The organism is Proteus sp. fly-1008 (genome assembly GCF_040140305.1).
Classification (GTDB): domain Bacteria; phylum Pseudomonadota; class Gammaproteobacteria; order Enterobacterales; family Enterobacteriaceae; genus Proteus; species Proteus vulgaris_B.
The window spans coordinates 1-115,343 of sequence record NZ_JBEEWH010000003.1 but is presented as its reverse complement, the minus strand read 5'-3'; the positions used below and the strand labels follow the sequence as shown (position 1 = coordinate 115,343).

Sequence of the window (115,343 nt, the reverse complement as noted above, 5' to 3'; positions counted from 1 at the left end):
CGGCATTCTTACGCCTTCTTGTGCCATTTTATGTAAACGCTCAGCAATTTGAGCCACACGAGGCAAAATATCGCTTTTACGTAGGATCACAATTGAGGTTTCAGGTAATAAACTAACAGAACGTCCTTTTTCTGGTGAAGAAAATAAGACAATCCCTCCAGATTCAGTTAGGCCCGCTTCAGCAAATACAATTCCAATTTGAGAACGTTCAGCATGAATAATATTTTCATGACCAATTTCTGGGTTCCAAATATAGGTTTCGTATTTTTCACTGATAGCTTTTGTCACACCTAGTGCATCTAGGCGATCATCACCACTTATTACCACCGAGCCTTTACAATCATAACTTTCACAGAGCTCAATTAAGCTATTGATGAGCTCTTCTGGTTTACTAACAACACATTTCACCATTTGAGTTTGTGCAAAATCAGTAAATTCTTTGCACAATTCATCTTGAGTCAGATTAGCTAAACGTGTTTTAGGTAAATTATTAACCGGTGTTGGCTGTGGTTGTGGTTTATGCGCAATAGGGCGCCCTAATTTTTCAGCAATAGTTTGCAGAAATTCATTACGGTTTTGTTCGTTTAACATATTATTTTTTTCCTTCTGCTTTATGGCGTTTAAACCAGCTACGGAAGCTATAACCATCTGGTTTTGGTAGATCACGCGATTCCATCCAATCATTTAGAACACTGATTTTGATTGGTGTAGAACCATTTTTGATCATTAACCCCGCCATTTTTGCACCTACATTCATTCCCACTTTCCAAAGCGTAGGATGTGAATTTAGGTAGTTAAACATACCTGTGACTCGACGTTCTGCTTTCGGTGTTAAACCGGTTTCAGCCATCACTCGACGATGTTTTAATATCAACTGAGCTAAAGGAATTTTGACAGGGCAAACCACATTACATGCATTACATAATGAACAAGCGTAAGGGAGATCATGGAAATCTTTATAGCCCCCTAACAGTGGTGAAATTACCGCACCAATTGGACCTGGATAAATTGAACCATAAGCATGTCCACCAATATTACGGTAAGCAGGACACGTATTAAGACAAGCACCACAACGGATACAGCGTAAAATATCTTTAAATTGTGAGCCTAAAATTTCAGAACGGCCATTATCCACAATCACTAAATGGAACTCTTCAGGGCCATCAACATTACCGGCTTCACGAGGGCCAGTTACCCAAGTGTTATAACTGGTTAAACGAGAGCCAACCGCGCTACGACATAACATAGTGATTAATGGATCAACTTCTTCAAATGTCGGTGCCACACGCTCCATCCCCATGACTGCAATATGGGTTTTAGGTAACGTGGTCGTCATTCTGGCATTACCTTCGTTGGTGACTAAACAGACGGTGCCTGTTTCAGCTACTGCAAAGTTACAACCAGTAACACCAATATCAGCAGACAAGAAATCTTGTCTTATACGTTGTCTAATGAAAAGCGTCATGTCTTCAGGCGTTTCGCTGCCTTCATAATTGAGTTTTTCATTTAGGACTTTACGAATTTGATAACGATCTTTGTGGATTGCTGGAACGACGATATGAGAAGGTGGATCGTTATCTAATTGAAGAATATATTCGCCAAGGTCAGTTTCGATGATCTCAATGCCTTCATTTTGTAAGGCTTTATTCATCCCAATTTCTTCGGTGACCATTGATTTAGATTTTACGATCTTCTTCGCGTTTTTCTTTTTTGCAACGTCGCAAATATAACGGGAGGCGTCTTCTGCTGTTTTAGCAAAATAAACATGACCTCCATTTTCTGTTACTTTTTCAGATAATTGATAGAGATAAGCATCTAAATTTTCAAGAACATGGTTACGAATTTGTTCAGCGCGATCTCGCCATTCCTCCCAATTTCCCAGCTCTTTGACCATGATTTGACGGTTAGCTCCAATGCGTTCTTGTGCCATAACGACCGCATTACGCATGATAGTGTCTTTCATTTCATGTTCTAGGCGAGGTCTGAAATCGATATCACTGGTTTTGATAGACATAAGTAGGCTCCCTTATTGGCTCATTAAAACTTGTGCAATGTGCAACACTTTTACAGGGCGCTTTTCTCGACTCAGACGGCCTTGTATGTTAATTAAGCAACTTGTATCTGCACCAATGACATAATCAGGACTTACATCCATAATATGTTTTACTTTTTCGGTTACCATTTCTCCTGAAATTTCAGACATTTTCACAGAGAATGTTCCACCAAAACCACAACAGGTTTCTGAGTTCGCAAAAGGTAACATTTCAAGACCTTCAACGTGGTTTAATAGTGTCAAAGGCTCACTAACAACACCCAGTTTTCGGGTTAAACTGCATGATGGGTGATAAACTGCTTTACCAGGAAGGCGGGCACCAACATTGACAACACCCAAGGTATTAACAATAAAACTGGTTAAATCTATAAGGCGATCTGCGACACCTTGTGCACGTAATGCCCATTGTGGCTCATCAGCAAGATAAGTTGGGTAGCCTTTTATGGCATAAGTACAGGAGCCTGCAGGGGAAATAATCGGGTAGTCATTTACTTCTAATGTTTCAATTAACGATTTCATGGCAGGTTTTGCATTATTAACATAACCGCTATTAAGTGCGGGTTGACCACAGCAACCTTGGCGCTCTTGAAATAGTACTTCGCAACCCAATTTCTCAAGTAACAAGACGGTGTCTCTGGCTGAATCTGCTTTCAGCACATCACCAAGACAGGTCGCATAAAAATTAACTTTCATTAATCGAACTCCAAAACATCGCTCAGATGTTGTCATTTTTACTAAAGATAAAATTCTTTTTATTGATTCTTTATAAGTTAAAAGGAAGTGAAATAAGCTCATTCCCTTTTTCTTAATTACTTAATTCATTAAGTGATAAATAATGCCAATTTTTGCGCCAAGAATAATTATATAAGCAATACAATATTTTAAGGTTTCACGCATAATGGCACTACTTTGCCCATCCATTTTGGTGGCTGAAACAGCGATAGCGATACTTTGAGGTGAGATCATCTTACCGCCTGTCGCACCAGAGGTATTCGCTGCTGCCAAAATAAAAGGGTCAATATTAAGTTTAGCGGCGGCACTGGTTTGTAACTTACCAAATAGTACGTTTGAGTTAGTGTCACTGCCGGTTACAAATGTTCCTAAAGCACCGATCACTGGGGCAATAAAGATAAATCCTGCACCTGTAAAATCGACCAAGGTTTCAGCAATACTGCCAATCATGCCACTGAAATCCATGACGGTTGCCATTGCCACAATTGCTGTGATGGCAATAATCGAGTTTTTCAGTTGGATAGTTGTTTTAACAAGTACAGAGATAAGGGTTGAAACGTTTGCACCTTGAATGGTGCCTCCCACAAAGCTAGCTAAAATAATCAACACACCCGGTGTGCTTAACCAAGCAATTGTTTGATATTCAGTTTGCGTTTCACTTAATACAAATGGGATTTTTGTTGAAATCGATCCCGCCATGCTTTGGATAGCAGGAAATAAAGGTGAACAGGCCAAAATAAAGATAAAGGTAAACAGATAGATAGAGCTTGCAACTAAGAGTTCTTTACCCGAGTGTTTTTTAGCGGCTTTTTTCGTATCACTCGTATTTTTCATACGTTTAGCAAGGAAAATAACCACAACCAAACTGACTAAACTTCCCGCAAATGCAGGTAATTCAGCACCTAAATTAGCTGCAACAATGTATTGAGGGATAAGGGTACTTATACCACACATTAAAGTAATAAATCCGACACCTTTAATTGCTTTAATGCCACCACCTGCAATGGCAACAATGACGAAAGGTAACAGAATATTGAATAGCCCCAACTGGATAATGATGGTTTTACTCAACACTAATACATCAAGTCCAGTGTTTTGCGCCAAAATAGAGACTGGGATACCAACAGCACCAAAAGCAGTAGGAACGGTATTGGCAACTAAAGAGGCAACAGCTGCTTTAAAAGGATCAAATCCAAGTGCAATTAAAATACCGATAGGAATAGCAACCGCAGTGCCATACCCTGCAACCGCTTCAAGAAATCCCCCAAAGCACCATGAGATAAGCAAAACTTGCACTCGTTTGTCATCACTTATTCCTGCAAGAACATCTTTAAGTACTTCCATTCCCCCAGTTTTTAACATCAGGTTATAACTATAGATAGCGGCAAGGATCACGATAATGATTGGCCACAATCCTTTTATTGCGCCATAAAGCACAGAAACAGAGGCAAATTGAATGGTGTTGTTCCAATGGAAAATAGCAAGTGCAACAGTTATCACTAAAGACACTAGCACTGCATGGTGAACGGCTGATTTCATTTTTAAGATCATAAAAATCAAAACCGCTAAAGGTACTATACCTAATAAGAATGAGAGATAGTCTGACATGATTATTTTTATCCTTAAGTTTGCAATTTTTATCGTTTATAACTGCGTTGGCAAACCTATAAGTTGGTCATTATATAATTGTGTAGGGTACTAGGTTTTATTAATGCTCTACTTTGCTGAAACGATAAATCATAAATAAAAAAAGATAGTTACTAACCTAAACAATGAAAGATATCATTACTTAGGAAATTGTCAGGTTAGATTAGTTGGCTATTGTAGGGAATATTTATTGAGATGTAATAGATTAAAATCAATTGTGTGACAAATATAAAAAAATTCCTTTTTTCTCATTATTTGCTTGTTAATTGTCGAGTTTTTTGATGTTCATCAATGTAATTGAGTTGCTAATGTTGTTATCAAATTGGTTCTTGATGAAAAAAAGAACGATATCGATGGTTCCAGTCATGTAACAGAACAGTAAAAGTAGACAGCAAATGTCATTTTTCATGATAAAAACAACTATAATAATTACATTAAATGTTTAAATAAATTAATGTATTTTGGTTGTATTTAATTTATTAGAAAATAGAATAAAAATTATTTTTTATTTATGTTTTATTTTTTAATTTTCTTTTTTTAATTACTTTTAAATATATAAAGATTATTAATTATAAATTAATAATTACTTTTTTATTTTTATTTTTGTTTTTTTTGTTAGTGCTGTTAAATTGAAATTAAATAATTATGTTTTTTTGTTTTAATTCTATTTTTATTTCTGTTTTTATTGTTTGTTTTATTTTTAATTTTTAGTGTTATTTTATTTGTGTTTTTTTGTTTTATATTTATTTATTTTTCACTCGAAAATTATTTATATTATTTTTTTTGATTTTAATTGTCTTTTATTTTATTTTTTATTTTTAATTATACTTATTTTATATTTTTATATTAACTGTTCAAATAAAATTTAATGTAAATCCATCATCAATGATTAACTTCTTTTTGATGCTTAAGTAGCATGGTTGTTCAGTTTTATGTTTTTTCTATTTGTAATACAAATCATGAGGATAACGAATTTTTGACGAGAAGAAGTAATTAATAAATGAGAATAGTTCTTTTTAAATTCACTTACATAACGCTATGCATAGAGTGATCTTGATCATATAGGAAAAAAGGTATAATTATATTTTTTCTTTTTCTCATTACAAAAAATAGACAATATATTTATTTTTAATAATAGAAAATGTCTTATTAAACCAGTTTGTTTGCCATTTTAGAGTGTTTTAATGAATTTTTAAAGAAAAGGGAAAAAGTGAAATATTTTTGAAGTCGTTAGGCTCATTTTTAGAAGAGATATAAATTTCGCCTTAGTAATTGTCATACAAATAATTAAGATGAAAAAAGATGGCCGAAAATGAGTGTATAGATAATCATTGTAACGTTAGCTACGTAATAACCTCTAATGAGGTATTTTCTTTTGATGGAAAGCAACTGTTGCTTCTTTTTTTCTTTTTCGTTATCAGGATTTGTTTCGCAACTAATGGCATTATTATGGATAAATAATTGTGGGAATATTAATGATGAAAAGATTATTTTAATCATTAAATAACCTAGTTTTGATAACGGAATTCATCGTTTATGTTAGCAATGTTTTAGGATTTAACATTTGATGTTGTATTTATTTTCTAAAATAAGGTGAGGTTTGTGAACGGTTTATCTAACTTTAAATAAAATGTATGTATTTCATTGTTAATGTTACGGTGAGAAAAAAAAGAGATCAAATTGTGAACTTGATCCCTTTTTTCTAGCCTTGATTGAGGTGTTAACAACCTATGCAATACTCTTTTCCGGTTCTCTTTTGATCTTAAATTGTGAGAAAACCAGTAATAAACCAATAATCCCCACTAAAGCCGCACTTAAAGGTACGATGTTATAGCCATATTTTAGTGCAATCCCCCCAATGACTGCGCCAATAGCATTACCTAAATTAAATGCTCCGATATTAACAGAAGACACCAGACTTGGTGCATCATGAGCTATCTGCATTGTTTTTATCTGTAATGGTGGTACAAGTGCAAAACTTGCTAAACTCCAAATAAAGAGGGTGATCACAGTGAGATACAAATTATTTGAAACTAATGGTAGTACAAGCATAGATAAAATTAGCAAAGTAAAAAATATCACCAATGTTCTTTCGATACCATTTGCTGATAATTTACCACCCAAGTAATTACCTACAGTAAATCCTAATCCAATAACCACCAGTATTATGGCAACATCTCCTTCACTGATATGGACGATGTTAATGAGGAATGGTGCGATATAAGTATAAAGCGCAAACAGTGCCGAGGCGCCAAATACGGTTGTGAGTAATGCCAGCATAACAGGTAAACGAGTTAGTACTTTTAATTCGTATTTGATATTGGGCTTGTTTCCTTTTGGAATAACGGGAAGAAATAGCATTAAGCCAATTAAAGTAACAAAGCCTAATCCAGAGATCAGTATAAAGGCTAAACGCCAACCATATTGTTGACCCATCCAAGTGATGAGTGGCACTCCCACTAAATTTGCAATAGTTAATCCCATAAACATGGCTGCAACTGCAGAAGCTTGTTTATGTTTTTCAACAAGACTTGCGGCAACGACGGAACCAATACCAAAAAAAGCGCCATGATTAAGGCTTGTTATTAAACGAGCCATCATAAGGCTCCAATAACCATTTGCTTGAGAAGCGAATAAATTGCCAGCAATAAATAGTAATAAAAGAAAAACTAAAGCATGACGTTTTGTTAATCGACCTAAACCTAATGTCATGATGGGGGCGCCAACCATAACACCAACCGCATAGCCTGTGATTAATCCACCTGCTGTTGTTATTGAGATATCTAATCCTGAGGCTATGTTAGGTAACAGGCCCATAGGTGTAAATTCTGTTGCACCGATAGCAAAAGCACCGGTGGCGAGTGCTAATAAAGGGAGAAAGGCTTTCATCATTATTCCTAGCAAAATGGGTAAGGGCTTAAAAATTAATATGGCGGTAGTTTAGTTAGATAACTCAAAGCAATAAATAAGGTAAAAAACAATAGACTATTGCTTTAATCGCAATAATTAATATTGGGTTTTGTTCGAGTGAGTTGATTTTTAATAATTGAATGTACTATCGTGATAATAGCAATATCGACAATTTACTTTTGCTCAAATGTAAATAATGAAATGAAGAATAGTGCTGAAATTATGTTAGAGTAATTTCAGTTTATTATTTTACTTATTACTTGTACTTTTGTTGGATTATAGGATTTTTTGTATGAACAATATCAGATTAATTGCCACGATTGTGGCGAAAGAACACCATGAAAATGAAGTATTATCTGCTTGCAAGGCAATGATAAAACCAAGTCATCAGGATGAAGGTTGTCTTCAGTATGAATTGCATAAAGATACCACACAACCAAGAGCGTTTATTTTCTTTGAAATTTGGGAAAACCAAAGTGCCATTGATAAACACAATGAAACGGCACATATGAAAGCATTTGTTGAAAATCTAAAAGATAAAATTGATCTGTTAGATATCAAATTTATAGAGAAAATTGCTTAATTCTATTTATCCTTCGTTAATGTGTCGCAGTATTTTTTAAATAGAGCGTTGTATATTTAAGCTTTAATTTGGGTAGATATGCTATTACGTATATCTGCTTGTTTTTTTTAGGTATTATAATTATCGTCTGAGATTAAATTATTCACAATAACTCACCATTATCTTTCTATTGTTAACTTAATTGCAATAATGAAAAAATATCCGTATTCTTAAATCTCAATGTGTTATCTAATTCTACCGAGATTTATAATATGAAAGCAACATCAGAAGAAGCCCGTGTATTCGTTGAAGTTGTTGAACATAAAAGTTTTACAAAAGCGGCAGACAAACTGAACCTTGCTAATTCAGCTGTAAGCCGTACTGTAAAAAAATTAGAAGATAAATTGGGCGTAAACCTTCTTAATAGAACGACTCGTCAAATTGACCTCACCGCAGAAGGTGAACTTTACTTCCAGCGAATGAAAGTCATTTTGCAAGAAATGCAAGCCGCTGAAAATGAATTACATGGTACGCAAAGCTCGCCTAAAGGTTTATTACGTATAGATGCAGCAACACCCGTCGTATTACATCTTTTGATCCCTTTTATTTCTATTTTTCGCCAGCAATACCCTGATATTATTTTATCATTAGTTTCATCGGAAACATTTGTGAATTTAATTGAGCGCAAAGTGGATGTTGCGATACGTGTTGGGCAGTTAACTGATTCAAGTTTACGAGCTCGCCCTTTATTTAATAGTTACCGTAAAATTATTGCATCACCAAAGTATATTGAGCGTAAAGGTAGCCCTAAAACAACAACTGATTTGGATGATCATACCTGTTTAACATTTACTGAACCGACTTCATTAAATACATGGCCATTAGAAATTGAAGAGAATGAGTTAGTCACAGTTACCGATGGGATTTCTTCAAATAGTGGAGAAACATTAAGACAATTATGTGTAAATGGTGAAGGGATTGCGTGTTTATCTGATTTTATGGTGAATAAGGATATTCAAGAAGGTAATTTAGTTGCGTTATTTAGTGATGAATTAAAACCTGTACCATTACCTTTTCATGCTGTCTATTATAGTGACAGGGTAGTGAGCCAACGTATTCGGGTTTTTATTGATAGTTTAACGCAATATTTGGCTGATACTTTAAAACTGTAGTTTTGTGCAACTTATCTTAGTGTTGCTATGATCATAAAAACCATGGGTATAAATAATACTCTTATTAAGCCTACAACAACCCAGTGTTTTAAAAAATAGCCTAAGTAACAATAGACTTTTACCTAAAAAGCAATAATCACGATTATTAATACACTTAATCGTAAAAACCAAATTATTGGTTTTTTATATTTAAATAATTATTATTTTCTTAATAATATAGTTGATAATTCTGTTTAGATGTATTTTTCAAGATTTACGGTTGAGCGCCATTCTTTCTATTTTCTGCTAAATTAGCGTCATTAAATATCGTAATAGAAAATTTAGGAGTAGATATGAATATTTTATTGATTAATGGCGGTCAAAATTTTGGTCATTCTGCGGGTCGATTAAATCGCACATTACATGACATGGCTGCAGAACATTTAGTGACATTAGGTCATAGCGTTAAAGAAACACAAATCGAAGAAGGCTATGATATTGATGAAGAAATTGAAAAGTTTCTATGGGCTGACACAATTGTTTATCAAATGCCTGGCTGGTGGATGATGATGCCATGGAAAACGAAAAAATATATGGATGATGTTTACACTTTCGGTCATGGTAAACTCTATGAAAACGATGGTCGTACCCGTCGTGATCCTAAAAAACAATACGGCACGGGCGGTTTACTGCAAGGCAAAAAATACATGATCTCCGTAACATGGAATGCACCTATTGAAGCCTTTAATGAGTTTGGTAATTTCTTTGATGGAAGAGGGGTTGACGGTGTTTATTTCGCTTTCCATAAATCACAACAATTTTTAGGTTTGTCTCAATTACCAACCTTTATGATAAATGATGTGATTAAAGAGCCTAACGTTGATAAAGATATTATTGAATATAAAGCACATTTAACACATGTTTTTGGCTAGTATTTATATTTTTCATCATGCTTTATTTTCTATTTACCAGCTTTAACAAAAAGCGTTTAAGCAGGTAAATAAAATCAAGTATTAATATTGATGGCAGTTCTACAGCTTAAAATAGCTTTTTATTTTTATCATTAAGGTCACCCGATTATTTTATTGGTGACCTTAATGTTTACAATCAACAACGATAAATTAATGGTTCTTTAATTGGAAGTAATTAACTAATTGATTGAGGTTTAATGCTTGCTCGTTCAGTGAGCTGGCTGCTGCGACAGATTCTTCGACTAGCCCCGCATTCTGTTGCGTAGTGGAATCTAACTGGCTTATTGCATTATTGATTTGTGAAATACCATCGCTTTGCTCATTACTTGCTTGCCCAATCTCACGTAATAGCGCACTAATTTCTTCCACATCGGTGATCATTTTTTGAATTTGTGCTCCGGCTTGTTCGACTAATTCCATACCTTCTTGTGTTTGTAGTGATGAGTTTTCGATTAAGGTACGTATATCGTTTGCTGAATCTGCACTTTTTTGCGCTAATAACCTGACTTCACTTGCTACAACAGCAAAGCCTTTGCCATGTTCTCCTGCTCTTGCGGCTTCAACCGCAGCATTGAGTGCCAGAATATTAGTTTGGAATGCAATAGAGTCAATTAAATTAATTATATCGGTCATTTGAGATGAAGAGCTATTCATTGCTCTCATTTTTTCTGTTAACTGAAGCATCATTTCACCATTATGGTGTACTGCAATTTCTGTTTTTTCAGCAACATTGATAGCATCATGTGTGTGCTCTGTGGTATTTTTCACCGTCGAGGTCATTTGCTCCATTGAGCTTGCTGTTTCTTCTACGGATGTTGCCTGTTCTTCCGTCCTTGCTGCTAAATTCTGGCTTCCTGCCGTAATTTGTTCGGCAGCAGATGAAATACTTTCAGCACCATTTTGTACATTTTGTACGACATCCAATAGATGGGTTTTCATCTCAGCAAGTGCTTGTAATAACATTCCTGCTTCATCATGGTAATTTGTATTCACCTCTTGTGTTAAATCACCTTTAGCTATCGCTTTGGCGAAATTAACGGCTTGATCTAACGGGAGAGTAATACTCTTAGTAATAAACCACCCTAAAATACTACCTACAACAATACTGATCAGCGTTAATAAAACTAAAAAGAATCTTTTCTCAGTAAAATCCTGCTCAACATGATCACCTGCATCATTCATTTTTTGATTTTGTAATGCAATAAATTCCAAGAGTTTATCGCGATACATAAGTTGAATATCTGCTGTTTTGGTGATTAATTCATTAACAGCAGCATGCCGATTATTTTCGTTAAATGCTTTTACTACAAAATTTTGAGAAGTGATATATTTCTGACGAATCTCATAAACTTCAGCGAGTATTTTTTTTGACTCATCATCGTGAGTTGTTTCTTCTAACTCTTTTAGTAATTGAGCAATCTTGGCGGTGATCTCAGCTTTTTTACTCTCTTGTTCGGCGGCTAAATTTCCTTGTTCATCTAGCATGGTGAGTTGCTGGAAGATAATAAATTCATTGAAATTATTAATTAGCAAATTGGCTTTTACTGTGGCTGGATAGATATCATCAACGACATCATGAATATCTTGATTCGCACTATTCAGCCCCATTAATGAAAAACTAGAACCCAACACAATTAACATTACCAATGTTGTAAATGCGATAGTTAACTTTGTACGAATTTTAACGTTTTTAAAGAACATGCTTAACCCTGGATAAATAATAATTAATAAGCATTAGTAACTTATTGAAGAAAAGACAGTATCGGTAAGCAGTGATAGAACTTTAGTCATTAAACGAAATAAAGGCAGATAAAAAGGCTTGTATTGATTTTTAACACACTATTTTTAGTGTAAAAAAGAGATTTCTTCCCTTTTTTTATCTAAATGTGCTTAGTATTTAATATTCATTCAATTTTATAAAATTGATAGTTAAGTAATGAAAGTTCAAGATATTCTTTATTTTTTGTTAACAATTGTTTGTCTTGTTTTTATATATGTTAATTTGATTTTGAAGATTAAGAAGATACGGCCTCTGAAAAAATTTTGGCTATGATAAATTGAGTAGTCTACAACCTGTGGGTTTATGGCTAGTGTTAAATATACTTAACTCTCCATATTTATTATACTAAATTGACTTAAAGGTCACGCTGTATGCGCAGTGTATTTATATTTTTGAGCGTATTTATTTTAGGGTTTAGTCATATGGCGTATTCAGAACAAACACTCGTTTTTATAAGACATGGTGAAAAACCTGATAATGAAAGTGGGCAACTGACCTGTAAAGGATTAAATAGATCTCTCGCTTTACCGGATGTACTTATCAATCAATTTGGTAAGCCTGACGCATTATTTGCTGCTGCGCCTAAACAAAGTAAGTTAGGTCATTCATTACGTTCACTTCAAACGCTTTCACCTCTCGCTATTAAAATGTCGCTGCCTATTCACCTTAATTATCATGCCAAAGAGATAAAAAAATTATGTGAAGACCTGTTAAGTCAGCAATATAAAAACTCAGTTATTTTTATTGCATGGGAGCATGATAATTTAGTTAAAGTAGCACGAGATATCATGAAGAAAGAAGGAGGAGATCCTAAATTAATCCCAAAATGGAAGAGCAGTGATTTTGATAGTATTTATATATTAAAAATAATCCGAGAGGGTGATAAAAAAAACGTCATATTTGAGCAAAGGCAGCAGGGATTAAATGGCGTATCGCCAATATGTTTGGATAAGTAGGTTTATTATAGAGAATAACTTATTTTTAAAATTTATTATGAACAGATATACCCTATTAAATTGAATATAAATCAGAATTTATTCTGATAATAAAAATAGCCGTGATGTAATGTTATTTTTAACGGCACATCCACAACTATGACGAATCAAAAGGCACTTTCGGGATGAGTATCTCATTGAAGGAGTTCTTGGGTTTAACGCTGACGCAGGCTGGGGTGGTGTTGATGGTAGTATTGAAATTCCACTCGATGTTAATAAACAACCACTGATTTGGGTTAACTCTAAAATTAACAAAGATGGTTCTATTTTTGTTAAAACCTATCACCGCACTCATCCAAATGCGCCTAAATTTGCACGTAATGCAATTGAGGGGTTCAATGACGGTGACCCGATTGATATCCCTGATGGTCGCTTTATCTCCGTTCGTGTACAGATGCCAGAGCAATCAATCTATAACGTGAGAATGCGTGAGATGGAAGAGGCACAGAAAGAGGAACGCAGGCAAAAAGAAGAGGAAGAAAATCAGGACACCAGAAATTGATAAATAATCAAATATATTTAGCTCAAGGATGAGTTAAGTACTGATGGTAACTATTCCGAATATAGCCGAAATAAGACGATTGTTTTACAATTACTATTGAATATACTGTGGTTGCATACAGTTGTTGTGTGCTATTAAATATAAAAAGGAATTTATATGAGTGATATTGATTCATCTGACCATTCTGGTTGGAGTAAAGAAAACGATCCTTGGGGTAATGATTCCTACTGGGATCAGTATGATAAATCACATGATGACAGTCATCCTGGTGATAATGATGATGGTGACGACAGGGATGAAAGAGAAAGAGAAAGAGATATTCATGATGTCTCTGGTGTAGATTTAAGTCGATACCCTGAAAAGTTAGTAATGGCATCGGCAGCTATGCCTGCTTTGGGTTTTCTTACCTATCAAGGCGTTCTTAGTTTTACATCAAGCCCATTTGTTTCCGCTAACATTAAGAGTGTTTTTTCTAAATCATTGACAACACTAAGAACTAGCGCATTAGAAGCAATGTCAGTTGCTCCAAGTCTGGCCAAACTTACAACTATTGGAATTGCAATTGAAGGATTATGGCCGAGTAACAATATCATGTCTACTCAAGCTGAAATGGCGTTATTGAATAATTATGGCATTTTAGATAGAGATATTTTTGATAGAAATAAAGCACGCAAAGTTACAACAATGCCAGCGGATATTGTTACTAATCAAATTAGTGATATCGGTAAGAAAACATCACTAAGTATACATACTCAGGTTATGTCTGCTTTGGATAAGAATGCTGGAAAGCAACGAACTATTGTATCAACGGGTCAGGCTATCAGTATTCCAATCGTAAAGGCAACAGCAACAAGCACCCCTAATGTTTATACCGCTCCTGTTATTGCTGGATCAAAGCCAGTACGCATTAGCGTTTCTGAAAATAAAGCGGATAAAAGTAAACAGGTGGTCATCAACTCTAAGCCTAATGCTGGATATTACATCCCTTCATCTAAATTAAAGACCCATCATGCCATTGTTGATTTTGGTGGTAAGCACGAGGCTCTTTATGTCTCTATTATTGATGTCATTGATGTTAATAATGAAAAGCAAGTAGTAGAAACAGAATGGGCTGAATGGTCGACATTGCATCCGTTAGAAACTGCATTATTAGAACTTGAAGAAGCAAAGAAAAGGCTAGCTAATATTAATAAACAGTTTCAGGCTCAAGTCGCTGTTATTAATAAACTCAAAGCCACACCAGAAGGTTTGGCATTAGCCGATCCTGTTAAAAATCCTCTTGTTTATAAACAGGATAATAAACAAATTAGTGTGACCAAAGTTGAAGTTAAGATTGTTGATAAGATTCTACTTAATACTCTTCTAACTAAAGGAATGGGTGCATATTTAGGTGAAGTAGAAAAAAGAATAGCTATAAATAAGCCAGATAGAATACAAACTTACCTAATTAAACTATTTTATGAGCGCCTTGGTGATCAGGTACTATCATATAACAACCAATTAGCCAAATCTAAAGAAAGTCTAGCTCCTATCCTCGAATCGCGAAAAAAAGCAGAAGGAAAGAAAAAAGCTGCTGAGGATAAAGTTAAGATTGAGCAGGATAAAAAACGCCAAGGTGTTAGAGAAAAAGGCCATGATTATCACCCAGCACCGAAGACCGAAGAAATTAAAGGATTGGGAGAATTAAAACGAGGGAAAGATAAAACACCGAAACAAGGTGGGGGTGGTACTCGTAAGCGCTGGATTGGGGATAAAGGGCGTAAAATTTATGAATGGGATTATCAACATGGTGAAATTGAAGGTTATCGTGCAAGCGATGGTCAGCATCTTGGCGCGTTTGATCCAAAGACGGGCAATCAGTTGAAACCTGCTGATCCAAAACGTAATATCAAAAAATACTTGTAAGGATAATATTATGGGATTGAAAATTGATTTAACTTGGTTCGATAAAAAGACTGAAAGTTTTATTGGTGAAGAATATTCGGTCGATCTGGGAGATGACGACACGGTTATTGAACAGACTGTTAATCCGACAGAAAACATCATAAATGCAGGTAGCTTCGATGTTATTTCCGCATGGGTTCCTTACCTACAGAAATATATCAAACATAAAATTGAACTAAATAAATACGATTACCAGGTAGCATTTGATTATCGTGATAAGTGGTAATGAACAAACGTATATAATATTTATTCGTATCGTTTTGAAAGCCTCTTAGCGGAGGCTTTTTTATTCCAAATAAGACTTAGAAAAAATCAGAGAGTTAACCAATCTTAACACACTATCCTCAATAAGACTCTCTCCGCCAAATGGCCACTAAAATCTGAGTAATCACTCTACTTTCAAATACTGCACGGAATTCCCATCAGGCAACTTCTTACTTCTCTCACGATAAAACGCTAATCGTTCATTAAAGTACTCGCGCAAATGTGCTGGTTGTTGTCGCTCAACTTCGGACGCAACAACTGGCATATTGAGTCGTTCTTTATATGCGACACCGCTTGCAGATAGGTCAACATTAATCTTATCTTTTTCTTCTTGTGTTAGTTCAGCAAGATTTTTCATTTGATAAGCTCTATTAATGAACTGGAGAGTAATTATAGCATAAGAATAAGGCGAGAATCGGACCTTAAACAAGGTAAATCTGATGTGGGTTTTACACCAGTTTTACACCAGTTTTACACCAAGCAAATTTCAGGCATAAAAAAACCAACCATAAGCGGTTGGTTTTTCTAAGGAATTTTGGTCGGCATGATAGGATTTGAACCTACGACCCCTGACACCCCATGACAGTGTGTAATATAATATTAATTTAAGGCTTTTTTAAACTTGATGGATAAGGGGGACGCTGGCTAATATATTGAAAAATAAATACACATATCACGGAAAAGCCCATAATACGCATCACCCATGGAGAACTACTATCTCTAACGGGGCGGGGGGTAGAAATAAAAGCCTCTGGAGAGGCGAATGAGTAAATAATCATTAATAGGATCATTATTGGAAACAATAGTGACAACAATAAAAGAATTACATCTAATGCTTTTTTACTAAAAGTTTTTTGGGATTTTTTCTTTTTTCTTGATAGTTTTTTCTGTTTACTAAAGATAGATTTTACACCTATTAGTTTTCCTTTCTCCCTAACATCGTTTTTATCTCCAGTATGGAGAATTTCTATTCTGGCACCTTCATTTTTTTCAATAAAATCAAAATCAATAAGAATACAATTAGGATATTCGCTGTCAGTCTTTAGCTCTATATTATTAATAGGATTGTTTGATGCTACGACTTGATAACGCAATAATTGAATTTCCCTGCTAAATTCAATTCTTAGAGGTTCTTTAGTAGCTAATGCACTTTTTGTTATAACAGAGTTACCCGAATTCCAAATAACAAATTCAGAAGAAGATACACATTTCTACTAATGAGCCATCATACATTACACTTATTTGCTGTGGTAGGCTCGAGTGGTTTTTATTTATGAGGTTTAAAAACTCATGGCAGCTAGAGATTTTATAAACTTTACGAGTTAAAACATAAATAAAAATGGCTATAAGAATACCAATGATCCCAATCACTGTACCCAGCGCGGAATTTGATAAAATATTATTAACTGTATCCACTCTTGGTCTCCTATATAAAAAAGGCTCACCGAAGTGAGCCTTTTTGAACTCTAAATAATCCGCGTACGATTTGCGTATGATTTAGAGTCCTATCTGTGTCAGTGTGTAGTCTTAATGATTTCGCTAACTTCTTGTTTTTGAAACCGTTGTCCTATCACTGACCCACCAAATTTGGTGGAGCTGGCGGGAGTTGAACCCGCGTCCGAAATTTCTACATCCTCGGTACTACATGCTTAGTCTAGTCTTTAAATTCACTTACCTACTGCGGACAGACACGCCATAAATAAGCTAGCTTGATTAAGTTTAACGCTTTGACCCCAAGCTAGGTCTCCACGCGATCTCTTTTGGGTTTGACTTCTCTTGATCCCCGTCTTAAGAGCGGAAGCTAGGGAGAGAAGGCTCTAAGTAGGTTATTAAGCTACTAGTGCGCGTTTTTGATCGTCGTTTGCGACTATCTTTTTGCGGCTTTTTACGAGGCCAACCGCCCCTCGGCATGCACCTTGGGTTTCGCAAATCCCGTCGAATCCAGAATCAGCCCCAAGTTGTTGAAAGTGAGTATATCAGAAAAATACTTGTAATTGCTAGTACTTAACGCAATTTAGCGGTTAGCATTTTTCATGATACGTGCTTTGTCTAATTTCCACTCACGATCTTTAATGGTTTCACGTTTGTCGTGATCTTTCTTACCTTTAGCAACGCCGATTTTAATTTTACACCACGCGTTTTTCCAATAAAGAGAAAGCGCAACGACGGTGTATCCATCACGGTTGATTTGACCATAAAGGTTATCAAGTTCACGTTGTTTTAATAACAGTTTACGGGTACGTGTCGGATCACAAACCACATGAGATGATGCAACATTTAAAGGCGTAATGGTTGCACCAAAAAGATAAGCTTCACCGTCACGCATGACAACGTAGCTATCACTGATGTTGGCTTTTCCTGCACGCAGTGATTTAACTTCCCAGCCTTGTAACGACAGACCCGCTTCAATCTCATCTTCGATGAAATATTCATGGCGAGCACGTTTGTTTAACGCAATGGTCGCGGAACCAGGTTTGTGTGATTTTTTCTTTGTCATAATGTCCACATTATACTGTATGAGCAACAGAAAGAAATCATTTAACCGACTGTTTTCTTTTCAATTGCATAAAACTTAAGCTATATTCCATTAGATTTTTAATTAGTCACTGTTCAATGATATGATCCACACAGTGTTGTCGTACAGGAATAACTATGCCTCAGATTAGTCGATCTGCTCTCGTCCCTTTTAGTACAGAGCAAATGTTTAAACTGGTTAATGATGTTCTTACTTATCCTGATTTTCTACCAGGATGCGTTGGAAGTAAACTGATCAAAAGCACACCAGAAGAAATGATTGCATCAATAAATGTCTCAAAAGCGGGAATTAGTAAAACATTTACTACCCATAACTTTTTAAAGACTAATGAACGTGTTGATATGCGTCTTGTTGATGGCCCCTTTCGTAAATTGACTGGGGGATGGGTGTTTACCGCACTCGATGATAATGCGTGTAAGATAGAATTTCAGCTAGACTTTGAGTTCACTAATAAACTAATTGAGTTGGCTTTTGGCCGTATTTTTAAAGATTTAACGAACAATATGGTTCAAGCATTTACTCACAGAGCGAAAGAGATCTATCGTGACTAAAATATGGGTAGAGGTAACCTACGCGTTACCCGATAAACAGTACCTTATCCCTGTAGAACTAACGCTAGGGGACACTGTTGAACAAGCCATTGTTGCTTCAAATATCTTAACGATTTGTAATGATATTGATTTAACTAAGAATAAAGTTGGTATTTATAGTCGTCCAGCAAAGCTAAGTGATAATGTGAGAGACGGTGATAGAGTTGAAATTTATCGACCTTTAATTGCCGATCCTAAAGAAATGCGTCGTAAACGTGCAGAAAAAGCACGACAAAAAGCGGATTAATATCATGTTTTGCCCAATATAGGGTGTCACATACTGCATTAATAGGCCACTTGATTACAGACAGATACAATAAAAGATAACACTACCATAAAGTAATTTTTCTTTATAAAAACACACCCCAACGTAAAGTTTAACGTATGGGGTGCAATTCGTTTTTGCCAATCTTATACAAAACTAAGTTTTCTTAGCGCGATGATAGCATTATGCTTTTGTTGCAGGCGCTGAGAAATTAGGCATATTGCCTTGTTTATCAATCTTAGTCAGTATGCCATTGCTATCAAAAGTTAGTATCAGCGTTTCTTGACGTACTTTCTGGTGACCTGGCTCTTCACGGAAAACATAATACCAAGTTTGGCTTCCGAAAGGATCTTTAAGCATTGGCGTACCAAGGGCAAATTGAACTTGCTGCTGTGTCATTCCTTGCTGAACTTTTGCGACTTCGGCTGGTGTTAAATAATTTCCCTGATTGATATCTGGGTGATAAACCAGTCTCTCGAACATAGAGCAACCTGAAGTCATTACGACTAAAGATAAGGCGGCAACTTTTAACAGTTTAAAACGCATGGTTATTACATTCCTTTTAGGGTCATAGTGACGATGATAATCGACAACGCAGCAATTGAAAACCTTTCACGCTCTGCCTATGACCCTAAATATCAATAAAAGTTTGTTAATCGTTATGCAGCCAACAAATCTTTCGCATTTGCTAAGGTGTTTTTGGTGACTTCACTTCCTGCTAATAAACGGGCGAGCTCTTGTAAACGTTCTTTTTTCGATAATAGTTTCATTGTGGTTTCAGTTTCTTCACCATTTGTCTCTTTATTAACAAAATAGTGTTGATGTCCACAACCAGCTACTTGAGGTAAGTGGGTAACACACATTACTTGAGTTGATTCACCCAATTCTCGCAATAATTTACCTACGATAGCGGCTGTAGGGCCACTGATCCCTACATCGACTTCATCGAAAATCAGGGCTGGTGTATCCATTTTTTTCGCTGTGATCACTTGGATTGCGAGCGCAATACGAGATAACTCACCACCAGAAGCCACTTTAGAAAGCGCTTGATGAGGTTGTCCTGGGTTTGTGGTGACATTAAATTCAACTTTTGTGGCACCATCGATTTGCAGTGAGCTGTCATCAAAATAGGTATCAACAGTAAAGTAACCATGAGGCATTGATAACTGATGCATACTGTTAGTGATAAGTTGACTTAATTCATTTGCATATTGTTGGCGAACTTGATGCAGTTGCTTTGCAACATCTAATGCAATTAAATGGTCAGCTTTGACTTGTTCTATTAAAGCGTCACAATCATCATTTTGACGAAGTAGGGCATTCTTTTCTTCAATTAATTGCTGATGAAGGTCATATAATTCTTCAGGCGCTACACGATGCTTACGTGACAAACTTATGTATTTAGACATACGTTTTTCAACTTCAAATAAGCGGTTAGGGTCCATTTCTAAACGATCACTATAGTGGCGAAGTTCGTCACTAACTTCACTAATTTGGATCGTGGCTTCATCCAGCATCTCTAATAACGAATTAAATTGGCTTTCCATTGATGCCAATTCTGTAATTTCATGCTTGGCAACATTGAGCATGCTTAAAATATTTTGTTCTTCATTATCACTTAAAATTTGTAAACTATTTTGGCTTAAAGTCAAAAATTGTCCACAGTTGGAAAGACGTTTATATTCTTGATCTAATTCAGGATATTCGCCTTGAATGGGTTGAAATTCATTAAGCTCTTTTAAATGATAATCAACCAGTTGTTGCCTAGCTTCTCTTTCTAGAGAGAGTTGTTGAAACGAGGCCAATGTCTGACAGCTTTGATGCCATGTTTGATAGGCAGATTTCATGCTTTTTAATAGAGCAGGTTCATGAGCATAAATATCAAGCAGGTGCTTTTGATAACGAGGCTCTAAAAGTTGTTGGTGAGCATGTTGCCCATGAATTTGGATAAGTAAAGAACCTAGCTCTCTTAATTGTGAAAGGGGTACGGAAGTACCGTTGATAAAACCACGAGAACGCCCATCAGAAGAAATGGTTCTTCTTAATAGGCATTCATTATGGTCATCAAGATGATGTTCTTCAAGCCAACGTTGTGCCGATGGCGTGTCAGAGAGTGAGAATCGTGCGCATAAATCAGCTCTAGCTGCACCTGGGCGCACCATATTAGCATCACCACGGTTACCTAAGCATAAACCCAGCGCATCAATTGCAATAGATTTACCTGCACCAGTTTCACCCGTAATGGTCGTCATGCCACCAGAAAAATCGATTTCAAGTTCACGGACTATGGCAAAATGACTAATAGTTAATTGAGTCAGCATAGTGCCTCTCCTGTGTATAAAAACATATCTGTGATTACATACAGTATAAACTGGTTTTTTATACAGTAAAGTAGCGAGGCACAAAAATTAGAACATTTTTTTTGACCAACCTAATTTTGAGCTGAGTGTATTAAAATAATTGTAATCAGTAGGATGAACCAAATTGAGTTTTTGACGGCTACGTTTAATGATGACTTCATCGCCTTCTTTTATAGGTAATACTAATTGGCTATCACAACTGACTTCATAATCGATATTCGTTTGTGAGAATTTTAGGCGAATTTGACTATCACTGCTGATAACTAAAGGGCGAGCTGATAAGGTATGGGGAAACATAGGTACAAGCGCAATAGCATCAAGATTAGGAGTTAAAATAGGGCCTCCAGCAGACAATGAATAGGCGGTTGAACCTGTGGGGGTAGCAATAATTAAACCGTCAGAACGTTGTGAAAAGGCAAAACGATCATCAATATAAACTTCAAACTCAATCATATGAGCCACTTTACCAGGATGAAGCACTACTTCATTTATCGCTGTACCAATACGTGTTCTTTGACCTTCAGCGCAGACTCGAGCTTCAAGCAAGAACCGTTTTTCTTCACGATAATGCCCAGCAAGAACATTGGTTAATTGCTGTAAGGCATTATCAGGATCGAGATCAGTAAGAAAACCTAAGTTCCCACGGTTAACGCCAATTACTTTGATATTATAGCGAGATAACACACGCGCAGCACCGAGCATGTTGCCATCACCTCCGACGACAATCACAAGATCAGCGATTTTACCCACTTGTGTTAAATCACCCGTTTGTGCATTTTTAAGTTTTAGCTCTTGAGCGACTTGTGTATCAATAATAACATCATAGCCTTGAGCTTGTAGCCAATGATAAAGCATTTCATGTGTTGAAAGTGCCTCTGGATGGCGGGGATGGCCGACAATGCCAATACATTTAAAGTGTTTTTTTTCCGTTACGGTATTATCTGGCATTTTTTTACCCTCGTTTTGCGCCAATTCCTTGAAACCCGTTTATTGATCCCCATAATAAACTAAATATGAAGATGAATACCAAAACTACGCGGAGATGTTCATGAGTAGTAAAGAACAAAATATACATGAAGAGCAAGTCTCAAAAGAAAAAGAAGGAATGGGATCTGTAATGGATGAATCTCAAGAGCAGGTAATGACCGAAGAAGCACAAGCGGATTTTAATGCTCAAGCTGAGTTAGCTGAGGCGTTAGCGCGTATTGATTCTCTCGAAAAACAACTGGAGCAATCACAAAAAACAGAGCGTGAAGCTATGGCTCGTGCTTTGGCTGAAGTTGAAAATGTACGTCGCCGTACTCAACAAGATATTGAGAAAGCACATAAATTTGCACTTGAAAAATTTTCTAATGAATTATTGCCAGTACTTGATAATTTAGAGCGCGCTTTATCTGCTGCTGATCATGAAAATGAATCGCAAAAACCAATGATTGAAGGGTTAGAGTTAACACTGAAGTCATTCTTAGATGCCGTACGTAAATTTGGCATTGAAGTAGTTGAAGAAAAAAATGTAGCATTCAACCCTGATGTTCATCAAGCGATGACATTGATTGATAGCCCTGAACATGAGTCTAATCATGTTGTTGATGTTATGCAAAAAGGATATACCTTGAATGGTCGTTTATTACGTCCAGCTATGGTTATCGTTTCTAAATAGCATTAATAAAAGTATTCGTTATCACACGTTTTATTCAGTGTAGATAAAGTAAACCGCACAATACGAAGTTTATAAATCTTCTAGTTATTGTGCGGTTTTACATTTTTAAAGGCAGGACTTACTCAATCGCATCAAGATACCAATTGATAGGTGTTCGGCCTTGTTGCTGTAAAATATCATTAGCCTGTTTAAAATGACCACAGCCTAAAAATCCTCTATGTGCAGAAAGTGGTGATGGGTGGGGGGCTTTTAAGATAACGTGTTTTTTTGTATCAATAAAACGACCTTTTTTCTGAGCATGAGCTCCCCAAAGTAGGAAAATAACTCCTTCTCTACGCTGATTAATTTGCTCAATAACAGCATCTGTAAATATTTCCCAACCATAATTAGCGTGAGAATGTGCTTGGCCTTTCTCTACGGTCAATACGGTATTAAGCAATAAAACCCCTTGTTTTGCCCAACTTTCTAAATAGCCATGGTTAGGGCGCTTAAAATCAGGGTATTCTTTTTCAAGCTCTTTATACATGTTAACGAGTGAAGGGGGAGCAGGTACACCTGGGCGTACTGAAAAAGAGAGTCCATGAGCTTGGTTTGGGCCATGATAAGGATCTTGTCCTAAAATAACGACATTCACATTTTCAAAAGGTGTAAAACGAAAAGCATTAAAAACGTCTTCCTGAGGGGGATAAATAATTTTGCCTGCTTCTCTTTGTTGCGCGACTTGAGACATAATTTGATGAAAGTAAGGCTTTTCTTTTTCAGCACCTATTACATCATGCCAAGTTAATGCAGTAGTCATAACATAAAATCCTTATTGATATCTTATAGTGCCTAAGCTTACAGATATCATTGAATGAATGAAAATATAACAGTTTAAAAATTAGAATTAATTGAGTTCTCAAATTTTCTTTTAAAATTTACAAAAAAAATTGCAAATCAAGAGAGGGCGATTGTTGATTTAAAACAACACTTTGCACCTTGGTTGGTAAAGTGCTTATGAATTTTATTGATATTAATCAAAGAATGGCGCCATTTATACTGGTATATAAGTAGATAGAAACATTGGTTAGACCAAATACCCAAGTTCTGATCCAAGATTAGAATTTGATTTTGTGCCCATATTGGAGGTCGAAATGATTACTGGTATCCAAATTACTAAAGCTGATAACGACGATTTATTACACTCTTTCTGGTTATTAGATGATGAAAACGGCGAAGCGCGTTGTATCTGTGCTAAAAAAGGCTTTGAAGAAGGCCAAGTGATTAACCGTAAAGAATTAGGCAATATCGAATACCGTGAAGTGCCTGTAGAATCTAAACCGGTTGTTCGTGTAGAAGGTGGTCAACACTTAAACGTTAACGTATTAAGCCGTGAAACACTGGAAGATGCAGTTAACAACCCTGAGAAATACCCTCAATTAACTATTCGTGTTTCTGGTTATGCAGTGCGTTTTAACTCATTGACTCCAGAACAGCAACGTGATGTTATTACCCGTACTTTCACTGAAAGTCTGTAATTTTTCACTAAAGTAATAAGTTATTGATAAAGCTCGATATGAAAATATCGGGCTTTTTTATGTGTAAAATTTCACATTGATAAATAAAAAAGCCGTAGCGATATTAATTCACTACGGCTCTAAATAAATGAAGAAATAATGCAGATTATTAGCTATCTGTCAGTGTTTCTTTTGCTGAGTTTATTGGCACTGTACTTTTTGTCGTGCTATTGGTTGCCGTTTTACGACGCTTACCAATATTTTTACGATCGCGAGCACGTACTTTTTCTTTAACTGCTTTTTTCTCTTCGTCTTTTTTCGCTTTACGTTTAGCCAGCACTTTTTTAGATGGTTTAAACGTTGCTTTTTGACTTGGTGCTTTAGTGGTTGGGCGTAACTCAGCGACGACACGGTATTTAATTGGCTCTTGAACATAACGGCCAATCTTACCTAATAATGGGTGATCGTGTGCTTCAACTAATGAAATGGCGATACCTTTGCGGCCAGCTCGTCCTGTGCGACCAATACGATGCAAATAGACGTCAGCAGTGCGAGGTAAATCAAAGTTAAACACATGGGTGATGTCGTCCAAATCAAGACCACGAGAAGCAACATCTGTTGCGACTAATACATTCATTTGGCCTGATTCTAATCGTTTTATTGCATCATTACGTTGTGTTTGCGCCATCTCACCTTCAAGATAGCTACATTTAATACCTTGTTTTTCTAATGCAGAGACGAGCTCTCTTACTCGTTCTCTTTTACGTACAAAGACAATCGATTTTTTAACATCGTCTTGCTTTAGTAATGCGGCCAGTAATGCTGTTTTATGTTCAAGATTATCAGCATGATAATAGAATTGCTGAATTTTTTTACGTTCACGACGTGAAGGATCAGCATTCAGTTCAACGGGCTCATTAAGGATACGTTGTGCAAAATCAATGACGGCATTACCTTCAAGTGTTGCAGAGAATAGTAATGTCTGTTTGCGCCAGCGAGTTTCGCCCGCGATGGTTTCAATATCATTAGCAAAACCCATATCTAACATGCGGTCTGCTTCATCTAAAATCAGCATTTCTACCGCACGGCAGTCAAAGTTTTCTTCTTTGATGTACTGTAATAAACGACCTGTTGTTGCAACAACGATATCTTGGTTCTCGCTAAAGACTTCAGCGTGATTCATATAAGCAACACCGCCCGTGATAGTGGCGATATCTAAATGAGTGTGCGCACATAATTCTTTTGCCTGCTCGGCAACTTGCATGGCAAGTTCGCGTGTTGGTGTCAGGATAAGAATACGTGGCGGACCTGATTTTTTACGTGGGTAATCAAGCAAGTGTTGAATTGCCGGAAGCAAAAAGGCCGCAGTTTTCCCTGTGCCTGTTGGCGCAGAGCCTAAAATATCACGTCCATCCATTGCTGCTGGAATAGCATCTGCTTGAATTGCAGTAGGACGTTGATATCCTTTTTCTTCTAATGCGGTCAATAAACTTTCATCAAGTTCAAGACTAGAAAATGTCGTGGCTGTCATTGTATACCTCTGTTTAGGGCGCGGATTTTGACATTATCCCCTGCTAAAAGCCAGCGGATTTACCGCTATCACATTATATATTACCGATAGACGAAGGTATTCGTTGTTTTTAGGCTTAATCTAAATAAGCGCGCATCGTATACAAATAGTTTAATGTTAAGATAGGGGTTGCAGAAGCGTTATCATACCATATATCTCTTTTTCAATGACATGAATGATAAGTAATAAAAAAGAGATAGTAATACGAATCAATAGAGCCTATAGATGAATCAAAAGAAAGTGAAAAAAGCGGGATTACGCAAAGGCGGTTTTACATTTAAGCAATTTTTTGTTGCTCATGATAAGTGTGAAATGAAAGTAGGGACAGATGGCGTTTTATTAGGAGCCTGGGCACCCGTCGAGAATGTAAAAAGGGCTCTTGATATCGGTACGGGGAGTGGGTTAGTTGCTTTAATGTTAGCTCAACGGGCTAACCAAATCGAGTGTGTTGATGGTATTGAACTTGATGAAAACGCAGCATTACAAGCGACCGAAAATGCACAAGGATCGCCATGGCATTCGTTAATTCACATTTATCATAATGATATTTATCATTATGCAGAGAAAATAAAAAATAAATATGATTTGATCGTAAGTAATCCACCTTATTTTGAACCTGCTATCGCTTGTCGCAATGATGTTCGTGAACAAGCGCGTTATACCAAAACGTTAACGCATGAGGGATTATTGGACAGTGCACAATCACTTATTACAGACGACGGTTTATTTTGTGTTGTGTTGCCCTATGCTATTGGCGAACAATTTATTGAAATAGCAGAAAAAAAAGAGTGGAATATTGTCAAGCGAGTGAATATCAAAGATAGCGCGGACAAACCCTACCATCGAATATTGTTAGCATTTCAAAGACAAAGTGAAAGTTGCATTGAATGTAATATAGAAGAGCTTATTATTCGTCATAATGAAGGTCATTACACGGATAAGTTTCAATCTTGGGTAACTGACTTTTATTTATATTATTAAATCTATATTTAATAATACACTGTTTAAGATAATATATATTGTTGTAAGTAATCGTATATATCTAAATAATATCATTGTGTTATCGTTTCTTTATTGGCAAATTGCATATTGGTTGGTGATCACCATGATAATTTTTTTGTGATTCATCTCTTAAAATAATGATTGAATTGAACTTCATACTATTTTTACGCTCTAAGTCATGTAGCTCATAAAAAACGAGAAGGAATAACGAGAGTAAATATGACGGAGTCATTTAAAAATAGTGCGAAGCTTGACTTCGGGAGAGTCCATCTCTAATGAGCGAGCAGTTAACGGACCAAATGTTGGTTGAAAAGGTACAAAATGGTGACCAGAATGCGTTTAATTTGCTGGTTATCCGCTATCAACACAAGGTAGCAAGCCTGATTTCCCGTTATGTACCACAGGGTGATGTGCCAGATGTTTCGCAGGAAGCCTTTATTAAAGCTTACCGAGCCATAGGTTCTTTTCGTGGTGATAGTGCTTTTTATACATGGCTTTACCGAATTGCGGTGAATACCGCAAAAAATTATCTGGTGGCACAAGGGCGACGTCCGCCTTCAAATGATTTAGATGCGAGTGATGTTGAAAATTTTGAATCACCAAACGCATTAAAAGAAATTTCGAACCCTGAGAATTTAATGTTGTCTGAAGAGTTACGGAGAGTGGTTTTTCACACCATAGAGTCATTACCTGAAGATCTAAGGGTTGCTATAACACTTCGGGAACTTGACGGACTGAGCTATGAAGAGATAGCCGTCATTATGGATTGCCCTGTCGGAACAGTACGTTCACGTATTTTTAGGGCGCGAGAAGCTATTGATAATAAGGTTCAACCATTAATACAAGAGTTTTGATTGTGGGTGAACCATCATTGACTGAAGGGTACTTTTACATGCAAAAAGAAAAACTTTCTGCATTTATGGATGGCGAAGTTCTTGATAAAGAATTAATGGGAACAATTGCACGTGATGACTCCATGAAGGAAACATGGCAACGTTACCATTTAATTCGTGACACAATGCGTGGTGATGTAGGTGAAGTAGTCCACTTTGATATCGCAAGTCGCGTTGCGCTCGCTTTAGAGAATGAGCCTGTCCGCATAAGTCCTGAACAACAACGAGAGCAGCAACCTGCGCCATCACAATGGCGTCAGCACTCTTTTTTACAAACGTTACGTCCTTGGGCAAGTCAGTTAACTCAAATCGGTGTCGCGGCTTGTGTTTCATTAGCTGTTATTGTTGGTGTTCAGCAATATAATGGAAAGAATGGTTCTGAAGATTTTCAAGTAGACACACCTGTATTTAATACCCAACCTATTATGGGGTCAGGTGCACCAGTAAGTTTAAATCTTCAAAACGATACTTTAGGCAAAGATCAGCAAACACGTTTACAAGAGCGCAATCAGCGTCTTGGCTTAATGTTGCAACAGTACGAGTTAGATCGTCGTATTTATAATGCACCACAAAATGAAGCATCTGGGAATGAGCAAGGTGTAACTCAACCGGTAGCTGCACAGCAATAATAACGGCGTGAATGTATAAATAACGTGTGGGAATAAAACAGTCGTAATGAAAAAATCATGGTTATCCGCCTTATTGTTGGTGGGCAGCCTGTCAATGTCGATACAAGCCTTGGCACAACCTCAAACAGGTAGTGTCGAGGCTTTGTTGCAAAAGATGGGTCATACAAGTAAAACTTCTACCTATGAATTATCTTTTATCAATATCAATTCTCAAGGTATTGTTCCTATTCGCTATCGTCATACTCTTATTGATGGCAAACCCCTTGCACAGCTAATGCAAATGGACAGTACACGTCGTGAAATTGTTCAACGTGGTAATGAAATTAGCTATTTTGAGCCTGGGTTAGATGCCTTTAGCTTGAGAAATGATCATATTGTTGACTATGTCCCAGCTATTATCTACCAAGATTTCAATGAGTTATCAGGGTATTATAACTTTATCGATGCAGGTAGAACCCATATTGGTGATATTCCAAGTCGCGTTGTGCGTGTGCTATCAAAAAATAATGACCGTTACGATTATGTCCTGTTTATTGATGAAGAAAGATATCTTCCTCTAAGAGTGGATCTTTTAGATAAAAATAATGACATTATTGAACAATTTAGGGTGATTACGGTGAATGAAGGCAATGAGGTTGAAACCAAATTGAATTCATTGCGTACTGTGAATATGCCACCAGTATTACTTATCCCTAAATCTAAATCTTTAGTTTATAACTGGTCAGTTAATGAGTTACCTGATGGTTTCAAAGAAGTAAAACGTAGTAATCATCAGATTTCTGAAACTGAGTTTAGTCAGTCTATTTTATTTAGTGATGGCTTATTTGACTTCTCTATTTATGTTAATAAAAGTGGTCAGCAAACAAATTCGCCCGAACGCGATAAAATGTTAAGGTATGGTCGTAATACAATTTATACCTATGACAAAGAAGGCAATGAAATTACCTTTATTGGTCAATTACCATTTTCTACGGCACAGAAGATAGTTAACAGTGTTGTATTTACGAAAAAGTAAAAGGTATAAGTTATGGTTAAAGAGTGGGCAACAGTTATACATTGGCATGAAGGAAGAGCGTTATTGCGCTACGGTTCCTCTTCTGGCTGTGGTAGTTGCCAAGCTCGTGCTGCGTGTGGCTCTTATTTATTAAATAAAATAGGGCCCGAAACTGTTCATCAACTCGAACTTCCTGTTGCACAACCTTTAGTTGAAGGGCAAAAAGTGGAAGTAGGGATACCCGAAAATAATTTACTCCTTTCTGCTATGTTGGTGTACTTAACGCCACTTATTGGCCTATTTATTGTTGCGGGCATTGCGAGCCTTTGGTTTTCCAGTGAATTTGCTATTTTTTGTAGTGGCCTTGCTGGTGGCCTTCTTGGTTTTTTATTAGCAAAAAAAGTGGCAACATGGTGGAGTAAAGACGAAGGGTTTGAGCCAGTTATATTACAAATAGGCCTTCCTCCTCATGAACTTAAGGTTCAATTTCAAGAGTAGCTGGCAGATAAAAAAGATGGGGCATTGGCCCCATTATTTTTTGCTTGGCTAATTTCGTTATCGTTTTCATCTTAAATTAACACGCTTCGATATCTGGAAATTACCTCAAAAAAATCACAAATAAATGTAGGTCTTAGCATAAATGTTTGTGTTTGATGAACGTTTCTTTGAGTATAATGTCTCTAGTGTGTAGAATGCGTCATCAATAATAACTCCTGCAATATAGAGTTTTCGCTTTGTGTCCATGAATGACTCCAAAGCCAGATTTATAGAGCAAAGCAATAGAGAAAAATAATTTCAGAATGAAAAACATACGTAACTTTTCCATTATCGCACATATTGACCACGGTAAATCGACGTTATCAGATCGAATTATTCAAATTTGTGGTGGCTTATCAGATCGTGAAATGGCTGCGCAGGTTCTTGATTCTATGGATCTTGAGCGTGAACGTGGTATTACAATCAAAGCGCAAAGCGTAACCTTGAATTACACCGCAGATGACGGTGAAGTTTATCAGCTTAACTTTATCGATACCCCTGGACACGTTGACTTCTCTTATGAAGTATCTCGTTCACTTGCTGCTTGTGAAGGCGCCTTATTGGTCGTTGATGCAGGACAAGGGGTTGAAGCACAAACATTAGCAAACTGCTATACGGCGATGGATATGGATCTCACCGTCGTTCCAGTTTTAAATAAAATAGATTTACCTGCAGCTGAACCTGAGCGCGTTGCTGAAGAAATTGAAGACATCGTGGGAATTGATGCCACAGATGCAGTACGTTGTTCCGCAAAAACAGGTATAGGCGTTAAAGAAGTTATTGAACGTCTTGTTAAAGAAATTCCAGCACCTGAAGGTGATCCTGAAGCTCCATTACAAGCGCTGATCATCGATTCATGGTTTGATAACTATCTTGGTGTTGTTTCACTGATCCGTGTTAAAAACGGTAAAGTAAGTAAAGGCGATAAAATCAAGGTGATGAGTACTGGTCAAGTTTATAACATTGATCGTATTGGTATTTTCACACCAAAACAAATTGATACAACATCATTAAATTGTGGTGAAGTGGGTTGGGTTGTTTGTGGTATTAAAGATATTTTAGGTGCCCCTGTTGGGGATACTTTAACAGCTGCACAAAAACCAGCAGATAAACCATTGCCGGGCTTTAAAAAAGTGAAGCCACAGGTTTATGCGGGTTTATTCCCAATTAGCTCTGACGACTATGAATCATTTCGTGATGCATTGGGCAAATTAAGTCTGAATGACGCATCATTATTCTATGAACCAGAAAGTTCAACAGCATTAGGTTTTGGTTTCCGTTGTGGTTTCTTGGGTCTTCTTCATATGGAGATCATTCAAGAGCGTTTAGAGCGTGAATATGACCTTGACCTGATCACAACAGCACCAACCGTTGTTTATGAAGTTGAAATGACGAATGGTGATATTGTATTAGTGGATAGCCCGTCTAAATTACCGCCACTGAATAATATCGAAGAAATCAGAGAGCCTATTGCTGAATGTCATATGTTATTACCGCAAGAATACTTAGGTAATGTAATTACTTTATGTATCGAAAAACGCGGTGTTCAGACCAATATGGTCTATCATGGTAATCAGGTCTCATTGACTTACGAAATTCCGATGGCTGAAGTGGTCTTAGATTTCTTTGACCGATTAAAATCCACATCACGCGGTTATGCCTCTTTAGACTATAACTTTATCCGCTTCCAAGGTTCTAACATGGTGCGTGTTGATGTCTTAATAAACGGTGATCGTGTTGATGCATTAGCATTGATTACACATAACGATAATGCACCTTATCGTGGACGTGAATTGGTGGAAAAAATGAAAGAATTTATTCCACGCCAACAGTTTGATATCGCTATTCAAGCGGCAATTGGTAACCATATTATTGCTCGTTCAACTGTTAAACAGTTACGTAAAAACGTATTAGCCAAATGTTATGGTGGTGACGTTAGCCGTAAGAAAAAACTGTTACAGAAACAGAAAGATGGTAAAAAACGTATGAAGCAAATTGGTAACGTAGAGTTACCGCAAGAAGCGTTTTTAGCCATCCTTCATGTTGGTAAAGATAAATAATTTAAGGAGAAAACATGGCTAACACGTTTGCCTTGATCCTAACACTGGCAACGCTAATAACGGGAGTTTTTTGGGGAATTGAGCGCTTTAAGCTCAAGCCAGCCCGAAAAGCAAAACTAAAGCGTCTTCAAGAGATGACGCAAGGGACCGAGGATCAGCAAGAGTTAGCAAAATCAATCAATAAGCCAAGCTGGGCTGAAACCTTGGGTTCTCTTTTCCCAGTATTGATTATTGTTTTGGTTTTGCGTTCATTTGTGTATGAGCCGTTTCAAATACCTTCTCGCTCCATGATGCCAACCTTATTGGTTGGTGATTTTATCTTGGTTGAAAAGTTTGCTTATGGATTAAAAGATCCAATAACACAAACAACGTTAATAAATACAGGAAAGCCAAAACGAGGTGATATTGCTGTCTTTAAATATCCTCGTGATCCTTCTACTGACTTTATTAAACGTGTTATTGGGTTACCGGGCGATAAAATTGTTTATGATATGATGTCGAAAAAAATACATATCTACCCAAATTGTAATAAAGCGATTTGCAACGATGAGATTTCGGTGACTTATGGTACCGCTTATCCAAGTGAATGGACGTTGTTGTTACAAAATGTACCGGGTGGCCAGCGTATAAATGGCATGAAATCAATCCCAATTGAAGATCCTATTTCAACAGCAACTCAATTACGTGAAGAAGAACGCGTAGAAACAATAGGAAAAGTCTCTCACCGTATTATGACGATACCTGGTGATATGACGATGCCTGAGTTTATCCAACCAGGATTACCTGTTGGTACTTGGATTGTTCCTGAAGATCATTATTTTATGATGGGGGATAATCGTGATGGGAGTTCTGATAGTCGTTTCTGGGGCTTTGTGCCAGAGAAAAATTTAGTCGGTAAAGCGACAACGATTTGGATGAGTTTTGAAAAACAAGAGAATGAATGGCCTACAGGTGTTCGTCTCAGTCGTATCGGTGGCATCAAGTAACTATTGACAAAATAGCTACAGCATTCCTTTCTATCTCAGTGTAGAATATGCCACTTCTTTAAATATGATTGGCTCCTGTTATTCACAGGAGCCAGTGCAAACGCAACAGTTCTGTTATCCAACCCGATAATTTCTCGTTGTCTTAAACAGATTTGTTGCGTGTGCTTCAAATTAAGTTATGGAACTTGATCGCACATGAATACTTTATTAGTAAACCAGTTACAAAAGAAACTGGGCTATACTTTTACGCAAAATGAATTATTACTACAGGCTTTGACGCATCGTAGTGCAAGTAGCAAACACAATGAACGTTTAGAATTTTTAGGTGATTCAATTCTGAGCTATGTTATTGCTAATGCGCTCTATCATCGATTTCCTCGTGTTGATGAAGGGGATATGAGCCGAATGAGAGCAACGCTTGTTCGTGGTAATACACTCGCTGAATTAGCGCGTGAATTTGAACTAGGTGAATGTCTGCGTTTAGGCCCTGGAGAATTAAAAAGTGGCGGTTTCCGCCGAGAATCAATTTTAGCGGATACGGTGGAAGCTTTAATTGGTGCTATTTTCCTTGATAGTGATATTCAAAATATCGAAAAGATTATTTTAAAATGGTATGAGAATCGTTTGGCTGAAATCAGCCCGGGCGATAAGCAAAAAGATCCTAAAACTCGTCTGCAAGAATATCTGCAAGGGCGCCATCTACCACTACCATCTTATATTGTGGTGCAGGTTCGCGGTGAAGCCCATGACCAAGAGTTTACGATCCATTGTCAGATAAGCGGTATCGATCAACCTGTCAAAGGGATGGGTACAAGCCGTCGAAAAGCTGAACAAGCCGCTGCTGAACAGGCATTAATACAACTGGAGCTTGAATGAGCGAAGAACAAACCTATTGCGGATTTATTGCGATAGTCGGTCGCCCAAATGTGGGAAAATCAACACTACTGAACCAATTATTGGGGCAGAAAGTTTCTATTACATCACGTAAACCGCAAACAACGCGTCATCGTATCATGGGTATTGATACTGATGGTGCTTACCAAGCGATTTATGTTGATACACCGGGCTTGCATATTGAAGAAAAGCGAGCTATCAACAGACTAATGAACCGCGCAGCAAGTAGCTCGATTGGTGACGTTGAACTGGTGATTTTTGTTGTTGAAGGCACCAACTGGACGCCTGACGACGAAATGGTATTAAACAAATTAAAATCATTGCGTTGCCCTGTTTTATTAGCAATTAATAAAGTGGATAACGTCATTGATAAAACCAAGTTACTTCCACATATTGGCTTTTTAAGCCAACAAATGGATTTTCTTGATGTTGTACCAATTAGTGCAGAAAAAGACATGAATATCGATACGATTGCAAAAATTGTTCGTAAATGTCTGCCAGAAGCTATTCATCATTTCCCTGAAGATTATATTACTGATCGCTCTCAACGTTTTATGGCATCAGAAATTATTCGTGAGAAATTGATGCGTTTCTTAGGTGAAGAATTACCTTATTCTGTCACTGTTGAAATTGAGCAATTTGTTACTAATGAACGCGGTGGTTACGATATCCACGGATTAATTCTGGTTGAACGAGAAGGCCAGAAAAAAATGGTTATTGGTAATAAAGGCGTAAAAATCAAGAAAATTGGTACCGAAGCCCGTATGGATATGGAAGACCTATTTGAAAACAAAGTTCACTTAGAACTTTGGGTGAAGGTTAAAGCTGGCTGGGCTGATGATGAACGTGCTTTACGTAGCCTTGGCTATGTGGACGATTTAAAGTAGGTAACTGAAGTGGATGGCTGGCAACGTGCATTCGTTATCCATGCTCGCCCTTACAGTGAAACGAGTTTATTACTCGATTTTTTCACTGAAAATGAAGGGCGAGTACGCATATTGTCAAAAGGCGCGCGAGGCCGTCGTTCACCCTTAAAAGGGGCACTTCAACCTTTTACTCCTTTGCTCATTCGTTGGAGTGGGCGAGGAGAAGTTAAAACCCTTCGTGATGCTGAACCTATCTCTTTAGCTTTACCATTAACAGGCTCTGTTCTTTATAGTGGTCTGTATCTTAATGAACTCTTGTCTCGTGTTTTGGAAAATGGCACTTCTTACAGTGTGCTTTTTTTTGAATATCTTTCTTGCTTACAAATTCTTGCAGCTAGCGACACTACATCAGAAGCAGCCTTAAGACGCTTTGAACTGGCGTTATTAACCCAACTTGGTTATGGCTTAGATTTTTTGCATTGTGCAGGAAGTGGAGAGCCTGTTTCAGATTCGATGACTTATCGTTATCGAGAAGAAAAAGGTTTTATTGCAAGTTTAGTGGTTGATCATAATAGTTTTACTGGATTTGAATTAAAATCCTTAGCCAGTCGCGAATTTCCTACTGTTGAAACATTAAAAGCGGCAAAAAGGTTTACTAGAATGGCATTAAAGCCCTATTTAGGTGGAAAACCATTAAAAAGTAGAGAACTTTTTAGGCAATTTGCTATTAAAAAAGCCCCAAAGAAAAGAGCATTGATAGTAGAACAGTAATATTGTCTTTTTCTTCTCTATGGAATGTGTAAACTAAGGTAATGCAACGTTATTTTTCAGGAGAAGAGCATGTCTGATATTCTACTTGGCGTTAATATTGACCATATCGCCACCCTTCGTAATGCCCGTGGCACAACGTATCCCGATCCTGTTCAAGCGGCTTTTATTGCAGAACAAGCGGGCGCTGATGGTATCACTATTCATTTACGTGAAGATAGACGTCATATCACTGACCGTGACTTAATGCTGATAAGCCAAACAGTTCAGACAAGATTAAATCTGGAAATGGCAGTCACTGAAGAAATGATCGAGATCGCGTGCCAGACACAACCTGATTTTTGTTGCTTAGTGCCTGAGAAACGCCAAGAAGTAACAACAGAAGGTGGATTAGATGTTGTTGCTAATGAAGAAAAGATATCCGATGCCATTAAACGCTTATCTTTGGCGGGTATTAAAGTTTCTCTGTTTATTGACCCTGACCATGAACAAATTAACGCAGCGGATCGTGTTGGCGCACCTTTTATTGAGATCCACACTGGCGCTTATGCTGACGCTGAAGATGAAATGGCTCAAGAAAAAGAATTTGTACGTATTCGTGATGCTGTGACTTATGCTGCATCTAAAGGCTTAAAAGTGAATGCAGGGCATGGCTTGCATTATCACAACGTACAGCGCATTGCTGCTTTACCTGAATTGTATGAACTGAATATTGGTCATGCCATTATTGGGAGAGCTGTATTTAGTGGTTTAGCGCCCGCAGTTGAAGAAATGAAACGTTTAATGCGAGAAGCGCGTCGCTAATGGCTATTGTTGGTTTAGGTATGGATATTGTTGAAATATCACGTATCGAAGAAATTATAGGGCGTTCTGGTGAACGCCTTGCTCGTCGCATTCTTACTAATGCAGAATGGGAAATTTATCAATCCCATAAACAGCCAATACGCTTTTTAGCTAAGCGGTTTGCAGTAAAAGAGGCTGCGGCAAAAGCATTAGGAACAGGTATTCGTTTAGGATTAGCTTTTAATCATTTTGAAGTGCGTAATGATGAATTAGGCAAACCCACATTGCATTTTTTAGCGGTTGCAAAAGAGATGGCAGAGAAAGCGGGGATAAACTCTATTCACGTGACACTTGCTGATGAACAGCGCTATGCCTGTGCGACAGTTATTTTAGAGAAATAGTTTAGAAAAATAGCTCTCTTAGATTTATCACCCACAAAATCATGGAGTAAGGTTTAGATCTTATCTGCGTGGTGGATCAACACAAATTTTTCCCATAATTCATCTTGAGATTCAGTATGAGTAGGATCAATGATGATCGTGTTAGTAATCGGACAAACCGATTGACAAGTTGGTTTATCGTAATGCCCTACACATTCAGTGCAAAGATCAGGATTAATTTCATAAATATCATCCCCCATTGAAATAGCATCATTTGGGCACTCTGGTTCACACATATCGCAGTTGATGCATTTCTTCGTAATTAGTAAAGCCATATCAGTCACTTAATATATAAATTATTAAATTTCAGTAACTTATATCTTGCACTTATATGTTACCATCTATCAGTTTTGTGTCGCTATATCCGATAAAGTCGTGCTTTATCATTTTAATGGAGATATCGCCCAATCTTCTTGCTTTAGGTATGAAGCAAAGAAAGTAAGATTACCATTTATAAGGGATTTCCTAAAGTAACATCACTCAAATGATCTATCAGATTATGTGAATAATAGTCTAAACATTGGTATTAACACTAAAGAGTATGTTTTGTGGTATTCAGCACATCTAATACCCTGTTATTGATGTTAAATAACGCAATAACATAAGGGGTACGTCATGCCAACACTGTTTAATATGTGGACATTTGCGATTTTGTCCTTGGGTTTGGTACTAACACCGGGCCCTAATATGATTTACCTGATATCACGCTCAATCTCTCAAGGGAAAAAAGCTGGGTTTATTTCATTAATCGGCGTGGCTGTTGGCTATATTTTTTATATGTTATTAGCTGCATTTGGTATTACTGCAATTTTTATGGCAGTGCCTTATGCTTATGATATCTTAAAAATTTGTGGTGCAATTTATCTGTTTTATATTGCTTGGCAGTCTATTAAACCCGGTGGTCGCTCTATCTTTCATCCAAAAAAACTCCTTTCAGGTAATACGACAAAGCTTTTTGTGATGGGATTTGTCACTAATCTTCTCAATCCTAAAATTGCATTGATGTACCTTTCACTTCTACCTCAATTTATAACCATTGGAAATGGCAGCGTATTAAATCAGTCATTAGTCCTTGGTAGTATCCAAATTGTTATTAGTATTGCAGTGAATGCCTTGATTGTTATTGCTGCGGGCTCAATAGCTGGATTTTTTATGCAAAGACCACGTTGGGCATTAATTCAACGTTGGTTTATGGCAACAATTTTAGGGGCTTTAGCGATTAAATTAGCAACAGAGGCTCGTGTAAATTAAAGTTATATTTGGCTATTTTTGTCATAAACAATTCAAGGCAATCTCTTTAGTTATCAATAGAAAACAGGGTACAATAGCCCGCTATATGATAATGAAGAGATATCCTTGTGAATAAAGTTAAAGATGATATTTATTGGATGAATAAAGCGATTGAGCAAGCGCACAAAGCACAAGAGATCGGTGAAATACCGGTAGGCGCTGTATTAGTCGTCGATAATAAAATCATTGCTAAGGGATGGAATCATTCAATTATCGATAATGATCCTACAGCACATGCAGAGATTATGGCATTACGCAAGGGGGGGAAGCATTTGCAGAATTATCGACTCCTTGATGCTACTCTATATATTACTCTCGAGCCTTGTGTAATGTGTGCTGGGGCGATTGTGCATAGCCGGGTAAAACGCGTTGTTTATGGTGCATCTGATCTAAAAACAGGTGCAGCTGGTTCATTTATTGATATCTTACAGCATCCCGGAATGAACCATAAAGTTGAGATAACGTCAGGTGTATTAGGTGAAGAGTGTTCACAGCTTTTAAGCCAATTTTTTAAGATGAGAAGGGCTGAAAAAAAACAACTTAAAAAGCAAAAAAATAGCTCTGTTTTAGTAAATACAGAACAAGCAACAAAAGAATAAATATCTGTTTACTGATAATTAAGGGTATAGGTTGCTTGTGCTTGGAAAGGGCCTGTTAGCAATGTTTGATTTTTCAGCGCAGAAGGTGATGCCTCAACATATGTCATAAAATTAAACTGAATACGTTTATTATTAAGAAGTCGAGTTGTGCTCGGCTTTTTTAATTGAATAACATTGCGTTGCACATCGGTAAATACAATCCCGATACTTTTAGGATCTTCAGATCCTGTTCCAACAACGGCAAGATGATTTGGCATAGTTGGATGCTCTTTTCCATCAAGTGTAATTGTGACACTTTTATAAATATCTTGGCTGCAATTTTCTAAACTAATACTAAAAGCAACGGGTTCACTTTTTTGAAAGGTATAGAGATCTTTTGCGGATATCTGCTTAAAATCGATTACCTTATTTTCATCACCAGCAATTATGGTACAACCATGTGCAACCACAACACCTTTAAATTCCATATCACCACCAATAAGCTCTGTCGCAGCAAAGACAGAAGGTGATAGTAACAATAAAAGAGAAATAGCAGATTTTATTATTGGATTTACCATTACATAAACTCCGCAACTAATGTGGCATGTGCTGAAAACTCACCTTCAGTAATTTTGCTTCCTGCTTTTGCAATAGGAGCCGCAGTGACTTCCCAATTACCTTTAAAATTATTCAGTTTCCCGACAGAAAAATATTTATTAGGCGGTACTATCGCTCCTGATTTGTCTCTTAAAACAATACCCAGATTTGTTCTATCTACAGGTCCTGTTGTGCCAAGATAATTCGGGTTAAAGCTAGCGACACCTGAGCTTCCTGTTTGAATTTTAAACATAATTCGGCTGTTAGGATTAGTAAAACTACCACCTTCACATTTTATTGGAATATTGCGCGTGATCTTATAGTTTTGACCATTCAAATAGTCAGAAGTATTGCCAACATTGCCAAAATCAAAGGTAATTGGAGAGCCATTATTAAATATGCATCTATCTTCTGTGGTTAATATTCCTGAGTTAATCACTAATTTTGAGATTGGTTCAGGACCATAGTCTTTATATAAGCCATTACCGACACGGGCATACATTTGAGCTACAGCTTGCCCCGTTAATGAAACCCCATTAATAATTGGTTTTTTCAGGCGAAATACTAATACACCGCTACTTCCTGACGACATGTTAGGTTTTGGTGATTCAGGAACGCGACAACCTTGTTGCCCATTTCGATTGTTAGGTTTTTCAATAAAAGGAACCGTAGGAAGTGTTTCTGGGCCCCAAATAGAAAACTTGATCTGAACATCGACGTATTCATTAAGTTCATAGTAATTATTACCTAAATAGCGTAGGTCAGAATTCGCCATATAATAGGTGCGAGAATTCGGAACTAAGGGATCTCTAGGGCAATAAACTGTTGCTAAATATCTATCAGGCAAAGAAAAATTTACTGTGGCTGTTTCGCCGGGTCTGTTATTAGGAAATGTTGTGTTATTTAACTCAACTCTAAAAATATTAGGTCCTCCAACAGTGCGAACTTCACCATGAATATAAGCGGATACCACCATTGGAGTACATAATATTGCGCCAGTAAAAAATAATTTTAGCGTATTGAAATAAAAACTTGCTGTAGTTGGTTTCATTTTATTCCTACCGGCGTCAAGTTAATTAATATTTTGGTTGTTGTTCTTTCGGTGCCACTTTGCAGCTGTTTTGTTGGCAAACAAATTTCAATTCAGGGTGTCCACCATAATCATTTACATACATCATATAAAATTGATTGACGTTACTGGTTTTAACGGGAATTTCCAGTGATGATTTAGGTGCAATCATTAAACCAGGGAATGTAGTTAATTTATCACTATCTTCACCATTTAATTTATTCGAAAGACCAATAATAGTGATGTAGTAAGGTGTTGGATTTTCTGCGATGAATTGATTTTTTTGTTTTTTAAATACCAACTGATCTTGCCAAACCATGCCCGGTTTTTCAGGAATAATAGCCGTAGGTCGATAGAATAATTTAATTCGTGACTGCATTGCCATTTGTAATACATTCGCTTGTTTTGGTGCTGGTGGAATTTCACGAACGTTTAAATAAAACAATGATTCTCTATCTTGTGGCAAAAGCCCAATTTCTGCAGTTTTGGTTATTCTCACAACCCCTTTTTGGTCACCATCAAGACGCTGTAAAGGAGGAAGCGCTACTAAAGGAGAGGCAATTTTTTGCCCGTGCTCATTTTCAACCCATGATTGAGCCAAAAATGGAATATCAGGGCTCGTATTTTTTAAATTTACGCTGGCTGAATTTTCATTACCAGTTAACACGATCCGTGTTCTATCTAATGACACACCTGCTTGTGTTATATTCACCATGCTTAATGCAAGTAGTGAACCGCAAAAAAGTGTTTTAAGTGTGTTGAATGAGTTCATACATTTATCTCTAGTAATTCATTTTGTTCATTAAAATCCCTGACATAATAACAATTCGCGTTTTAGTGGATCGTTAATTGCTGCCGGGATCGTAATCGTACATTGGGTTTTACCACCCCAGATCACGTTTAATGATTCATTGAGGTTAACGCCCGCAATATAAACTAGGCCTTCTTCCATCACCATTCCCATATTCTCACCATCTTTATTAGTGACTTCAGCACCAAACGGAGGGTATTTTTGATTAGCTGTTTGCAAGATAGCCATTAGACGTTCACCTTGACGCACTGGGAATGTGTAGTAACCAATAGCTCCTTCAGTTAATGTTGTGGAGGTGATGGCTTTATGTGTTTCAATATTTGAGTCCATTTTATCAACATCAATACGTGCATCAACGTTGTTATAGCTGGTTAAGTCAGTGAGTACCCCAATGCCAAATAGATTTGTTGTCGTACTTTGGTTGTTAAACGGCACACCTGAAACACCATCTGTATCAACCATCATTCGAGCTGTACTGGACGTCATGCTGCTACTATGCAATGCAGCCCCATGGCGAGTTGCTGTAAATCCGCCTTTCACGGTCGCACCTACCGCAACATAATTATCTTGTTGATAGCTTGCATTGGCATTAATTTCTGCATATTGCGAACGGTGTTGATAATAACCATCAGTATTGGCTTTATGATCTGAACTTAATCCCGCACGGATACGCCACAAATTGTTATAATTGCTATTATCAGAATAAGAGGCCATTTGGTTCACTTTTCCGTTATTATCTTGCAGGCTATAACCTATATTTTTGCCACTGCCTAATGGAACTGAAATATTGAAAGAAACACTGTCATCAGTATTTCCTTTATGCTGAGTACGAAATGCAGACAAGTTAGTATTAACCTGCTCTATGCCCATAATAGAAAAGTTACGACTTACCGTTACACCATATTGCTCTTGTGTATTTTTATCCCAATAATTTTGATGACGATAAGAAAGATAAAGCGTTGTCGATTTCTCAATATCATCAGCCCAGAAAGTTTTGTTACCAGTAATGGTATACATCTCTTTTTCATAACCATTGCTATTAATATCGTTGTAACGTTCATCAATATATTGAGAAAAAGACCGGAATGTTTTCTCTGAAAAACGGTAGCCCGCAAAAGTAATTGTACTATGGTATTCATCGAATGTTTTAGCATAGTTAAGTTTGAATGACATTCCGTTGATATTTTTATCATCATAGGTTTGGCTATAAGATTGAGTAACATCACCAGAAAGCGTACCTAGACGCCCCATATCGTGACCTAAACCTAATGACCACGCATTGTAATCTTTAGCGGTTAATAAAACACCACCATACAGCGACCATGTGTTGTTCATACCCCATGAAAAATCACCTTGATAAAAAACAGGGCCCTGCATTTTATGGTTATTGAGCGATGGCTGGCCGATGGATGTGTTATAACGCACTGAACCAGGGCGTGTCATATAAGGTAAGTTAGCTGTTTGTACTTGAAATTCGTTTACTTTGCCGTTTTGTTCTTCCACTCTGACATCTAATTGACCTTGTACCGTATCTTGTAAATGTTTAATAATAAAAGGGCCAGCAGGAACTGTGGTTTCATAAATTAAGCGACCATTTTGAGTCACGGTAACTTTAGCATTGGTATTTGCAATACCATGAATTTCTGGTGCATAACCTTGCAAAGATGGCGGTAACATTCTTTCATCACTTTGGATATTGGCACCCGTAAAACGAAAACTATCAAAAACTTGGGAATTTAAATACGTTTCACCTAACGTTAATTTAGCAGCTTGATCGGGCAGTGGTTTATAGGCGTAGATCTGATTCCAATCAAAACTATTGTTTGATGAGTATTCAGAGGAATAATTTCCTTGGTATTCAGCGCGTAAACGCCATTCACCAAAATTAATACCCGCTTGCCCATAGCCTGTCAGCGAGTTGTTATTGTTACCTTTATTAGGACGTGTCGATATTCCTGTTAAGGTATAATCAAGTAATATCCCTGATATACCCGGATCCCATAATTCGGGAGGAGTCCAGTCTGCATCTTCATATTTCATTAATGAACGAGGAATAATAATATCAAGAATACCGCCATCATTTTTGATGGATATACCAGGTAATTGATTGATATTGAAACAATCAGGGGAAATCTCTTCGATAAATTTTTGATTTTCTTTGTTAATGGTTAATTTTTTTAGAAGAGAAGGGTCAATACAAGCAACAGAATAATTAGGTTTTACTTCAACATAATTAATATTTTGGCGAGGGAAATCCCGTCCATTTATGCGAATATCCAGGTAGTACATACCAGGAATAATGTAATTAGAAGTCGCAAAGCGAGACAGATCGACATTATCTCTATCTTCAGCATCTAACATGTGAATGTTAAATTCCACAGAATCATCTTGCTCGGCTTGAGCGAAAAACGCTAAGCACAATAGCAAAATGGCACAAATGTTTTTCCATATTGTGCTGTGAAAATAAGAAATTAACATGAATAAACGCCTAATTATTAATTAAATAGAAACTAATTAATTAAATAATGAATATTTATTTAATTACTTTTTATTTTTATTTTTTATTAAATTGAAGTGTTTTATCAAATTTAACGCAGAGGAAATCCCCTGCGTTAATGCAGTAATTTATTATTTAATTAATTTAAATAAATAAAATGATTACTGATAATCAACTTGGAAGTTGATAACGGCTTGGAATTCGCCCGGAGTTACGGCTGCGTCTGCTGATTCAGCTTGAACGTAAGCAACGAATGGAATTTTTGAAACACCATTAACTAATTGTACTGGTGTTGTTGCTGTATTCCATTTAACTGATTTGCTACCAGCATCCATTAAACCGATACCTGCACCAGAAGCTGAGCCAGAAACGAAAGAAGCTAAATCTTTGTTTGTTGCATTAACAACGCTTGGTGTATAGCTAACAGTTGCTGTTTTTGCTACGGTAGTATCACAGTCTTGTAGTTCGATATCTTTTTTAACGTTACCCGCTTTTTGCATATTCGCTAATGCAGATGTTGGGATTTCGCTGAAATCAACAATAACTGGACTTGAAGAAGCTGCTAATCCACAAGCTGAATTAACAATTTCACCTTTTAATTGAATTTCGCCTTTAGTTGCGCCAATTTTTGGTGTGGAAGTTTCAGCAGTTGCAACAGAATTAATACCAAATACTAAAGCAGCAGCTAAAGCAATTTTACTCAGTTTCATTATAGATAATCCCTTGAAGATCGTGCGTATTATTATTTATGAAAAAATAATATTAATGTCGGAATATAAAAATTGATTTGCATTATATTTCGAGTTGTTTCGAATAATGACTGATTTATATGATATCAACAAAGGCGTTCTATTTGATATAACGTTTTGTTAGTTTCCGCAAATTTCAGATTTAATCTGGCCTATTCCACATTAATAGAGTTTTATATAGATTTATTCATTTTATTACTCAATTTATGGGTAAAAAAGTTTATCAGGCAGATAAATTTAATAGACAATACAATTAACATTGTTTTAACTTTATAGGAATTGATATTATTAACATTACTTTAAGAAAATTAATAAAATCAATTATAGATTATCATAATACATACAATTCAAAGGGTTATATGTTAATAATATAAATATCAGGTTAATTCTTATCACGAAAAAAGTTTTCTAAAAAGAATAATCATAAAATGAATAATAACTGATGAGATAATTCCTACGTATTTAAGTTAATTTTTTCTTATATTTCACCTATTCTGATAGTCAAAAAAAGACTTATTGGGCTATTTTTGATGCGTTTTACTCATTTGGTGAGTGCTTTAACTAATGAATGTTACCATTTCTTAACACGATTTTTTTCCAATTTTAGTTAAATAAAGGTAAGAGAAAATGTAACAACTTTTAATATTAAGAAAATATTAAGGGATGTAGAGAGGAGAAAATTAGCTATGGAATATCAGAAATAGCAGTATAAATGTGTTAAGTCTAGATTAAGCCTCTATAAAAGAGGCTGAACAGTATGTAGTACATCATTAATGATGAGATGATTCTTGAGATAATGTTAATGATGATGTCTCATGATCCGTACCTTCATTGCTTTCTTTGTCTTTAGATAGGATCTTGTTTTTACTCTCTTTAGCTTGGAGATAGCCTACGAGGCTCAGTTGATATCGACGAATATTCTCAACATAGCGATAAGCTTCATGTCCTCTCGCGTAGCCATAAGGGAGGTCAACATAGTATTTCTTCTGGCTAAGTAGCGGTAATCTTGATTTTACATCTAACCAACTGTCAGGATCTGCGCCTTGTTGTTCGGTCAGCCTTCTGGCGTCAAGCATATGACCAAATCCCATGTTGTAGGCGGCTAATGCAAACCAAATTTTCTCATCTTCAGGAATAGACTCCGGTAAACGAGAAAGAAGATGTTTAAGATATTGAGCACCGCCGCGAATACTTTCTTCTGGATCAAGCCTATCAGTGACTCCCATACTTGATGCAGTAGGGCGTGTTAGCATCATCAGACCTCTAACACCTGTTGGTGACGTTGCATGAGGATCCCAGTGTGATTCTTGCCATGCCATTGCTGCTAATAATCGCCAATCAAAGGTATCTGCGTATTTCTCAAAAAGAGGCTGATAGTTTGGCAAAATGGAATCAATTGCAGTAATAAAAGAGATAGTGTCAAAGTAATCAAATGAACCTACATGACCAAAATACTTTTCTTCCAATCGTGCTAATACATCTTCTTGAGATAATTGGTTAAAGTAATCTAGCATAGCGGCATACAAACTATTATCTTCGCTATCAGGTAAATACCATGTCAGAGGGCGGCTTTCAGTCACCTCAAATCCTACGGCAACATTAGGGTGAATGCGTTGTTGTACTGCAACACTGATTGAGTCGGCTAAAACATAGGTAATTTTGCCTTCTGATAACGCTTCAAGTAGCTGAGAGGTTGTTTGATTGTCTGATTCTTCCCACTCAAGCTCAGGGTATTGCGTTTCTTTTAGTGTACGCAATAAGCTTGCATGGGCCGAACCTGCCGTGACGACAAGGCGCCCATCTAAAGCATCAAAGCTACGTGGCCTTAATGTTCCTTTACGGTAAATTAATTGCTGAGATACTGAAAAGTAAGCAGGCCCACTACGTGTCGTATCTAATCTCTCTTTGTTATAAAGTAATCCAGCTGCGATAAAATCTGCTTTATTATTCTCCAGATCATCAAACATTTGGTTGATATTTGTCCGCATATTAACGACAAGCTTCACGCCTAGATAATCAGCAAAGCGTTTCACTAATTCATAATCGAAACCTACGGGGTCCTTTTTATCGTTCATCGTTATCAATGGTGACGGCATCGTACTAATTCTTAACTCACCACGAGATAAAATCTTATTTATCTGCGCTTTTTGCCTATCGGGCCAAGTAATATTCAACGCAATAATTGCCGCTGAAAAGAGCGCTATGATAACGATAACGAAATAGTTTATCCTTATATTATTCAATAGGTTATTTCTCGTTAACGTTGTTTGTTGTTGTGTGTAAAATCGTTATCTTAACATGGATAAATTTCCAGTAATCGAGCATTTTGCTTAACATATTGGCAATACGCAACTTGATTACACCAATTAATCATTAAAACACACTAAGTTAAATGCCGTTATTTTGTTCACGCAAACGGTTTCGTCTGGGCGGTTATTCTATTATACTAGGCGCGTTTCCCCTGAATGATTGATCAGGCTAGCTGCTAAAAGAGAGAACTCAATACTATGGAAATCCTGCGTGGCTCCCCCGCTTTATCCGCGTTTCGTATTAATAAATTACTCACTCAATGTCAGGAAAATGACCTTCCTGTACAAGGTATATATGCGGAATTTGTTCATTTCGCAAAAGTGGAAGGGCAGTTATCTGAAGATGACCACATTAAATTAAGCCAATTATTGCATTACGGGCCTTCATTAACAGAGCATGAGCCTATTGGGGAAATGCGAGTGGTGACACCTCGCCCTGGAACGATTTCACCTTGGTCTTCTAAAGCAACAGATATTGCACATAACTGTGGTTTATCCAAGGTGATCAGAATTGAACGTGGTATCGCTTACTTTATTGAAGGCGATACGATGACAGAAACACAATGGCAACAGCTTTATGGTTTGATTCATGACCGAATGATGGAAACCATTTTCTTAAATTATCAAGATGCGAATACACTGTTTGCGGAGCAAACGCCAGCACCATTAAAAACGATAGATGTGCTTGCTAAAGGCAAAGATGCGCTTGTTAAAGCAAACATTGAAATGGGATTAGCACTTGCTGATGATGAAGTTGATTATTTAGTCGATGCTTTTAATCGTTTAGCTCGTAATCCAACTGATGTTGAACTTTATATGTTTGCACAAGCCAACTCTGAACATTGTCGCCATAAAATATTTAATGCAGATTGGATTATTGATGGTAAAGCGCAAGATAAATCATTATTTAAAATGATTAAAAATACGTTTGAGCAAACTCCTGATTATGTCATGTCAGCATATAAAGATAATGCGGCTGTTATGGAAGGATCGGTTGCTGGACGTTTTTATCCTGATGCTGAAAAAGGGCATTATCATTATCATCAAGAACCCGTACATATCTTAATGAAAGTGGAAACACATAACCATCCAACAGCAATTTCACCTTGGCCGGGAGCTGCAACAGGTTCTGGTGGTGAAATTCGAGATGAAGGTGCAACGGGGCGTGGTGCGAAACCTAAAGCGGGTTTAGTTGGATTCTCAGTATCTAACCTGCGTATTCCAGGATTTGAACAACCTTGGGAAGAAGATTTTGGTAAACCAGAACGTATTGTAAATGCATTAGATATCATGACTGAAGGACCATTAGGTGGTGCGGCATTTAATAATGAATTTGGTCGTCCTGCATTACTAGGCTATTTCAGAACTTATGAAGAACAAGTTAATAGCCATAATGGTGTTGAAATTCGCGGTTACCATAAACCAATTATGCTAGCTGGTGGCATTGGTAATATTCGTGAAGATCATGTTCAAAAAGGGGAGATCACTGTTGGCGCTAAGTTGATCGTATTAGGTGGCCCATCGATGAACATCGGTCTGGGTGGTGGCGCGGCTTCTTCTATGACTTCAGGGCAATCTGATGCAGACTTAGATTTTGCTTCTGTTCAACGTGACAATCCAGAAATGGAGCGACGTTGCCAAGAAGTTATCGATCGTTGCTGGCAGTTGGGTGACGATAACCCTATCTTATTTATTCATGATGTAGGGGCAGGAGGTCTTTCTAATGCGATGCCTGAATTAGTTAATGACGGTGGTCGTGGTGGTCGTTTTGAACTGCGTGATGTTTTAAATGATGAGCCAGGAATGAGCCCACTTGAAATCTGGTGTAATGAATCTCAAGAACGTTATGTGTTGGCAGTATCACCAGAAAAAATGCCTCTGTTTGATGCATTATGCCAGCGTGAAAGAGCACCTTATGCCGTAATTGGTGAAGCAACACAAGAGCGTGAATTAGTATTAAACGATACACACTTTGATAATAAACCTATTGATATGCCATTAGACATATTATTAGGTAAAGCACCTAAAATGTTACGTGATGTGAAATCACAAAAAACAGAAGGTGAGTATCTAGATCGTAAAGATATTAATTTAAAAGATGCAGTCTATCGAGTGCTTCATTTACCTACCGTGGCTGAAAAAACCTTCTTAATTACCATTGGTGACCGCACTGTAACAGGCATGGTTGCTCGTGATCAAATGGTTGGCCCTTGGCAAATTCCTGTTGCTAACTGTGCTGTTACCACAGCAACATTAGATAGCTATTATGGTGAGGCAATGTCTATTGGTGAACGAGCGCCAATCGCACTGTTAGATTTTGCTGCATCTGCACGTATGGCAGTTGGTGAAGCCTTAACGAATATGGCCGGTAGTGATGTACAATCACTTAATCGTATTAAGCTTTCCGCTAACTGGATGTCAGCAGCGGGGCATCCTGGTGAAGATGCTGGTTTGTATGACGCGGTGAAAGCTATTGGTGAGGAGTTATGCCCAGCGTTAGGTATCACCATTCCTGTTGGTAAAGACTCTATGTCAATGAAAACACGTTGGCAGGATAAAGATGGAAAAAATAAAGAAGTTACCTCTCCACTCTCTTTAGTCATTACTGCATTCTCTCGTGTTGAAGATGTTCGTAAAACGGTAACACCTGAATTATCGACACAATCAGGTAACCGTTTATATCTGATTGATCTGGGTAATGGACATAACGCATTAGGTGCAACAGCTTTAGCACAAGTTTATCGCCAATTAGGTCAAAAAGCCGCAGATCTTCGTAATGTAGAACAGCTAAAACAATTCTTTAATGTGATGCAACAATTGGTCAATGAAGGCAAATTGTTGGCTTATCATGATCGCTCTGATGGAGGTTTATTTGTCACTCTTGCAGAAATGGCATTTGCCGGTCACTGTGGGTTAAATGTTGATATTAGTGCTTATGATGAAGATATCTTAGCGGGACTCTTTAATGAAGAGTTAGGTGGTGTGATCCAAATTAGCGCTGAGCATCAAGATGTAGTTGAAGCATTATTTACACAATACGGTTTAGCTGATTGCTTACACTATTTAGGTCAAGCAACACAAGATGATGCCGTTATAATTCAAAGTCGTGAAACTGAAGTTTATAATGAGAAACGCAGTACGCTACGTCTTTGGTGGGCTGAAACAACATGGCAAATGCAACGTTTACGCGATAACCCTGAGTGTGCTGATGAAGAACATCAGGCAAAACAGGATATCAATGATCCGGGGTTAAACGTGCATTTAACCTTTGATCCAAGCGAAGATATTGCAGCTCCTTATATTGCAACAGGAAGTCGCCCTCGCATTGCTGTACTAAGAGAGCAAGGTGTTAACTCTCATGTTGAAATGGCGGCAGCTTTTGACCGAGCTGGTTTTGATGCTATTGACGTTCATATGAGTGATCTACATTCGTCACGACGTTCATTGAGTGATTTTGATGTGCTGGTGGCGTGCGGAGGATTCTCTTACGGTGACGTATTAGGTGCGGGCGAAGGTTGGGCTAAATCTATTCTATTCAATTCTCGTTTACGAGATGAATTTGCTCAATTCTTTGAACGACAAGATACCTTATCGCTTGGTGTCTGTAATGGTTGTCAAATGATGTCAACATTATCTGAACTTATTCCGGGGGCGGATTTATGGCCTCGTTTTGTTCGCAACCGTTCTGAACGTTTCGAAGCTCGCTTTAGTTTGGTTAAAGTGACAGAAAGCCCATCGTTATTGCTACAAGGCATGGTGGGTTCACAAATGCCTATTGCTGTTTCTCATGGGGAAGGTTTTGCAGAGTTTCGTCATGCTGAACAATTGGCACAATTAGAGAAACAAAATTTAGTGGGATTACGTTTTGTTGATAATTATGGTCAACCAACAGAACAATATCCATTAAATCCTAATGGTTCAGTAAAAGGGATCACCTCTGTTACAACAAGAGATGGACGTTCAACTATTATGATGCCTCACCCTGAACGTGTGTTTAGAACAGTCAGTAACTCTTGGCATCCAGACAACTGGGGTGAAGATAGCCCTTGGATGCGATTATTCCGTAATGCAAGGAAGCAGTTTGATTAATTAGCGGTAAATTATCTTAGGAGTCATTACATAAAGCCTCTACTTTGCGAGAGGCTTTATTGTATTGATAATAAAGGTATTATTTTTTATTGTGTAAAAATGACGACACTTAGTTATTATCTTGTCTCTTTTTGGCGACACTTAACTTGTTGAAATATAAATATTTATAAAATTTCAGGTAACTCTGTCTGGATATGGAGACAGCTTGGTTGCTTTATGACTCTCTAAAAGAGAGATGTAAATAAAATACCATGGATGTATTTTTACTTTTTGTTTATTTTCAATTGGTTAATGTTTTTATTTAAAAGTTGGCACGCGTTATGCATTATATAAATCAGTTGCTCATTCAACTTTTTATGTCGGTCCACAATATGGGTGGGAACATACCACATAAGCCAGGAATGACGCCAGAGTAAGGTGCCTACCGTCCAACATCATGATACTCGTCTTCGGACCTTATCAAACACAGGGCGACACGTGGAGTGAGGCACCACCTTCATTCTCTTTTAGAGAGAAAAGAGATGAAATCTTGACGGGCGGAATATCTCAGTAAGATATTCCGCTCTCCCACTTCTAGAGCCTGTCATATTTTCTCGCTTGTGTTTGTTATCCTCACCTGATTTTCTAATGTCGGACTTTTTTCTTGTTATCAAGTCATGTAGCATCGCATTACTCTAATAGGTGTTGAGATGATTTCATTGAAAAAGTGGCGTATTTTTCCTCGTTCTTTAAGACAGCTCGTGATAATGGCATTTTGGATGGTGCTATTACCTTTACTTGTCCTTGCTTATCAAGCTTATCAAAGTCTCGATCAATTAAGTAATCAAGCAGCAATCACTAATAAAAATGCATTGGCTGATACTGAACGCAGCGAAGTTATGCGAAATTTAGCTATTGAGATGGAAGGAAACTATCGTCGTTATTGTGTTTTACGTGATAAAACTGATGATGATATGTATCAACAACGCTATCAGCAATACACTAAACTCTTCTCAACATTACAACAAACCATAATCCCGCTTTCTTCATCTAAAGAAGCTGACGTGCTTAATTCCTCCCTTGAAAAGCTAAAGTCTATTCAGTGTGAAAGCAGTGAACCTACGAAAGACATGCAACAAGCTCTAGAGCAGTTCTCTTATGCCAATAATCGTATTGTGATGCTAACAAAAGAGATTATTTTTAGCCGTGGCGAACAGTTACAAATGGCAATTGCTGAGAAAGGACGTTATTTCGGCTGGCAGAGCCTTATTGTGTTCGTATTCAGTTTGATCCTCATCGCACTATTTACCCGAATGATCATCGGCCCTGTTAAGGGGATTGAAAAGATGATAAATCGATTGGGAGAAGGGCGAACACTTAGTAACAATTTGGATTCTTTTCAAGGACCTCGGGAGCTTCGATCGTTAGCTCAACGTATTATTTGGTTAAGTGAACGATTAGCATGGCTTGAATCACAACGGCATGAATTTTTACGTCATATTTCTCATGAGTTAAAAACGCCACTTGCTAGTATGCGAGAAGGTACAGAATTATTAGCTGATGAAGTTGCAGGTCCTTTAACGCTCGATCAAAAAGAAGTAGTTTCTATTCTTGATAATAGTAGTAAGCAGTTACAGTTATTGATTGAGCAACTACTTGATTATAACCGTAAACTTTCTGAGGTTCCTCAGCAAATTGAAGAGATCGATTTAACTCATTTAGTGAATGATGTGGTATTAGCACACAGCTTACCTGCCAGAGCGAAAGAGATTAAAACGATAATTTCACTTAATCTGACAAAATGTCGAGCAGAAGCAACATTATTATCACGAGTTATCGACAATCTCTATTCGAATGCGGTGCACTATGGTGCTGAATCAGGTAATATCTGGATCTCTAGTTATCAAGTTGAACAGAAGATAGTGATTGATATAGCCAATAAAGGAACGCCTATCCCTGAATCTGAACAAAAAATGATTTTTGAGCCCTTTTTTCAAGGTTCTTTACTACGCAAAGGTGCTGTAAAAGGAAGTGGTTTAGGTTTAAGCATTGCTCATGACTGTATCAAAAGAATGGAAGGTGAATTAAATGTTGTTCCTTCTGACTATGCCGATGTCTGTTTTCGTATTGAATTACCGCTACTTTCTGAGAATAAATAATGCAAATCAGGTCACAAATACAAGCATCTCCTCATCATGAGTATAAAAAAATAAATAAACAGATGCTTGGTACTGAACCGTTATCTATGGCTCCTGCATCAACTAGAAAGATCTCATTAAATTGGAAACAGTGTGTCTTGATTTTTATGCTTCCACTGGTTCTTTCAGGTTGTACGCCAAAGTCGCCTACTGCATCGTTAGAACCCGAGCCTGATGCACCCGTTGTTAAACAAAGAACAATTGATTACCGTTGGGCTGAATGTAAAACATTAAGCGCTTTTTATGATGAAGGCATTAATAATGCACTTTATTGGTTACGCACAATTGAATGTACGAATCGCATTATGACTACAGAAGCGCAACGCCAAGCAAATAGTGTTGTCGTTACAGGCTGGGATGATGCATTTTATAAAAGTATTTTATTAGAGCGTGCTGGTATGACGATTGCTGATCGTCGAACACAATTAGTGTTACTAGAAAGCTACAAACTACAATTTCCAAGCTCTATGCGTGTTTTATTATCGACATGGATTGAAAATCAAACACTTATTCTCTCTTTAGCAGAAGAAAAAAATCGTTATCGTCGTTTAACTACTGAAACGGACAATAGAATAGATACACTAAGAAAAGAGAATAATGCATTACAGCATGAACTAAATATCACACTGAAAAAGCTTGAAAGCCTTACTCAAATTGAAAGGCAATTATCGAATAGAAAACAAAGTGGCTCTGTTGATTCGTTATCACAAAATGAGGATTTAACGGAGAGTGTGGTAACCACATCCCCAGAAACAGAAAAAACAGTTGTTGAAAAAACGACTGAAAAGCCTACTTCTACACAATCGATAACAGAAAAGCCAAAGAGTGAGGAAAGAATACCTTCTGCAACAGCGGTTAAACCTGAGCCTTCAAATCTAGAATCTGCAAAACCTGAAGCGGTTAAACCTGAACCTTCAAAACCAGAATCTGCAAAACCTGAAGTGGTTAAATCTGAGCCTGTTAAAACTGAAATAAAAAAACAGGATGCTAAACCGACTGAAGTAGGATCTAAATAAGGAGAATGTGCATGGCTGGCCATAAATCAGCAAATCTTTTACTTGTCGATGACGATCCAGGGTTATTAAAGTTACTTGGTATGCGGTTAACAAGTGAAGGTTTTCATATCTTCACCGCTGAAAGTGGGCAAGAAGCACTAAAACTTCTCTTAAAAGAAAAAATAGACCTTGTTATTAGCGATCTGCGCATGGATGAAATGGATGGTATGGCATTGTTTGCTGAAATACAGCGCCAGCAACCCGGAATGCCAGTCATTATTTTAACTGCTCATGGCTCTATTCCTGATGCAGTCGCAGCAACACAACAAGGTGTATTTAGTTTTTTAACAAAACCCGTTGATCGGGACGCACTTTACAAGGCAATTGATGAAGCGCTGGAATTAGTGACCACAGTTTCAGATGAAGAGTGGTCTAAAGATATCGTGACACGTAGCCCACAAATGCTACGTTTATTAGAACAAGCAAAGTTAGTTGCACAATCTGATGTCAGTGTACTTATTAACGGCCAAAGTGGTACAGGTAAAGAAGTTCTTGCTCAAGCCATTCATCGTGCAAGCCCTAGAGCTAAAAAACCTTTTATAGCCATTAACTGTGGCGCCTTACCGGAACAACTTTTAGAATCTGAATTATTTGGTCATGCGAAAGGTGCTTTTACAGGAGCAGTAAGTAGTCGTGAAGGTTTATTTCAGGCGGCTGAAGGCGGTACACTGTTTTTAGATGAAATTGGCGATATGCCAATGGCATTACAAGTTAAATTATTACGTGTTTTGCAAGAGCGAAAAGTTCGCCCATTAGGAAGCAACCGTGATATTGATATTGATGTCCGTATCCTTTCAGCCACACATCGTGATTTACCTAAAGCGATGGAGCGTAATGAATTCCGTGAAGATTTGTTCTATCGTTTAAATGTGGTGAATTTACGAATTCCGACATTAAGTGAGAGAGCTGAAGATATTCCTGTTCTTGCTAACCATCTATTACGTGAATCGGCTAAACGCCATAAGCCTTTTGTCCGAAGTTTTTCTACTGATGCTATGAAGTGCTTGATGACAGCAAGTTGGCCAGGAAATGTGCGTCAATTAGTTAACGTGATTGAACAATGTGTCGCTTTAACGACAGCTCCAGTTATTAGTGAAGCTTTAGTGACACAAGCCTTGCAGGGTGAAAATACCGCTTTACCTACATTTGCTGAAGCAAGAGGGCATTTTGAAATGACTTATTTGAGAAAGTTATTGCAAATGACGAAAGGTAATGTGACTCAAGCAGCACGTATGGCAGGGCGCAATCGAACTGAGTTTTACAAATTGTTATCTCGTCATGAACTAGATGCGAATGATTTTAAAGAATAACCTTTTCAGATAATGAATATATTTTTAAACTAGCTTTCCTTTAATGCGAAAGATAGCGGAGAGACTAATTTTTATGAGTCGTAAATTAAAACTCGCAATGGCTCAACTCAATTGGGTTGTTGGCGATATAGAAGGTAACTGTGAACGCATGTTATCTACCGTTAAAGCGCAAGAAGAGGCCGATCTGGTCATGTTTTCTGAGCTGGCTTTATGCGGTTACTCTCCTGAAGATCTGCTATTTCGTCCTGATTTCCAGCAACGTTGTGAAACACAACTTACGCGTTTAGAACAAGCAAGTAAAAAAACAGCGATTGTTGTTGGACATCCTTGGTGGCAAAACGGCAAAATTTATAATGCACTCTCATTTTTCTATAAAGGTGAGTTACAAGCACGTTATTTCAAACAGCAATTACCTAATTACGGTGTGTTTGACGAAAAACGTTATTTCCAACAAGGAAATGAACGTTGTGTTGTGCCATTTAAAGGTTACCATTTAGGTTTGTTAATTTGTGAGGATATCTGGATTAATGAGCCTATCGATGCATTAAAACAAGCAGGGGCAGATCTTGTTTTATCTATTAACGCCTCGCCATATAACCGTGAAAAACCCCATGTTCGTACACAGTTAATTAAAGAGCATTGTCAAAGAACGCATCTTCCTGTGATCTATCTTAATCAAATTGGTGGTCAAGATGAGCTGGTCTTCGATGGTTGTTCTAAAGTATTTGATGAAAGAGGCACGATCACACATCGTTTAGCCGCATTTGATGAGCAAATAGCAGTTGTAGAGTTTGATGAATTAACTATCATCCCAATGGTAAATCCAGCTCCAGAACTTTCACCTTTAGCGCAAGTGTATCAAGCGTTAGTGCTTGCAACGCGTGATTATGTCACTAAAAACGGTTTTAAAGGGGCAATTCTCGGATTATCTGGGGGAATTGATTCTGGATTAACGGTTGCTATTGCGGCTGATGCATTAGGAAAAGAGAGTGTTCAAGCAGTTATGATGCCTTTTCGTTATACTTCAGAAATGAGTATTCATGATGCCAAAGAACAAGCTGATTTATTAGGTGTTGAATTCGATACGGTATCTATTGAACCAATGTTTGATGCCTTTATGGCACAGTTAGCACCAATGTTTAAAGATACTGCCGCTGATACTACAGAAGAAAATCTACAGGCTCGCTGTCGCGCGGTGATTTTGATGGCGATGTCGAATAAACGCCGTCGCTTAGTGCTCACCACAAGCAATAAAAGTGAATCCGCTGTGGGATACTCGACATTGTATGGTGATATGGCGGGGGGCTTTGATGTGTTAAAAGACGTCCCTAAAACATTAGTTTTTGAACTATCTAAATATCGTAATACACTTTCACCGGCTATTCCTCAACGTGTGATTGATAGACCACCATCAGCAGAATTGGCGCCGGGACAAACTGACCAAGATAATTTACCACCTTATGACATTCTGGACGCTATTCTTGAAGGTTATGTTGAACAGGATAAATCTGTTTCTGATTTAGTTGCTGCTGGATTTGATGAAGCAACGGTCCGTAAAGTGATAAAATTAGTCGATATTAATGAATACAAGCGACGTCAAGCCCCAGTAGGGCCACGTATTACAAGTCGTAATTTTGGTAAAGATCGCAGATACCCAATAACAAGCGGTTTTGGTCGCCACAACTGGTAATAGCAGGATAATACGATGAAAAAAATTGAAGCGATAATTAAGCCGTTTAAGTTAGATGATGTAAGAGAAGCGCTTGGTGAAGTGGGTATCACGGGGATGACCGTAACTGAAGTGAAAGGTTTTGGTCGTCAGAAAGGGCATACTGAACTTTACCGCGGTGCGGAATACATGGTTGATTTTTTACCTAAAGTAAAAATTGAAATTGTTGTTGCTGACGAAATTGTTGAAACTTGTGTAGATACCATTATGACAACAGCACAAACAGGTAAAATTGGTGACGGTAAGATTTTTGTTTTTGATGTGAGTCGTGTTATTCGTATTCGTACTGGCGAGCAAGACGAAGAAGCTATTTAATTATTTAAGTTAAATAATACATTTTATTAAAGCCTGATATTTTTTAGTCAAAATATCAGGCTTTTTCTGTTTTTGGTGCATGATTATTTTTTTATGTTTTGCCTATAGTGCTATTTATATCTTATACAAGTCAATTGATGATAATGAACAATTTATTTTACTGTTTATTATAAACTTTAAGGCACAAAATGTTATTTAATAACTTTTTAAGAAAGTTATTATCATCAATATTAAAAATCATTAAGGTATGGGCAAAATAGTGTTTAATTATTTATTAAAGCGGCTCGCTTTATTTTTATGTGCAGCAGTGCTTATCGCCATCACGACGGGATTTATTTTTCTTGATATTTTGGTGCTTGATAATGGTATTTCAGAGACATCAGTGACGGAATTAGGGCAAGAAATTATCGTTGCGATTATTAGCTTATTCTTTTTTGTTAAAGCGTGCCAAGACAGTGAACAGCGGGGAGCGTTTACTCTAATTATGGGTTTTTTTCTGTGTATTCTAATTCGTGAGTTAGATGGTGTATTTGATCAGATTGCACACGGCTCTTGGGTTTGGTTTGCCCTAACAGTGGCATTTATTAGTATTGCTATCGCGATTAGAGAAGGTAAAAAGACATTAAAAGGATTAATGCATTTTATTACCCATCCAAGTCACGGAATGTTAGTTGCAGGTCTATTATGTATTTTGTTGTTTTCTCGCCTATTTGGGATGGGGATATTGTGGCATAAATTATTAGGTGAAGATTATAATCGTGCGGTTAAAAATATGGTAGAAGAGGGCAGCGAATTATTTGGTTATACACTCTGTCTAATTAGTGTTATTTGGTACGGCTTTTCTGCTAAAGATCATGTTATTCCCACTGCAATTGAAAATAAATATCAACCATAAAACAACATGATATAAATAACAAAAGCGCTGATAAATGTAATTCTATCAGCGCTTTTTATTTAATTTATTTTAAAGCTTAGTTTTAATGGTTTGATTATTTATTGATTATAAATCTTGCAGAATAACAGCATGAGGGCCAAAACATTCATAATGAAGTTTTTCACTATTAACGCCTAATTCAATAAGCTGTTTGGCAATAGATTGCATAAAAGGTAATGGCCCACAAAAATAGAAATGCATATCAGGAATATTTATCCAATTTTCAACTTGTTTTAATGTCATTAAGCCTTCAAATTGATAATCTTTATCTTGTACATCTTCAGGCCGTGGTGTGCGATACCAAACCGCTTGTTGATAATGTGGAAGTTTACTACTGACTTGATGAACTTCACCTTTAAAGGCATGAACACCACCATGTTCAGCAGCATGTAACCAATTAACATTGGCTTGATGAGCAGAAAGGGTGTGTAACATTGATAACATGGGTGTTAAACCTACACCCGCTGAAATTAATGTAACAGGTGTTGTTGGTGATACCTCTAAATAGAAATCTCCCCCTGGTGCGGCGACTTGTAAAGTATCTCCTTCTTGAATATGGTCATGAAGAAAATTCGATAAAATACCTTTCTCTTCGCGTTTGACTGCGATGCGGTATGTTTTATTATTTGAAGATTGAGTTAATGAATATTGACGTATTTCTTGGTTTTCAAGACGTTCATCGCGGATATAAAGGCTTAAATATTGTCCAGCTTGATAAGGTGTAACATCAAGGCCGTCTTCAGGAGCTAATTCAAAGCTGGTAATAACATCACTTTGTTTTACTTTATGTGTGACTTTAAAAGCTCGTAGCCCTCTCCAACCACCACTTGTTTGTTCTTTTTGTTGATAGATTTGTTCTTCACGATTAATAAAGACATCCGCTAACACTTGGTAAGCGGCGCCCCAAGCGTCTAACACTTCTTGCCCTGGGTTAAACATTTCATCAATTGTGGCCAATAAATTTTCACCTACGATGGGGTAATGCTCAGGAAGAATATTTAAACTGACGTGTTTTTGTGCGATTTTTTCGACTGCAGGTAAAATTGTAGGTAAATTTTCAATATTGATTGCATAAGCGCATATCGCATTAAATAAGGCTTCACGTTGGGCACCACTACTTTGGTGGCTCATGGTAAAGATATCTTTTAGCTCAGGATGACGAGAGAACATTCGATCATAAAAATGTGCGGTTAATGCAGGGCCTGTTTTAGCAATAAGAGGAATTGTTGATTTAATTGTCGCGATAGTTTGTGCATCTAACATAATTGCTCCTGAAAAATTTTCAGTTTATTGTGAATTTTTATAAATTGCATTTTATATGCAACTTATCTCTTTTTGATTATTTTGTAAATAACTGTTTTTATTTTTTAACAAAAAATCTCAAATCTTAGAGAATGATGCGGGGTGTTTGCATAATAAGGCGTGATGTACCTCAAAAAGAGGAATAAGCACAGGATAAAATGAGGTTGTTAAAAAGTAATAAGGTGCTGTTATAATTGGGTGGCAAACGATTGCGTATTTTTTCATTAGGGGCTATCTCAATGAAGAAAAAGAGTTTACACTGTATGCCATTCTTTCTCCCGTATGGGAGTTTGTCTTTAGTGAAGTTAGCTGAGTCAGGAGATCTGAATGTTAAAACGTGAAATGAATATTGCTGATTACGATCCAGAGTTATGGAATGCAATGGAAGGTGAAGTGACTCGTCAAGAAGAGCACATCGAACTTATTGCTTCTGAAAACTATACCAGTCCTCGTGTTATGCAGGCGCAGGGATCTCAGCTGACAAATAAATATGCTGAAGGCTATCCGGGTAAACGTTACTACGGTGGTTGTGAGTATGTGGATGTTGTAGAGCAACTGGCAATCGATCGTGCAAAAGCATTATTTGGTGCTGACTATGCTAACGTACAACCTCACTCAGGTTCACAAGCGAATGCCGCTGTTTATATGGCATTACTAAAACCGGGTGATACTGTTTTAGGTATGAACTTAGCACAAGGCGGCCACTTGACTCATGGTTCACCAGTTAACTTCTCTGGTAAACTATATAATATCGTACCTTATGGTATTGATGAATCAGGTAAAATTGATTACGAAGATATCGCTATTCAAGCTAAAAAACATCAACCAAAAATGATTATTGGTGGCTTCTCTGCCTATTCTGGTTTGGTTGATTGGGCAAAAATGCGTGAAATCGCTGATAGCATTGGTGCTTACCTGTTTGTTGATATGGCGCACGTTGCGGGTATGATTGCTGCGGGTGTTTATCCTAACCCTGTTCCTCATGCTCACGTTGTTACGACAACAACGCATAAAACATTAGCTGGCCCACGTGGTGGTCTTATCCTAGCTAAAGGTGGAGATGAAGAGTTCTACAAAAAACTGAACTCAGCAGTGTTCCCTGGCTCTCAAGGTGGCCCTTTAATGCACGTTATCGCGGGCAAAGCGGTTGCATTAAAAGAAGCAATGGAACCAGAGTTTAAAGTTTATCAGCAACAAGTTGCTAAAAACGCGAAAGCAATGGTAGACGTTTTCTTAGATCGCGGTTATAAAGTAGTGTCTGGCGGAACTGAAAACCACCTGTTTTTATTAGACTTAGTTGATAAAGACATTACAGGTAAAGATGCGGATGCAGCGCTCGGTCGTGCAAATATCACTGTTAACAAAAACAGTGTGCCAAATGATCCACGTAGCCCATTTGTTACTTCTGGTGTTCGTATTGGTTCTCCAGCAATTACACGTCGTGGTTTTAAAGAAGCAGAAGCTCGTGATTTAGCCGGTTGGATGTGTGATGTCCTTGATAATATCAATGATGAAGCGAACATTGAGAAAGTGAAACAAAAAGTCTTGGATATCTGCGCTAAATTTCCAGTTTACGCATAAGTTTGTAACGATATAATAAAACCCGTTGTACAAGCCCGCTTCGAGAACTTGTTCTTGGCGGGTTTTTTTGCATCTTAAAAATGGGGGATTGGATGGTTATTCCATCAACACTGTGGCTTGCCTTAGATTATTTTACGTATTTCTTCTCGTACGGTATCTTTTTACCTTTTTGGTCAATATGGCTAAAAGGAGAGGGTGTCGATCCTGCAATGATAGGTCTGTTATTAGGTGTAGGTTTAACTGCACGTTTTGTCGGTAGCCTCATCTTAACGCCTGCAGTAAAAGATCCATCAAAACTTATCACTGCATTACGACTATTCGCCTTTCTCTCATTACTCTTTACTGTTGCATTTATGATGGGCAGCCATTGGGCATGGTTATTCTTTGTGATGACTGGATTTAACGTATTCTTTTCACCTATGGTGCCTTTAGGGGATTCCTTGGCTGGAACTTGGCAAAAACAGTTCCCCTTTGATTATGGAAAAATCCGCGTTTGGGGCTCTATTGCTTTTATTATTAGTTCATCATTGTTAGGGATTTTAATTGATGCTTTTGGGCATCCCATTATTCTTTATGGGTTGATTGCCAGTACTCTTGCATTATTCCTTACATCGATGCTTCGTCCTAAAGTCATGCCTCAAGGTAAGGTAAAAAAAGCAAAACACAGTAATGTGTCTTTTATGAAACTCATTTCTGATGGGCCTGTTTGGCGCTTTTTGTTATGTGTTTCTCTATTGCAAGGCGCGCATGCGGCCTATTATGGTTTTAGCGCGCTTTATTGGGAAAAAGCAGGATATGACACTGCAACAATTGGCTATCTTTGGTCATTAGGTGTGGTATCTGAAGTCATCGTTTTTATGCTTAGTCACCGTTTATTCCGCCGGTGGAGTGCAAGGGATCTGCTGTTACTTTCTGCTTTTGCTGGGCTTTTACGTTGGGGATTAATGGGGAGTTTTACCGCATTACCTGCACTTATTGTCGTTCAAATCTTACATAGTGGTACGTTTACAGTATGTCATTTGGCTGCAATGCGTTTTATTAGTGCCCGTCAAGAACACGAAATTATTCGTCTGCAAGCTGTGTATTCTGCTTTAGCAATGGGAGGAAGCATAGCCATTATGACGATTATATCGGGCTGGCTATATGAAAAACTCCCAAATCAAGAATCATTGATCTTCTGGTTAATGGCTGCGTTAACGATCCCAGCGATGTTTATCAGACCTAAAGTCAAACCTCAAAATAGTTAACAACTAAAAACATATAGACAATAAAAAAGACCATAACTTGATGGTCTTTTTCTTTTATACAGTTATACAGCCGCCATTATAGGTATCGACACAATTAACGTTTTAATGCATCCGTTAATTCGCTACGAATTTCAGCTAATAATGCTCTAACGACACGTGGGTTACCAGCAACAATATTACCTGTTTGGAGATAGCCGTGGTTACCAGTAAAGTCAGAAACGATAGCACCTGCTTCACGAGCAATTAACTCACCACCTAAGAAATCCCAAGGTTTTAAGCCAATTTCAAAGAAACCATCAACACGGCCAGCGGCAACATAAGCTAAATCTAATGCAGCTGAGCCTGTACGACGGAAATCAGCACAAGGAACAAACAGTTTACCTAACATGTTCATATAAGCGGCTGAATGTTGTTTGCTTTTGAATGGAAAACCAGTAGCAAGAACAGCACCATCTAAATCACGGGCATTAGAGCCACGCAGACGATAACCATTTAATTGAGCGCCTTGACCGCGAACAGCTGAAAATAACTCGTTACGCATAGGATCATAAACAACTGCCACTTCAGTACGGCCTTTAATGCGTACAGCGATAGAAACAGAGAAGTGTGGAAGACGTTTAATGAAGTTAGTCGTGCCATCAAGTGGATCAATAACCCATTGTATGTCGTGATCTTCACCGAGTAACTCGCCACTTTCTTCCGTAATAATGGTGTGTTTTGGATAAGACTTACGGATGATTTCAATGATTGCTTGTTCTGCGTCACGGTCAACATTAGTGACAAAATCATTGGTACCTTTCTGATTAGTTTCTACAGATTCAGGATTTTCGTAATTTTTGGCGATTAAATTACCAGCCTTACGTGCGGCACGTATGGCAATATTCAGCATCGGATGCATGGTTATCTTCCACAAGATGTTAAAGAACGGGGATAAAAAACGTGCGAGAGTATAACAGGCATTCGTGTTTCTGGCTACATTTGTGATAAAATAGATGGATCACAAAGCAATTAACAAGAAATCAATGTTAGAAAATATTCGCATCATCCTTGTAGAGACCTCACATACAGGCAATATGGGCTCTACAGCTCGAGCTATGAAAACCATGGGATTGACCAACCTTTATTTTGTTAATCCGAAAGAAAAACCAGATTCACATTCTATTGCCCTATCAGCAGGTGCAAGTGATGTTATTGGCAATGCACACATTGTTAATAGTATCGATGAAGCGATTGAAGGTTGTGGTTTAGTGATTGGAACAAGCGCTCGCAGTCGCACACTTTCTTGGCCTATGCTTGCCCCCCGTGAATGTGGTGAGCGTTGTGTTATGGAAGCTAAAAATAAGCCAGTTGCGGTAATTTTTGGTCGTGAACGCACAGGTTTAACCAATGAAGAATTACAAAAATGTGACTTTCATCTATATGTTCCGACTAATCCAGAATATGGTTCTTTAAATTTAGCGATGGCAGTTCAGCTTGTTTGTTATGAAATTCGTATGGCAGCACTTGCCCAAGAAGAAAAACAAGAGGAAAATACCCCATCAGAGATTGATTATCCACCTGCTGATGATATTGAACGTTTTTATGTTCATTTAGAACAGGTGCTGAATGAATCAGGCTTTATTCGTCCTAAACATCCAGGGCAAGTGATGAGCCGTTTACGCCGTCTATTTACGCGTGCACGCCCAGAAACACAAGAGCTTCATATCTTACGTGGTATTCTAACGTCAGTTGAGAAATGGGCTAAGAAATAGAGGGTAAAGTTGATTAACTTAAGTCAACTTTGGGCTGAGTATAATACTTGACTAAAACACTCGGATAAATAGTTGACTAAATTACTCGGGAATGACACAATTTGATTATTGTTCACCACGGAGTATTTGTTATGAGACTGACATCAAAAGGGCGTTACGCAGTTACTGCAATGCTTGATGTTGCATTGCATTCACAGCAAGGCCCTGTTCCCCTCGCCGATATTTCAGAGCGTCAAGGGATTTCCCTTTCTTATCTTGAGCAGCTTTTCTCGCGTTTGCGCAAAAATGAACTAGTTGCAAGTGTTCGAGGCCCTGGTGGCGGCTATTTATTAGGCCGTGATGCTGGGCAAATTTTTGTTGCTCAAGTTATTTCTGCGGTTGATGAATCTGTCGATGCTACCCGTTGTCAGGGTAACAAAGAAGGTTGTCAAGGTGGCGATCGTTGCCTGACTCATACTTTGTGGCGTGATTTAAGTGATCGTATAACCAGTTTCCTAAGCAGTATCAGCCTTGAAGAGTTAGTGAATAACGAAGAGGTTATGGATGTCGCCGATCGTCAAGACAATGAAAAACGCCATGCTATCAATGGTCGTTTACAAGAAACCATTGTTAATATGCGAGTTTAACGGCGATCTCTAGGTAGGCAAAAACAAAATTATTAAAGAAGATCCGTCGTCTTTGGAGTTAGTGAGCAATGAAATTACCCATTTATCTAGATTATTCAGCAACCACTCCTGTTGATCCGCGAGTTGCTGAAAAAATGATGCAATGCCTAACTATTGATGGCATTTTTGGTAACCCAGCCTCTCGTTCACACCGTTTTGGTTGGCAAGCAGAAGAAGCTATTGATATTGCACGTAATCAGATTGCTGATTTAATCGGTGCTGATCCTCGTGAAATTGTATTCACATCAGGTGCAACTGAAGCTGATAACCTCGCACTAAAAGGTGTTGCTAACTTTTACCAGAAAAAAGGTAAGCACATCATCACTTCAAAAACCGAGCATAAAGCCATTTTAGACACTTGTCGTCAACTTGAGCGTGAAGGTTTTGAAGTCACTTATTTAGCACCAAAAAGTGATGGCCTGATTGACCTGAAAGAGCTTGAAGAAGCAATGCGTGAAGATACTATTTTAGTTTCTATCATGCATGTAAATAACGAAATTGGTGTTGTTCAAGATATTGCGGCTATCGGTGAATTATGCCGTAGCAAAGGGATTATTTACCACGTAGATGCAACGCAAAGCGTTGGTAAGTTACCTATTGATCTCTCTAAGTTAAAAGTTGATTTACTTTCTCTTTCTGCACATAAAGTATACGGCCCTATGGGTATCGGTGCGCTTTATGTTCGCCGTAAACCACGCATTCGTTTAGAAGCACAAATGCACGGTGGTGGGCATGAGCGTGGTATGCGTTCAGGTACATTAGCCGTTCACCAAATTGTAGGTATGGGCGAAGCTTACCGTATATTGAAAGAAGAAATGGCTGATGAAACTAAACGCTTAAACGAATTACGTTTACGTTTATGGAATGGCATTAAAGATATTGAAGAAGTTTATATCAACGGTTCTTTAGAACACACTGCGCCAAACATTCTTAATGTAAGTTTCAACTATGTTGAAGGCGAATCATTAATGATGGCACTGAAAGATCTTGCTGTTTCTTCAGGTTCAGCCTGTACTTCAGCAAGTTTAGAACCTTCTTATGTACTGCGTGCTTTAGGATTAACAGATGAACTTGCACACAGTTCTATTCGCTTCTCTCTGGGCCGTTTCACAACAGAAGAAGAAATAGATTATGCAATTAAACAAATCCACAGTGCTATTGGTCGCCTACGTGATCTTTCGCCTCTTTGGGATATGCATAAACAAGGTGTTGATATCAACAGTATCGAATGGTCTCACCATTAATCAGACGTTTTCAGGAGTTAAATCATGGCTTATAGCGATAAAGTAATTGATCATTATGAAAACCCTCGTAATGTGGGCTCATTTGATAACAACGACCCTTCTGTAGGAAGTGGTATGGTAGGCGCACCTGCTTGTGGTGATGTCATGAAACTGCAAATTAAAGTTGATGATAACGGCGTAATTGAAGATGCGCGTTTTAAAACTTATGGTTGTGGTTCAGCGATTGCATCAAGTTCACTGGTTACAGAATGGATGAAAGGTAAAACATTAGATGAAGCCGAATCCATCAAGAACACCGCAATTGCAGAAGAATTAGAATTACCACCAGTGAAAATTCACTGTTCAATTCTTGCAGAAGATGCAATAAAAGCAGCGATTGCAGACTATAAAAGCAAACGCCAAGGCAAGTAATTGTCTTTTATAATAAAAAAATAAAATATTGGCGGATGCTGAAACTTTTTTTCAGTATCCGCTTTCGTTCTTTATGAGTGAGGTGTGCCATGTCAATTTCCCTTACAGAATCCGCCGCTAATCGTGTTCGCTCTTTCCTGTCTAATCGAGGTAAAGGTGAAGGTTTACGTTTAGGCGTAAGAACATCCGGTTGTTCTGGAATGGCTTATGTTCTTGAATTTGCTGATGTCATCAATGACGAAGATACTGTTTTTGAAGACAAAGGTGTGAAAGTTATCATTGATGGTAAAAGCATGGTCTATTTAGATGGAACTGAGCTTGATTTCGTCAAAGAAGGATTAAACGAAGGCTTTAAGTTTAACAACCCCAATGTATCCAATGAGTGTGGTTGTGGTGAAAGCTTTACAGTGTAATTTGTGTTAAAACACGGTATTAACGTTAATTAATCCAAGAGTAGATGTATGGACTATTTCACACTATTAGGCATGCCTAATCGCTTTGATATTGATAAACAGCAACTTGCTACACGTTATCAAGAAATGCAACGTCAGTATCACCCAGATCGTTTTGCTGGTAAATCTGATAAAGAACAGGCTCAAGCTGTTTCGTTTGCCTCCACTATTAATCAGGCTTATCAGACCTTAAAAAATCCAATCTCTAGAGCTGAATATATGCTCTCTTTGCATGGTATAGATATCGCTAATGAACAACAAACGATGCAAGATACTGTGTTTCTAATGGAACAATTAGCATTAAGAGAAGAGCTCGATAACATTGAGTATAGTGCTAATGTTGCTGTTTTATTATCCGATTTCTCTTCACGTTTAGATAAAAACTATATAGTTCGTTTTGATGAAATGGTAACAACGATAAATAGCCATAATTGGAGTGTTGCTGCTGATTGTGTCAGAAAAATACGTTTTTTAACTAAACTTAAAGAACAAGTAGAGCAGTTAGAAGAACGCCTGTTTGACGAGTCTTAAGGGAAACTGTTATGTCATTATTACAAATTAGTGAACCAGGTCAAACACCTGCGCCACACCAGCGCAGACTTGCTGCGGGTATTGATTTAGGAACGACACACTCATTAGTTGCCACTGTACGTAGTGGGCAAGCCGAAGCGCTTTCAGACAGCGAAGGTCGCTATTTATTGCCATCTGTTGTGCAGTATCAAGTTGATCATATCAACGTTGGTTGGAATGCTAAAAAAGAAGCAGAAAAAGATCCTGCTAACACGATAAGCTCAATTAAAAGAATGTTGGGTCGCTCACTAAGTGATGTGACAAGCCGTTATCCTAATCTTCCTTATCATTTTCATAAAAATGAGAATGGTTTACCGTTAATTAAAACAGCGGCAGGTATTGTCGATCCTATTCAAGTTTCTTCTGACATATTAAAAACATTGGCAGAACGTGCAACGCAATCATTAGGTGGTGAACTTGATGGTGTAGTGGTCACTGTACCAGCCTATTTTGACGATGCTCAACGCCAAGGTACAAAAGAAGCAGCTCGCCGTGCAGGATTACATGTTTTACGTTTATTAAATGAACCAACAGCAGCCGCTATTGCTTATGGTTTAGATTCAGGAAAAGAGGGTACCATTGTTGTTTATGATTTAGGCGGTGGTACTTTTGATATTTCCGTTTTACGTTTAACCAAAGGTGTTTTTGAAGTCTTGGCGACCGGTGGTGATACCGCTTTAGGTGGCGACGATTTTGATATGATGTTGGCGGATTGGATAAGAGAACGCGCAGGTTTTGGCTATCAAAAAGATGCGATATTACAACGCCAACTGCTGGATGTAGCATCAGAAACTAAAATTGCATTAAGTGATAATGATGTTGCTGATATCAGTATTAATGGTTGGAAAGGTGAAATTACTCGTGCTGAGTTTGAATCATTAATTCAATCATTGGTGAAGCGTACATTGTTGTCTGTTCGCCGTGCTTTAAAAGATGCAGATGTTGACATTGATGAAGTTCTAGAAGTGGTTATGGTTGGGGGGTCGACACGAGTTCCATTAGTTCGTCAAATGGTTGGCGACTATTTTAAACGTGAACCACTAACATCTATCGATCCTGACAAAGTAGTAGCTATTGGCGCTTCAATTCAGGCTGATATTTTAGTGGGTAATAAACCTGATAGTGAAATGCTATTGCTAGATGTTATTCCACTTTCTCTTGGTCTTGAAACAATGGGCGGATTAGTTGAGAAAGTAATCCCTCGCAATACCACGATCCCTGTTGCCAGAGCGCAAGAATTTACGACATTCAAAGATGGTCAAACAGCAATGAGCGTTCATGTTGTTCAAGGTGAGCGTGAATTAGTTAGTGATTGTCGTTCTCTTGCACGTTTTACATTACGTGGTATTCCGCCGATGGCCGCAGGTGGTGCTCATATTCGTGTGACATTCCAAGTTGATGCTGATGGCTTACTTAGTGTCAGTGCTATGGAAAAATCAACGGGTGTTGAAGCCTCAGTACAAGTTAAACCCTCTTATGGTCTTAGTGATACTGAAATCGCTAAGATGATCCAATCTTCGATGGAAAATGCCCAAGAAGATTTACAAGCTCGTCGCCTAGCCGAGCAAAAAGTCGAAGCAGCACGCGTGTTAGAAAGTTTAACAGCGGCATTAGAAGAAGATGCTCATCTGCTAAATGAAGATGAGAAAACCGCTATCGACAAAGTTGTAGATACCTTAATAGAGAGCGTTAAAGGAACAGATCCTGTTGCCATTGAAAACGCGATTAAACTACTGGATAAGCAAACTCAGGATTTTGCAGCGCGTCGAATGGATTCATCTATTCGCCAAGCGTTGGCAGGTCATTCTGTGGATGAGATATAACTATGCCTAAAATTGTATTTTTACCCCATAGCACACTGTGCCCTGAAGGTGCTGTTGTTGACGCAACAGAAGGTGAATCTATTCTAGATGTTGCATTACGCAACGGTATTGAGATTGAACATGCTTGTGAAATGTCTTGTGCATGTACAACTTGTCACTGTGTAGTGCGTGAAGGTTTTGATTCACTGGAAGAGAGCTCTGAGCTTGAAGACGACATGTTAGATAAAGCATGGGGCTTAGAGCCTGAAAGTCGCTTAAGTTGCCAAGCTAAAGTGACTGACGAAGATTTAGTCGTTGAGATCCCTAAATATTCGATTAACCATGCAAGAGAGCACTAATTTTAGGAGCCAAGTATGAAATGGAGTGATACTCGTGAAATAGGGGAAGCATTATTTGATCTTTACCCTGACACTGATCCTAAAACTGTGCGCTTTACAGATATGCATCAGTGGATCTGTAATTTAGACGGTTTTGATGACGATCCACAAAAATCTAATGAAAAAATTCTTGAAGCTATTTTGCTTGTTTGGCTTGATGAATTTGAATAATTGATTGCACTATAAATTGAAAAGACTGGCTAACTGCTGGTCTTTTTGCATTATGGCGTCTGAGTTGAATAGACTGAGCGCGTTATCAATAACTCTAAAGAGGGATGCCTTGAGTTTTTGTTATGAGAGATATTCCGAAGAATACAATGCAAGAGCTTAATATCAATTGATGGTGATCGTGGTCTCTGGATTTTTGCAGTAAATTGATCACGCTAAAAGGTAAATATCTGGTAGTCTGAATAGGTTAACTGTCACCAGTAATAATAAGTGAGATAATAAATGAATAAACAAATTATGCCTATCATGCTGTCTAATGAACCTGCAGCAGCATGTTGGGGTGATAAAGCACTAATTAGCACTTGCGAAACAGGCATGACAATCCACTTAACGGAAGAAAACCGTTTAGGTGCTATTCAACGTGGTGGACGTAAAGTTGATAGCCAAGGTATTCGTAATGTTGCTCTTGTGGGTGAAGGCTGGGATATAGAGCGTAGCTGGGCTTTTTGGTTAGGTTTTAGAGCACCTAAAGGCGCTCGTTCTATCGAATGGCCACAATTAAGCGAAGCGGATAAACACGAATTAGAATCACGTATTCGTATCGTTGATTGGGTTAGAGACACAATTAATACGCCAGCTGAAGAATTAGGCCCAGAGCAACTGGCACAGCGTACTGTTGATCTTTTCTGTGGTCTTGATAAAGAAGATATCAGTTATAAGATCACTAAAGGCGCTGATCTACGCGATCAAAACTATGCCGGCATTTATACAGTAGGTCGCGGTTCTTCTCGTGATCCTGTCTATTTAGCATTAGATTTTAATCCGACTCAAGATAGCAATGCCCCTGTATTTGCATGTCTAGTAGGTAAAGGTATCACCTTTGATTCAGGTGGTTATAGTATCAAACCTTCATCATCTATGAATTCAATGAAAGCAGACATGGGTGGTGCAGCAACATTAGCGGGTGCTTTAGCATTAGCTATTACTCGTGGTTTAAATAAACGTGTGAAACTACTGCTGTGTATCGCAGATAACATGGTTAGCGGTAATGCCTTTAAGCTGGGTGATATCATTCGTTACCGTAATGGCAAATCAGTCGAAATCATGAATACAGATGCGGAAGGCCGTTTAGTGCTAGCTGATGGCTTAATTGATGCAAGTAATATTGCGCCAGAACTTATCATTGATGCAGCAACATTAACCGGTGCAGCTAAAGTTGCTGTGGGTAATGACTATCATTCAGTACTAAGTTTTGATGATAAATTAGCGGCTGAATTATTAGCAAGTGCTGAACAAGAAAATGAGCTGTTCTGGCGTTTACCATTAGCTGATTTCCACCGTAGCCAATTGCCTTCAAGCTTTGCTGATCTGAATAATATTGCAGCACCTTCGCATACTGCGGGAGCAAGCACAGCAGCTGCTTTTTTATCGCATTTTGTCACTAACTATAAAAAAGGTTGGGTACATATCGACTGTTCAGCAACTTACAGAAAATCGTCTGTAGAACAATGGGCTGCCGGTGCGACAGGTTATGGCGTGCGTTCTATCGCAAATCTGTTATTAGCAAAAGCAAAATAATAAACATTATTGGATTTGGAGTTTGTAATGGGTGTATCTGAACAATTTGAGACACAAGAAATTGTTTCTGTTGAAGGTTCTTCTTTGAAATTAAGTGTTTTAGAACCACAGCCTGAAAAATTAACAACTGCACTTAGCGAGTTTTTTGGTGAACATAAACCAATTCGCCGTGCCTTTATTGTTAATGCTCAGGAGCAAGATAATGAAGAGGAATTTTATCTTATTGGTTTAGAAATAACTGGCGAAGAAGATGTGATTGCGCAGATACTCCCACAAGCAGCTGAATCGGCTTTTGAATATTTAGAAGAAGGGCAATCCTTAGATTTTTGTTTTGTGAATAAAAAAGAAAAAGGGGTGAGCCATTTTATGATCCACCACGTATCACCTTTTTATCAACGCAAACTTGGGGGATTCTTAAGAAAAGGTATCCCGATAGTAAATTTGGATAGTTAATTTCGCCCTCTAAATTTAGGCGATATCTCATCAGATATCGCTTTTTTTTATCCTATAATAGAATATTGACTAATTTAGCAAATTGTTTGCATTTTTATATAATGCATTGTTTTGTCAGATTTTTATTTTTGGTGTAAAAATAGCGCGACTTTTCCCTGTAAAGAACTTCATTATATTCGATAAAATATAGTCAATATTGTTATTTTTTATCTTATTAGAACAAAGAAAAATCTATATTATCTCTGCCCGGCCTGCATAAAACATCGCATTATTCAGGGGTTGAATTTAAAGGAAATGGATATGAATCAAAACCAATTTAGACAATATACAGAAAAGAGAGGCTATCGTTGGTGCTCACTTGCTGTTGTATTGGCGTCTGCGTTGGCACTGAGTGGGTGTGATGACAAAGCTGATGAAAGCTTGTCATCAACAGACAAAGCGCAAAACGTACAAACAACTGAGCAAAAAAACACAGCTCAAAATACACCAGATACTGCCACTCAAAATAGCGAAAGATCAGCAGTTACAACAAAAACGAATAATGAAACTGCATTAAAAAGCAAAGAAGTTCGTGATGAATTGGCTATGCGTTTTGCAGGAAAAGATGTCACTGTATTAGATGCATCAGAACTGCAACGTGATGGTGCAAGTACTATGGTGGTGACTTTCTCTGTACCACTTGATCCAGACCAAAAGTTTGATAACGTTATTCATCTTGTTGATACCAAAAAAGGAAAACTAGAAGGTGCGTGGGAGTTATCAGACAACTTGATGGAGTTGCGTTTTCGTCATTTGCCACCATCAACAGAATTGAATTTAACCATTGATGATAAAATCAAAGGTATTAATGAACGTACATTAACAACGCCTTTTAGCCAGAAATTAACCACAGAAGAAATTTTCCCTTCAGTTGGATTTACCAGTAAAGGGTCGTTATTACCATTTGATGCTGCCGAAGGCTTACCTATTATTGCCTTAAATGTGGATCAAGTAGATGTTAACTTTTTCCGTGTAAAAGATGAGCAATTGGCTCAATTTTTAACGCAATGGGAAAGTCGTTCTAACATTAACTATTGGGAATCTGATGAATTTTTATCTCAAGCTGATTTGGTTTATACCGGTCGTTTTGAGTTAAATACAGAAAAAAATACCCGTGAAAACGTATTGTTACCATTAAAATCAATAGATGCTCTGAAAAAAGAAGGTGCCTATATTGCTGTAATGCAACAAGCTGGTAAATATTCTTATACGGTGCCAGCTACGGTATTCACTTTTAGTGATATCGGATTGTCGATGCATAGTTACCTTGATTCGTTAGATGTTTTCACCCAATCACTTAAAAATGGTTCTGCGTTAAATAAAGTAGAAATTCGTTTATTAGATGAAAAAGGTGGTTTAATCTCCAAAGCGCAAACAGATAGCCAAGGACATGCCACACTTGAGAAAAGTGATAAAGCGCGTTTATTAATGGCTATTCGTGATGGTCAAACTAGTATGATTGATTTGCGTAAACCTGCGCTTGATCTTTCTGAGTTTGATATCGGAGGCCCTCAAGGTTATAGCAAACAGTTTTTTGCTTTTGGCCCTCGTGATCTTTATCGTCCAGGTGAAACTTTAATTGTTAATGCGTTACTGCGCGATGGCGACGGTAATCCAATTAAAGAGCAACCCGTTAAAGTGGATTTACTCAAAACAGATGGCCAAGTGTCACGTAGTTTTGTATGGCAGCCTGAAAATGGACTCTATCAGTTAAAATTAGCTATTCCTGCCGATGAAAATACCGGTACACGTACTTTGCGTTTTGATATCGGTGATGGAACGCCTCGGTTCTATGAATTTCAGGTTGAAGACTTTATGCCAGAGCGAATGGCATTAGTCATCACGGGTAAAAAAGGCATTCTACTTAGTGGTAATGATGCTTATTTTGATCTTGAAGGGCGTTACCTTTATGGTGCACCAGCGGCCGATAATCGCTTACAAGGACAAGTCTTCTTAAAAGCTTCTCGTGAAGCGGTCAGTAAATTACCTGGTTATGAATTTGGTGCCGTAAAAGATGAAAATTTCAGCCGTTTATTGGATGAGTTTGAACTTAATTTAGACTCTGACGGACAAGGTGAATTAAGTGTTGATAGTGATCGCTATGCTGAACTGAAATCACCAATTAATATTATTTTACAAGCAAGCTTGCTCGAAGCTGGTGGGCGTCCGGTTACTCGCCGTTATCAGCAAGCTGTTTGGCCTGCCACTCATCTTGCTGGTATTCGTCCAGTCTTCCCTAAAAAAGAAGTTTATGACTACCGTACAGATAAATATAAATCAGGTTACAGTGTTGATGAAAACTCAATGGCTGAATTTGAAATTGTCTATACAGATCAAGACGGTAAAAAACTCCCTGCAAACGATCTTAAAGTGAAGTTTATCTATGAGCGCCATGATTATTATTGGCGTTGGTCTAGTTCGAATGGCTGGGAATCGGGCTATAACGAAAAAGATCTGCAAATGGATGAACAAACCATCAAAATAGCAAAAGATGGCACAGCAAAAGTGGCCTTCCCTGTTGAATGGGGTTCTTACCGTATTGAAGTGGTCGATCCTAAAACAGAATTAGTCAGTAGCTTACGATTCTGGGCGGGATATTCTTGGATGGATAACACTGGTGGAACAGGTGCGGTAAGACCAGATCAAGTTAAACTTAAACTGGATAAAGAAGGTTATTTACCAGGCGAGAAAGTGAAGTTAAACATTGTCGCGCCTCATCCGGGTAAAGGTTATGTCTTATTAGAATCAAGTAATGGGCCTTTATGGTGGCAAGAAATTGATGTACCAGAAAAAGGACTCGATGTTGAAGTGCCTATTAATAAAGAATGGGCAAGGCACGATCTCTATCTGACATCTGTTGTTGTAAGGCCTGGTGATACATCAAAACAAGCGACTGTAAAACGTGCTGTTGGTATTTTACATTTACCATTACAGGATAAAAACCGTCGGATTGATATTTCACTTGATGCCCCTGAAAAAATTCGACCAAATCAAGATTTAAAAATCCGCATTAAAGCGAATCCAGTTGCAGGCCAGCCATTACCTGAAAACATTAATGTTTTAGTTTCTGCGGTAGACACGGGTGTATTAAATATTACAGAGTATAAAACGCCCGATCCTTACGATGCCTTCTTTGGTCGTAAACGTTACAGCATCGATCAATATGATGTTTATGGGCAATTAATTGAAGGGCAAGGTCGTTTAGCGAATCTGCGCTTTGGTGGTGATGGTGGTGAAGCCGCGGCGCTATCTCGTGGTGGTAAAAAACCATTAACCGATGTGCAAATCATTGCTCAACAAACAGCACCTGTAAAATTAAATGCCCAAGGTGAGGGGGAAGTTTCTTTACCTATTCCTGAATTTAATGGCGAAGTTCGTTTAATGGCGCAAGCTTGGACTGCTGATAAATTCGGTAGTCAAGAAGGTAAAGTGGTTATTGCGGCACCTTTAGTGACTCAACTTTCATTGCCTCGATTTATGGCGGGTGGTGATAATGCACTGTTGTCTTTAGATTTAACCAATCTAACGGATGACGCACAATCTATCACGTTAAATTACACTGCTTCTGGTCTGGTAGGATTAGGTGGTGCAGAAAGTAAAACAGTATCGCTGACAAAAGGTGAACGTACCCAAGTTCAGATCCCAGTAAAAGCGAAACATGGCTTTGGTCAAGGCGAATTCTCACTGTCTATTTATGGTATTAAAGTACCTGGTGAAGAAATTAAACCTTACCACAACACATGGAATATAGGTGTTCGTCCTGCTTATCCGGCAGAAACACTTCATTATGCAAGCACGTTACAAGATGGTGAGACGTGGAGTTTGCCAACAGACGTTTTAAATCGTTTTAATAACTCAACGCTTGAAGGTGAATTATTACTGACAAGCCGTCCTCCATTACAGATTGCACGTTATGTCAGAGAGTTGTTTGCTTACCCTTATGGTTGCTTAGAGCAAACTGTCAGCGGGCTTTATCCTTCTTTATATTCAACAGAAAAAGAGTTGAAGCAATTAGGGATCAAAACGCAAACTGATGCTGATAGAAAAGTGGCAATTGAAAAAGGTATCGCCCACCTGCTGACAATGCAAAAAGCAGAGGGAGGATTCTCCTTATGGAACCAAGATGGACGTGAAGAGTATTGGCTAACAGCCTATGCCACTGACTTTTTATTCCGTGCTTCACAACAAGGTTATGCTGTTCCAGCGGAACCATTAAAACGTGCCAATGATCGCTTATTACGTTATTTACAAGATAAAAGCTTGGTTAACTATGAATATGCGGTTAACCAAGATGCTGCCCGTTTCTCTGCCAGAGCATATGCAGCACTTGTATTAGCGAATCAACAAAAAGCACCTTTGGGTGAATTACGTCGCCTTTATCTTGAGCGAAATGATGCTGGTAGTGGTTTGGCGTTAGTTCAATTAGGCATTGCGTTAAAATTGATGGGTGATAACAGTCGTGCAGAAGGTTTAATTGCAGAAGGCGTGACAACAACTCGTAAATATAATTATGGGTTAGGTGATTACGGTAGCGTTATTCGTGACCAAGCGTTAATTATTGCTTTATTAAGTGAAAATAATCTTGAAACACAATCTCGTGATGCAAGTGTGATTACGTTATCAGATAACTTAACGAGTCGTGAGTGGTTCTCAACACAAGAAAGCAACTCTTTATATCTTGCAGGGCGCTTCTTTATTAATATGTCTGAGCAACCTTGGGAGGTCGCTGTAAATCGTCAAATCCCTGCAATCAGTAGCGATCGCGCGGTGAATGAAACATTAACATCAACGCAATTACAAGAAGGGTTGGAACTAAACAACCGTGGTGGTGCTGCGATTTATTCACGAATGAATATCGTAGGCTATCCGAAAGTGGCTCCAGCACCTTATAGTAATGTGTTAAATGTTCATCGTAGTTACTATGACTTGAAAGGAAATCGCGTTCATCCAAATCGTTTACAAAGTGGTGAAATGCTGGTGGTGAAACTAGAAGTTTCAGCAGATAGAGATGTTCCTGATGCTTTGGTTGTTGATTTATTACCTGCGGGTCTTGAAATTGAAAACCAAAACTTAGCATCAAGCAGTGCAAGCTTGAGTGATAGTGCGGCTGACTTACAGGAGTTTATCGACGATATGGGGCAAGCTAATATTAAACACCTTGAATATCGTGATGATCGATTTGTTGCTGCGGTTTCTGTAGACAGATATCGTCCTACAACATTACTCTATTTAGCAAGAGCAGTTACACCGGGTAGCTATCAAGTACCACCTCCACAAGTTGAATCAATGTATGTGCCTTATTGGCGAGCAATAGGTTCAACAGAAACCAAGATTGATATTGTTCCTTAAATCTTGTAGCCCTTTCTTCGGAAAGGGCTTCTTCCTTTGAGTGATTGAATGAAACTAGGATATAAACGGCTTATTGCTGTTATCATTATTTTTCTATTTGTAACCCCCATTTTAGTCTGGATCGCAGATAAAATTTGGCCTCTCCCTGATCCTGAACCCCAAATAGCAACTATTGTCACGGCGCAAGATGGCACGCCTCTTTGGCGTTTTGCTGATAAAGAGGGGGTGTGGCGTTATCATGTCAAACTTGCAGATGTTTCTCCTGAATATTTAGATGCTCTTATCACCTATGAAGACCGTTGGTTTTATCAACATCCCGGTGTTAATCCAATGGCAATATTACGAGCCGCATGGCAAGACTTAAGCTCAGGAAGAATTGTCTCAGGAGGAAGTACGTTATCGATGCAAGTGGCTCGATTGATTGATCCACATTCTCGAACTTTGAGCGGAAAAATCAAACAGCTTTGGCGCACCTTGCAATTAGAATGGTATTACTCAAAAGACGAAATTTTGGAGATTTACCTCAATAGAGCACCTTTTGGAGGTACTTTAGAAGGTATTGGTGCGGCAAGTTGGGCTTATTTAGGTAAATCACCTGCTGATTTGTCTGCAGGTGAAGCAACATTAATGGCGGTATTGCCACAAGCACCAAGTCGTTTACGACCTGATAGATACCCTGAACGAGCTCAAGCTGCTCGCGATAAAGTGCTTGATAGACTGGCAGAGTATCAAATATGGTCACAAGAAAAAGTTGATGAAATAAAAGAAGAACAGGTTTTATTAGCACCAAGACAAACGCCACAATTGGCGCCATTGCTTGCTCGTCGTATGTATAACGAAAAGCGAGCGCCTGTTATAACAACAACGATTGATATTAATATTCAACGACAACTTGAAGATATTGCCAATCAATGGAAATATCAGCTAGCAGATAAAACATCCTTAGCCATTTTAGTGGTTGATCATACAGATATGAGCGTAAAAGGGTATGTTGGCTCTGCGGATTTTAATGACAACTCGCGCTTTGGCCATGTCGATATGATTAGTGCATGGCGCTCGCCAGGTTCAACATTAAAACCTTTTATTTATGCACTTGCATTAGATGAAGGGCTTATTCATGCGGAATCACTCTTACAAGATGTACCTCGTCGATTTGATAATTATCGCCCCGGCAATTTTGACTCTGGTTTCAATGGTGCAGTCAGTGCCAGCGAAGCCTTAAGTCGTTCTTTGAATCTGCCAGCAGTACAACTTATTGAAGTGTATGGTGCCAAGAAATTTGCAGCAAAATTGCGACATAATCACCTTGAAATGCGCTTTCCTTATGGCTCAGAACCTAATTTAGCTCTGATTTTAGGGGGAACCGCAACACGTATGGATGAACTTGTTTCCGCCTTTAGTGCGCTGGCAAGGCAAGGAAAAACAGCACCTTTACGTTTTAAACCAGAACAGATAATCGAGAATCGGGTATTAATGTCACCAGGTTCCGCGTGGATCACAAGGCGTATTTTGGCAGGAGAAGCTAGGCCTCGTCCAGATAGTGCAATTTCGCCTGTAGTTCCTTTGGCTTGGAAAACAGGTACCAGTTATGGCTATCGAGATGCATGGTCTATTGGAGTGAACGCCCGTTATACCATTGGCGTTTGGGTAGGAAGGCCTGATGGTACTCCGGTTGCAGGACAATTTGGTTTTGCAACAGCTGTACCTATTATGAATCAAGTTAATAACTTACTAACAGGCTATTTCTACCAAAATAAACAGCGGCCACCGACAGATCTACGCCCTAGTAGTGTAACCGCTGCAACTATTTGTTGGCCAACAGGTAAGGCATTACCAAAAGAAGATAGCAATTGTAGAGTCAGTCGTCGAAGTTGGATCTTAGATAACACCATTCCACCAACTTTATTAAATGATAGCCAAGAAGGTATTTTGGGGATCAACGAAAAAATTTGGTTAGATAATGAAGGTAAACGCACAGGACCTGATTGCCTTAATGCAACGTTAAAAGATATCGCCTTATGGCCGATAGCATTAGAAGCATGGTTGCCTGAAAAAGAGCGTAGAGCAAAACGACTGCCACCGATTTCTGAAACTTGTCCACCAATTAAAGAGGATATTATTCCCTTGTTTATTTCAGGTATTCGTGCGGGTGATTTACTAAGACCATTACCCAGTGAAACTAATCTCGAAATAACCGTTTCTACGCAAGGTGGAAGTGGTATGCAATGGTGGTTTTTAAATGGTGAACAAATAGGAAAGACTGAAAATGGTGAAACGTTCTCTTATTTACTAGAGAAACGAGGTAAATACCAATTGTCAGTGCTTGATTTAAGTGGTCAAACGGATATGGTTAATTTTATATTCCGTTAAACTGAAACGATGAGATAAACAAGAACCGAGAGATTTTTAACTAGAATACGCTTTTTAATAAAGATAAAAGAATTATTAATAGCATTTCATTACGGTTCTTTTTTATTCTCATTTTTCAGTTTGAGTATGGGAAACGTTAAAAATGTGATTAGATCGATAATTTATAACTTTTTTGCCACAGTTTTTTAAAAAAAAAGGTTATTCAATCTGTGCAATTCATTTTTATCCTCCTATAATCGAGCCCTTATTTTTTGCAGGGAATGCGGTTTTTGATTCGTTTTTCCATGATCTGCGATAAAAGAGATAACAAAAGTTATCATTAATAAAATAATTTAGAGGTAAGACATGGCTATTCAGCGCACATTTTCTATTATCAAACCAAACGCAGTGAAAAAAAATGTTATCGGTGCTATCTACCACCGTTTTGAAAGTGCAGGCTTTAGCATCATTGGCGCTAAAATGTTGCATTTGACTCGCGAACAAGCTGAAGGCTTTTATGAAGAGCACAAAGGCCGTCCATTTTTTGATGGCTTAGTTGAATTTATGACTTCTGGCCCAATTATGGTTCAAGTGTTAGAAGGTGAAAATGCGATCCAACGTCACCGTGATCTGATGGGTGCCACTAATCCAGACAATGCATTAGCAGGTACACTACGTGCTGATTACGCTGATAGCTTTACTGAAAATGCGGTACACGGTTCAGATTCAGAAGCTTCTGCTGCTCGCGAAATCGCCTACTTCTTTACTGAAAACGAAGTTTGCGCACGCTAATTTATTAGCATCTCTACGCGAAAAACAGTACAATGCGACGCCCTGTTTGATTATTAACAGGGCGTTTTTTATTATTGTTTAATTATACAAATATATAAGTATCCCATTAGCATCAATGCTAATGCAGGCCGCATAGTGTAACAACGAGGCAATGTCATGACCCAATCTACCACCCCAGCGCCAAGCGCTTCTGTCGCTGTTTCTAAAGAAAATACTGTGAATCAAAAAACTAAAATTAATCTGTTGGATTTAAATCGTAAACAGATGCGAGAGCTTTTTGTCTCTATGGGCGAAAAACCTTTCCGTGCTGACCAAATTATGAAGTGGATGTATCACTACTGTTATGACGATTTTGATCAAATGACAGATATCAACAAGGTGTTACGCAACAAATTAAAAGAAATTGCTGAAATTAAAGCACCTGAAGTTTCTGAAGAACAACGTTCAACTGATGGCACGATTAAATGGGCAATTAAAGTTGGCGATCAACAAGTCGAAACGGTGTATATCCCAGAAGATGATCGTGCAACGTTATGTGTTTCCTCCCAAGTCGGTTGCGCTTTAGAGTGTAAATTCTGTTCAACTGCACAGCAAGGTTTTAACCGTAACCTAAAAGTATCTGAAATCATTGGGCAAGTGTGGCGTGCAGCTAAAATTATTGGTTCATTAAAAGAGACTGGTCGTCGTCCTATTACTAACGTAGTTATGATGGGGATGGGGGAGCCATTACTGAATTTAAATAATGTTATTCCAGCACTTGAAATCATGATGGATGATTTTGGTTTTGGTTTATCTAAACGTCGTGTCACTGTATCTACATCAGGTGTTGTGCCTGCATTAGATAAATTAGGTGATGCCGTTGATGTAGCGTTAGCTATTTCATTACATGCGCCAACTGATGACATTCGTGATGAAATCGTACCAATTAACAAGAAATATAATATTGAAATGTTTCTTGAAGGTGTTCGCCGTTATATTGCTAAATCAAATGCGAACCAAGGGCGAGTTACTATTGAATATGTCATGCTTGATCATATTAATGACAGCACTGAACAAGCTCACCAATTAGCCGAGCTTTTAAAAGATACGCCATGTAAAATTAACTTAATTCCATGGAACCCATTCCCGGGCGCACCCTATGGACGTAGTTCTAATAGTCGCATTGACCGTTTCTCTAAAGTATTAATGGAATATGGTTTTACAACAATTGTACGCAAAACGCGTGGTGATGATATTGATGCGGCGTGTGGACAATTAGCGGGTGATGTTATTGACCGCACAAAACGTACACTGAAAAAACGCCAACAAGGTGAACTAATTTCAGTAAAAGCAGTCTGATACAGTTGGATATCTCTTTCTTTGTGAAGTGTCTTACATAATTGCAAAGTAGAGAGAACAAGGATGAATATATTTAAGGAATATAAAGATGATAAGGATATCATCAGTAATTATAACTATTGGCTTGATGTTATTGACATTAGGTTGTCAATCATCAGCCAATCAAGAACGTGTTGCAGTATCGACACGTTTACAATTAGGTGATGCTTATTTAGCTGAAAGGCAATACCAAGCCGCACAATATCATTTCCAAAAAGTGTTATCGGTGATGCCAAATCACCTTGAAGCTAATTTAGGAATGGCATTAACATCGCAGTTATTGGGAAATTCTATTCAAGCGTTAGATTATTACAAATTAGCGATGAAGTCGAAGCCAGTAAATGTTAATGTATTAAGGCTTTATGGTAATTTCCTTTGTGAACAAAAACTATTAAACAATAATAGTGTGTCAATTGAGGATATACCGCCAGATTATTTGGTTTGCCAGCAAAGTAATAATGAAATATCAAAAAATTCGCGGTGATAACGTTAAGGTATTTGGTACTTTTTCGAGTTCATCAATGTTAAACATCCAATAGCCACAGTGCCTAGATTGCTAATGAATACTGAAAACAAAACCGAAGAAGTGAAATTAACAGCTGGTCAACTTTTACGTCAGGCACGAGAAAAAGTAGGGCTAACACAACAAACTGTTGCTGATCGACTTTGTTTGAAGTTATCGACAGTTCGCGAAATTGAAACAGATTCTGTTTCTTCTGATATTGCACCAACCTTCTTACGTGGATATATGCGCTCTTACGCCAAATTAGTTGGCGTTCCTGAAAAAGACATCCTTGGTTTTATCGACCAACAAGCGCCCGTTAAACAAATTAGGATGACAACCACACAAAATTACTCATTAGGTAAACGTCACAAAAAACGTGAGGGCTGGCTGATGAAAATCACATGGGTGATTGTCATTGTAATGGTCGCACTCGTTGGTGTTTGGTGGTGGCAAGGTCATCAGGCGGATCAACAAGAATTAGTCTCTATGGCATCACAAGACATAGGGCAAAATAGTACACAAGAAAACACTAATACGGTAGATTCTCCATTAGCAACCTTAGATAATACGTCAACATCTGAAGGTGATAATTTACAAGTACCTGCATCGCCATTAGTCGATACTCAGGGGAGTAATGTTGCTACGTCACCAACAATTGAAACGACGACACCTGCACCTACAGAAGTTAGAACAGTTCCATTACCGGTATCACCGTTAACAACATCGACAACTTCTCGTGCAAATTCAACACAAGAATCAACATCATCACAAGCGCCTGAGGTCGCAAACCAATTAGTGTTAATGTTTGATGGTGAATGTTGGTTAGAAATTCGTAATGCTCAAAATAAAATTTTATTTAATGGTATTAAGAAAGCGGGTGATCGTTTGGAATTTGATGGTGAGCAACCTTATAAACTAAAAATAGGCGCACCGTCTGTTACTCGCTTACAGTTTAATGGTGAATCAATTGATTTAAGTCGTTTTACTGGAAAAATAGCAAAAATAACAGTACCGAGCGCTTAATCTGACTACACATTTGAGCAAGCATGGAAGCATGGGAGAATTAATCAATGCATAAAGAATCACCTATTATTCGTCGTAAATCTACTCGAATTAATGTAGGTAATGTTCCTGTTGGCGATGGCGCACCTATCGCTGTACAGTCGATGACGAATACACGAACAACAGACGTAGAAGCGACTGTTCGCCAGATAAAATCTCTGGAGCGTGTTGGGGTGGATATTGTTCGGGTTTCTGTACCTACAATGGATGCTGCCGAAGCATTCAAATTAATTAAGCAACAGGTTAATGTGCCTTTAGTGGCTGATATTCATTTTGACTATCGTATTGCATTAAAAGTCGCTGAATATGGCGTTGATTGCCTGCGTATTAACCCAGGTAATATCGGAAGTGAAGAGCGAATTCGTCAAGTTGTTGACTGTGCTCGTCATTATAATATTCCTATTCGTATTGGCGTAAACGGTGGCTCACTTGAAAAAGACATTCAAGAGAAATACGGAGAGCCTACACCTGAAGCGTTAGTTGAATCAGCGATGCGCCATGTCAATATTCTCGAACGACTGAACTTTGAACAATTTAAAATTAGTGTAAAAGCCTCTGATGTTTTCCTCGCAGTAGATTCTTATCGCTTATTAGCAAAAAAAATTGATCAACCTTTACACCTTGGGATCACCGAAGCTGGTGGAGCAAGAGCTGGGTCAGTTAAATCAGCTATTGGTTTAGGGATTTTATTATCAGAAGGTATTGGCGACACATTAAGGATCTCATTAGCGGCTGATCCAGTTGAAGAGGTTAAAGTCGGATTTGATATTCTAAAATCATTACGTATTCGTTCTCGTGGTATTAACTTTATTGCTTGTCCAACGTGTTCGCGCCAAGAATTTGATGTCATTGGAACAGTTAATGAATTAGAACAACGGTTAGAAGATATTATCACTCCAATGGATGTCTCTATTATCGGTTGTGTTGTTAATGGCCCTGGTGAAGCAGAAGTATCAACGTTAGGCGTTACTGGTGCTAAAACACGCAGTGGTTTTTATGAAGATGGCGTAAGACAAAAAGAGCGCCTTGATAATGGCAATATGATTGATTTATTAGAAGCGAAGATCCGCGCTAAAGCGTCAATGCTTGATGACAGCATGCGTATAAACATAAATCAATTGGATAAATAATACTCAAAAAACTGGCTCATTAATCAATGAGCCAGTTTTACTATTGATTTCACGTTGAATACTGATTGATTTCGCTTCTATAATCAGCCTAACAATCAACTAATAACTATTAGAGAAGAAAAGTGGCACAAAAAATCCAAGCCATTCGTGGTATGAACGACTATCTACCTGCTGACACTCGTGTATGGCAGAAAATTGAAAACACACTAAAACAAATTTTAGCGGGTTATGGTTTTAGTGAAATCAGAACACCTATCGTAGAGCATACCCCTCTATTTCAGCGAGCAATTGGTGAAGTCACTGATGTTGTTGAAAAAGAAATGTATACTTTTACCGACCGTGGTGAAGATGCGCAAAGCCTGACGTTACGCCCAGAAAATACTGCGGGCTGTGTACGTGCAGGTATCGAACATGGTCTGCTTTATAACCAAGAACAACGTTTATGGTATTTAGGGCCAATGTTCCGCTATGAGCGACCTCAAAAAGGTCGTTATCGTCAATTCCACCAGTTAGGTGCAGAAGTCTTTGGTCTACAAGGCCCAGATATTGATGCGGAGTTAATTATGTTAACTGCGCGCTGGTGGAAAGCGTTAGGTATTGCAGAACACGTAACATTAGAACTTAACTCTATTGGTTCATTAGAAGCACGAGCTAAATACCGTGAAGCGTTAGTCGCTTTCTTAGAGCAACATGTAGATAAGCTAGATGAAGACTGCAAACGTCGTATGTATTCTAACCCATTACGTGTTTTAGACTCGAAAAATCCAGAAATTCAGACTTTATTGAATGATGCGCCTGAACTTTTCGATTATCTTGATGACGAATCAAGAGCACACTTTGATGGTCTCTGTGCATTATTAGATGCTGTGGGTATCACCTATCGTGTTAATCAGCGCTTAGTGCGAGGTTTAGATTATTATAACCGTACTGTTTTTGAGTGGGTTACCAGCGCATTAGGATCACAAGGTACAGTTTGTGCAGGTGGGCGTTACGATGGTCTTGTGAAGCAACTTGGCGGACATCCAACCCCTGCGGTGGGTTTTGCAATGGGTATGGAGCGCATGATTTTATTAGTTCAAGCGGTTAACCCTGAATTTGTTGCAGATACTAATGTGGCTGATGTTTACCTTGCTTCTTTTGGTGAGAAGAGCCAAAGCGCAGCATTAATGCTTGCTGAAGAAATTCGTGACCAATTACCAACATTACGTCTAATGACGAATCATGGTAATGGTAACTTTAAAAAGCAATTAGGACGTGCCGATAAACAAGGCGCTAAAATTGCATTGATTTTAGGTGAAGATGAAATTAATGCTGGCACTGTTGCAGTGAAAGATTTGCGTTCAGGTGAACAAACAATCGTTGCTCGTAATGAGCTAGCTCAGCAATTGACTCTGTTATTAAGTTAAGGAGAGACTTGTGGAAGTTTATAGCACCGAAAACGAACAAGTTGATGCAATTAAACAGTTTATAAAAAATTACGGTTTAACTATTGTTTTAGCTGCTGTTATTGGTTTTGGTGGTGTGTTTGGTTGGAAATATTGGCAATCACATCAAACAAATCGCTTACAAGAAAGTGCAGAGGCTTTTGCAACTGTGAGTGAAGCACTTGCTAAACCAACCCCTGAAAATATTGCGTTAGCCGACAAATTTGTTACAGATACAAATGATGTTTATGGCGCACTAGCGTCATTAGAACTTGCACAGATTGCTATTGATGCTAATGACTTAGTTAATGGTGAGCGTCATCTGACAACCGCTATTGCAAAAGTAAAAAATGATGCATTTGCAGATATGCTAAATCTTCGTTTAGCTCGAGTACAATTAGCATTAGATAAAACTGATGCTGCTTTGATCTCGTTAGAGCAAGTGAAAGGCAAAGCATGGAATGGAATGAAAAATTATATCCGTGGTGATGTATTAGCGAAAAAAGGCGATAATACAGGTGCGGCAACTGCTTATCGTAGCGCATTAACTGATGAAAATGCGGGTGCTATTCGCTCACTGGTTGAACTTAAACTCAATAATTTATCCAATTAAAGGGATCTTCAGACATGCAACTGCGTAAAACTCTCCTGGTTGGTCTACTAGCATCTGCTTTATTGGCAGGCTGTTCTAGTGAACAGGATAATGTGACAATGTCTCCATTACCTGAGGTGCAGAGCCAATTTACACCTAGAGCTGTTTGGGATAAGTCAGTTGGAAATGGTATTGGTAAATACTATTCTCACTTGTCACCAACATGGGATGGCTCAGTTGTCTATGTCGCTGATCGCCATGGTTTAGTTAAAGCGTTAGATTTGGAAACAGGTAAAGAGCTCTGGTCACAAGATCTCTCTATTAAAACCGGTTTTCTTTCATCCAATGAATCCGCATTACTTTCTGGTGGATTGACTGTTTCAGGTACTCGGGTTTTTGTGGGAACTGAAAAAGCAAAAGTTTATGCGCTGAATACTGATGATGGTTCTATTGATTGGGAAACCGATGTTGCAGGTGAAGCCATTTCAAAACCTGTTGTTAGTGATGGATTAGTGCTTATCCATACTAGTAATGGCTTATTGCAAGGGCTGGATTTATTAACTGGCGAAATATCATGGACAGTTAATTTAGATACACCATCATTATCTCTTCGTGGTGAGTCTGCGCCAGCTGTTGCTTATGGTGCTGCAATTATTGGTGCAGATAATGGCCGTGTCAGTGCAGTTATCCTTTCTCAAGGACAGTTGATTTGGCAACAAAATATTTCACAAATTAAAGGCTCAACTGAAATTAGCCGATTAAATGATGTGGATATTACCCCAATTATTGATGAAAATACTGTTTATGCAATGGCGTATAACGGTAACTTAGTTAGCCTTGATATGCGTTCTGGACAAATTCTTTGGAAACGCGACCTAGGCTCAGTCAATGATATGGTATTGCTAGGTGATAATCTTTACCTTGTTGACCAAAATGACCGAGTTTTATCTGTTCGTAAATCGGATGGTGTGACATTATGGACACAAGAAGATTTATTGCATCGTAATTTAACTGCACCTGCTATTGTTGATGGTTATTTAGTCGTTGGTGATGCAGAAGGTTATCTCCATTGGATTGATACCAGTAATGGTAAATTCATTGCACAAAACCAAGTGAATAGCTCAGGTTTATTAAGTCGCCCTCAAGCGGTACAAGATAAATTGATGATCCAAGCTCGTGACGGTAAAGTTTATCTTTATAGTCGGTAATTTATTGCTGACAAATCTATTTATTTTACGGCTCCTTTAAAGGAGCCGTTTCGTCTTTTTAGTATTTACATGTAAAATACAATCAGAATTATGATTGTATTTTTATGAGGCATCAAAAAATGATACCCGTTATTGCCTTAGTAGGGCGCCCTAACGTGGGTAAATCCACGTTGTTTAATCGACTAACACGCACAAGAGACGCATTAGTTGCTGATTTTCCAGGCCTCACTCGTGATCGTAAATACGGTCGTGCGGAGTTAGAGGGCGAAGAGTTTATTATTATTGATACTGGTGGTATTGATGGTGCTGAAGAGGGTGTTGAAACCCATATGGCATCACAATCATTACAGGCAATTCAAGAAGCCGACGTTGTACTATTTTTAGTTGATGCTCGTGCCGGTTTAATGCCAGCAGACCAAGGCATTGCCAAACATCTTCGTGGTGTTGAGAAAAAAACATATTTAGTTGCGAATAAAACAGACGGTATTGATACTGATACTGCGTTAGCTGATTTCTATTCTTTAGGTTTAGGTGAGATTTTCCCAATTGCGGCCTCTCATGGTCGTGGTGTGGCTCAATTAATTGAACAAGCATTATTACCAATTACAGGAAAAGTGGTTGAAGAAGAAAAAGAGCTGACCGAAGAAGAAGAGAATGCAGCATATTGGGCTGCATTAGAAGCTGAGCAAGAAGCACAAGCATTAGAAGAGGAAGAAGATGACTTCGATCCTTCTACATTACCTGTCAAATTGGCGATCGTTGGTCGTCCTAATGTGGGTAAATCGACGCTGACAAATCGTATGCTTGGTGAAGATCGTGTAGTTGTTTACGATATGCCCGGCACAACACGCGACAGTATCTATATTCCCATGGAGCGTGATGATAAAGAATATATCATCATCGATACAGCCGGAGTTCGTAAGCGCGGTAAAGTGAAAGAAACAGTAGAAAAATTCTCTGTTATCAAAACACTGCAAGCGATTGAAGATTCTAATGTTGCATTGTTAGTTATTGATGCGCGTGAAGGCATCTCTGATCAAGATCTTTCATTACTAGGTTATATCTTGAATGCGGGTCGTTCATTAGTGATTGCTGTTAATAAATGGGATGGCATGACACAAGACGATCGTGAACAAGTAAAAGCCATGCTTGATCTTAAACTGGGCTTTGTTGACTTTGCACGAGTTCACTTTATTTCTGCATTACATGGTAGTGGTGTGGGCAATCTTTTCGAATCTATTCAAGAAGCTTATGTCTGTGCAACGCGTCGTGTTGGTACATCAATGCTGACGCGTATCATGAAGATGGCAGAAGATGATCACCAGCCACCAATTGTTCGTGGACGCCGTGTAAAAATGAAGTATGCACATGCTGGTGGTTATAATCCACCTGTTGTGGTTATTCATGGTAATCAGGTAACTGATTTGCCAGATAGCTATAAGCGTTATTTGATGAACTATTTCCGTCGTACTCTGCAAGTTATGGGAACGCCAATTCGCATTCAATTTAAAGAGGGTGAAAACCCTTATGCGGATAAGAAAAATAAATTAACACAATCTCAAATGCGTAAACGTAAGCGTTTAATGTCACATTTGAAGAAATCTAAATAAGCTTATTCAAGCTTAAAAATAATAAAAAACGGCGTTCACAGTATGTTGAACGCCGTTTTTTATGCTCATGATTATTATTGTTCAGCTAACATTTTTTCTATCATCTGTTGAGCCACAATCGCTTGTTCACCGCTTGTTATCGGATGAGTATCGTTCATCACACATTGAATAAAATGCTCTACAGCACCAATAAACCCACGTTGTAATAAAATCGGATCCCAATTTTCGGGATGTTTTTCAGTGAGTATTTGTTTATTTTCACTACGCCACATATTCATATTGGTAATTTGATGGATCGCATTTTCATCAATAGCAATGAGTTGTTCTTGCTGACTACCCGCTTTTCTATGCATTGAGGTTGTTATCCAGCAGTCTTCTATTTTTAAATGATGTTCAGCATAAAATAACTCACTCTTTTCTGTTTGAATAATACTGCCACTTGATAATTTTGCATTAGAACCAGCAAACCAAAGTGCAGTATCGATAACATGTAAATAATCATCGAATAAGGTAAAGCGGGTATCTTTTGGTCCGATGCTATCACATCGATGTTTCTCTATTCTTAGTGAAGAGAGATGCGTTATCGTTTGTTTCAATGATTGGTAAAAAGGTGCAAAGCGACGGTTAAACCCCACCATTAATTTTTTATTTTTTTGCGTTGCGAGTTCAATGAGTATCTCAGATTGATGGATATGTTCTGTTAATGGTTTATCAACATAAACATGTACTCCCTCATTTAATAAATATTTTATGATTTCAAAATGGCTTGAAGTGGTACTGTGTACAAATATGGCATCACATTGTTTAGCAAGAGAGTGAAGGTTATCAAAATAGGAAATACGGTAAGCGGCACAGATTGCATTTCCTTTTTCTTGGTTTGGTGAAAATGCTCCTACAAATTCCCAATTAGCGGTTTTGCTCAAAATAGGGAGATAAACTTTCTGTGCAATTGCCCCTAACCCAACCATACCTATCCGTAATTTTTTCATTATTCGCCTTCTTTTTTCAATGTGATATCTAGTTAAGACAAGTAAAAAGTATATATATTGCTAATTAAAGAATAAAAAAGGGAAAATGATAATTATCTTTTTTAAATCAATAGCCTGATATTCTAAAGCTATTCGGTTAAGCGGAGTTGAGTTGCTAATGTCATTTATATTTCGATTTATTGATCGATTTTAGCTGTATGATTTTTTAATTACTTTCGTTATTCTCTGGTGATTGCGTAACTATTTTTTTCATACTTTTAAGGTAACTTGTATGCTTAGAGCCTTTATTCTCTTCACATTTTTGGGATATCAAAGCATTGCACTTAGTAGCAATAACTCGGATAATTTTTCTCTTGGTTTAGTTTCCAATAAAGAAGAAGGGCTTATTTTATATACAGATAAACCCACTTTAGCAGAGCAACTTATTTACACCTGTTTTAATGACCCTACCAATAAAAATAACAATCAATGTTTATTACTTCAGGGGAAAGATTTTAATATCACTGATAAATACAATGTAGTTTATGACTCCGTCGATGACAAAATAACCTATACATACCTTTATAATAAAAAGCCAACTCAACTCGTAGACTTTATGGATGAGCTATCAATGTCTGTTATTTATCCTAATAATCCTAATCAGGAAAATAGCATTAAAATAACAGGAGCATTAAATCACTCTGAAATTATCTTTGATCATCAAAAAATCAATATAACAAATTGCTATAGTTCTGAAGGAATTCATATCTTTAATAAAGATGATATAAGCAAATACCACTTATATTATTATTTAGGGTTTGATGTTATTTCTGATTGTCCTGATAAGTTATTCGAAGAATAAAAACGCTATCATTCAAATAAGGCGTTACCCCTCATTTTATATTGATTTCATTGATTTTTTTAATTTAATTATCATATAACGATATTGTTTTCATAAAAACTTAATTTAATTTTTCAAATAATAATTTAAAATGTAATTGATTCCTATTCGTCTTAATGAGCTGTTATTTTGAAAAAAACGATTATCATTACATCAATTTTTATGCTTTCTGCTTGTGCAACACCTGAAAAATGGGAAGCAAACACCAGCACACCATCTCCTTTAGATATCGCTAAAAATATGTGTATGCAAGAAGCTAATACGCGATATCCCGCGAGATATGTGGCTTCAAGTCAACCTTCTTTTGCTCCAATGAGAATAAATGGTAAAGATATTCCAAATTCAGGGGCAGGAACATCTTTTCCTTCAGATGCGAATGAATGGCAGCGTAGGGATTATTTTAATACCTGTATGAGAGGGGAAGGCTGGGAAAATAAAAATAAAGTTACCGGATTACTGTCCTTTTTGTTTAATTAATCTTGCCAAAAAGAAAAGTTCGCTTTTTCGTTGATTTAAAAAAAGCCACTTTAAAAAGTGGCTATCATTGAGAGATAGAGCTTGTGCTATACCCACTCTTTTTGGATCAAAAAGTCACTGTATAGCTTTGCTTCAGGAGTATCCGGTTCGGGTGAATAATCATATTCAAAACGGACTAAAGGTGGCATAGACATTAAAATTGACTCTGTTCTTCCTCCGCTTTGTAGCCCAAATAAGGTTCCTCTATCCCACACTAAATTAAACTCAACATAGCGACCACGGCGATAGAGCTGGAATTGGCGCTCATGCTCTCCCCAGGGCATTGATTTACGTTTTTCAACTATAGGTAAGTAAGCATCAAGATAACCAAGGCCGACACATTGAACAAACTCGAAACAATGGTCAAAATCTGGTGTATTTAAATCATCAAAGAAAAGCCCACCGACACCACGGGGCTCGTTGCGGTGTTTAATATAAAAATAATCATCACACCATTTTTTATAACGCGGGTAATAATCTTTGCTAAAAGGGATACAAACAGATTTGGCAACCTTATGCCAATGGATAACGTCTTCTTCAAATCCATAGTAAGGTGTTAAATCAAAGCCGCCGCCAAACCACCAAATGGGATCTTCACCTTCTTTTTCTGCAATAAAAAAGCGCACATTAGCATGAGAGGTTGGAATATAAGGATTAAGTGGGTGAATAACTAATGAAACACCCATTGCTTGAAAACGACGTCCGGCTAATTCAGGGCGATGTGCTGTTGCCGATTGAGGGAGTGACTCACCATAGACATGTGAAAAATTAACTCCTGCTTGTTCGAAAAGTGCGCCATGGGTTAATACACGAGTACGGCCACCACCACCTTCTTTTCTTTCCCAATTATCTTGCTGAAAAGTGGCTTTTTGGTCTATGTTTTCAAGAGAGTGACAAATCGTATCTTGTAGTGATAAGAAAAATTCTTTAACACGATGAATATCAGGTAAATTCATAATAACCTACAATTTTTATCATATTTATTAAAAATAGAACTCCATATCGCCTATGTTCTCATTTTCAAGTTGATTCATAAACCAAACAAGCGATAATAAATTTAGATTTATATGAACAATAACAGGCAAAACCATGGAAATACGTGTATTTCGCCAAGATGATTTTGAGGCAATTATTACACTTTGGGAACGTTGCGATTTAATCTCGCCAGAAAACGATCCTGAAATTGATATTGAAAGAAAAATAAACCATTCACCTGATTTATTTCTGATTGCAGAAGTGGCCGGTGAACTAGTGGGGAGTGTGATGGGGGGCTACGATGGTCATCGTGGATCTTTATATTATTTAGGGGTTCACCCAGACTTTCGTGGCAGAGGCATTGCGAATGCATTGATCTCTCGATTAGAAAAAAAACTGATCGCAAAAGGATGCCCACAAATTACATTAGTTATACCAGAAGAAAATGATGCAACGATTTTTATGTTTGAAAAGCTATTGTATGAAGATCAAAACCAAGAAAGTACAACTTATACTAAACGGTTAATTATCGATCAGGATTTTGATCTCTAACATGTCATAAACCCTCAATATTTTGAGGGTTATTCTTACTTCTGTATTTGTCCTTTCTGTTTCTCTATTTTTATCCTTACACGTTATTCCCTTATTTTATACGTAAAATCTGATATTGCTTTTTCTGTGGAACAAATCGTGATGTAAAAGGTCGTAACTAGGCCTTCTTTTTCATGAGGTTATTCAGCGTTAAATTAAGCAATACTTTTTTATGCTAATTTATTGTGCGTGTTTTAGTCGGATGATTGAGGTGGGGTAAAGAGTAAGATAAGGTGTGCCTAATGACATCAATATCTATTTTAATGAGTGATGTAAAAGTTTAACGGAGAAATAAATGATACCTAAGTTTTGGTTACCCTTGTGTTTAAGCACAAGCGTTTTGCTATTAAGTGGCTGTTCATCCATGGGAGGAATGTCTTTTTCTGCACTAAATCCGATGAATTGGTTCTCAAATGATACGCTAACCGTTTCTGCTAATGGATTAGGTAATATTACAAGCTCAACAAAAATCACAGAAAATGATATTAAGAATGAATTAGGAAGTCGCTTTCATTATCGTGAAGGCATGGAAATGCAAGGCAATGATATTATCGTTGTTGTTCAAGGTTTAGATGATAATAAAACTCAAGTGGCTTTCTACGGCAAAGAAAAAGGCACAGTAGAGAAAATAGAAGTCTTTGATGCCAAGGCGACGACAGATTGGGGTACAACTATTGGTACACCATTTAAAGATATCTATAAAAAAGCTTTTGGTGCATGTAGCAAAGGCCCTAAAGATGAAAAGCAAAGAACAATTTTATGCCAATCAGAACAAGCTAAATCAGTGAGCTATGTCTTTAGTGGACAATGGGACGGCCCTGATGGATTAATGCCACCAGATGAAGTTTTATCAAATTGGACGTTAACGCAAATTATTTGGCAGAACAAAACGCCTACACGCTATTCCTTATAATATATGGAAGATTTTATAATCAGACTGTCTGATATTTGTTAAAAGGCAAATCTTCGGAAAAAAATATTCGATATAATTAACATTATTCCGAGCGTTTTGATTATTGATTAGGGAAGCAATATGTCTCATGCACAAAGTGGCATTTTAGTCGCACATAGTAAATTTGGTCTTTTTATCGAAGCAATGGTCGTGGGTGAATTAGAATTTCTGCGTCAAGGATGTCAGAAATTTATGCAATCATTATCTGATTTACAAAAGCAATTTCCTGATGCGTCATTAGGCGCAGTTGTTGCATTTGGCTCCGATCTTTGGAAAAAATTATCAGATGAAAACAGTGCCCCTGAGCTAAAACCTTTTCGCCCATTAGGTAAAGGTTTAGCGCCGGCGACACAACGTGACCTACTTATTCATATTCAATCTATGCGCCATGATGTTAACTTCTCATTGGCTCAAGCAGCAATAGCGGCTTTTGGTGATGTGATTAAAGTTGAAGAAGAAATTCATGGTTTCCGTTGGATAGAAGAGCGTGATTTAAGTGGTTTTATTGATGGTACTGAAAACCCACAAGATGATGAACGCTACGGTGTTGCATTGATTAATGATGGTGTAGATGCTGGTGGTAGTTATGTTTTAGTTCAGCGTTATGAGCATAACCTAAAAAAATGGGCTCGTTTTAGTGAATCAGATCAAGAGAAAATGATCGGTCGTACTAAAAAAGACAGTGTTGAACTTGATGAATCAGAACGTAATGTCACTTCTCATGTTTCTCGTGTTGTGATTGAAGAAGATGGTGAAGAGTTGGCTATTTTACGTCACAGCCTGCCTTACGGTACTGCAAGTGGTAAACATGGTTTATATTTCTTAGCTTATTGTGGTCGTTTATATAATATTGAACAGCAATTACTAAGTATGTTTGGTGAATTAGATGGCAAACACGATGACTTATTACGTATGAGTAAGCCTGTTACAGGAAGTTACTACTTTGCTCCATCTTATGAAGCCTTAAAAGCACTGTAAATTGCCGAGTATTAAATAAGTTTTTATTGATGAAATGCCTGCTTTAATCGCAGGCATTTTTGTCTGAATTTTTTTCATATTAATATCAATCGATGTTAATTTAATTAATTAGCTTGCATTTTACTCAATTTTAATAGCTTTCAGTTATATCAAATAACAAAAGCTAACTACACTGTTATAAATAAAGCCGATAAAGTAACCATTAGAATAAAACTTACAATGATGGGTACTTTTGATGAAGAAAAACATAATCAGAACCTTTGCATTACAAGCAACTACGGCATTGTCTTTGGTTGCCAGTAGTTATGCAGGGGCAGCTCAATTACTTAATAGCTCTTATGATATTGCGCGAGAGTTATTCACACAGCTAAATAGTGATTTTAAAACTCAGTGGGATGCACAGCATCCTGATGACAAAGTAACTATCAAACAATCTCATGCTGGCTCTTCTAAGCAAGCACTTGCGATATTGCAAGGGCTACCTGCGGATGTGGTGACATACAACCAAGTGACCGATGTACAAATTCTGCATGATAAAGGCAAGCTTGTTCCAGCAGATTGGCAACAACGTTTGCCTAACAATAGCTCACCTTATTATTCCACTATGGCGTATTTAGTTCGCAAAGGTAATCCTAAAAATATTACGACATGGGAGGATTTAACCCGCGAAGATGTCAAAGTGGTTTTCCCGAATCCCAAAACATCAGGTAATGGTCGCTATACCTATTTAGCTGCTTGGGGGGCTTTTGAAAAAGCCTATGGTAATGATGCAAAAACCCAAGAAGCAATGAAAAAGTTCCTTAAAAATGTTGAAGTATTTGATACCGGAGGTCGTGGTGCGACAACCTCTTTTATTGAGCGTGGACTTGGGGATGTGCTGATCAGTTTTGAATCTGAAGTTAATAATATTCGTCAGCAATATGGTGAAGATGAATATCAAGTTATTGTGCCACCCGTAGATATTCTAGCTGAGTTTCCAGTCGCTTGGATTGATAAAAATGTGCAACGTAATGACACAGAAGCACTGGCAAAAGCTTACCTCAATTACTTATACAGTCCTCAAGCACAAGAGATCATCACGCAATTTAACTATCGCGTAAATGATAAAGCTGTTATGGCGCAAAAAGCAGCACAATTTCCAGCAACGTCTCTATTTACCGTTGAAGAGATATTTGGCGACTGGAATAACGTGATGAAAACACATTTCACAACAGATGGCATGCTTGACAAGTTATTAGCACAAGGACGTCAATAATGTTTACCACAACCAGTAAACGGGTATTACCGGGATTTGGATTAAGCTTAGGCGGAACACTGTTTTATACCTGCTTGATCTTACTATTACCAATGAGTGCACTGGTTGTGCAACTTTCTGATATGAGCTGGGCGCAATATTGGGCAGTCATAACACATCCTCAAATTGTTGCCGCGTATAAAGTCACACTACTTGCAGCTGCGGTTGCTAGTATTTTTAATGCTATTTTTGGCATGTTGCTTGCGTGGATCATTACACGTTATCGTTTTCCGGGTAGACAACTACTTGATGGTTTAATGGACTTACCTTTTGCTTTACCTACTGCGGTTGCTGGATTAACGCTCGCTACGCTGTTCTCAACACAAGGCTGGTATGGCTTTGTGCTAGATAAATTTGATATCAAAGTCATTAACACATGGATTGGGATTGCTGTTGCTATGGCTTTTACCAGTTTGCCTTTTGTAGTAAGAACGGTTCAGCCAGTGCTTGAAGAGTTAGGCCCAGAGTATGAAGAGGCCGCTGAAACTCTAGGAGCGAGCCGTTGGCAAACATTTCGTAAAGTTGTATTGCCTGAATTATCACCTGCATTAATTGCTGGAACCGCGCTTTCTTTTACACGCAGTTTGGGGGAGTTTGGGGCTGTTATTTTTATTGCCGGTAATATTGCATGGCAAACAGAAGTGGTTTCCTTGATGATTTTTATTCGATTACAAGAGTTTGATTATCCTGCGGCTAGTGCTGTGGCTTCTGTGATTTTACTTGTTTCTTTAGTCTTACTGTTTTCAATTAATGGCTTACAAAGCCGATTTGGTCAACGGTTGAGGGGGCATTGATGTCAGATATTATGCAACAAGGCTCTATTTATCGTCGGCAAATTGATTGGGTTAAGTGGGGATTGATCCTTACAGGGGTTGCGTTATCCATTTTATTTTTAGTTGTGCCTATTGCGTGGATCTTTATGACCGCGTTTTCAAAAGGTGTTGAAATATTTACTGAGAACTTATTAGACAGCGATATGTTACATGCTGTCTGGTTAACAGTATTAATCGCGTTAATCACAGTACCTGTCAATATGTTGTTTGGTGTCAGTATGGCATGGCTGGTTACTCGCTTTCGTTTTCCGGGACGCCAATTATTAATGACACTCATTGATATCCCTTTTGCGGTATCACCTGTTGTCGCCGGACTGCTCTACTTGCTTTTTTACGGTAGTAATGGCTGGGCTGGTCAATGGTTATCTCAGTTTGATATCCAGCTTATGTTTTCATGGCCGGGGATGGTTTTAGTTACCGTATTTGTCACTTGTCCTTTTGTTGTTAGAGAACTGGTACCAGTGATGATGAGCCAAGGTAGTCAAGAAGATGAAGCGGCAGTGTTATTAGGGGCGAGTGGTTGGAAAATGTTTTGGCGTGTGACATTACCTAATATCCGTTGGGCATTACTCTATGGTGTGGTATTAACCAATGCCAGAGCTATTGGTGAATTTGGCGCGGTTTCAGTGGTATCCGGTGCCATTCGTGGTGAAACCTATTCATTGCCGTTACAAGTTGAATTGTTGCATCAAGATTACAATACCGTTGGTGCCTTTACGGCTGCCGCATTACTCGCGATGATGGCGATATTCACCTTAATGTTTAAAAGTGCATTGCAATGGCATTTAGCACGTCAGCAATGACATCATTATTGACACAAAAGTAGAGGCAAAATATGAGTATTGAAATTAATAATGTCACAAAATATTTTGATCGCACCGAAGTGTTGCATGATGTCAGCCTTGATGTCGCTTCAGGTGAAATGGTGGCATTGTTAGGACCTTCAGGATCAGGAAAAACAACGCTTTTACGTATTATAGCGGGATTAGAACATCAAACCCAAGGAAACATCTGTTTTGAAGGACAAGATGTTAGTCAATTACATGCTCGTTCACGTAAAGTCGGTTTTGTTTTTCAGCATTATGCACTGTTTCGCCATATGACCGTATTTGAGAACATTGCATTTGGCTTAACCGTATTACCACGTCGTGAACGTCCTAGTAAGGCTGAGATTAATAAAAAAGTTGAGCAATTGTTAGAGATGATCCAATTACCTCACTTAGCTCAACGTTATCCGGCACAATTATCGGGTGGGCAAAAACAGCGGGTGGCTTTAGCAAGGGCTTTGGCTGTAGAGCCTCAAATTTTATTATTAGATGAGCCTTTTGGTGCTTTAGACGCCAAAGTAAGAACAGAATTACGCCGTTGGTTACGTGAATTGCATGAAGAACTTAAATTTACTAGCGTCTTTGTGACTCATGATCAACAAGAAGCGATGGAAGTGGCCGATCGTATTGTGATAATGGGGAATGGAAAAATAGAACAAGTAGGTACACCACAAGAAGTGTGGCAATCGCCTTCAAGCCGCTTTGTACTCGAATTTTTAGGTGATGTTAATCATCTACAAGGTGAGATTAATGGCGCACAATTACATATTGGGGGCTATCACTTACCATTATCGGTGACACCGCTTTATCAAGGTGAAGTAGATGTATTTTTACGCCCTTGGGAAATCGCATTAAGTACATATGAAAATAGTGTCTGTCGATTACCTGTTAAAGTTATTGAGGTTTCACCTAAAGGACATTATTGGCAATTAATTTTACAACCCATAGGATGGAGTAAAACACCAATTACGGCAGTATGGAATGAGATGTCTTTAACACCAGCAAAAGGAAACACCTATTATATGGGAGGTGCCCAAGCCCGTTTATATTCGGGAGATACTCCCTTAAAAACTGTATCGTTGGCGTATACCGCGTAATTATATTTATCACTGTACTCTCTAATTTTCACCCATGCCTATTTTTAAGCATGGGTGTTTTGGTTTTGACAACAGCCTAAGGTTATCTAAAAACATTAATGCTATTGCGTTAATAAGTTAAATGTGATTTCTTCATTAATACAGACAAATAAATGAGCAGGGACTTATTGTGGCAGGGTTAGAACAATTTATTGGTAATACACCATTAGTAAAACTACAACGACTTACACAAGAGGTAGACGCTGAAATTTGGGTTAAGCTTGAAGGTAATAACCCCGCAGGTTCAGTGAAAGACAGAGCTGCATTATCTATGATTGAACAAGCAGAATTACGTGGTGAAATAAAGCCAGGTGATACGCTTATTGAGGCAACCAGTGGTAATACTGGGATTGCCTTAGCTATGATTGCAGCAGTAAAAGGCTATCACTTAAAACTATTAATGCCAGAAAATATGAGTAAAGAGCGTCAAGCTTCTATGCAAGCCTATGGTGCAGAGCTTATTTTGGTAAGTCGAGAAATAGGAATGGAAGGGGCTAGGGATCTCGCACAACAAATGGAACAGCAGGGAGAGGGAAAAGTATTAGATCAATTTAATAACCCAGATAACCCAAGAGCCCATTTTATGTCAACAGGCCCTGAAATTTGGCAACAGACACAAGGTCGTATTACCCATTTTGTATCAAGTATGGGCACAACAGGCACCATTACAGGTGTAGGCAGTTATTTAAAAACACAATCTGACCAAGTGCAAATCATTGGACTTCAACCAGAAGAAAAAAGCCAAATTCCAGGCATTCGTCGCTGGTCGCCCGCTTACTTACCAGGGATCTTTAAAAAAGAGCTGGTGGATAGTGTGATTGATATGTCTCAAACCGAAGCAGAATCAACGATGCGCCTTTTAGCAAGACAGGAAGGTATCTTCTGCGGTGTGAGTTCTGGGGGCGCTGTTGCTGGCGCTCTGCGCGTTGCAAAAGAAAATCCCGGTGCGGTGATTGTTGCGATTGTGTGTGATAGGGGTGATCGTTATCTGTCAACGGGCGTTTACTCGTCATAATTCTTACTCGTCATAATTCAAGTTGTAGCGTTGTTGACTGCGTTCACTCACCCTAGTCACATACTAATGTATGCTCCTAGGGGCTTATTCACTTGTCGCCTAGCTATAGCTTGAATTATTTAGAGTATTTACTCGTCATACTTCAAGCCGTAGCGTTGTTGACTGCGTTCATTCGCACTAGTCACATACTTATGTATGTTCCTAGTGACTCATTTACTTGTCGCCTAGCTACACCTTGAATTATTTAGAGTATTTTTTATTTTTTATTTTTTATTTTTGTAATATAAAAAAAACGCCACATTACTGGTGGCGGTTTAAATCATCTAGAGTGCAAATAGAAAATAATTAGAAATTATTTTTTAATCTGAATAATAACGGTTTCACCAACAGTAACTGGGCCTGTCATTTTGGTTAAACCTTGAATTTCATCCATATTAGAAATGACAACTGGTGTCAGAACTGATTTTGCTTTTTCTTCTAATACAGCCAAGTCAAATTCTAAAATAGTATCACCAACTTTTACTTGCTGACCTTCTTCAGCGATACGTTTAAACCCTTCACCTTTCAGTTCAACAGTGTCGATACCGAAGTGGACAAATAACTCGATACCGTTGTCAGACTCAATAGAGAAAGCATGGTTAGTCTCGAAAATTTTACCGATAGTACCATCGACTGGCGCAACAATTTTATTACCAGCAGGTTTGATAGCAATACCGTCACCTACGATTTTTTCAGCGAAAACAACATCAGGAACATCTTCGATATTGACGATTTCACCTGAAAGTGGTGCAACAATATCAATCGTGCCACTGCCTTTCTTTTCCTCTGAAACCAGTGATTTTAATTTATCAAACAGACCCATGAATCTTCTCCTAATTATTGTAGTTGGGACCGGGCTCTGGCTAATGCGATTAGCACAGTGTCTTCTCTTTAGTAAAAGTTTCTACTAAGTCCATCAATTCTTTCGCAGTTGGCTGAGCAAGTGCTTGCTCTGCTAGTGCTCTTGCGTCATCGTAATTCGCATTGCGGATCACTTTTTTGATGCGAGGAATTGAAATAGCACTCATACTAAACTCATCTAATCCCATGCCTAGAAGGAGCAATGTTGCTCGTTCATCTCCAGCAAGTTCACCACACATTCCAGTCCATTTACCTTCAGCATGTGATGCATCAATCACCTGTTTTATCAGGTTGAGTACGGCAGGTGACATTGGATTATATAGATGAGATATCAGCTCATTTCCACGGTCTACAGCCAGAGTATATTGTGTTAGATCGTTAGTCCCAATACTGAAAAAGTCAACTTCTTTTGCCATATGACGAGCCATCACTGCGGCAGCTGGTGTTTCTACCATCACACCGACTTCAATAGACTCATCAAAAGCTTTATTTTCTTCACGAAGTTGGTTTTTCAATATTTCAAGTTCTGCTTTCAATGCTCTGATCTCTTCAACAGAGATAATCATTGGAAACATAATGCGTAGTTTACCAAAAGCAGATGCTCTTAAGATAGCACGTAATTGTGAATGAAGGATCTCTTTACGGTCAAGACAAATACGAATTGCACGCCAGCCTAAGAATGGGTTCTCTTCTTTAGGTAGATTCATGTAAGGTAAGTCTTTATCACCACCAATATCCATAGTACGAATAATGACCGCAGGACTTCCAACTGCTTCTGCTACCGCTTTATAGGCTTGGAATTGCTCATCTTCTGTTGGTAAAGAGTCTCTATCCATAAATAAAAACTCAGTACGATAGAGACCAACACCTTCAGCACCGTTACGTTCAGCACCAGCAACATCACGAACTGTACCAATATTAGCGCAAACTTCGACCTGGTGCCCATCAAGTGTAATGGCAGGTAAATCTTTGAGCTTGGCTAATTCTTCCTTTTCGTGCAGATACTCTTCTTTGATGGCTTTTAATGCTTCGAGTTCTTCGTCAGATGGATTAATAATAATTTTGTTATTAATCGCATCAAGAACAAGATAATCGTCTTTTTTAATGGTTTGTGTTGCATTAGATGTGCCCACAATAGCTGGGATTTCTAATGAACGAGCCATGATAGAAGTATGAGACGTTCTACCCCCTAAGTCAGTGATAAAGCCTAATACGTTATCTAGGCTTAATTGAGCAGTTTCGGAAGGGGTGAGGTCAGTTGCTACTAGAATAACTTTTTCTGAAATAGCACTTAAATCGATAATTGGCATTTCTAAAATATTACGCATCAAGCGTTTACCAATATCACGAACGTCAGCAGCGCGCTCTTTTAAGTATTCGTCATCTAATGCTTCTAATGCGGTGGCTTGATCTTCAATAACAGATTGAACAGCAGCTTCGGCAGTCTTTTTGTCGCTTTTGATGAGAGTAACAATTTCTTGTTCTAACTCTTCATCTTCTAATAACATGATATGGCCTTCAAAGATTTCGGCTTTATCTGCACCGAGATTTTTTTCAGCACGCTCTTTAATGATTTCTAGTTGTTGTGCAGATTTATTGCGGCCATCTTTAAAGCGCTCGATTTGATTCTCAATTTCATCACTTTGGATCTTACGTTGGCTAATGATGATGGGTTCTTCTTTGAGGAGAAGGGTTTGACCAAATGCGATACCGGGTGATGCTAAAATTCCTGAAATCATAATTTATCCTACGACTTGCTGGTGATAATCTTAAAAGAATAGGATTGCAAAATACTGTTGTTTTAAAATCATCATTAGAGGTTAACTCCCCTGAATGGTTTCAGGGGAATAAATACTGTGCTAATGCTTAATCGCGAATTATTCTAATTCCGCCATTAATTTTACCAATGCTTCAACGGCTTGCTTTTCGTCTTCACCTTCAGCAGAGATAGTTACTACAGTACCTTGGGTCAAACCTAAGGTTTGTAATTTGAAAAGGCTCTTAGCACTAGCAGATTTACCACTAGAGATAAGGGTGATATCAGAAGAGAACGTTTTGGCTTCTTTTACAAATTGTGCAGCAGGACGAGTATGTAAGCCGTTTGGTGCTGTAATAGTAACTTCTTGCTGGTACATAGGATTTTTTTCCTTTTATAACTCAATTGTTCACATTAAGTCAGGACTTAGTAAGTGTAGATGAAATTGTCCTGCTTTGCGTAGCAATATCAGATAATATTAAGTCGTAAAGCGTCATCTGATAAAAATAGTGTTCAAGAAAATAAAAGAGTGTGATTTTATCATCTCGGTTATTTTCTGATTAATTTCGACCTTCGAAATAATTAATTGATTAAATACTAAACTCGAAGGAATAAATCACCTGTCTGGATGACAAAGTTTGATCTCCACCACAAAAAAAGCACCTTTAAGGTGCTTTTTTAATAAATATTTTACAATTGAGATGATGCGATTTAGCTATCAGAAATGTCAGCAAAAAGTGGGGTGCTTAAATAACGCTCACCTGAAGAAGGTAAAATTACTACAATTTCTTTGTTTGCAAATTCAGGTTCTTTTGACAGTTTTACGGCTGCTGCAATCGCTGCTCCAGAAGAAATACCCGCTAAAATACCTTCTTTGGTCATTAATTCTCGCGCAGTATCAAAAGCTTCTTCGTTTGTTATCTGAATAACGCGATCCAGCAACGATAAATCTAGGTTTTCAGGAATAAAACCAGCACCAATACCTTGAATTTTATGAGGACCTGGTTTAATTTCTTCACCAGCTAAGGCTTGTGTAATAACAGGAGAACCTGTTGGTTCAACAGCAACCATTGTCACTGCTTTGCCTTTTGTTTTTTTCAAGTAACGGCCAATACCCGTGATAGTACCACCAGTACCAACACCTGCAATTACAGCACCGACTTCACCATCAGTGTCATTCCAAATTTCTGGGCCTGTGGTTTTTTCATGAATTTCAGGGTTAGCTGGATTACTAAATTGCTGTAGTAAAAGATAGCGGCTAGGATCGCTGTCACGAATTTCATTGGCTTTATCGATAGCCCCTTTCATGCCTTTTGCGCCATCAGTTAGCACTAAGTTGGCACCTAGAGCTTTGAGTAGTTTTCGGCGTTCAACGCTCATGGTGTCAGGCATGGTTAGTGTCAATCTGTATCCGCGTGCAGCTGCAACGTAGGCAAGTGCAATCCCTGTATTACCACTTGTCGGCTCTACAAGTTCAACACCTTCTTTTAGGATACCTTTCTTTTCAGCATCCCAAATCATGTTGGCACCGATACGGCATTTCACACTAAAGCTTGGGTTACGAGATTCCACTTTAGCCAGAATGTTGCCATTTCCGAAATGCTTTAAGCGAATTAAGGGAGTGTGTCCAATAGTTTGCGAGTTGTCTTCGAAAATCTTGCTCATTTTTATCCTCGGTACATGATTTTTTATAAGGTCAGATGAAATTACCATACGCCATCAAGACAAAGATGGAAATAAGCTTTATGAATAACCTTATAACTTTTTCTTATTTTTATTCCAAAAGGTTCTAATCAAGAGTGAGTGAGAAGATTCACAAATTAATAAATCAAGAGATGTGCAGTATATTGATGGCTGATAATCTATTTTTTTAACTATATCTATTGTAAATGCAGGGGTCATAATGGAAACGATCGAAGAGTTGATTACAGCACTTGAACTCGCTGTACCTGAATTAGATGCACAAGCGTTGCGTGAGAACTTACCTGAATCTGATGCTCAAGAAGATGTACTTAATTGGCTATACGAATCACTCTCTGCTCAAGGATTAATGGATTATGTAGAATGGACAGAATATTTTGGTGATATTCCTGATTTGAAATCGTTAGAACAAATCTCTTTTTCTGAATCACCTAGCGCACTGATTTTATCACAAGTAGAGAATATTGATTGGGATGAGGTGAGTGTTGATCCTTATATGTTGCCTTACGAATTACCTTATCTGGAATATATTAACCACTTTTTGGCAGAAAAAGGGTTACGGCTAGTGGATCTCACTCCGTTTGAAAATGCGTATATTTTCTGTATTCGAGATGATGAAGAGCTGATTGAAAAATTAGATGGTGCTTTAAATATCTTTGAAATGGGCATCAATGAACGTGAGCCGATGGATAGAGAAGAAACGAAAGATTATATTCGTTCACTCATTGAGTAATATGTTCAATCGCTAAATAAATCAATCAGTGTTTTAAATATAATCTATAAAATAAAACCCCGTTTTAATAAAACGGGGTTTTTCAATATTATCGATAAGCGATGAAATAATGCTTACCACTGTCCTTCTTGTGTATGTTGTTTGCGATAACGATCGCACCACATTGCTGTTGCACCACAAATAGCAACAGGCATAATGACTAAATTTAGAATAGGGATCATGGTAAAAATATTAATAATCATACCAAATTGAAGATTATTCCATTTATCTTGTTTGAGTGAGGATTTCATCGTTGCAAATGAAATTTTATGGTTATCAAACGGGAAGTCATTATATTGAATTGCCATCATCCAAGCACCAAAAGCAAACCATAAAATAGGAGCAACGGTTTGTCCGACAACAGGGATAAAATAAAGTAATAACAAGACAATAGCACGAGGTAAATAATAAGCTATTTTGGTTAATTCACGTTTTAAAATACGTGGAACATCTTTTAATATACCTGTAACTCCCGTATCTGGTGGGGTAATGCCAGTTATTTGACCTTCTAATTTTTCAGCCAACAGGCCATTAAAAGGAGAGGCAATAATATTAGCTAAGGTACTAAAGAAATAAGTGAACACCAATAAAATAAAAATAACGGATAATGGCCAAATTAAATAGCTTAGCCATTGTAACCAATCAGGGACTTTTTCCATCATCCAATTGACCATATCGCCAATTTGACCATATAACCACCAAAAGGCGCTTCCGAGAATAATAATATTGGCAAGTAACGGCAAGATAACAAAACGTTTTAGCCCTTTGCGTGTAATTAAACGCCAACCAAGAGCAAAATAATGAAATCCATTTAAATTTTTATTCGTTTCTGTCAAATTTGTCATACTTCCTATTCTCTCCAATGAGGGCAAGCTAGTATCATATAGGGAGATAATCAGCCTTACTAGTCATGAATTGTCTAAAAAATGCGCATAAGAGATTAAAGTGTGTATCTTTGTGACAAGAAAATTAAGTATTGGCTTGCACTTATGAGCATTGGCAAATACTCTTAGTAAAAAGTAATATTCGCCAACGTGGCTATTAAACCTCAAGACAACAGAGATAGAAATGATGCAGCAAAATTTGCGTCTGATATTAATCGTTGTTGGTGCGATTTTAATCATAGCTTTGTTATTACACGGCTTATGGATTGGTCGAAAAGAGCGTTCTAAGCTTTTCCGTAATCGCCCAGTAAAACGTCAGAAACAGAATTATCAGTCAGATGAGAACGATGACGAACCACAATATGCTGAGGCTAGTCATCAGACATCAACTTTATCCTCTACTGAAAAGCGGGAGAGTGAGCCACCGATAAAATCGGAGTCTCTACATGAACCTGAGTTTTCGGTGGTAGATAGAGATCCATTAATGTCTGAAAACCAAGCAAAAGGGCATTCTAACGAAACATCGCTACAACAAGAGCCGACCCTTGGAGTATTTGATGTTATTGAAAAAGAATCTGCACCTGTTGTCAGGGATGAGCCAAGACAAGCTCCTGTGGTCAATGTAGCAGGTGAAATAAAATCACACGTTAATACAAGCCCGTCGGTGAGTTCAGAGCCTTCGATTTCAGAGACAACGGCTCATGTGACTCCTGTTGAAACTGAAGCTTCGCATCATGCTCCGGCTGAAGAGCCCAAAACGGAACCTACGCCAGTTGTAGAACCTGTAGAAGAAGCGGAGAAAGAGCTGGTTATTGTGTTAAACGTAAGCGCACACCATGGCCAAATGTTGGATGGTGAAATATTGATGCAAAGTATTATTCAAACTGGATTCCAGTTTGGAGAAATGAATATTTTCCATCGTCACCTAAATCCAACGGCTAATGGTCCGGTTTTATTTAGCTTAGCCAATATGGTGAAGCCAGGCACCTTTGATATAGATACTATGGCTGAATTAACTACACCCGGTGTCTCTATGTTTATGATGGTGCCGTCTTATGGTGATGCTAACCAAAACTTTAAATTGATGTTGCTTGCAGCTCAACGTATTGCATCTGATGTGGGAGGGGTTGTACTTGATGATGAGCGCAAACTCTTAACACCACAAAAAATCGAGCTTTATAAATCTAGAATTCGCAGGACGCTGGATTTAAATCAATAGTTTCTATCTGTAAAAAAGCCCCCGCTTGCGGGGGTTTTTCTTCTTTGGTGATAAATCATGAATAAAAATACTCAACAAAAAATTGATAAACTTCGCGTTACCTTACGTCACCATGAATATCTTTATCATGTCATGGACGCACCTGAAATACCTGATGCTGAATACGACCGCTTAATGAATGAGCTAAAAGCATTAGAAGCCCAACACCCTGAATTAATTACCTCAGATTCACCCACACAACGTGTAGGTGCATTACCACTCACTGCATTTGAGCAAGTGAGACATGAAATACCCATGTTGTCTTTAGATAATGCTTTTGATGAAACTAGTTATCAGGCATTTGATAAGCGTTTGCGAGATCGTTTAAAAAACAGTGAAGAAATAACTTTTTGCTGTGAATTAAAACTTGATGGACTTGCAGTTAGCTTACTTTATGAAAATGGAGTTTTAGTACAAGCTGCAACACGTGGGGATGGTACAACAGGAGAGAACATCACTGAAAACGTAAGAACCATTAAAGCGATTCCATTGCGTTTATATGGTGAAAATATCCCTGCACGTATCGAGATCCGTGGTGAAGTCTTTATGAATGAAAAAGGCTTTGAATATTTAAATGAAGAAGCTCGTCGTACAGGGGGAAAAGTATTTGCTAACCCCCGTAACGCAGCTGCGGGATCTTTACGACAACTTGATCCGCGTATCACAGCGAAACGCCCATTAACCTTTTTCTGTTATGGCGTTGGTGTGCTCGAAGGTGGACAATTACCTACAAGCCACTATGCCCGTTTACAACTATTTAAAGAATGGGGATTACCTGTCAGTGATGCGGTAAAATTGTGTACTGGTAGTAATGCTGTTCTTGAGTTTTATCATCATGTAGAAGAAATTCGCCCTAATTTAGGCTTTGATATCGATGGTGTCGTTATTAAGGTGGATGATATTACTCTGCAAGAAGAATTGGGTTTTGTTTCAAGAGCGCCACGTTGGGCTATTGCTTATAAATTCCAAGCACAAGAGCAAATAACGATTATCAAAGATGTTGAATTCCAAGTAGGGCGTACTGGTGCAATTACCCCTGTTGCCCGTTTAGAGCCTGTGCAGGTTGCTGGTGTTGTTGTGAGTAATGCCACATTACACAATGCTGATGAAATTGAGCGCTTGGGACTGCGTATTGGCGATACCGTGGTTATTCGTCGTGCGGGTGATGTTATTCCTCAGGTTGTTAGTGTGATTGAAGAGAAGCGTCCTGCTAATGCACAAGAGATTGTTTTTCCAACGCAATGTCCAATTTGCCAATCTGATATAGAGCGTATTGAAGGCGAAGCGGTAGCGCGTTGTACTGGGGGATTAATTTGTGGTGCGCAACGTAAAGAAGCGCTTAAGCATTTTGTTTCTCGTCGTGCGATGGATGTTGATGGTATGGGCGATAAAATTATCGACCAACTGGTTGAAAAAGAGTATGTCAAAACGCCAGCAGACCTTTTTCGTTTAGATGAAAAAATCCTATCTGGTTTAGAGCGAATGGGCGAAAAATCAGCAAAAAAATTAATTGCTGCATTAGATAAATCTAAATCAACAACATTTGCGCGTTTTATTTATGCTCTCGGAATTAGAGAAGTTGGTGAAGCAACGGCAAGTGGTTTAACTGCCCATTTTTCTACGCTTGAAGCATTACGAAATGCAGATGTTGAAGCATTAAAATCAGTCCCAGATGTGGGAGATATTGTGGCTAAGCATGTTGTTAACTTCTTCCAAGAAGAACACAACAAAACGGTTATTGATCAGCTAATTAATGATGCAGGCATTACATGGCAAGCACCCGTGATTGTCACTCATGAAGCGGGAGATAATCCTTTTGCAGGTAAAACCGTAGTGTTAACTGGCTCATTATCACAATTAACACGTGATGAAGCAAAAGATAGATTAGTAGCTTTAGGGGCAAAAGTGAGTGGAAGTGTCTCTAAAAAAACCGATATGGTGATTGCAGGTGAAGCTGCAGGTTCTAAGTTAGTGAAAGCTAACGAGTTAGGGATAGACGTTATTGATGAAGATGAAATGATAAGATTACTTGATCAATCTAAATAATCACTCTATTATTTAGTAAATGCTACTGAGAAACGCTCTCAGTAGCATTTTTTTACTTAAGTAAAATTTAAGTGAAATTTGCATTTAATGTTTCTTTAGTAACTTCCAAAGTGTGATCAACCTATCTTATTTAATAAATAGTGTGTATGCGGTTTCATGATATTGTGACAATAGTCACATCCTAATGTTACGCGTTACATAAAATGCTCCTCAAGATTTATTTTTATTTTTGGAGCATGCATGTCTTCTATCATTCACTTCGTTTTAGCACTCGCCGTTATTGGCGCATTAGCATTCATTGCGAGTAATAATCGCAAAGGGATCCGTCTGCGTTATATCGTGCAGTTATTAGTTATTGAAATCGCATTAGCATGGTTCTTCCTCAACTCTGATGTTGGTGAAGGCTTTGTTCGAGGTTTTGCTGGATTATTTGATCACTTATTAGGTTACGCTGCCCAAGGTACTGAATTTGTATTCGGTGGCATGATGAAAGGTGGTTTGGCATTCTTCTTCCTGAATGTATTATGTCCAATTATCTTTATTTCTGCATTAATTGGTATTCTTCAACACATTAAAGTATTACCTTTCGTGATCCGCATTATCGGTACAGTGCTTTCTAAAGTGAATGGTATGGGGAAACTGGAATCATTCAACGCAGTTAGCTCATTAGTTCTTGGTCAATCAGAGAACTTTATTGCCTACAAAGATGTTTTAGGCAAAATGTCTCAGCGTCGTATGTACACCATGGCTGCAACAGCAATGTCGACAGTATCAATGTCAATTGTTGGTGCATACATGACAATGTTAGATCCAAAATACGTTGTTGCTGCTCTAGTATTGAATATGTTCAGTACCTTTATCGTCCTTTCTGTGATTAACCCATATTCTGTTGAGAATGAAGAAGATATTCAAATGGGTAATCTACATGAAGGTCAAAGCTTCTTTGAAATGTTAGGTGAATACATTTTAGCTGGTTTCAAAGTTGCATTAATCGTAGCTGCAATGCTGATTGGTTTCATAGCTTTAATTGCTGCAGTGAATGCAATTTTCAGCATGATTTTTGGTATTAGCTTCCAAGATTGCTTAGGTTACGTTTTCTATCCATTAGCATGGGTAATTGGTGTACCAGAACAAGATGCATTACGTGTTGGTAGTGTAATGGCAACAAAATTAGTGTCTAACGAATTTGTTGCAATGGGTAGTTTACAAGATATCGCGGCCGATATTTCACCACGCTCAGTGGGTATTTTATCAGTATTCTTAGTTTCATTTGCTAACTTCTCTTCAATCGGGATTGTAGCAGGTGCGATTAAAGGTCTAAATGAAATGCAAGGCAACGTTGTTTCTCGTTTCGGTCTGAAATTACTGTTTGGTTCTACATTAGTGAGCTTCTTATCAGCGGCTATTGCAGGCTTGTTTGTTTAATCGCTCAAGATAAAACAGATAGCATGTGAATAAAATAACAATGTAAACCATATTACTTGTTTATCAGGTAATAAAAAATCAAGCAGTACCTCGGGTACTGCTTTTTTTATCTTTAAATTACCCTATAATCGTGTCATCCCTTTCGATGATAAAGCGACAAAAACCATGCTAGAGAAACAGCATCTTATTGATATAGCAAACACACAAATGCCATTTGGTAAGTACAAAGGGCGAATGTTGGTTGATTTACCTGAAGAGTATCTATTATGGTTTGCTAAGAAAGGAGAGTTCCCAGAAGGAAAACTAGGGCAACTCATGGAGATGACCCTTGCAATTAAAATCGAAGGCTTAGAAGGACTATTAAAGCCCTTAAAGCGGTGATATTAATTATTATCTAGTTCTGATTTTTCAGATGCTAATGCATTAATAATTTTCTGACTTAATTCAATAAATAATGTTTGTTCTCCCAATGTCAAACATTCACTTATTTTTTCAGCATTTTGTTTTCGACCTAATGCAGCTCTTGTTAAAAAAGCGTGGCCATTATCAGTTAAATGGGTAATGAACTCACGTTTATCTTTTTCTGAACGATATTGTGCAATAAATCCTAAGGCTTTTAATCCCCTCATAAACTTCGATAAATTTTGTCTTGAAATCGCTAATGAATGACTTAATTGGGATGGGGTTAAATCACCTCGTAAGCGCAATAATTCTAAAATATCATATTGACCCCAAGTGACTTGTTCAGGGGTATAGCGAGTTCGTTGCGCGACTAATGTGCATTGTAATAATGACAATGCATTTTCTAATTCACACTTTTCCATAAATACGTCATCTCATGAATAATATTAACTAAAGTTAATATTATCAGGTCATTCCGTGTGAAGAAACTTTATATTGATTAACTAAGGTTAATCAAATATTATAATTTATAGTTAACTTTAGTTAACTACTTTTTGTTCGCACGATAAAACATGGTGCTATTGATAATAGGTGAAATAGATATGAAAGATTATTTTAAAGATAAGGTAATTTTAGTCACTGGTGCAAGTACAGGTGTAGGCGAAGGTATTGCACAATTGCTATTTCGACGTGGTGCGACGGTTTTTATTACAGGTAGGCATTTAGATCAAGTAATAAAAGCAGCATATTCTATTGATACAACGGGGAAAAAAGTCATTGCTTTGCAGGCTGATATGACCTCACCTTCTCAAGTCGAAAAAATGATTGAGGCTGTTATTTCGCAGGCTGGAGCATTACATGGCTTGGTTAATAATGCAGGGCTCACGGGGCCTCATAATATATCAATTGTGGATTATGAAATTGAAGATTGGAAAGCAGTAATAGATACCGATATTAATGGCGTATTTTATGGCTTGAAATATGGTATACCCGCAATATTAAAAAGTGGAGGAGGGAGTATTGTTAATCTTTCTTCATCTAATGGTATTGTCGGTATTGCGGGTATTTCAGCATATACGGCAGCTAAACATGCCGTATTAGGGATCACTCGTTCAGCTGCTCTTGAATTTGCAGATAAAGGAATAAGGATTAATGCGATAGGTCCTGGTTATGTCGATACACCAAGAATACAAATGCTATCCAACGAAGTACGTGAATGGATGGCAGATACACACCCAATGAAACGTATGGCAACTAGAGAAGAAGTCGCTAAAACTGTTGCTTTTTTACTTTCAGATGAGAGTAGTTTCACAACAGGGGCATTTTATGCCGTTGATGGTGGTTACACTGCACAATAGAAATAAATAAGAAGGAGTAGAAAACAAAAAATCCCGAAGATTTATCTTCAGGATCTTGAAATTCTGGTGGAGCTAAACGGGATCGAACCGTTGACCTCTTGCATGCCATGCAAGCGCTCTCCCAACTGAGCTATAACCCCACAATGTAGATTGTTCGATAAGTATATTGGTGGAGCTAAGCGGGATCGAACCGCTGACCTCTTGCATGCCATGCAAGCGCTCTCCCAACTGAGCTATAGCCCCAACATACTGGAACGGGCTTGATAATAGGCAACAAGCACAATACTGTCAATCAGTTAATCTCACATTATTTGTTGATTGCTGAAAAAGAATACAAAAAAAAGATACATTCCCTAATTTAGGAATGTATCTCTCTTGGTCAGCAAGTTTAATGTATAAATTAAGCTTGATTTTCTCTTTCTGTAATAAAGTCTAATGCTTTATTAATACGCGCAATACTACGTGTTTTACCAATAGCATGAACAGTAACATCTAAACCAGGAGATTGGCCTGCACCCGTTACAGCAACGCGTAATGGCATACCGACTTTGCCCATACCAATTTCTAATTCATCAGCGGTATCTTGAATAGCTTGGTGAACATTTTCAGCAGTCCAATTAGCAATAGCAGATAATTTATCACGAACCACTTCTAATGGCTGGCGAGCGACTGGGCGTAAATGTTTTTTTGCTGCTGTTTCTTCAAAGGTTTCGAAATCAACATAGAAGTAATGGCAACTTTCAGCCATCTCTTTTAATGTTTTACAGCGTTCGCCTAATAATTTGATCAACTCGACTAATGATGGGCCATTGCTGGTATCAATATTTTGTTGTTTGATATGCCAATCTAAATGAACAGCGACTTTTTCTGCTGGTAATGTATTGATGTAATGATGATTTAACCAAAGTAATTTATCAGTGTTAAATGCACTGGCTGATTTGCTGATAGCTTCTAAAGTGAAGTACTCGATCATTTCATCAATAGTAAAGATCTCTTGGTCACCATGAGACCAGCCCAAACGCACTAAGTAGTTTAATAATGCTTCCGGTAAATAGCCGTCATCGCGGTATTGCATCACACTTACAGCATTATAACGCTTAGACAGTTTCTTACCGTCATCACCTAGGATCATCGATACGTGAGCATATTCAGGCACAGGAGCACCCAATGCTTTGAGAATATTGATTTGGCGAGGTGTGTTATTGATATGATCTTCACCACGAATAACGTGAGTAATCTCCATATCCCAGTCATCAATAACAACGCAGAAGTTATAAGTTGGAGAACCATCAGTACGACGAATAATGAGGTCATCCAATTCTTGGTTGCTAAATTCAATCGGGCCACGAATTTTATCATCAAAAACGACAGAGCCTTCTTGTGGGTTTAAGAAACGCACAACATGAGGTTCATCAGCACTGTGATTATGATTACCACCGCGGCAACAACCGTCGTAACGAGGTTTTTCGCCTTTCGCCATTTGATCTTCGCGTAATTGTTCTAAACGTTCTTTAGAGCAGTAGCAACGGTACGCGGTGCCAGCAGATAACATCTGATCGATAACTTGGTTATAGCGATCGAAGCGTTTAGTCTGATAATAAGGACCTTCATCCCAATTCAGATTTAACCAATTCATACCGTCCATGATTGCATCGATAGCTGGCTGAGTAGAACGTTCTAAGTCGGTGTCTTCAATACGCAGTACAAATTCACCCTTATTGTGACGGCTATATAACCAGGAATAAAGTGCGGTACGCGCACCACCAACATGTAGATAGCCAGTAGGGCTTGGTGCAAAACGGGTTTTTATTTTACTCATTGGGATTGCCTTAGTACGTCTTACTTATATATAGATAAGTAATCGTGATTATCAAAAAAACGAAATGGTTGCCTTATTTTATCACTGGATGCTAATTCCTCAATGGCATTAAGCTTTTAACAGAGATAAAAATTTCAAATTGATGACTTTTTGTTTGACGATGGCTACACATAAGATTATTTTGGTTAATTGCTGTGTCACTTATGGTGCTAAAAAAAGCATCTTGACTAAAAATAAAACGAACAGTCATTTTCACGATAAAAATCTGATAAAAATCGTTGACTCATAGCGCAGTATCCCTATAATGCACCCCATCACGACGGGCGGTTAGCTCAGTTGGTAGAGCATCTCCCTTACAAGGAGGAGGTCGTTGGTTCGAGCCCAATACCGCCCACCATTATTGTTGTGATACGTTGTATGATTTAATGTAATTGGGCGGTTAGCTCAGTTGGTAGAGCATCTCCCTTACAAGGAGGAGGTCGTTGGTTCGAGCCCAATACCGCCCACCAATTACATTAAAGCGTGGTAGTGAGAATTTAGTCATTATGAAGTGGGCGGTTAGCTCAGTTGGTAGAGCATCTCCCTTACAAGGAGGAGGTCGTTGGTTCGAGCCCAATACCGCCCACCA

At 38.0% G+C, this 115,343-nt stretch carries 104 protein-coding genes, 5 tRNA genes and 1 other RNA gene (1 of these 110 running past the window's edge); 75 read left to right on the top strand and 35 right to left on the bottom strand.

Features of this window, described 5'->3' with window-relative positions:
- From ABN256_RS07090 to ABN256_RS07070, 5 genes are all read right to left on the bottom strand, one after another.
- A protein-coding gene (locus ABN256_RS07090; protein WP_196554900.1) for a LutC/YkgG family protein crosses the window boundary here: on the bottom strand, positions 1–591 show its 5' portion. It extends 114 nt beyond the left edge of the window; 591 of the gene's 705 nt are visible here — the first part of the coding sequence; the start codon lies at positions 589–591; the stop codon falls past the left edge of the window.
- A gap of 1 nt (position 592) precedes the next feature.
- A complete protein-coding gene (locus ABN256_RS07085) occupies positions 593–2,014 on the bottom strand; it encodes a LutB/LldF family L-lactate oxidation iron-sulfur protein (protein ID WP_340893475.1) in 1,422 nt (473 codons plus the stop codon).
- Positions 2,015–2,026: 12 nt separating this feature from the next.
- Complete coding sequence (locus tag ABN256_RS07080) at positions 2,027–2,746, bottom strand: (Fe-S)-binding protein (protein WP_196554899.1); 720 nt, start codon at positions 2,744–2,746, stop codon at positions 2,027–2,029.
- Between the two features lie 120 nt (positions 2,747–2,866).
- Complete coding sequence (locus tag ABN256_RS07075) at positions 2,867–4,393, bottom strand: L-lactate permease (protein ID WP_196554898.1); 1,527 nt, start codon at positions 4,391–4,393, stop codon at positions 2,867–2,869.
- 1,767 nt (positions 4,394–6,160) lie between these two features.
- A complete protein-coding gene (locus tag ABN256_RS07070; RefSeq protein WP_197268979.1) occupies positions 6,161–7,321 on the bottom strand; it encodes an MFS transporter in 1,161 nt (386 codons plus the stop codon).
- A gap of 313 nt (positions 7,322–7,634) precedes the next feature.
- Here ABN256_RS07070 and ABN256_RS07065 point away from each other — a divergent pair, with 313 nt between their 5' ends.
- The 3 genes from ABN256_RS07065 to ABN256_RS07055 all read left to right on the top strand — a co-directional run bounded on the left by ABN256_RS07065 (position 7,635) and on the right by ABN256_RS07055 (position 9,987).
- On the top strand, positions 7,635–7,925 hold the full coding sequence (locus tag ABN256_RS07065; RefSeq protein ID WP_072068744.1) for a putative quinol monooxygenase: 291 nt from the start codon (positions 7,635–7,637) through the stop codon (positions 7,923–7,925).
- A gap of 251 nt (positions 7,926–8,176) precedes the next feature.
- The gene (yafC, locus tag ABN256_RS07060) at positions 8,177–9,076 is read left to right on the top strand and encodes a DNA-binding transcriptional regulator YafC (RefSeq protein WP_196553832.1); all 900 of its coding nucleotides are present in this window, start codon (positions 8,177–8,179) and stop codon (positions 9,074–9,076) included.
- A gap of 332 nt (positions 9,077–9,408) precedes the next feature.
- The gene (locus ABN256_RS07055) at positions 9,409–9,987 is read left to right on the top strand and encodes an NAD(P)H-dependent oxidoreductase (RefSeq protein WP_197268980.1); all 579 of its coding nucleotides are present in this window, start codon (positions 9,409–9,411) and stop codon (positions 9,985–9,987) included.
- Between the two features lie 189 nt (positions 9,988–10,176).
- Here ABN256_RS07055 and ABN256_RS07050 read toward each other — a convergent pair whose 3' ends face one another.
- The gene (locus tag ABN256_RS07050; RefSeq protein WP_197268981.1) at positions 10,177–11,727 is read right to left on the bottom strand and encodes a methyl-accepting chemotaxis protein; all 1,551 of its coding nucleotides are present in this window, start codon (positions 11,725–11,727) and stop codon (positions 10,177–10,179) included.
- Between the two features lie 450 nt (positions 11,728–12,177).
- On the opposite strand from ABN256_RS07050, the gene ABN256_RS07045 reads away from it, so the two are divergent.
- The 4 genes from ABN256_RS07045 (at position 12,178) to ABN256_RS07035 (ending at position 15,473) form a co-directional block, all read left to right on the top strand.
- Entirely contained in the window at positions 12,178–12,762 is a 585-nt protein-coding gene (locus tag ABN256_RS07045; protein ID WP_196553829.1) for a histidine phosphatase family protein, read from the top strand.
- 145 nt (positions 12,763–12,907) lie between these two features.
- Complete coding sequence (locus tag ABN256_RS19190) at positions 12,908–13,303, top strand: phage tail fiber protein (RefSeq protein WP_502929694.1); 396 nt, start codon at positions 12,908–12,910, stop codon at positions 13,301–13,303.
- Positions 13,304–13,459: 156 nt separating this feature from the next.
- Positions 13,460–15,208: a colicin E3/pyocin S6 family cytotoxin gene (locus ABN256_RS07040; RefSeq protein WP_196553828.1), complete on the top strand. Its 1,749-nt coding sequence runs from the start codon at positions 13,460–13,462 to the stop codon at positions 15,206–15,208.
- A gap of 10 nt (positions 15,209–15,218) precedes the next feature.
- A complete protein-coding gene (locus tag ABN256_RS07035; protein ID WP_046335368.1) occupies positions 15,219–15,473 on the top strand; it encodes a colicin E3-like toxin immunity protein in 255 nt (84 codons plus the stop codon).
- Positions 15,474–15,635: 162 nt separating this feature from the next.
- On the opposite strand, the gene ABN256_RS07030 is transcribed toward ABN256_RS07035, so the two are convergent.
- From ABN256_RS07030 to smpB, 4 genes are all read right to left on the bottom strand, one after another.
- Positions 15,636–15,869 carry a DNA polymerase III subunit theta gene (locus tag ABN256_RS07030; RefSeq protein WP_196553843.1) on the bottom strand — a complete coding sequence of 78 codons (234 nt, stop codon included), beginning with the start codon at positions 15,867–15,869 and terminating at the stop codon, positions 15,636–15,638.
- A gap of 247 nt (positions 15,870–16,116) precedes the next feature.
- Positions 16,117–16,605 carry a hypothetical protein gene (locus ABN256_RS07025; RefSeq protein ID WP_196553827.1) on the bottom strand — a complete coding sequence of 163 codons (489 nt, stop codon included), beginning with the start codon at positions 16,603–16,605 and terminating at the stop codon, positions 16,117–16,119.
- Between the two features lie 494 nt (positions 16,606–17,099).
- Positions 17,100–17,466, bottom strand: a transfer-messenger RNA (tmRNA) gene (gene ssrA / locus ABN256_RS07020).
- Between the two features lie 59 nt (positions 17,467–17,525).
- Positions 17,526–18,008, bottom strand: coding sequence for an SsrA-binding protein SmpB (gene smpB, locus ABN256_RS07015; RefSeq protein WP_072068734.1), 483 nt, complete (start codon positions 18,006–18,008; stop codon positions 17,526–17,528).
- Between the two features lie 155 nt (positions 18,009–18,163).
- Between smpB and ABN256_RS07010 the strand changes: the two genes are divergently transcribed.
- Positions 18,164–18,598: an SRPBCC family protein gene (locus ABN256_RS07010; RefSeq protein ID WP_006533588.1), complete on the top strand. Its 435-nt coding sequence runs from the start codon at positions 18,164–18,166 to the stop codon at positions 18,596–18,598.
- Entirely contained in the window at positions 18,588–18,884 is a 297-nt protein-coding gene (locus ABN256_RS07005; protein ID WP_502929693.1) for an RnfH family protein, read from the top strand. Before ABN256_RS07010 ends, ABN256_RS07005 begins: the two co-directional genes overlap by 11 nt.
- A 201-nt stretch (positions 18,885–19,085) precedes the next feature.
- Here the strand turns inward: ABN256_RS07005 and bamE are convergent, their stop codons facing one another.
- The 3 genes from bamE to nadK all read right to left on the bottom strand — a co-directional run bounded on the left by bamE (position 19,086) and on the right by nadK (position 22,210).
- Positions 19,086–19,448: an outer membrane protein assembly factor BamE gene (gene bamE, locus ABN256_RS07000; protein WP_349439294.1), complete on the bottom strand. Its 363-nt coding sequence runs from the start codon at positions 19,446–19,448 to the stop codon at positions 19,086–19,088.
- A 113-nt stretch (positions 19,449–19,561) separates the two neighbouring features.
- Entirely contained in the window at positions 19,562–21,223 is a 1,662-nt protein-coding gene (recN, locus tag ABN256_RS06995) for a DNA repair protein RecN (protein ID WP_349439292.1), read from the bottom strand.
- A gap of 87 nt (positions 21,224–21,310) precedes the next feature.
- Positions 21,311–22,210: an NAD(+) kinase gene (gene nadK, locus ABN256_RS06990; protein ID WP_072068732.1), complete on the bottom strand. Its 900-nt coding sequence runs from the start codon at positions 22,208–22,210 to the stop codon at positions 21,311–21,313.
- A gap of 100 nt (positions 22,211–22,310) precedes the next feature.
- Between nadK and grpE the strand changes: the two genes are divergently transcribed.
- Complete coding sequence (gene grpE / locus ABN256_RS06985) at positions 22,311–22,922, top strand: nucleotide exchange factor GrpE (RefSeq protein WP_196553823.1); 612 nt, start codon at positions 22,311–22,313, stop codon at positions 22,920–22,922.
- Positions 22,923–23,040: 118 nt separating this feature from the next.
- On the opposite strand, the gene ung is transcribed toward grpE, so the two are convergent.
- Positions 23,041–23,721: a uracil-DNA glycosylase gene (ung, locus tag ABN256_RS06980; RefSeq protein ID WP_196553822.1), complete on the bottom strand. Its 681-nt coding sequence runs from the start codon at positions 23,719–23,721 to the stop codon at positions 23,041–23,043.
- A 334-nt stretch (positions 23,722–24,055) separates the two neighbouring features.
- On the opposite strand from ung, the gene grcA reads away from it, so the two are divergent.
- Entirely contained in the window at positions 24,056–24,439 is a 384-nt protein-coding gene (gene grcA / locus ABN256_RS06975; protein ID WP_023581591.1) for an autonomous glycyl radical cofactor GrcA, read from the top strand.
- 148 nt (positions 24,440–24,587) lie between these two features.
- Here grcA and srmB read toward each other — a convergent pair whose 3' ends face one another.
- A complete protein-coding gene (srmB, locus tag ABN256_RS06970; protein ID WP_196553821.1) occupies positions 24,588–25,949 on the bottom strand; it encodes an ATP-dependent RNA helicase SrmB in 1,362 nt (453 codons plus the stop codon).
- Between the two features lie 264 nt (positions 25,950–26,213).
- Here srmB and trmN point away from each other — a divergent pair, with 264 nt between their 5' ends.
- The 12 genes from trmN (at position 26,214) to acpS (ending at position 36,801) form a co-directional block, all read left to right on the top strand.
- Positions 26,214–26,969: a tRNA(1)(Val) (adenine(37)-N(6))-methyltransferase TrmN gene (gene trmN / locus ABN256_RS06965; RefSeq protein WP_349439291.1), complete on the top strand. Its 756-nt coding sequence runs from the start codon at positions 26,214–26,216 to the stop codon at positions 26,967–26,969.
- Between the two features lie 296 nt (positions 26,970–27,265).
- The gene (gene rpoE / locus ABN256_RS06960) at positions 27,266–27,844 is read left to right on the top strand and encodes an RNA polymerase sigma factor RpoE (protein WP_023581594.1); all 579 of its coding nucleotides are present in this window, start codon (positions 27,266–27,268) and stop codon (positions 27,842–27,844) included.
- Between the two features lie 38 nt (positions 27,845–27,882).
- Positions 27,883–28,512, top strand: coding sequence for an anti-sigma-E factor RseA (rseA, locus tag ABN256_RS06955; protein ID WP_241253958.1), 630 nt, complete (start codon positions 27,883–27,885; stop codon positions 28,510–28,512).
- 46 nt (positions 28,513–28,558) lie between these two features.
- Positions 28,559–29,527, top strand: a complete 969-nt coding sequence (gene rseB / locus ABN256_RS06950; protein WP_072068726.1) for a sigma-E factor regulatory protein RseB — start codon at positions 28,559–28,561, stop codon at positions 29,525–29,527.
- 12 nt (positions 29,528–29,539) lie between these two features.
- Positions 29,540–30,004 carry a SoxR-reducing system protein RseC gene (gene rseC, locus ABN256_RS06945; protein WP_072068725.1) on the top strand — a complete coding sequence of 155 codons (465 nt, stop codon included), beginning with the start codon at positions 29,540–29,542 and terminating at the stop codon, positions 30,002–30,004.
- A gap of 302 nt (positions 30,005–30,306) precedes the next feature.
- A complete protein-coding gene (lepA, locus tag ABN256_RS06940) occupies positions 30,307–32,103 on the top strand; it encodes a translation elongation factor 4 (RefSeq protein ID WP_115350079.1) in 1,797 nt (598 codons plus the stop codon).
- A gap of 14 nt (positions 32,104–32,117) precedes the next feature.
- On the top strand, positions 32,118–33,089 hold the full coding sequence (lepB, locus tag ABN256_RS06935) for a signal peptidase I (protein WP_196553819.1): 972 nt from the start codon (positions 32,118–32,120) through the stop codon (positions 33,087–33,089).
- 195 nt (positions 33,090–33,284) lie between these two features.
- The gene (gene rnc / locus ABN256_RS06930) at positions 33,285–33,965 is read left to right on the top strand and encodes a ribonuclease III (RefSeq protein ID WP_072068722.1); all 681 of its coding nucleotides are present in this window, start codon (positions 33,285–33,287) and stop codon (positions 33,963–33,965) included.
- Positions 33,962–34,870, top strand: a complete 909-nt coding sequence (era, locus tag ABN256_RS06925) for a GTPase Era (RefSeq protein ID WP_036935334.1) — start codon at positions 33,962–33,964, stop codon at positions 34,868–34,870. The genes rnc and era overlap by 4 nt, the downstream gene beginning before the upstream one ends.
- Before the next feature lie 9 nt (positions 34,871–34,879).
- Positions 34,880–35,620: a DNA repair protein RecO gene (gene recO, locus ABN256_RS06920; RefSeq protein ID WP_072068721.1), complete on the top strand. Its 741-nt coding sequence runs from the start codon at positions 34,880–34,882 to the stop codon at positions 35,618–35,620.
- A 69-nt stretch (positions 35,621–35,689) separates the two neighbouring features.
- The gene (gene pdxJ, locus ABN256_RS06915; RefSeq protein ID WP_072068720.1) at positions 35,690–36,421 is read left to right on the top strand and encodes a pyridoxine 5'-phosphate synthase; all 732 of its coding nucleotides are present in this window, start codon (positions 35,690–35,692) and stop codon (positions 36,419–36,421) included.
- Positions 36,421–36,801 (top strand): holo-ACP synthase, encoded by a 381-nt coding sequence (gene acpS / locus ABN256_RS06910; protein ID WP_072068719.1) that lies wholly within the window; start codon positions 36,421–36,423, stop codon positions 36,799–36,801. The genes pdxJ and acpS overlap by 1 nt, the downstream gene beginning before the upstream one ends.
- Positions 36,802–36,854: 53 nt before the next feature.
- Here the strand turns inward: acpS and ABN256_RS06905 are convergent, their stop codons facing one another.
- Positions 36,855–37,115, bottom strand: coding sequence for a YfhL family 4Fe-4S dicluster ferredoxin (locus ABN256_RS06905; protein WP_072068718.1), 261 nt, complete (start codon positions 37,113–37,115; stop codon positions 36,855–36,857).
- 340 nt (positions 37,116–37,455) lie between these two features.
- Between ABN256_RS06905 and ABN256_RS06900 the strand changes: the two genes are divergently transcribed.
- Both ABN256_RS06900 and tadA read left to right on the top strand, forming a co-directional pair.
- On the top strand, positions 37,456–38,091 hold the full coding sequence (locus tag ABN256_RS06900; RefSeq protein ID WP_197268989.1) for a LysE family translocator: 636 nt from the start codon (positions 37,456–37,458) through the stop codon (positions 38,089–38,091).
- Between the two features lie 107 nt (positions 38,092–38,198).
- Positions 38,199–38,729, top strand: coding sequence for a tRNA adenosine(34) deaminase TadA (gene tadA / locus ABN256_RS06895; RefSeq protein ID WP_197268990.1), 531 nt, complete (start codon positions 38,199–38,201; stop codon positions 38,727–38,729).
- Positions 38,730–38,737: 8 nt separating this feature from the next.
- Here the strand turns inward: tadA and ABN256_RS06890 are convergent, their stop codons facing one another.
- From ABN256_RS06890 to mltF, 6 genes are all read right to left on the bottom strand, one after another.
- Complete coding sequence (locus tag ABN256_RS06890) at positions 38,738–39,286, bottom strand: fimbrial protein (RefSeq protein WP_197268991.1); 549 nt, start codon at positions 39,284–39,286, stop codon at positions 38,738–38,740.
- Positions 39,286–40,356, bottom strand: coding sequence for a fimbrial protein (locus ABN256_RS06885; protein WP_197268992.1), 1,071 nt, complete (start codon positions 40,354–40,356; stop codon positions 39,286–39,288). Before ABN256_RS06885 ends, ABN256_RS06890 begins: the two co-directional genes overlap by 1 nt.
- 25 nt (positions 40,357–40,381) lie before the next feature.
- Positions 40,382–41,146 (bottom strand): fimbrial biogenesis chaperone, encoded by a 765-nt coding sequence (locus tag ABN256_RS06880; RefSeq protein ID WP_197268993.1) that lies wholly within the window; start codon positions 41,144–41,146, stop codon positions 40,382–40,384.
- A gap of 30 nt (positions 41,147–41,176) precedes the next feature.
- Complete coding sequence (locus ABN256_RS06875; RefSeq protein WP_349439288.1) at positions 41,177–43,663, bottom strand: fimbria/pilus outer membrane usher protein; 2,487 nt, start codon at positions 43,661–43,663, stop codon at positions 41,177–41,179.
- A gap of 180 nt (positions 43,664–43,843) precedes the next feature.
- On the bottom strand, positions 43,844–44,392 hold the full coding sequence (locus ABN256_RS06870) for a fimbrial protein (RefSeq protein ID WP_072068711.1): 549 nt from the start codon (positions 44,390–44,392) through the stop codon (positions 43,844–43,846).
- Positions 44,393–45,201: 809 nt separating this feature from the next.
- Complete coding sequence (gene mltF / locus ABN256_RS06865) at positions 45,202–46,674, bottom strand: membrane-bound lytic murein transglycosylase MltF (protein ID WP_349439286.1); 1,473 nt, start codon at positions 46,672–46,674, stop codon at positions 45,202–45,204.
- 264 nt (positions 46,675–46,938) lie between these two features.
- Between mltF and purL the strand changes: the two genes are divergently transcribed.
- The 7 genes from purL to ABN256_RS06830 all read left to right on the top strand — a co-directional run bounded on the left by purL (position 46,939) and on the right by ABN256_RS06830 (position 58,310).
- Positions 46,939–50,829 (top strand): phosphoribosylformylglycinamidine synthase, encoded by a 3,891-nt coding sequence (gene purL, locus ABN256_RS06860; protein WP_197268996.1) that lies wholly within the window; start codon positions 46,939–46,941, stop codon positions 50,827–50,829.
- Positions 50,830–51,518: 689 nt separating this feature from the next.
- Positions 51,519–52,967 (top strand): sensor histidine kinase, encoded by a 1,449-nt coding sequence (locus ABN256_RS06855; RefSeq protein ID WP_072068708.1) that lies wholly within the window; start codon positions 51,519–51,521, stop codon positions 52,965–52,967.
- Complete coding sequence (qseG, locus tag ABN256_RS06850; protein ID WP_349439285.1) at positions 52,967–54,022, top strand: two-component system QseEF-associated lipoprotein QseG; 1,056 nt, start codon at positions 52,967–52,969, stop codon at positions 54,020–54,022. Before ABN256_RS06855 ends, qseG begins: the two co-directional genes overlap by 1 nt.
- 11 nt (positions 54,023–54,033) lie before the next feature.
- Entirely contained in the window at positions 54,034–55,371 is a 1,338-nt protein-coding gene (gene glrR / locus ABN256_RS06845; RefSeq protein ID WP_087803278.1) for a two-component system response regulator GlrR, read from the top strand.
- A gap of 73 nt (positions 55,372–55,444) precedes the next feature.
- On the top strand, positions 55,445–57,061 hold the full coding sequence (locus ABN256_RS06840; protein ID WP_197268997.1) for an NAD+ synthase: 1,617 nt from the start codon (positions 55,445–55,447) through the stop codon (positions 57,059–57,061).
- A gap of 15 nt (positions 57,062–57,076) precedes the next feature.
- Positions 57,077–57,415: a nitrogen regulatory protein P-II gene (gene glnB / locus ABN256_RS06835; RefSeq protein ID WP_072068705.1), complete on the top strand. Its 339-nt coding sequence runs from the start codon at positions 57,077–57,079 to the stop codon at positions 57,413–57,415.
- 247 nt (positions 57,416–57,662) lie between these two features.
- Positions 57,663–58,310 (top strand): hypothetical protein, encoded by a 648-nt coding sequence (locus tag ABN256_RS06830; RefSeq protein WP_196553809.1) that lies wholly within the window; start codon positions 57,663–57,665, stop codon positions 58,308–58,310.
- 105 nt (positions 58,311–58,415) lie between these two features.
- Here the strand turns inward: ABN256_RS06830 and hmpA are convergent, their stop codons facing one another.
- A complete protein-coding gene (gene hmpA / locus ABN256_RS06825) occupies positions 58,416–59,612 on the bottom strand; it encodes an NO-inducible flavohemoprotein (RefSeq protein ID WP_197268998.1) in 1,197 nt (398 codons plus the stop codon).
- 366 nt (positions 59,613–59,978) lie between these two features.
- Between hmpA and glyA the strand changes: the two genes are divergently transcribed.
- Both glyA and ABN256_RS06815 read left to right on the top strand, forming a co-directional pair.
- Positions 59,979–61,232 (top strand): serine hydroxymethyltransferase, encoded by a 1,254-nt coding sequence (glyA, locus tag ABN256_RS06820; RefSeq protein WP_197268999.1) that lies wholly within the window; start codon positions 59,979–59,981, stop codon positions 61,230–61,232.
- Positions 61,233–61,324: 92 nt separating this feature from the next.
- The gene (locus tag ABN256_RS06815; RefSeq protein ID WP_072068701.1) at positions 61,325–62,479 is read left to right on the top strand and encodes a 3-phenylpropionate MFS transporter; all 1,155 of its coding nucleotides are present in this window, start codon (positions 61,325–61,327) and stop codon (positions 62,477–62,479) included.
- 94 nt (positions 62,480–62,573) lie between these two features.
- Here the strand turns inward: ABN256_RS06815 and suhB are convergent, their stop codons facing one another.
- A complete protein-coding gene (gene suhB, locus ABN256_RS06810; protein ID WP_023581619.1) occupies positions 62,574–63,377 on the bottom strand; it encodes an inositol-1-monophosphatase in 804 nt (267 codons plus the stop codon).
- Positions 63,378–63,501: 124 nt separating this feature from the next.
- Here suhB and trmJ point away from each other — a divergent pair, with 124 nt between their 5' ends.
- From trmJ to der, 22 genes are all read left to right on the top strand, one after another.
- Complete coding sequence (gene trmJ, locus ABN256_RS06805) at positions 63,502–64,230, top strand: tRNA (cytosine(32)/uridine(32)-2'-O)-methyltransferase TrmJ (RefSeq protein WP_072068756.1); 729 nt, start codon at positions 63,502–63,504, stop codon at positions 64,228–64,230.
- A 131-nt stretch (positions 64,231–64,361) separates the two neighbouring features.
- Entirely contained in the window at positions 64,362–64,856 is a 495-nt protein-coding gene (iscR, locus tag ABN256_RS06800) for a Fe-S cluster assembly transcriptional regulator IscR (protein WP_006533450.1), read from the top strand.
- Between the two features lie 68 nt (positions 64,857–64,924).
- Positions 64,925–66,139, top strand: a complete 1,215-nt coding sequence (locus tag ABN256_RS06795; RefSeq protein WP_072068700.1) for an IscS subfamily cysteine desulfurase — start codon at positions 64,925–64,927, stop codon at positions 66,137–66,139.
- 24 nt (positions 66,140–66,163) lie between these two features.
- Complete coding sequence (gene iscU / locus ABN256_RS06790) at positions 66,164–66,550, top strand: Fe-S cluster assembly scaffold IscU (RefSeq protein ID WP_036935393.1); 387 nt, start codon at positions 66,164–66,166, stop codon at positions 66,548–66,550.
- An 89-nt stretch (positions 66,551–66,639) separates the two neighbouring features.
- On the top strand, positions 66,640–66,963 hold the full coding sequence (gene iscA / locus ABN256_RS06785) for an iron-sulfur cluster assembly protein IscA (protein WP_036935396.1): 324 nt from the start codon (positions 66,640–66,642) through the stop codon (positions 66,961–66,963).
- A gap of 48 nt (positions 66,964–67,011) precedes the next feature.
- On the top strand, positions 67,012–67,533 hold the full coding sequence (gene hscB, locus ABN256_RS06780) for a co-chaperone HscB (protein WP_196553806.1): 522 nt from the start codon (positions 67,012–67,014) through the stop codon (positions 67,531–67,533).
- An 11-nt stretch (positions 67,534–67,544) separates the two neighbouring features.
- Positions 67,545–69,395, top strand: coding sequence for a Fe-S protein assembly chaperone HscA (gene hscA / locus ABN256_RS06775; protein ID WP_349439284.1), 1,851 nt, complete (start codon positions 67,545–67,547; stop codon positions 69,393–69,395).
- A gap of 2 nt (positions 69,396–69,397) precedes the next feature.
- On the top strand, positions 69,398–69,733 hold the full coding sequence (fdx, locus tag ABN256_RS06770) for an ISC system 2Fe-2S type ferredoxin (protein ID WP_006533442.1): 336 nt from the start codon (positions 69,398–69,400) through the stop codon (positions 69,731–69,733).
- A 15-nt stretch (positions 69,734–69,748) separates the two neighbouring features.
- Positions 69,749–69,943, top strand: coding sequence for a Fe-S cluster assembly protein IscX (gene iscX, locus ABN256_RS06765; protein WP_072068697.1), 195 nt, complete (start codon positions 69,749–69,751; stop codon positions 69,941–69,943).
- A gap of 279 nt (positions 69,944–70,222) precedes the next feature.
- Positions 70,223–71,518 carry an aminopeptidase PepB gene (pepB, locus tag ABN256_RS06760; RefSeq protein WP_072068696.1) on the top strand — a complete coding sequence of 432 codons (1,296 nt, stop codon included), beginning with the start codon at positions 70,223–70,225 and terminating at the stop codon, positions 71,516–71,518.
- Positions 71,519–71,545: 27 nt separating this feature from the next.
- Positions 71,546–71,971 carry an enhanced serine sensitivity protein SseB C-terminal domain-containing protein gene (locus ABN256_RS06755; RefSeq protein WP_349439283.1) on the top strand — a complete coding sequence of 142 codons (426 nt, stop codon included), beginning with the start codon at positions 71,546–71,548 and terminating at the stop codon, positions 71,969–71,971.
- A 300-nt stretch (positions 71,972–72,271) separates the two neighbouring features.
- A complete protein-coding gene (locus tag ABN256_RS06750; RefSeq protein ID WP_502929691.1) occupies positions 72,272–77,359 on the top strand; it encodes an alpha-2-macroglobulin family protein in 5,088 nt (1,695 codons plus the stop codon).
- A 48-nt stretch (positions 77,360–77,407) separates the two neighbouring features.
- Positions 77,408–79,729: a peptidoglycan glycosyltransferase PbpC gene (pbpC, locus tag ABN256_RS06745; protein ID WP_349439282.1), complete on the top strand. Its 2,322-nt coding sequence runs from the start codon at positions 77,408–77,410 to the stop codon at positions 79,727–79,729.
- 345 nt (positions 79,730–80,074) lie between these two features.
- Positions 80,075–80,500, top strand: coding sequence for a nucleoside-diphosphate kinase (ndk, locus tag ABN256_RS06740; RefSeq protein ID WP_023581630.1), 426 nt, complete (start codon positions 80,075–80,077; stop codon positions 80,498–80,500).
- 156 nt (positions 80,501–80,656) lie between these two features.
- Complete coding sequence (rlmN, locus tag ABN256_RS06735; RefSeq protein ID WP_109407318.1) at positions 80,657–81,838, top strand: dual-specificity RNA methyltransferase RlmN; 1,182 nt, start codon at positions 80,657–80,659, stop codon at positions 81,836–81,838.
- Positions 81,839–81,926: 88 nt separating this feature from the next.
- Entirely contained in the window at positions 81,927–82,361 is a 435-nt protein-coding gene (locus tag ABN256_RS06730; protein ID WP_072068692.1) for a hypothetical protein, read from the top strand.
- Between the two features lie 75 nt (positions 82,362–82,436).
- Positions 82,437–83,405: a cytoskeleton protein RodZ gene (gene rodZ / locus ABN256_RS06725; RefSeq protein WP_115350060.1), complete on the top strand. Its 969-nt coding sequence runs from the start codon at positions 82,437–82,439 to the stop codon at positions 83,403–83,405.
- Positions 83,406–83,452: 47 nt separating this feature from the next.
- Positions 83,453–84,574 (top strand): flavodoxin-dependent (E)-4-hydroxy-3-methylbut-2-enyl-diphosphate synthase, encoded by a 1,122-nt coding sequence (ispG, locus tag ABN256_RS06720; RefSeq protein ID WP_072068690.1) that lies wholly within the window; start codon positions 83,453–83,455, stop codon positions 84,572–84,574.
- A 122-nt stretch (positions 84,575–84,696) separates the two neighbouring features.
- Positions 84,697–85,980 (top strand): histidine--tRNA ligase, encoded by a 1,284-nt coding sequence (gene hisS / locus ABN256_RS06715; protein WP_196553801.1) that lies wholly within the window; start codon positions 84,697–84,699, stop codon positions 85,978–85,980.
- A gap of 10 nt (positions 85,981–85,990) precedes the next feature.
- Entirely contained in the window at positions 85,991–86,611 is a 621-nt protein-coding gene (locus ABN256_RS06710; RefSeq protein WP_072068689.1) for a YfgM family protein, read from the top strand.
- A gap of 14 nt (positions 86,612–86,625) precedes the next feature.
- Positions 86,626–87,798 (top strand): outer membrane protein assembly factor BamB, encoded by a 1,173-nt coding sequence (bamB, locus tag ABN256_RS06705; RefSeq protein ID WP_196553800.1) that lies wholly within the window; start codon positions 86,626–86,628, stop codon positions 87,796–87,798.
- 119 nt (positions 87,799–87,917) lie between these two features.
- Positions 87,918–89,408: a ribosome biogenesis GTPase Der gene (der, locus tag ABN256_RS06700; RefSeq protein WP_115350059.1), complete on the top strand. Its 1,491-nt coding sequence runs from the start codon at positions 87,918–87,920 to the stop codon at positions 89,406–89,408.
- Positions 89,409–89,482: 74 nt separating this feature from the next.
- Here the strand turns inward: der and ABN256_RS06695 are convergent, their stop codons facing one another.
- Positions 89,483–90,397 (bottom strand): Gfo/Idh/MocA family protein, encoded by a 915-nt coding sequence (locus ABN256_RS06695; RefSeq protein ID WP_072068687.1) that lies wholly within the window; start codon positions 90,395–90,397, stop codon positions 89,483–89,485.
- A 271-nt stretch (positions 90,398–90,668) separates the two neighbouring features.
- On the opposite strand from ABN256_RS06695, the gene ABN256_RS06690 reads away from it, so the two are divergent.
- Positions 90,669–91,238, top strand: a complete 570-nt coding sequence (locus ABN256_RS06690; protein WP_072068686.1) for a hypothetical protein — start codon at positions 90,669–90,671, stop codon at positions 91,236–91,238.
- 168 nt (positions 91,239–91,406) lie between these two features.
- Complete coding sequence (locus ABN256_RS06685) at positions 91,407–91,754, top strand: hypothetical protein (protein WP_231619276.1); 348 nt, start codon at positions 91,407–91,409, stop codon at positions 91,752–91,754.
- Positions 91,755–91,840: 86 nt separating this feature from the next.
- Here ABN256_RS06685 and hemF read toward each other — a convergent pair whose 3' ends face one another.
- Positions 91,841–92,749 (bottom strand): oxygen-dependent coproporphyrinogen oxidase, encoded by a 909-nt coding sequence (gene hemF, locus ABN256_RS06680; protein WP_072068685.1) that lies wholly within the window; start codon positions 92,747–92,749, stop codon positions 91,841–91,843.
- Between the two features lie 133 nt (positions 92,750–92,882).
- Here hemF and ABN256_RS06675 point away from each other — a divergent pair, with 133 nt between their 5' ends.
- The 8 genes from ABN256_RS06675 (at position 92,883) to cysM (ending at position 100,394) form a co-directional block, all read left to right on the top strand.
- Complete coding sequence (locus ABN256_RS06675) at positions 92,883–93,320, top strand: GNAT family acetyltransferase (protein ID WP_072068684.1); 438 nt, start codon at positions 92,883–92,885, stop codon at positions 93,318–93,320.
- 334 nt (positions 93,321–93,654) lie between these two features.
- On the top strand, positions 93,655–94,272 hold the full coding sequence (locus tag ABN256_RS06670; RefSeq protein ID WP_231619277.1) for an RpoE-regulated lipoprotein: 618 nt from the start codon (positions 93,655–93,657) through the stop codon (positions 94,270–94,272).
- Between the two features lie 120 nt (positions 94,273–94,392).
- Entirely contained in the window at positions 94,393–95,289 is an 897-nt protein-coding gene (locus tag ABN256_RS06665) for a Dyp-type peroxidase (RefSeq protein WP_196553797.1), read from the top strand.
- A 235-nt stretch (positions 95,290–95,524) separates the two neighbouring features.
- The gene (gene cysP / locus ABN256_RS06660; RefSeq protein ID WP_196553796.1) at positions 95,525–96,544 is read left to right on the top strand and encodes a thiosulfate ABC transporter substrate-binding protein CysP; all 1,020 of its coding nucleotides are present in this window, start codon (positions 95,525–95,527) and stop codon (positions 96,542–96,544) included.
- A complete protein-coding gene (gene cysT / locus ABN256_RS06655; RefSeq protein ID WP_072068681.1) occupies positions 96,544–97,377 on the top strand; it encodes a sulfate/thiosulfate ABC transporter permease CysT in 834 nt (277 codons plus the stop codon). The genes cysP and cysT overlap by 1 nt, the downstream gene beginning before the upstream one ends.
- A complete protein-coding gene (cysW, locus tag ABN256_RS06650) occupies positions 97,377–98,219 on the top strand; it encodes a sulfate/thiosulfate ABC transporter permease CysW (protein WP_196553795.1) in 843 nt (280 codons plus the stop codon). Before cysT ends, cysW begins: the two co-directional genes overlap by 1 nt.
- A 32-nt stretch (positions 98,220–98,251) precedes the next feature.
- A complete protein-coding gene (cysA, locus tag ABN256_RS06645) occupies positions 98,252–99,340 on the top strand; it encodes a sulfate/thiosulfate ABC transporter ATP-binding protein CysA (protein ID WP_196553794.1) in 1,089 nt (362 codons plus the stop codon).
- 169 nt (positions 99,341–99,509) lie between these two features.
- Positions 99,510–100,394: a cysteine synthase CysM gene (gene cysM / locus ABN256_RS06640; protein WP_164526490.1), complete on the top strand. Its 885-nt coding sequence runs from the start codon at positions 99,510–99,512 to the stop codon at positions 100,392–100,394.
- Positions 100,395–100,746: 352 nt separating this feature from the next.
- On the opposite strand, the gene crr is transcribed toward cysM, so the two are convergent.
- From crr to cysK, 4 genes are all read right to left on the bottom strand, one after another.
- A complete protein-coding gene (crr, locus tag ABN256_RS06635; RefSeq protein ID WP_036935451.1) occupies positions 100,747–101,256 on the bottom strand; it encodes a PTS glucose transporter subunit IIA in 510 nt (169 codons plus the stop codon).
- Between the two features lie 49 nt (positions 101,257–101,305).
- Positions 101,306–103,033, bottom strand: coding sequence for a phosphoenolpyruvate-protein phosphotransferase PtsI (gene ptsI / locus ABN256_RS06630; protein WP_196553793.1), 1,728 nt, complete (start codon positions 103,031–103,033; stop codon positions 101,306–101,308).
- A 138-nt stretch (positions 103,034–103,171) separates the two neighbouring features.
- Entirely contained in the window at positions 103,172–103,429 is a 258-nt protein-coding gene (gene ptsH, locus ABN256_RS06625) for a phosphocarrier protein Hpr (protein WP_006533407.1), read from the bottom strand.
- A 332-nt stretch (positions 103,430–103,761) separates the two neighbouring features.
- The gene (gene cysK, locus ABN256_RS06620; protein WP_197269003.1) at positions 103,762–104,715 is read right to left on the bottom strand and encodes a cysteine synthase A; all 954 of its coding nucleotides are present in this window, start codon (positions 104,713–104,715) and stop codon (positions 103,762–103,764) included.
- 238 nt (positions 104,716–104,953) lie between these two features.
- Between cysK and ABN256_RS06615 the strand changes: the two genes are divergently transcribed.
- Complete coding sequence (locus ABN256_RS06615; RefSeq protein ID WP_072068676.1) at positions 104,954–105,484, top strand: hypothetical protein; 531 nt, start codon at positions 104,954–104,956, stop codon at positions 105,482–105,484.
- 113 nt (positions 105,485–105,597) lie between these two features.
- On the opposite strand, the gene cysZ is transcribed toward ABN256_RS06615, so the two are convergent.
- Positions 105,598–106,368 (bottom strand): sulfate transporter CysZ, encoded by a 771-nt coding sequence (gene cysZ, locus ABN256_RS06610; RefSeq protein ID WP_196553791.1) that lies wholly within the window; start codon positions 106,366–106,368, stop codon positions 105,598–105,600.
- Positions 106,369–106,591: 223 nt separating this feature from the next.
- Here cysZ and zipA point away from each other — a divergent pair, with 223 nt between their 5' ends.
- The 4 genes from zipA to ABN256_RS06590 all read left to right on the top strand — a co-directional run bounded on the left by zipA (position 106,592) and on the right by ABN256_RS06590 (position 111,517).
- The gene (gene zipA, locus ABN256_RS06605) at positions 106,592–107,626 is read left to right on the top strand and encodes a cell division protein ZipA (RefSeq protein WP_502929690.1); all 1,035 of its coding nucleotides are present in this window, start codon (positions 106,592–106,594) and stop codon (positions 107,624–107,626) included.
- A gap of 57 nt (positions 107,627–107,683) precedes the next feature.
- Positions 107,684–109,711 (top strand): NAD-dependent DNA ligase LigA, encoded by a 2,028-nt coding sequence (gene ligA / locus ABN256_RS06600; protein ID WP_196553790.1) that lies wholly within the window; start codon positions 107,684–107,686, stop codon positions 109,709–109,711.
- A gap of 240 nt (positions 109,712–109,951) precedes the next feature.
- Positions 109,952–111,136, top strand: a complete 1,185-nt coding sequence (locus ABN256_RS06595) for a NupC/NupG family nucleoside CNT transporter (RefSeq protein WP_036935465.1) — start codon at positions 109,952–109,954, stop codon at positions 111,134–111,136.
- Positions 111,137–111,301: 165 nt separating this feature from the next.
- Positions 111,302–111,517, top strand: coding sequence for a DUF3820 family protein (locus ABN256_RS06590; RefSeq protein WP_023581656.1), 216 nt, complete (start codon positions 111,302–111,304; stop codon positions 111,515–111,517).
- A 2-nt stretch (positions 111,518–111,519) separates the two neighbouring features.
- Here the strand turns inward: ABN256_RS06590 and ABN256_RS06585 are convergent, their stop codons facing one another.
- Positions 111,520–111,960 carry a MarR family winged helix-turn-helix transcriptional regulator gene (locus tag ABN256_RS06585; protein WP_072068672.1) on the bottom strand — a complete coding sequence of 147 codons (441 nt, stop codon included), beginning with the start codon at positions 111,958–111,960 and terminating at the stop codon, positions 111,520–111,522.
- A gap of 180 nt (positions 111,961–112,140) precedes the next feature.
- Between ABN256_RS06585 and ABN256_RS06580 the strand changes: the two genes are divergently transcribed.
- A complete protein-coding gene (locus ABN256_RS06580; RefSeq protein WP_197269005.1) occupies positions 112,141–112,896 on the top strand; it encodes an SDR family NAD(P)-dependent oxidoreductase in 756 nt (251 codons plus the stop codon).
- A gap of 64 nt (positions 112,897–112,960) precedes the next feature.
- Here ABN256_RS06580 and ABN256_RS06575 read toward each other — a convergent pair.
- The 3 genes from ABN256_RS06575 to gltX form a co-directional block, all read right to left on the bottom strand.
- Positions 112,961–113,036, bottom strand: a tRNA-Ala gene (locus ABN256_RS06575).
- A gap of 27 nt (positions 113,037–113,063) precedes the next feature.
- Positions 113,064–113,139, bottom strand: a tRNA-Ala gene (locus tag ABN256_RS06570).
- A gap of 157 nt (positions 113,140–113,296) precedes the next feature.
- A complete protein-coding gene (gene gltX, locus ABN256_RS06565; RefSeq protein ID WP_349439280.1) occupies positions 113,297–114,715 on the bottom strand; it encodes a glutamate--tRNA ligase in 1,419 nt (472 codons plus the stop codon).
- Between the two features lie 321 nt (positions 114,716–115,036).
- Here gltX and ABN256_RS06560 point away from each other — a divergent pair.
- The 3 genes from ABN256_RS06560 to ABN256_RS06550 all read left to right on the top strand — a co-directional run bounded on the left by ABN256_RS06560 (position 115,037) and on the right by ABN256_RS06550 (position 115,343).
- Positions 115,037–115,112 (top strand) — tRNA-Val (locus ABN256_RS06560).
- A gap of 36 nt (positions 115,113–115,148) precedes the next feature.
- A tRNA-Val gene (locus ABN256_RS06555) sits at positions 115,149–115,224 on the top strand.
- Positions 115,225–115,267: 43 nt separating this feature from the next.
- Positions 115,268–115,343 (top strand) — tRNA-Val (locus ABN256_RS06550).

Bases quoted from the DNA above. Each gene is read 5' to 3' on its own strand.
- grpE (WP_196553823.1), top strand. From the start codon at position 22,311: ATGAGTAGTAAAGAACAAAATATACATGAAGAGCAAGTCTCAAAAGAA.
- ABN256_RS06830 (WP_196553809.1), top strand. From the start codon at position 57,663: ATGGGCAAAATAGTGTTTAATTATTTATTAAAGCGGCTCGCTTTATTT.
- der (WP_115350059.1), top strand. From the start codon at position 87,918: ATGATACCCGTTATTGCCTTAGTAGGGCGCCCTAACGTGGGTAAATCC.
- ABN256_RS07010 (WP_006533588.1), top strand. From the start codon at position 18,164: ATGCCTCAGATTAGTCGATCTGCTCTCGTCCCTTTTAGTACAGAGCAA.
- ABN256_RS07040 (WP_196553828.1), top strand. From the start codon at position 13,460: ATGAGTGATATTGATTCATCTGACCATTCTGGTTGGAGTAAAGAAAAC.
- lepB (WP_196553819.1), top strand. From the start codon at position 32,118: ATGGCTAACACGTTTGCCTTGATCCTAACACTGGCAACGCTAATAACG.
- ispG (WP_072068690.1), top strand. From the start codon at position 83,453: ATGCATAAAGAATCACCTATTATTCGTCGTAAATCTACTCGAATTAAT.
- ABN256_RS06590 (WP_023581656.1), top strand. From the start codon at position 111,302: ATGCTAGAGAAACAGCATCTTATTGATATAGCAAACACACAAATGCCA.
- ABN256_RS06585 (WP_072068672.1), bottom strand. From the start codon at position 111,960: ATGGAAAAGTGTGAATTAGAAAATGCATTGTCATTATTACAATGCACA.
- glnB (WP_072068705.1), top strand. From the start codon at position 57,077: ATGAAAAAAATTGAAGCGATAATTAAGCCGTTTAAGTTAGATGATGTA.
- ABN256_RS06900 (WP_197268989.1), top strand. From the start codon at position 37,456: ATGCCAACACTGTTTAATATGTGGACATTTGCGATTTTGTCCTTGGGT.
- ABN256_RS07045 (WP_196553829.1), top strand. From the start codon at position 12,178: ATGCGCAGTGTATTTATATTTTTGAGCGTATTTATTTTAGGGTTTAGT.
- cysZ (WP_196553791.1), bottom strand. From the start codon at position 106,368: ATGACAAATTTGACAGAAACGAATAAAAATTTAAATGGATTTCATTAT.
- gltX (WP_349439280.1), bottom strand. From the start codon at position 114,715: ATGAGTAAAATAAAAACCCGTTTTGCACCAAGCCCTACTGGCTATCTA.
- srmB (WP_196553821.1), bottom strand. From the start codon at position 25,949: ATGACAGCCACGACATTTTCTAGTCTTGAACTTGATGAAAGTTTATTG.
- ABN256_RS06580 (WP_197269005.1), top strand. From the start codon at position 112,141: ATGAAAGATTATTTTAAAGATAAGGTAATTTTAGTCACTGGTGCAAGT.
- suhB (WP_023581619.1), bottom strand. From the start codon at position 63,377: ATGCATCCGATGCTGAATATTGCCATACGTGCCGCACGTAAGGCTGGT.
- iscA (WP_036935396.1), top strand. From the start codon at position 66,640: ATGTCAATTTCCCTTACAGAATCCGCCGCTAATCGTGTTCGCTCTTTC.
- grcA (WP_023581591.1), top strand. From the start codon at position 24,056: ATGATTACTGGTATCCAAATTACTAAAGCTGATAACGACGATTTATTA.
- ABN256_RS06615 (WP_072068676.1), top strand. From the start codon at position 104,954: ATGGAAACGATCGAAGAGTTGATTACAGCACTTGAACTCGCTGTACCT.
- cysK (WP_197269003.1), bottom strand. From the start codon at position 104,715: ATGAGCAAGATTTTCGAAGACAACTCGCAAACTATTGGACACACTCCC.
- ptsI (WP_196553793.1), bottom strand. From the start codon at position 103,033: ATGATTTCAGGAATTTTAGCATCACCCGGTATCGCATTTGGTCAAACC.
- rlmN (WP_109407318.1), top strand. From the start codon at position 80,657: ATGACCCAATCTACCACCCCAGCGCCAAGCGCTTCTGTCGCTGTTTCT.
- ABN256_RS07055 (WP_197268980.1), top strand. From the start codon at position 9,409: ATGAATATTTTATTGATTAATGGCGGTCAAAATTTTGGTCATTCTGCG.
- ABN256_RS06905 (WP_072068718.1), bottom strand. From the start codon at position 37,115: ATGGCTTTACTAATTACGAAGAAATGCATCAACTGCGATATGTGTGAA.
- ABN256_RS06695 (WP_072068687.1), bottom strand. From the start codon at position 90,397: ATGAAAAAATTACGGATAGGTATGGTTGGGTTAGGGGCAATTGCACAG.
- pbpC (WP_349439282.1), top strand. From the start codon at position 77,408: ATGAAACTAGGATATAAACGGCTTATTGCTGTTATCATTATTTTTCTA.
- ABN256_RS06690 (WP_072068686.1), top strand. From the start codon at position 90,669: ATGCTTAGAGCCTTTATTCTCTTCACATTTTTGGGATATCAAAGCATT.
- ABN256_RS06885 (WP_197268992.1), bottom strand. From the start codon at position 40,356: ATGAAACCAACTACAGCAAGTTTTTATTTCAATACGCTAAAATTATTT.
- ABN256_RS07080 (WP_196554899.1), bottom strand. From the start codon at position 2,746: ATGAAAGTTAATTTTTATGCGACCTGTCTTGGTGATGTGCTGAAAGCA.
- ABN256_RS06670 (WP_231619277.1), top strand. From the start codon at position 93,655: ATGATACCTAAGTTTTGGTTACCCTTGTGTTTAAGCACAAGCGTTTTG.
- rseC (WP_072068725.1), top strand. From the start codon at position 29,540: ATGGTTAAAGAGTGGGCAACAGTTATACATTGGCATGAAGGAAGAGCG.
- cysW (WP_196553795.1), top strand. From the start codon at position 97,377: ATGTCAGATATTATGCAACAAGGCTCTATTTATCGTCGGCAAATTGAT.
- ABN256_RS06755 (WP_349439283.1), top strand. From the start codon at position 71,546: ATGGGTGTATCTGAACAATTTGAGACACAAGAAATTGTTTCTGTTGAA.
- ndk (WP_023581630.1), top strand. From the start codon at position 80,075: ATGGCTATTCAGCGCACATTTTCTATTATCAAACCAAACGCAGTGAAA.
- ligA (WP_196553790.1), top strand. From the start codon at position 107,684: ATGAATAAAAATACTCAACAAAAAATTGATAAACTTCGCGTTACCTTA.
- glyA (WP_197268999.1), top strand. From the start codon at position 59,979: ATGTTAAAACGTGAAATGAATATTGCTGATTACGATCCAGAGTTATGG.
- bamB (WP_196553800.1), top strand. From the start codon at position 86,626: ATGCAACTGCGTAAAACTCTCCTGGTTGGTCTACTAGCATCTGCTTTA.
- bamE (WP_349439294.1), bottom strand. From the start codon at position 19,448: ATGCGTTTTAAACTGTTAAAAGTTGCCGCCTTATCTTTAGTCGTAATG.
- recN (WP_349439292.1), bottom strand. From the start codon at position 21,223: ATGCTGACTCAATTAACTATTAGTCATTTTGCCATAGTCCGTGAACTT.
- hemF (WP_072068685.1), bottom strand. From the start codon at position 92,749: ATGAATTTACCTGATATTCATCGTGTTAAAGAATTTTTCTTATCACTA.
- ABN256_RS06750 (WP_502929691.1), top strand. From the start codon at position 72,272: ATGAATCAAAACCAATTTAGACAATATACAGAAAAGAGAGGCTATCGT.
- cysP (WP_196553796.1), top strand. From the start codon at position 95,525: ATGAAGAAAAACATAATCAGAACCTTTGCATTACAAGCAACTACGGCA.
- ABN256_RS06870 (WP_072068711.1), bottom strand. From the start codon at position 44,392: ATGAAACTGAGTAAAATTGCTTTAGCTGCTGCTTTAGTATTTGGTATT.
- ABN256_RS07070 (WP_197268979.1), bottom strand. From the start codon at position 7,321: ATGAAAGCCTTTCTCCCTTTATTAGCACTCGCCACCGGTGCTTTTGCT.
- ABN256_RS06890 (WP_197268991.1), bottom strand. From the start codon at position 39,286: ATGGTAAATCCAATAATAAAATCTGCTATTTCTCTTTTATTGTTACTA.
- ABN256_RS06840 (WP_197268997.1), top strand. From the start codon at position 55,445: ATGAGTCGTAAATTAAAACTCGCAATGGCTCAACTCAATTGGGTTGTT.
- purL (WP_197268996.1), top strand. From the start codon at position 46,939: ATGGAAATCCTGCGTGGCTCCCCCGCTTTATCCGCGTTTCGTATTAAT.
- ABN256_RS07035 (WP_046335368.1), top strand. From the start codon at position 15,219: ATGGGATTGAAAATTGATTTAACTTGGTTCGATAAAAAGACTGAAAGT.
- ABN256_RS06730 (WP_072068692.1), top strand. From the start codon at position 81,927: ATGATAAGGATATCATCAGTAATTATAACTATTGGCTTGATGTTATTG.
- hmpA (WP_197268998.1), bottom strand. From the start codon at position 59,612: ATGTTAGATGCACAAACTATCGCGACAATTAAATCAACAATTCCTCTT.
- ung (WP_196553822.1), bottom strand. From the start codon at position 23,721: ATGACTACTGCATTAACTTGGCATGATGTAATAGGTGCTGAAAAAGAA.
- nadK (WP_072068732.1), bottom strand. From the start codon at position 22,210: ATGCCAGATAATACCGTAACGGAAAAAAAACACTTTAAATGTATTGGC.
- ABN256_RS06675 (WP_072068684.1), top strand. From the start codon at position 92,883: ATGGAAATACGTGTATTTCGCCAAGATGATTTTGAGGCAATTATTACA.
- ABN256_RS06815 (WP_072068701.1), top strand. From the start codon at position 61,325: ATGGTTATTCCATCAACACTGTGGCTTGCCTTAGATTATTTTACGTAT.
- smpB (WP_072068734.1), bottom strand. From the start codon at position 18,008: ATGACAAAGAAAAAATCACACAAACCTGGTTCCGCGACCATTGCGTTA.
- rodZ (WP_115350060.1), top strand. From the start codon at position 82,437: ATGAATACTGAAAACAAAACCGAAGAAGTGAAATTAACAGCTGGTCAA.
- qseG (WP_349439285.1), top strand. From the start codon at position 52,967: ATGCAAATCAGGTCACAAATACAAGCATCTCCTCATCATGAGTATAAA.
- acpS (WP_072068719.1), top strand. From the start codon at position 36,421: ATGGCTATTGTTGGTTTAGGTATGGATATTGTTGAAATATCACGTATC.
- lepA (WP_115350079.1), top strand. From the start codon at position 30,307: ATGAAAAACATACGTAACTTTTCCATTATCGCACATATTGACCACGGT.
- trmJ (WP_072068756.1), top strand. From the start codon at position 63,502: ATGTTAGAAAATATTCGCATCATCCTTGTAGAGACCTCACATACAGGC.
- ABN256_RS06855 (WP_072068708.1), top strand. From the start codon at position 51,519: ATGATTTCATTGAAAAAGTGGCGTATTTTTCCTCGTTCTTTAAGACAG.
- ABN256_RS06880 (WP_197268993.1), bottom strand. From the start codon at position 41,146: ATGAACTCATTCAACACACTTAAAACACTTTTTTGCGGTTCACTACTT.
- era (WP_036935334.1), top strand. From the start codon at position 33,962: ATGAGCGAAGAACAAACCTATTGCGGATTTATTGCGATAGTCGGTCGC.
- rpoE (WP_023581594.1), top strand. From the start codon at position 27,266: ATGAGCGAGCAGTTAACGGACCAAATGTTGGTTGAAAAGGTACAAAAT.
- ABN256_RS06875 (WP_349439288.1), bottom strand. From the start codon at position 43,663: ATGTTAATTTCTTATTTTCACAGCACAATATGGAAAAACATTTGTGCC.
- rseA (WP_241253958.1), top strand. From the start codon at position 27,883: ATGCAAAAAGAAAAACTTTCTGCATTTATGGATGGCGAAGTTCTTGAT.
- cysT (WP_072068681.1), top strand. From the start codon at position 96,544: ATGTTTACCACAACCAGTAAACGGGTATTACCGGGATTTGGATTAAGC.
- yafC (WP_196553832.1), top strand. From the start codon at position 8,177: ATGAAAGCAACATCAGAAGAAGCCCGTGTATTCGTTGAAGTTGTTGAA.
- ptsH (WP_006533407.1), bottom strand. From the start codon at position 103,429: ATGTACCAGCAAGAAGTTACTATTACAGCACCAAACGGCTTACATACT.
- ABN256_RS07075 (WP_196554898.1), bottom strand. From the start codon at position 4,393: ATGTCAGACTATCTCTCATTCTTATTAGGTATAGTACCTTTAGCGGTT.
- ABN256_RS07030 (WP_196553843.1), bottom strand. From the start codon at position 15,869: ATGAAAAATCTTGCTGAACTAACACAAGAAGAAAAAGATAAGATTAAT.
- pdxJ (WP_072068720.1), top strand. From the start codon at position 35,690: ATGTCTGATATTCTACTTGGCGTTAATATTGACCATATCGCCACCCTT.
- pepB (WP_072068696.1), top strand. From the start codon at position 70,223: ATGAATAAACAAATTATGCCTATCATGCTGTCTAATGAACCTGCAGCA.
- glrR (WP_087803278.1), top strand. From the start codon at position 54,034: ATGGCTGGCCATAAATCAGCAAATCTTTTACTTGTCGATGACGATCCA.
- iscU (WP_036935393.1), top strand. From the start codon at position 66,164: ATGGCTTATAGCGATAAAGTAATTGATCATTATGAAAACCCTCGTAAT.
- ABN256_RS07065 (WP_072068744.1), top strand. From the start codon at position 7,635: ATGAACAATATCAGATTAATTGCCACGATTGTGGCGAAAGAACACCAT.
- iscX (WP_072068697.1), top strand. From the start codon at position 69,749: ATGAAATGGAGTGATACTCGTGAAATAGGGGAAGCATTATTTGATCTT.
- ABN256_RS06595 (WP_036935465.1), top strand. From the start codon at position 109,952: ATGTCTTCTATCATTCACTTCGTTTTAGCACTCGCCGTTATTGGCGCA.
- crr (WP_036935451.1), bottom strand. From the start codon at position 101,256: ATGGGTCTGTTTGATAAATTAAAATCACTGGTTTCAGAGGAAAAGAAA.
- cysA (WP_196553794.1), top strand. From the start codon at position 98,252: ATGAGTATTGAAATTAATAATGTCACAAAATATTTTGATCGCACCGAA.
- ABN256_RS06665 (WP_196553797.1), top strand. From the start codon at position 94,393: ATGTCTCATGCACAAAGTGGCATTTTAGTCGCACATAGTAAATTTGGT.
- rseB (WP_072068726.1), top strand. From the start codon at position 28,559: ATGAAAAAATCATGGTTATCCGCCTTATTGTTGGTGGGCAGCCTGTCA.
- iscR (WP_006533450.1), top strand. From the start codon at position 64,362: ATGAGACTGACATCAAAAGGGCGTTACGCAGTTACTGCAATGCTTGAT.
- rnc (WP_072068722.1), top strand. From the start codon at position 33,285: ATGAATACTTTATTAGTAAACCAGTTACAAAAGAAACTGGGCTATACT.
- trmN (WP_349439291.1), top strand. From the start codon at position 26,214: ATGAATCAAAAGAAAGTGAAAAAAGCGGGATTACGCAAAGGCGGTTTT.
- zipA (WP_502929690.1), top strand. From the start codon at position 106,592: ATGATGCAGCAAAATTTGCGTCTGATATTAATCGTTGTTGGTGCGATT.
- ABN256_RS06795 (WP_072068700.1), top strand. From the start codon at position 64,925: ATGAAATTACCCATTTATCTAGATTATTCAGCAACCACTCCTGTTGAT.
- ABN256_RS07050 (WP_197268981.1), bottom strand. From the start codon at position 11,727: ATGTTCTTTAAAAACGTTAAAATTCGTACAAAGTTAACTATCGCATTT.
- hscB (WP_196553806.1), top strand. From the start codon at position 67,012: ATGGACTATTTCACACTATTAGGCATGCCTAATCGCTTTGATATTGAT.
- ABN256_RS07085 (WP_340893475.1), bottom strand. From the start codon at position 2,014: ATGTCTATCAAAACCAGTGATATCGATTTCAGACCTCGCCTAGAACAT.
- fdx (WP_006533442.1), top strand. From the start codon at position 69,398: ATGCCTAAAATTGTATTTTTACCCCATAGCACACTGTGCCCTGAAGGT.
- hscA (WP_349439284.1), top strand. From the start codon at position 67,545: ATGTCATTATTACAAATTAGTGAACCAGGTCAAACACCTGCGCCACAC.